Source organism: Brevundimonas sp., from assembly GCF_041911375.1.
Taxonomy (GTDB): domain Bacteria; phylum Pseudomonadota; class Alphaproteobacteria; order Caulobacterales; family Caulobacteraceae; genus Brevundimonas.
This window is the reverse complement of record NZ_JAYRPA010000011.1, coordinates 1-112,131: the sequence shown is the minus strand read 5'-3', so window position 1 is coordinate 112,131 and position 112,131 is coordinate 1. Positions and strand designations below refer to the sequence as shown.

The 112,131-nt window shown below is 68.0% G+C and carries 103 protein-coding genes and 2 tRNA genes (1 of these 105 only partly in view); 61 read left to right on the top strand and 44 right to left on the bottom strand.

The features are described 5' to 3' along the window. From ACE3PU_RS01815 to ACE3PU_RS01780, 8 genes are all read left to right on the top strand, one after another. Positions 1–6, top strand: the 3' end of a protein-coding gene (locus ACE3PU_RS01815; protein WP_374386034.1) for a tetratricopeptide repeat protein. 792 nt of this gene lie to the left of the window's left edge; 6 of the gene's 798 nt are visible here — the last part of the coding sequence; its start codon lies off the left edge, out of view; it ends in the stop codon at positions 4–6. Positions 7–51: 45 nt separating this feature from the next. Then, positions 52–702, top strand: a complete 651-nt coding sequence (locus tag ACE3PU_RS01810; protein WP_374386032.1) for an HAD-IA family hydrolase — start codon at positions 52–54, stop codon at positions 700–702. A gap of 65 nt (positions 703–767) precedes the next feature. Further along, positions 768–1,223: an iron-sulfur cluster assembly scaffold protein gene (locus ACE3PU_RS01805; RefSeq protein WP_374386030.1), complete on the top strand. Its 456-nt coding sequence runs from the start codon at positions 768–770 to the stop codon at positions 1,221–1,223. Positions 1,224–1,302: 79 nt separating this feature from the next. Next, on the top strand, positions 1,303–1,539 hold the full coding sequence (yidD, locus tag ACE3PU_RS01800; protein WP_374386028.1) for a membrane protein insertion efficiency factor YidD: 237 nt from the start codon (positions 1,303–1,305) through the stop codon (positions 1,537–1,539). Beyond that, positions 1,536–3,470 (top strand): threonine--tRNA ligase, encoded by a 1,935-nt coding sequence (gene thrS / locus ACE3PU_RS01795; protein WP_374386026.1) that lies wholly within the window; start codon positions 1,536–1,538, stop codon positions 3,468–3,470. The genes yidD and thrS overlap by 4 nt, the downstream gene beginning before the upstream one ends. Positions 3,471–3,712: 242 nt before the next feature. Beyond that, complete coding sequence (gene dusA / locus ACE3PU_RS01790; RefSeq protein WP_374386024.1) at positions 3,713–4,738, top strand: tRNA dihydrouridine(20/20a) synthase DusA; 1,026 nt, start codon at positions 3,713–3,715, stop codon at positions 4,736–4,738. A gap of 31 nt (positions 4,739–4,769) precedes the next feature. Further along, positions 4,770–5,594, top strand: a complete 825-nt coding sequence (locus ACE3PU_RS01785; protein WP_374386022.1) for a sulfite exporter TauE/SafE family protein — start codon at positions 4,770–4,772, stop codon at positions 5,592–5,594. 84 nt (positions 5,595–5,678) lie between these two features. Continuing rightward, positions 5,679–6,245 (top strand): 3D domain-containing protein, encoded by a 567-nt coding sequence (locus ACE3PU_RS01780; protein WP_374386020.1) that lies wholly within the window; start codon positions 5,679–5,681, stop codon positions 6,243–6,245. 83 nt (positions 6,246–6,328) lie between these two features. On the opposite strand, the gene ACE3PU_RS01775 is transcribed toward ACE3PU_RS01780, so the two are convergent. From ACE3PU_RS01775 to ACE3PU_RS01765, 3 genes are all read right to left on the bottom strand, one after another. After that, on the bottom strand, positions 6,329–6,784 hold the full coding sequence (locus tag ACE3PU_RS01775; RefSeq protein WP_374386018.1) for a peptidase S1: 456 nt from the start codon (positions 6,782–6,784) through the stop codon (positions 6,329–6,331). A gap of 95 nt (positions 6,785–6,879) precedes the next feature. Continuing rightward, a complete protein-coding gene (locus tag ACE3PU_RS01770) occupies positions 6,880–7,203 on the bottom strand; it encodes an Mpo1-like protein (RefSeq protein ID WP_374386016.1) in 324 nt (107 codons plus the stop codon). A gap of 75 nt (positions 7,204–7,278) precedes the next feature. Then, a complete protein-coding gene (locus ACE3PU_RS01765; protein WP_374386014.1) occupies positions 7,279–9,162 on the bottom strand; it encodes a DEAD/DEAH box helicase in 1,884 nt (627 codons plus the stop codon). A 192-nt stretch (positions 9,163–9,354) separates the two neighbouring features. Between ACE3PU_RS01765 and ACE3PU_RS01760 the strand changes: the two genes are divergently transcribed. Continuing rightward, positions 9,355–9,564 (top strand): flagellar basal body rod C-terminal domain-containing protein, encoded by a 210-nt coding sequence (locus ACE3PU_RS01760; RefSeq protein WP_374386012.1) that lies wholly within the window; start codon positions 9,355–9,357, stop codon positions 9,562–9,564. Positions 9,565–9,567: 3 nt separating this feature from the next. Here ACE3PU_RS01760 and ACE3PU_RS01755 read toward each other — a convergent pair whose 3' ends face one another. From ACE3PU_RS01755 to ACE3PU_RS01740, 4 genes are all read right to left on the bottom strand, one after another. Then, positions 9,568–11,343 (bottom strand): SLC13 family permease, encoded by a 1,776-nt coding sequence (locus ACE3PU_RS01755; RefSeq protein WP_374386010.1) that lies wholly within the window; start codon positions 11,341–11,343, stop codon positions 9,568–9,570. Positions 11,344–11,449: 106 nt separating this feature from the next. Continuing rightward, positions 11,450–12,547, bottom strand: coding sequence for a hypothetical protein (locus tag ACE3PU_RS01750; protein ID WP_374386008.1), 1,098 nt, complete (start codon positions 12,545–12,547; stop codon positions 11,450–11,452). A gap of 26 nt (positions 12,548–12,573) precedes the next feature. Further along, positions 12,574–12,912, bottom strand: coding sequence for a PadR family transcriptional regulator (locus ACE3PU_RS01745; protein ID WP_374386006.1), 339 nt, complete (start codon positions 12,910–12,912; stop codon positions 12,574–12,576). A gap of 151 nt (positions 12,913–13,063) precedes the next feature. Further along, positions 13,064–16,021, bottom strand: coding sequence for a TonB-dependent receptor plug domain-containing protein (locus ACE3PU_RS01740; protein WP_374386004.1), 2,958 nt, complete (start codon positions 16,019–16,021; stop codon positions 13,064–13,066). A gap of 318 nt (positions 16,022–16,339) precedes the next feature. Between ACE3PU_RS01740 and uvrB the strand changes: the two genes are divergently transcribed. Then, entirely contained in the window at positions 16,340–18,679 is a 2,340-nt protein-coding gene (uvrB, locus tag ACE3PU_RS01735) for an excinuclease ABC subunit UvrB (RefSeq protein ID WP_374386002.1), read from the top strand. Positions 18,680–18,776: 97 nt separating this feature from the next. On the opposite strand, the gene ACE3PU_RS01730 is transcribed toward uvrB, so the two are convergent. From ACE3PU_RS01730 to ACE3PU_RS01720, 3 genes are all read right to left on the bottom strand, one after another. Further along, positions 18,777–19,166: an endonuclease domain-containing protein gene (locus ACE3PU_RS01730; protein ID WP_374386000.1), complete on the bottom strand. Its 390-nt coding sequence runs from the start codon at positions 19,164–19,166 to the stop codon at positions 18,777–18,779. Between the two features lie 229 nt (positions 19,167–19,395). Then, the gene (locus tag ACE3PU_RS01725; RefSeq protein ID WP_374385998.1) at positions 19,396–20,286 is read right to left on the bottom strand and encodes a DUF3883 domain-containing protein; all 891 of its coding nucleotides are present in this window, start codon (positions 20,284–20,286) and stop codon (positions 19,396–19,398) included. A 246-nt stretch (positions 20,287–20,532) separates the two neighbouring features. Further along, on the bottom strand, positions 20,533–21,345 hold the full coding sequence (locus tag ACE3PU_RS01720) for a hypothetical protein (protein ID WP_374385996.1): 813 nt from the start codon (positions 21,343–21,345) through the stop codon (positions 20,533–20,535). Positions 21,346–21,529: 184 nt separating this feature from the next. Here ACE3PU_RS01720 and ACE3PU_RS01715 point away from each other — a divergent pair, with 184 nt between their 5' ends. After that, a complete protein-coding gene (locus tag ACE3PU_RS01715; protein ID WP_374385995.1) occupies positions 21,530–22,075 on the top strand; it encodes a hypothetical protein in 546 nt (181 codons plus the stop codon). Between the two features lie 60 nt (positions 22,076–22,135). Here ACE3PU_RS01715 and lepA read toward each other — a convergent pair whose 3' ends face one another. Further along, the gene (gene lepA / locus ACE3PU_RS01710; protein ID WP_374385993.1) at positions 22,136–23,944 is read right to left on the bottom strand and encodes a translation elongation factor 4; all 1,809 of its coding nucleotides are present in this window, start codon (positions 23,942–23,944) and stop codon (positions 22,136–22,138) included. 193 nt (positions 23,945–24,137) lie between these two features. Here lepA and ACE3PU_RS01705 point away from each other — a divergent pair, with 193 nt between their 5' ends. Together ACE3PU_RS01705 and ACE3PU_RS01700 are read left to right on the top strand one after the other, a co-directional pair. Further along, complete coding sequence (locus tag ACE3PU_RS01705) at positions 24,138–25,286, top strand: efflux RND transporter periplasmic adaptor subunit (RefSeq protein ID WP_374385990.1); 1,149 nt, start codon at positions 24,138–24,140, stop codon at positions 25,284–25,286. 8 nt (positions 25,287–25,294) lie between these two features. Beyond that, positions 25,295–28,390, top strand: coding sequence for an efflux RND transporter permease subunit (locus tag ACE3PU_RS01700; RefSeq protein ID WP_374385988.1), 3,096 nt, complete (start codon positions 25,295–25,297; stop codon positions 28,388–28,390). Positions 28,391–28,571: 181 nt separating this feature from the next. Here ACE3PU_RS01700 and ACE3PU_RS01695 read toward each other — a convergent pair whose 3' ends face one another. After that, the gene (locus tag ACE3PU_RS01695) at positions 28,572–31,223 is read right to left on the bottom strand and encodes a TonB-dependent receptor (protein WP_374385986.1); all 2,652 of its coding nucleotides are present in this window, start codon (positions 31,221–31,223) and stop codon (positions 28,572–28,574) included. 211 nt (positions 31,224–31,434) lie between these two features. Further along, complete coding sequence (gene nhaA, locus ACE3PU_RS01690) at positions 31,435–32,679, bottom strand: Na+/H+ antiporter NhaA (RefSeq protein WP_374385984.1); 1,245 nt, start codon at positions 32,677–32,679, stop codon at positions 31,435–31,437. Between the two features lie 204 nt (positions 32,680–32,883). Between nhaA and ACE3PU_RS01685 the strand changes: the two genes are divergently transcribed. The 16 genes from ACE3PU_RS01685 to ACE3PU_RS01610 all read left to right on the top strand — a co-directional run bounded on the left by ACE3PU_RS01685 (position 32,884) and on the right by ACE3PU_RS01610 (position 47,737). Continuing rightward, positions 32,884–34,296 carry a protein adenylyltransferase SelO gene (locus ACE3PU_RS01685; protein ID WP_374385982.1) on the top strand — a complete coding sequence of 471 codons (1,413 nt, stop codon included), beginning with the start codon at positions 32,884–32,886 and terminating at the stop codon, positions 34,294–34,296. A 194-nt stretch (positions 34,297–34,490) separates the two neighbouring features. After that, on the top strand, positions 34,491–35,018 hold the full coding sequence (locus tag ACE3PU_RS01680) for a DUF2975 domain-containing protein (RefSeq protein ID WP_374385980.1): 528 nt from the start codon (positions 34,491–34,493) through the stop codon (positions 35,016–35,018). A gap of 8 nt (positions 35,019–35,026) precedes the next feature. Continuing rightward, positions 35,027–35,260, top strand: coding sequence for a helix-turn-helix domain-containing protein (locus tag ACE3PU_RS01675; RefSeq protein ID WP_374385978.1), 234 nt, complete (start codon positions 35,027–35,029; stop codon positions 35,258–35,260). A gap of 139 nt (positions 35,261–35,399) precedes the next feature. Continuing rightward, on the top strand, positions 35,400–35,822 hold the full coding sequence (locus tag ACE3PU_RS01670) for a DoxX family protein (RefSeq protein WP_374385976.1): 423 nt from the start codon (positions 35,400–35,402) through the stop codon (positions 35,820–35,822). Positions 35,823–35,971: 149 nt separating this feature from the next. Next, positions 35,972–36,454, top strand: a complete 483-nt coding sequence (locus ACE3PU_RS01665) for a MerR family DNA-binding transcriptional regulator (RefSeq protein WP_374385974.1) — start codon at positions 35,972–35,974, stop codon at positions 36,452–36,454. Positions 36,455–36,457: 3 nt separating this feature from the next. Then, entirely contained in the window at positions 36,458–38,242 is a 1,785-nt protein-coding gene (locus ACE3PU_RS01660) for an acyl-CoA dehydrogenase C-terminal domain-containing protein (RefSeq protein ID WP_374385972.1), read from the top strand. Positions 38,243–38,424: 182 nt separating this feature from the next. Further along, positions 38,425–39,588, top strand: coding sequence for an acyl-CoA dehydrogenase family protein (locus tag ACE3PU_RS01655; protein WP_374385970.1), 1,164 nt, complete (start codon positions 38,425–38,427; stop codon positions 39,586–39,588). 41 nt (positions 39,589–39,629) lie between these two features. After that, complete coding sequence (locus ACE3PU_RS01650; RefSeq protein WP_374385967.1) at positions 39,630–39,887, top strand: type II toxin-antitoxin system Phd/YefM family antitoxin; 258 nt, start codon at positions 39,630–39,632, stop codon at positions 39,885–39,887. Continuing rightward, positions 39,884–40,144 carry a Txe/YoeB family addiction module toxin gene (locus ACE3PU_RS01645; RefSeq protein ID WP_374385965.1) on the top strand — a complete coding sequence of 87 codons (261 nt, stop codon included), beginning with the start codon at positions 39,884–39,886 and terminating at the stop codon, positions 40,142–40,144. The genes ACE3PU_RS01650 and ACE3PU_RS01645 overlap by 4 nt, the downstream gene beginning before the upstream one ends. Then, positions 40,141–40,860 carry a 16S rRNA (uracil(1498)-N(3))-methyltransferase gene (locus ACE3PU_RS01640; RefSeq protein WP_374385963.1) on the top strand — a complete coding sequence of 240 codons (720 nt, stop codon included), beginning with the start codon at positions 40,141–40,143 and terminating at the stop codon, positions 40,858–40,860. Before ACE3PU_RS01645 ends, ACE3PU_RS01640 begins: the two co-directional genes overlap by 4 nt. Positions 40,861–40,950: 90 nt before the next feature. Beyond that, complete coding sequence (locus ACE3PU_RS01635; protein ID WP_374385961.1) at positions 40,951–42,312, top strand: glutamate--cysteine ligase; 1,362 nt, start codon at positions 40,951–40,953, stop codon at positions 42,310–42,312. 127 nt (positions 42,313–42,439) lie between these two features. Further along, positions 42,440–43,960, top strand: coding sequence for an ATP-binding protein (locus ACE3PU_RS01630; protein WP_374385959.1), 1,521 nt, complete (start codon positions 42,440–42,442; stop codon positions 43,958–43,960). Positions 43,961–44,195: 235 nt separating this feature from the next. Beyond that, entirely contained in the window at positions 44,196–44,969 is a 774-nt protein-coding gene (locus ACE3PU_RS01625) for a DUF72 domain-containing protein (RefSeq protein ID WP_374385957.1), read from the top strand. 75 nt (positions 44,970–45,044) lie between these two features. After that, entirely contained in the window at positions 45,045–46,106 is a 1,062-nt protein-coding gene (locus tag ACE3PU_RS01620; RefSeq protein ID WP_374385955.1) for an NAD(P)-dependent alcohol dehydrogenase, read from the top strand. A 107-nt stretch (positions 46,107–46,213) separates the two neighbouring features. Beyond that, complete coding sequence (gene phbB / locus ACE3PU_RS01615) at positions 46,214–46,939, top strand: acetoacetyl-CoA reductase (RefSeq protein WP_374385953.1); 726 nt, start codon at positions 46,214–46,216, stop codon at positions 46,937–46,939. Positions 46,940–47,029: 90 nt separating this feature from the next. Next, complete coding sequence (locus ACE3PU_RS01610) at positions 47,030–47,737, top strand: DUF4908 domain-containing protein (RefSeq protein ID WP_374385951.1); 708 nt, start codon at positions 47,030–47,032, stop codon at positions 47,735–47,737. A gap of 4 nt (positions 47,738–47,741) precedes the next feature. Here the strand turns inward: ACE3PU_RS01610 and gloB are convergent, their stop codons facing one another. Continuing rightward, positions 47,742–48,470, bottom strand: coding sequence for a hydroxyacylglutathione hydrolase (gene gloB, locus ACE3PU_RS01605; RefSeq protein ID WP_374385949.1), 729 nt, complete (start codon positions 48,468–48,470; stop codon positions 47,742–47,744). A gap of 46 nt (positions 48,471–48,516) precedes the next feature. Between gloB and ACE3PU_RS01600 the strand changes: the two genes are divergently transcribed. From ACE3PU_RS01600 to ACE3PU_RS01580, 5 genes are all read left to right on the top strand, one after another. After that, the gene (locus tag ACE3PU_RS01600; protein ID WP_374385946.1) at positions 48,517–49,260 is read left to right on the top strand and encodes a class I SAM-dependent methyltransferase; all 744 of its coding nucleotides are present in this window, start codon (positions 48,517–48,519) and stop codon (positions 49,258–49,260) included. Positions 49,261–49,319: 59 nt separating this feature from the next. Beyond that, positions 49,320–49,820 (top strand): histidine phosphatase family protein, encoded by a 501-nt coding sequence (locus tag ACE3PU_RS01595; protein WP_374385944.1) that lies wholly within the window; start codon positions 49,320–49,322, stop codon positions 49,818–49,820. Then, positions 49,817–50,176, top strand: coding sequence for a DUF952 domain-containing protein (locus ACE3PU_RS01590; RefSeq protein WP_374385942.1), 360 nt, complete (start codon positions 49,817–49,819; stop codon positions 50,174–50,176). Before ACE3PU_RS01595 ends, ACE3PU_RS01590 begins: the two co-directional genes overlap by 4 nt. Further along, positions 50,173–51,216: a quinone-dependent dihydroorotate dehydrogenase gene (locus tag ACE3PU_RS01585; protein WP_374385940.1), complete on the top strand. Its 1,044-nt coding sequence runs from the start codon at positions 50,173–50,175 to the stop codon at positions 51,214–51,216. Before ACE3PU_RS01590 ends, ACE3PU_RS01585 begins: the two co-directional genes overlap by 4 nt. 67 nt (positions 51,217–51,283) lie before the next feature. Beyond that, positions 51,284–53,179, top strand: a complete 1,896-nt coding sequence (locus ACE3PU_RS01580) for an ATP-binding protein (RefSeq protein ID WP_374385937.1) — start codon at positions 51,284–51,286, stop codon at positions 53,177–53,179. On the opposite strand, the gene ACE3PU_RS01575 is transcribed toward ACE3PU_RS01580, so the two are convergent. Both ACE3PU_RS01575 and ACE3PU_RS01570 read right to left on the bottom strand, forming a co-directional pair. Then, positions 53,083–53,613 (bottom strand): very short patch repair endonuclease, encoded by a 531-nt coding sequence (locus tag ACE3PU_RS01575; RefSeq protein WP_374386043.1) that lies wholly within the window; start codon positions 53,611–53,613, stop codon positions 53,083–53,085. The genes ACE3PU_RS01580 and ACE3PU_RS01575 overlap by 97 nt on opposite strands. Next, complete coding sequence (locus ACE3PU_RS01570; protein WP_374385935.1) at positions 53,610–54,095, bottom strand: peroxiredoxin; 486 nt, start codon at positions 54,093–54,095, stop codon at positions 53,610–53,612. Before ACE3PU_RS01570 ends, ACE3PU_RS01575 begins: the two co-directional genes overlap by 4 nt. A 125-nt stretch (positions 54,096–54,220) precedes the next feature. Between ACE3PU_RS01570 and ACE3PU_RS01565 the strand changes: the two genes are divergently transcribed. Beyond that, positions 54,221–54,790 carry a YqgE/AlgH family protein gene (locus ACE3PU_RS01565; RefSeq protein WP_374385933.1) on the top strand — a complete coding sequence of 190 codons (570 nt, stop codon included), beginning with the start codon at positions 54,221–54,223 and terminating at the stop codon, positions 54,788–54,790. Between the two features lie 21 nt (positions 54,791–54,811). Here ACE3PU_RS01565 and ACE3PU_RS01560 read toward each other — a convergent pair whose 3' ends face one another. From ACE3PU_RS01560 to ACE3PU_RS01550, 3 genes are all read right to left on the bottom strand, one after another. Next, a complete protein-coding gene (locus ACE3PU_RS01560; protein WP_374385931.1) occupies positions 54,812–55,633 on the bottom strand; it encodes an outer membrane protein in 822 nt (273 codons plus the stop codon). A 147-nt stretch (positions 55,634–55,780) separates the two neighbouring features. Next, positions 55,781–57,481 (bottom strand): bifunctional protein-serine/threonine kinase/phosphatase, encoded by a 1,701-nt coding sequence (locus ACE3PU_RS01555; RefSeq protein WP_374385929.1) that lies wholly within the window; start codon positions 57,479–57,481, stop codon positions 55,781–55,783. A 68-nt stretch (positions 57,482–57,549) separates the two neighbouring features. Continuing rightward, positions 57,550–58,338 (bottom strand): SIMPL domain-containing protein, encoded by a 789-nt coding sequence (locus tag ACE3PU_RS01550; RefSeq protein ID WP_374385927.1) that lies wholly within the window; start codon positions 58,336–58,338, stop codon positions 57,550–57,552. Between the two features lie 192 nt (positions 58,339–58,530). On the opposite strand from ACE3PU_RS01550, the gene ACE3PU_RS01545 reads away from it, so the two are divergent. After that, positions 58,531–58,606 (top strand) — tRNA-Ile (locus ACE3PU_RS01545). 155 nt (positions 58,607–58,761) lie between these two features. Here ACE3PU_RS01545 and ACE3PU_RS01540 read toward each other — a convergent pair. The 5 genes from ACE3PU_RS01540 to ACE3PU_RS01520 form a co-directional block, all read right to left on the bottom strand. Then, complete coding sequence (locus tag ACE3PU_RS01540; RefSeq protein ID WP_374385925.1) at positions 58,762–60,090, bottom strand: HlyD family type I secretion periplasmic adaptor subunit; 1,329 nt, start codon at positions 60,088–60,090, stop codon at positions 58,762–58,764. A gap of 8 nt (positions 60,091–60,098) precedes the next feature. Then, positions 60,099–61,823, bottom strand: a complete 1,725-nt coding sequence (locus ACE3PU_RS01535; RefSeq protein ID WP_374385923.1) for a type I secretion system permease/ATPase — start codon at positions 61,821–61,823, stop codon at positions 60,099–60,101. Positions 61,824–61,884: 61 nt separating this feature from the next. Further along, entirely contained in the window at positions 61,885–62,148 is a 264-nt protein-coding gene (locus ACE3PU_RS01530; RefSeq protein WP_374385921.1) for a hypothetical protein, read from the bottom strand. 147 nt (positions 62,149–62,295) lie between these two features. After that, on the bottom strand, positions 62,296–62,922 hold the full coding sequence (locus ACE3PU_RS01525) for a hypothetical protein (RefSeq protein ID WP_374385919.1): 627 nt from the start codon (positions 62,920–62,922) through the stop codon (positions 62,296–62,298). 738 nt (positions 62,923–63,660) lie between these two features. After that, positions 63,661–64,242: a hypothetical protein gene (locus ACE3PU_RS01520; protein ID WP_374385917.1), complete on the bottom strand. Its 582-nt coding sequence runs from the start codon at positions 64,240–64,242 to the stop codon at positions 63,661–63,663. Positions 64,243–65,018: 776 nt separating this feature from the next. Here ACE3PU_RS01520 and ACE3PU_RS01515 point away from each other — a divergent pair. Both ACE3PU_RS01515 and ACE3PU_RS01510 read left to right on the top strand, forming a co-directional pair. Next, on the top strand, positions 65,019–65,516 hold the full coding sequence (locus ACE3PU_RS01515; RefSeq protein ID WP_374385915.1) for a GAF domain-containing protein: 498 nt from the start codon (positions 65,019–65,021) through the stop codon (positions 65,514–65,516). 45 nt (positions 65,517–65,561) lie between these two features. Next, positions 65,562–66,239 (top strand): SDR family NAD(P)-dependent oxidoreductase, encoded by a 678-nt coding sequence (locus ACE3PU_RS01510; protein WP_374385913.1) that lies wholly within the window; start codon positions 65,562–65,564, stop codon positions 66,237–66,239. Between the two features lie 165 nt (positions 66,240–66,404). Here the strand turns inward: ACE3PU_RS01510 and glyS are convergent, their stop codons facing one another. The 6 genes from glyS to ACE3PU_RS01480 all read right to left on the bottom strand — a co-directional run bounded on the left by glyS (position 66,405) and on the right by ACE3PU_RS01480 (position 75,157). After that, the gene (glyS, locus tag ACE3PU_RS01505) at positions 66,405–68,486 is read right to left on the bottom strand and encodes a glycine--tRNA ligase subunit beta (protein ID WP_374385911.1); all 2,082 of its coding nucleotides are present in this window, start codon (positions 68,484–68,486) and stop codon (positions 66,405–66,407) included. After that, positions 68,486–69,418, bottom strand: coding sequence for a glycine--tRNA ligase subunit alpha (locus ACE3PU_RS01500; protein WP_374385909.1), 933 nt, complete (start codon positions 69,416–69,418; stop codon positions 68,486–68,488). The genes glyS and ACE3PU_RS01500 overlap by 1 nt, the downstream gene beginning before the upstream one ends. Before the next feature lie 63 nt (positions 69,419–69,481). Further along, positions 69,482–70,432 (bottom strand): fasciclin domain-containing protein, encoded by a 951-nt coding sequence (locus ACE3PU_RS01495; RefSeq protein ID WP_374385907.1) that lies wholly within the window; start codon positions 70,430–70,432, stop codon positions 69,482–69,484. Between the two features lie 176 nt (positions 70,433–70,608). Next, entirely contained in the window at positions 70,609–71,514 is a 906-nt protein-coding gene (locus ACE3PU_RS01490) for a 4-(cytidine 5'-diphospho)-2-C-methyl-D-erythritol kinase (RefSeq protein WP_374385905.1), read from the bottom strand. Positions 71,515–71,516: 2 nt separating this feature from the next. Beyond that, complete coding sequence (locus ACE3PU_RS01485) at positions 71,517–73,433, bottom strand: tetratricopeptide repeat protein (RefSeq protein ID WP_374385903.1); 1,917 nt, start codon at positions 73,431–73,433, stop codon at positions 71,517–71,519. Between the two features lie 68 nt (positions 73,434–73,501). Next, the gene (locus ACE3PU_RS01480) at positions 73,502–75,157 is read right to left on the bottom strand and encodes an electron transfer flavoprotein-ubiquinone oxidoreductase (protein WP_374386042.1); all 1,656 of its coding nucleotides are present in this window, start codon (positions 75,155–75,157) and stop codon (positions 73,502–73,504) included. 196 nt (positions 75,158–75,353) lie between these two features. Between ACE3PU_RS01480 and ACE3PU_RS01475 the strand changes: the two genes are divergently transcribed. Together ACE3PU_RS01475 and ACE3PU_RS01470 are read left to right on the top strand one after the other, a co-directional pair. Next, positions 75,354–76,154 (top strand): uracil-DNA glycosylase, encoded by an 801-nt coding sequence (locus ACE3PU_RS01475; protein ID WP_374385901.1) that lies wholly within the window; start codon positions 75,354–75,356, stop codon positions 76,152–76,154. Positions 76,155–76,373: 219 nt separating this feature from the next. Beyond that, on the top strand, positions 76,374–77,927 hold the full coding sequence (locus tag ACE3PU_RS01470; RefSeq protein WP_374385899.1) for a lytic transglycosylase domain-containing protein: 1,554 nt from the start codon (positions 76,374–76,376) through the stop codon (positions 77,925–77,927). 1 nt (position 77,928) lies between these two features. On the opposite strand, the gene ACE3PU_RS01465 is transcribed toward ACE3PU_RS01470, so the two are convergent. Both ACE3PU_RS01465 and ACE3PU_RS01460 read right to left on the bottom strand, forming a co-directional pair. Beyond that, positions 77,929–78,060, bottom strand: a complete 132-nt coding sequence (locus tag ACE3PU_RS01465) for a hypothetical protein (protein WP_374385897.1) — start codon at positions 78,058–78,060, stop codon at positions 77,929–77,931. Between the two features lie 84 nt (positions 78,061–78,144). After that, a complete protein-coding gene (locus tag ACE3PU_RS01460) occupies positions 78,145–78,789 on the bottom strand; it encodes a glutathione S-transferase (protein ID WP_374385895.1) in 645 nt (214 codons plus the stop codon). Positions 78,790–78,854: 65 nt separating this feature from the next. Here ACE3PU_RS01460 and purB point away from each other — a divergent pair, with 65 nt between their 5' ends. The 3 genes from purB (at position 78,855) to ACE3PU_RS01445 (ending at position 81,721) form a co-directional block, all read left to right on the top strand. After that, a complete protein-coding gene (gene purB, locus ACE3PU_RS01455; protein WP_374385893.1) occupies positions 78,855–80,153 on the top strand; it encodes an adenylosuccinate lyase in 1,299 nt (432 codons plus the stop codon). Between the two features lie 334 nt (positions 80,154–80,487). Continuing rightward, positions 80,488–80,997 (top strand): DNA-deoxyinosine glycosylase, encoded by a 510-nt coding sequence (locus tag ACE3PU_RS01450; protein WP_374385892.1) that lies wholly within the window; start codon positions 80,488–80,490, stop codon positions 80,995–80,997. A gap of 91 nt (positions 80,998–81,088) precedes the next feature. Then, positions 81,089–81,721, top strand: coding sequence for a fasciclin domain-containing protein (locus tag ACE3PU_RS01445; RefSeq protein ID WP_374385890.1), 633 nt, complete (start codon positions 81,089–81,091; stop codon positions 81,719–81,721). Positions 81,722–81,905: 184 nt separating this feature from the next. Here the strand turns inward: ACE3PU_RS01445 and ACE3PU_RS01440 are convergent, their stop codons facing one another. Beyond that, entirely contained in the window at positions 81,906–82,229 is a 324-nt protein-coding gene (locus tag ACE3PU_RS01440; protein WP_374385888.1) for a DUF1476 domain-containing protein, read from the bottom strand. A gap of 275 nt (positions 82,230–82,504) precedes the next feature. Between ACE3PU_RS01440 and purC the strand changes: the two genes are divergently transcribed. The 6 genes from purC (at position 82,505) to ACE3PU_RS01410 (ending at position 86,894) form a co-directional block, all read left to right on the top strand. Continuing rightward, the gene (gene purC, locus ACE3PU_RS01435; protein WP_374385886.1) at positions 82,505–83,263 is read left to right on the top strand and encodes a phosphoribosylaminoimidazolesuccinocarboxamide synthase; all 759 of its coding nucleotides are present in this window, start codon (positions 82,505–82,507) and stop codon (positions 83,261–83,263) included. Beyond that, on the top strand, positions 83,263–83,499 hold the full coding sequence (purS, locus tag ACE3PU_RS01430) for a phosphoribosylformylglycinamidine synthase subunit PurS (RefSeq protein WP_374385884.1): 237 nt from the start codon (positions 83,263–83,265) through the stop codon (positions 83,497–83,499). Before purC ends, purS begins: the two co-directional genes overlap by 1 nt. Before the next feature lie 69 nt (positions 83,500–83,568). Beyond that, on the top strand, positions 83,569–84,048 hold the full coding sequence (locus tag ACE3PU_RS01425; RefSeq protein ID WP_374385882.1) for a YbhB/YbcL family Raf kinase inhibitor-like protein: 480 nt from the start codon (positions 83,569–83,571) through the stop codon (positions 84,046–84,048). Between the two features lie 61 nt (positions 84,049–84,109). Beyond that, a complete protein-coding gene (locus ACE3PU_RS01420; protein ID WP_374385880.1) occupies positions 84,110–85,312 on the top strand; it encodes an MFS transporter in 1,203 nt (400 codons plus the stop codon). 33 nt (positions 85,313–85,345) lie between these two features. Beyond that, positions 85,346–86,008: a phosphoribosylformylglycinamidine synthase subunit PurQ gene (gene purQ, locus ACE3PU_RS01415; protein WP_374385878.1), complete on the top strand. Its 663-nt coding sequence runs from the start codon at positions 85,346–85,348 to the stop codon at positions 86,006–86,008. 187 nt (positions 86,009–86,195) lie between these two features. After that, on the top strand, positions 86,196–86,894 hold the full coding sequence (locus tag ACE3PU_RS01410; protein ID WP_374386040.1) for a hypothetical protein: 699 nt from the start codon (positions 86,196–86,198) through the stop codon (positions 86,892–86,894). Between the two features lie 6 nt (positions 86,895–86,900). On the opposite strand, the gene ACE3PU_RS01405 is transcribed toward ACE3PU_RS01410, so the two are convergent. The 3 genes from ACE3PU_RS01405 to ACE3PU_RS01395 are packed head-to-tail and all read right to left on the bottom strand — an operon-like array spanning position 86,901 to position 88,686. Beyond that, positions 86,901–87,995, bottom strand: coding sequence for an aspartyl/asparaginyl beta-hydroxylase domain-containing protein (locus tag ACE3PU_RS01405; RefSeq protein WP_374385876.1), 1,095 nt, complete (start codon positions 87,993–87,995; stop codon positions 86,901–86,903). Between the two features lie 31 nt (positions 87,996–88,026). Next, complete coding sequence (locus tag ACE3PU_RS01400; RefSeq protein WP_374385874.1) at positions 88,027–88,263, bottom strand: hypothetical protein; 237 nt, start codon at positions 88,261–88,263, stop codon at positions 88,027–88,029. A 54-nt stretch (positions 88,264–88,317) separates the two neighbouring features. Continuing rightward, complete coding sequence (locus ACE3PU_RS01395; RefSeq protein ID WP_374385872.1) at positions 88,318–88,686, bottom strand: hypothetical protein; 369 nt, start codon at positions 88,684–88,686, stop codon at positions 88,318–88,320. Positions 88,687–88,791: 105 nt separating this feature from the next. Here ACE3PU_RS01395 and ACE3PU_RS01390 point away from each other — a divergent pair, with 105 nt between their 5' ends. Next, on the top strand, positions 88,792–89,589 hold the full coding sequence (locus tag ACE3PU_RS01390) for a hypothetical protein (RefSeq protein ID WP_374385870.1): 798 nt from the start codon (positions 88,792–88,794) through the stop codon (positions 89,587–89,589). Here the strand turns inward: ACE3PU_RS01390 and ACE3PU_RS01385 are convergent. Both ACE3PU_RS01385 and ACE3PU_RS01380 read right to left on the bottom strand, forming a co-directional pair. Further along, a complete protein-coding gene (locus ACE3PU_RS01385) occupies positions 89,586–89,816 on the bottom strand; it encodes a Tat pathway signal protein (RefSeq protein ID WP_374385868.1) in 231 nt (76 codons plus the stop codon). The genes ACE3PU_RS01390 and ACE3PU_RS01385 overlap by 4 nt on opposite strands. Next, positions 89,813–90,022: a hypothetical protein gene (locus ACE3PU_RS01380; protein WP_374385866.1), complete on the bottom strand. Its 210-nt coding sequence runs from the start codon at positions 90,020–90,022 to the stop codon at positions 89,813–89,815. Before ACE3PU_RS01380 ends, ACE3PU_RS01385 begins: the two co-directional genes overlap by 4 nt. A 101-nt stretch (positions 90,023–90,123) precedes the next feature. On the opposite strand from ACE3PU_RS01380, the gene purL reads away from it, so the two are divergent. The 5 genes from purL to ACE3PU_RS01355 all read left to right on the top strand — a co-directional run bounded on the left by purL (position 90,124) and on the right by ACE3PU_RS01355 (position 96,444). Beyond that, a complete protein-coding gene (gene purL, locus ACE3PU_RS01375) occupies positions 90,124–92,352 on the top strand; it encodes a phosphoribosylformylglycinamidine synthase subunit PurL (RefSeq protein WP_374385864.1) in 2,229 nt (742 codons plus the stop codon). Beyond that, positions 92,352–92,777 (top strand): DUF305 domain-containing protein, encoded by a 426-nt coding sequence (locus ACE3PU_RS01370; RefSeq protein WP_374385862.1) that lies wholly within the window; start codon positions 92,352–92,354, stop codon positions 92,775–92,777. The genes purL and ACE3PU_RS01370 overlap by 1 nt, the downstream gene beginning before the upstream one ends. Positions 92,778–92,825: 48 nt before the next feature. Continuing rightward, the gene (locus tag ACE3PU_RS01365; protein WP_374385860.1) at positions 92,826–94,232 is read left to right on the top strand and encodes a cytochrome P450; all 1,407 of its coding nucleotides are present in this window, start codon (positions 92,826–92,828) and stop codon (positions 94,230–94,232) included. 95 nt (positions 94,233–94,327) lie between these two features. After that, on the top strand, positions 94,328–95,494 hold the full coding sequence (gene carA, locus ACE3PU_RS01360; protein ID WP_374385858.1) for a glutamine-hydrolyzing carbamoyl-phosphate synthase small subunit: 1,167 nt from the start codon (positions 94,328–94,330) through the stop codon (positions 95,492–95,494). Further along, a complete protein-coding gene (locus tag ACE3PU_RS01355) occupies positions 95,491–96,444 on the top strand; it encodes a hypothetical protein (RefSeq protein ID WP_374385856.1) in 954 nt (317 codons plus the stop codon). The genes carA and ACE3PU_RS01355 overlap by 4 nt, the downstream gene beginning before the upstream one ends. A 12-nt stretch (positions 96,445–96,456) precedes the next feature. Here ACE3PU_RS01355 and ACE3PU_RS01350 read toward each other — a convergent pair whose 3' ends face one another. After that, positions 96,457–96,723, bottom strand: a complete 267-nt coding sequence (locus tag ACE3PU_RS01350; protein ID WP_374385854.1) for a hypothetical protein — start codon at positions 96,721–96,723, stop codon at positions 96,457–96,459. Positions 96,724–97,040: 317 nt separating this feature from the next. Between ACE3PU_RS01350 and ACE3PU_RS01345 the strand changes: the two genes are divergently transcribed. Beyond that, complete coding sequence (locus tag ACE3PU_RS01345) at positions 97,041–98,021, top strand: sensor histidine kinase (RefSeq protein WP_374385852.1); 981 nt, start codon at positions 97,041–97,043, stop codon at positions 98,019–98,021. Between the two features lie 64 nt (positions 98,022–98,085). Here ACE3PU_RS01345 and ACE3PU_RS01340 read toward each other — a convergent pair whose 3' ends face one another. Continuing rightward, a complete protein-coding gene (locus ACE3PU_RS01340) occupies positions 98,086–99,588 on the bottom strand; it encodes a methyl-accepting chemotaxis protein (protein WP_374385850.1) in 1,503 nt (500 codons plus the stop codon). Between the two features lie 134 nt (positions 99,589–99,722). Between ACE3PU_RS01340 and ACE3PU_RS01335 the strand changes: the two genes are divergently transcribed. The 3 genes from ACE3PU_RS01335 to ACE3PU_RS01325 all read left to right on the top strand — a co-directional run bounded on the left by ACE3PU_RS01335 (position 99,723) and on the right by ACE3PU_RS01325 (position 104,358). Continuing rightward, positions 99,723–100,205: a MarR family winged helix-turn-helix transcriptional regulator gene (locus tag ACE3PU_RS01335; RefSeq protein ID WP_374385848.1), complete on the top strand. Its 483-nt coding sequence runs from the start codon at positions 99,723–99,725 to the stop codon at positions 100,203–100,205. Positions 100,206–101,250: 1,045 nt separating this feature from the next. Then, a complete protein-coding gene (locus ACE3PU_RS01330) occupies positions 101,251–103,899 on the top strand; it encodes a PAS domain-containing protein (RefSeq protein WP_374385846.1) in 2,649 nt (882 codons plus the stop codon). A gap of 45 nt (positions 103,900–103,944) precedes the next feature. Continuing rightward, complete coding sequence (locus tag ACE3PU_RS01325) at positions 103,945–104,358, top strand: hypothetical protein (protein ID WP_374385844.1); 414 nt, start codon at positions 103,945–103,947, stop codon at positions 104,356–104,358. 116 nt (positions 104,359–104,474) lie between these two features. On the opposite strand, the gene ACE3PU_RS01320 is transcribed toward ACE3PU_RS01325, so the two are convergent. Further along, entirely contained in the window at positions 104,475–105,020 is a 546-nt protein-coding gene (locus ACE3PU_RS01320; protein ID WP_374385842.1) for a GNAT family N-acetyltransferase, read from the bottom strand. 228 nt (positions 105,021–105,248) lie between these two features. Here ACE3PU_RS01320 and ACE3PU_RS01315 point away from each other — a divergent pair, with 228 nt between their 5' ends. Next, a complete protein-coding gene (locus tag ACE3PU_RS01315) occupies positions 105,249–105,491 on the top strand; it encodes a helix-turn-helix domain-containing protein (protein WP_374385840.1) in 243 nt (80 codons plus the stop codon). A 115-nt stretch (positions 105,492–105,606) separates the two neighbouring features. Continuing rightward, entirely contained in the window at positions 105,607–108,633 is a 3,027-nt protein-coding gene (locus ACE3PU_RS01310; RefSeq protein ID WP_374385838.1) for an Eco57I restriction-modification methylase domain-containing protein, read from the top strand. A gap of 34 nt (positions 108,634–108,667) precedes the next feature. Here ACE3PU_RS01310 and ACE3PU_RS01305 read toward each other — a convergent pair whose 3' ends face one another. The 3 genes from ACE3PU_RS01305 to ACE3PU_RS01295 all read right to left on the bottom strand — a co-directional run bounded on the left by ACE3PU_RS01305 (position 108,668) and on the right by ACE3PU_RS01295 (position 111,954). After that, the gene (locus ACE3PU_RS01305) at positions 108,668–110,407 is read right to left on the bottom strand and encodes an ATP-binding protein (RefSeq protein WP_313576953.1); all 1,740 of its coding nucleotides are present in this window, start codon (positions 110,405–110,407) and stop codon (positions 108,668–108,670) included. After that, positions 110,404–111,456, bottom strand: coding sequence for an SIR2 family protein (locus ACE3PU_RS01300; protein WP_374385835.1), 1,053 nt, complete (start codon positions 111,454–111,456; stop codon positions 110,404–110,406). The genes ACE3PU_RS01305 and ACE3PU_RS01300 overlap by 4 nt, the downstream gene beginning before the upstream one ends. Positions 111,457–111,878: 422 nt before the next feature. Next, positions 111,879–111,954 (bottom strand) — tRNA-Thr (locus tag ACE3PU_RS01295). Between the last annotated feature and the right edge of the window lie 177 nt (positions 111,955–112,131).

The window sequence follows — 112,131 nt, the reverse complement described above, 5'->3', positions numbered from 1 at the left end:
GGCTGAAGCTGCGGTGTTGCCTCGCCGCGGCTCTCGTGCTGCTTGGCCGGCATGTCCCTGTCTCGCACCTATCAGGCCTTCCTGTTCGACATGGACGGCACGCTGATCACGTCCACGGCCGCGGCCGAGCGCGTCTGGACCCGCTGGGCCGCGCGCCACGGTCTGGAGGCCGCGACCTTCGTCCCCACCATCCACGGCGTGCGCGCCGCCGACACCATACGCCGCCAGAAGCTGCCAGGCGTCGACGTGGAGGCCGAGACCGCCTGGGTCGAACGCGGCGAGATCGAGGATCTGGAGGGCGTCGCCCCCATCCCCGGAGCGGTCGACTTCGTTGGCCGCCTGCCGCCCGAACGCTGGGCCGTCGTCACATCGGCGACCACGGCGCTGGCGAGCGCGCGGATGCGGGCCGCCGGGATCGAGCCGCCCAAGATCATGATCACCGCCGAAGACGTGACGCGCGGCAAGCCCGACCCGGCGGGCTATCGCCTGGCCGCCGAACGCCTGGGCGTCGACGTCGCGGAGTGCCTGGTCTTCGAGGACGCCGAGGCGGGGATCAAGGCGGGTGAAGCGGCCGGGGCGGATGTGATGGTCATCACCGCCGCCTGGACCCATTCGCTGGAGACGCCCCATCCGACGACGGCGGATTACGCCGACCTGCGGTTGGAGGTTGATGCGGACGGCGGCCTGAATATCCAAGGCTGACGCCGCGCCATCCGACGGAGAGGAAGAGCTTTCCCCCTGCCCTTCCCGACCCTATCTTGATCGCCATGATCGACGACCTCTACAGCGCGCGCATCCTGACGCTGGCGGCCAATCTGCCGCACGTCGGCCGCCTGCCCGACCCTGAAGGGACGGGCGAGCGGGTGGCCAAGCTGTGCGGATCGCGCGCGACGGTGGACGTGACGCTGGACGAGGCGGGCCGTGTCGCCCGCTTCGCCCAGGACGTGAAGGCCTGCGCCCTGGGCCAGGCGGCGGCCGGCGTGATGGGCCAGCACGTCGTCGGCGCCTCGGCGCAGGAGATCGCCGAAGCCCGTGACGCCATGGTCTCCATGCTGAAGTCGGGCGGCGACGGCCCGATCGGTCGCTTTCAGGACCTGCGCGTCCTGAAGCCGGTCGCGGACTATCCGGCGCGCCACGCCTCGACCCTGGTGGCCGCCGAGGCGACGCTGGAGGCGGTGAACGCGGCGCTGGCCGCCCGAACTCGCCTCGCCGGCGCGGCCTGACAGGCTCTGGCCGGTTGATCCCCCCACGACGACGGGGGATAAGCACGGCGAACCTCATCAGCCCCCGGCGAAGGGACGAATGTCTCTCTACGAACGCGGCGTTCGCGCGGCCCATCGGGGCTACAAGCTGACGCTGTCTCCCCTGATCGGCCAGCAGTGCCGATTTCTGCCGACCTGTTCGGATTACGGGCGCGACGCCCTGATCCGGCACGGTCCGGTGCGGGGGGGATGGCTCACCGTGCGGCGTCTCTGTAAATGCCACCCCTTCGGCGGGTCGGGATACGACCCGGTGCCGCCAGCGAAGACAGAATCATGATCGACCTGAAATTCCCCGACGGCGCGGTGCGCCAGTATCCCGAAGGCTCCACGGCGCGCGACGTCGCGACCTCGATCTCGCCGTCGCTGGCCAAGAAGGCCGTGCTGGCCGAGCTGAACGGCGAGCAGCGCGACATGGGCCGCGTGCTGGAGACGGGCGGCGACTTCCGCCTGATCATGCGCGACGATCCCGCCGCCCTCTACACCATCCGGCATGACGCCGCCCACGTCCTGGCCGAGGCGGTGCAGACCCTGTTCCCGGGCACCCAGGTCACGATCGGCCCGGCCATCGAGGACGGATTCTATTACGACTTCTTCCGCGAGGAGCCCTTCTCGACCGACGACTTCGCCGCGATCGAAAAGGAGATGGGCCGGATCGTCGATCGCGACGCCAAGTTCGAGCGCGAGGTCTGGGACCGCGACGAGGCCATCCAATTCTTCGAGGCGCGGGGCGAGAAGTTCAAGGCCGAGCTGATCCGCGACCTGCCGGGAACCGAGACGATCACCCTGTACAAGCAGGGCGACTGGATCGACCTGTGCCGGGGGCCGCACTTCCCCTCGACGCGCCACGTCGGCAAGGCGTTCAAACTGACCAAGCTGGCCGGCGCCTACTGGCGCGGGGACAGCAAGCGCGAGCAGCTGCAGCGCATCTACGGCACCGCCTGGGCGACCAAGGAAGACCTGGACGCCCACCTGCAGCGGCTGGAAGAGGCCGAAAAGCGCGACCACCGCAAGGTCGGCAAGGCGATGGAGCTCTTCCACATGCAGGAAGAGGGCCGCGGCATGGTCTTCTGGCACCCCAAGGGCTGGGTCCTCTGGCGCGTGCTGGAGGCCTATATGCGCCGCCGCCTGGACGCCGCCGGCTATGTCGAGGTCAAGACGCCCCAGGTGCTGGACCGCAAGTTCTGGGAACAGAGCGGCCACTGGGACAAGTACCGGCCCAACATGTTCGTGTGCGAGACGGTCGAGGGCGAGGAGCTTTCCCTCAAGCCCATGAACTGCCCGGGCCACGTGCAGATCTTCGACCAGGGCCAGCGGTCCTATCGCGAACTGCCGCTGCGCATGGCCGAGTTCGGCGCCTGCCACCGCTATGAGCCCTCGGGATCCCTGCACGGCCTGATGCGGGTGCGCGGCTTCACCCAGGACGACGCCCACATCTTCTGCCGCGAGGACCAGATCGTCGAGGAGACGGCCGAGTTCATCAAGCTGGCCCGCAGCGTCCACGCCGACCTGGGCATGGAGACCGCCTACATCAGCCTGGGCACCCGGCCCGAGAACCGCGCCGGTACGGACGAGTTCTGGGACAAGGCCGAGAACCTGATGGCCGAGGCCGCCCGCGCCGCCGGGACCGAGCCGGTCGTGACCGAGGGCGACGGCGCCTTCTATGCGCCCAAGCTGGACTTCATCGTCAAGGACGCCATCGGCCGCGAATGGACCTGCGGCACGATCCAGCTGGACTATGTCCTGCCCGAGCGGCTGGACGCCACCTACATCGCCGAGGACGGCCAGAAGCACCGGCCGGTCATGCTGCACCGCGCGATCCTGGGATCGTTCGAACGCTTCATCGGCATCATGATCGAGAACTACGCCGGCGCCTTCCCGCTGTGGCTGGCGCCGGTGCAGGCGGTGGTGGCGACCATCACCTCGGACGCCGACGGCTATGCCGAAGAGGTGGCGGCGAAGTTCCGCGCCGCGGGCCTGCGCGTCGAGACCGACCTGCGTAACGAGAAGGTCGGCTACAAGGTGCGCGAACACTCGGTGGGCAAGGTGCCGGTCATCGCCGTCGTCGGCCGCAACGAGGCCGAGAAGGGCGAGGTCGCCATCCGCCGCCTGGGCTCCCAGGCCCAGACGGTGGTCAGCGTCGAGGAGGCCATCCGCATCCTGACCGAAGAGGCGACGCCGCCGGACCTGAAGCGCGCCGCCCTGGCCTGACCAGCGGGTCGGGATCGGCGCCGACCCGGTCGACGGACCGGGCGATCCGCCGCCGGATGGCGGGCCGGCGGCGCGCGTCATCGCGTTTGAGGAAGGTCTCGCCTATATAGCGACCGTTCCGTCAGACTCTGGACCCGCCACTATCCTGACGGGAGCGTCGAATACGTCGCCGTTTGGTGATCGCTCCGTGCGCGCCGAGACGTCGTCAATGCACGCCGCCTGCCAACTTTGATCTGACTGGAATGATGCTGGAAAATCGCGATCGCAGGCTGTCCGTGGCCCCGATGATGGACTGGACCGACCGGCATTGTCGGGCGTTCCATCGGGCGCTGACGTCGCGGGCACTGCTCTATACCGAGATGGTGACCGCGCCCGCCGTGCTGCATGGCGACCAGGAGCGGCTTCTGGGCTTCGATGCGGTCGAGCATCCCGTGGCCCTGCAGCTGGGCGGGTCCGATCCGGCCCAGCTGGCCGAAGCGGCGCGGGTGGGTCAGGCCTTCGGTTATGACGAGATCAATCTGAACGTCGGCTGCCCCTCGGACCGGGTGCAGTCGGGGCGGTTCGGCGCCTGTCTGATGCGAGAGCCGGCGCTGGTCGCCGACTGCATGGCCGCGATCCGCGAGGCCGTCACCGTCCCCGCCACCGTCAAATGCCGCATCGGCGTCGACGACCAGGACCCCGAAGTCAGCCTGTTCGCCACGGTGGACGCCTGCGCGGCCGCCGGCGTCGAGGTCTTCGTCGTCCACGCGCGCAAGGCCTGGCTGCAGGGCCTGTCGCCCAAGGAGAACCGGGACGTGCCGCCGCTGGACTATGCGCTTGTGCGCCGGTTGAAGCGCGAGCGGCCGCACCTGTCGATCTCGATCAACGGCGGGATCGCGTCCCTGGACGAGGCCGAGGCCCATCTGGACGACGCCGACGGCGTGGCGCTGGACGGGGTGATGCTGGGCCGCGCCGCCTATCACGAGCCCGCCCTGCTGGGGCAAGCCGACCGGCGCCTGTACGGCGAGGCGGTCGCCGATGTGGACGCCTTCGAGGCCATCGACCGCTATCGGCCCTATATGGCCGCGCGGCTGGCCGAGGGCGTGGCCCTGCCCGCCATGACGCGCCACATGCTGGGTCTGATGCACGGTCGGCCCGGGGCGCGCGCCTTCCGCCGCATACTGACGGTCGAGGGCGTCCGGCCGGCGGCTGGACTTGAGGTGCTGGACCGGGCGGTCGAGGCCGTGCGCGACGCGGAAGCCCGGCGCGAGGCCGTTCAGGCCGCGTGACCTGTTCGGCCTGGGCCTGCTAGGGACGGCCATGCTCGGCCTCCCGCCCTCGGAAATCCTCGCCCTTGTCGCCGCCCTCGTGGCGGCGGGTCTGATCGGCGGGGTGATCGCCGGGCTGTTCGGCGTGGGCGGCGGCACGGTGCTGGTGCCGGCCCTGTTCTACGCCTTCGAGACCCTGGGCGTCGGCGGAGAGGGCAATCTGCACACCGCCATCGGCACGTCGCTGGCCACCATCGTGGTCACCGCGCTGCGTTCGCTGGCGGCGCACCGCCGACATGGGGCGGTGGACGAAGGGGTGCTCAGGACCTGGACGCCCTGGGTGGCGCTGGGCGGGGCCGTCGGGGCGGCGATCGCGGGCCTGACATCGATGGAGGGACTGGCGATCGTCTATGGGGCCTGCCTGCTGCTGGTGGCGGCGCAGATGGGGCTTCTGCCCGACCGCTATGTCCTGCGCCGCGACATGCCGACCGGCTGGGGCCGCCGGATCATCGCCACGCTGATCGGCCTTCTGTCGGCGATGATGGGGGTCGGCGGCGGCAGCCTGGGCGGCATGACCATGAGCCTGTGCGGCCGGCCCATTCACCAGGCGGTGGCGACCGCCTCGGGCTTCGGCGTGGCCATCGGCGCCGCGGCGGCGATCGGATTCGCCGTCTTCGGCTGGGGCGCCGAAGGGCGGCCGCCGTTCTCGCTCGGCTATGTGAATCTGCCCGCCGCCGCGGTGATGGGGGTGATGACCGCCTGGGCGGCGCCGCTGGGCGCGCGGCTGGCGCACCGGCTGGACCAGCGCCTGCTGAAAAAAGCCTTTGCCGTCTATCTGTTGGGCACGGCGGCGTCGGTTGTCCTCAAGGCCATTTAGGGGCGGCCACTTTTCGGACACAAGTTAACGGGACAAAACCGGCGCCGGCGGCGTTGGGAGCCGGTGTCTCCATGAGTTCGACGGATGATCGGCGCTTCCGCTGCCTTCGCCTTGTTCTGGGCCGCCCTGTCGTCCGTCGCGAACGGACCGGTGCCCTACAATGTCGCTGTCGCGGCGGATGAGTTCAGGGTTGAAACCCCTGAGGCCGAGGCCGGTTCCCAGGCCGAGCAAGAGGCGGCGCTGGCGCTCAGCGCCGAACAGGCCGAGCTGATGGCCGGCGATCCCGACTGGCGCGCCTCGGCGCGGCTCTATCATGCGGGCGGCGGCGGCGCGACGGGCAACGACAGCCTGGGTTGCCGTCCGATCGCCATGCGCACGGTCGCGGTCGATCCTCGCATCATCCCGCGCCGCACCAAGCTGTTCATCCGCGAGACAGTCGGCCTGCGCCTGGCGGACGGCACCGTGCACGACGGCTACTGGTACGCCTCCGACACCGGCGGCGCCATCAAGGGCGCCAAGGTCGATCTCTTTACCGGCCACGGCCGCGGCTCGATGCGGCCGGCCCAGCGGCTGAACATGCGCACCCTGACCATCGCCGACGCCGGTCGCTTCGACGGCTGTCCCCCGGCCTGGACCACCGCCGAGAACTGAGCGGCCTTTCCCCCCAAGACATGAAAACGCCGGCGCGCCCCACGGGCCGCCGGCGTTGTCGTCTCCGCCCCTGGGCGCGCGACCTATTCCAGCTCGCTGATCTTCAGCGTCGACTGCACCATCTCGTCGCCATAGGTGCCGACCCAGACGTCGTAGCGTCCGCTTTGCGGATTGGTGATCAGGACCTTGGGATCGAAGCCGCCGCCGCTGTCGTCGTCGCAGTACCAGCGGCCGTTCGGCGTGTTGATCAACAGGGTGGTGTCCTCGGACGCCTCGACCAGGAAGGTCAGGTCCAGGTCGCCCGCCTCGAAGAAGACCTGCAGATCCGGGGCCTCGCTGACATTGCCCTCGCAGCCCGAGCGGGCGCCCGACGCCGGGGTGGAGCCGCCCGCCAGAATCGACCGCTCGTAGGGGTCGGGCGTGAAGCCGCTCTCCAGGTTGACCGTCCCGTAGTTCGGGTCCTTGTTCATGTCCGGCTGCGCGACGGCGGCCGACGCCAGCAGGGCCGACAGAGCGGCCGCGACGACGATGGATTTCATTGTGGTCTGCTCCCCAGATGCGGCGTCCGGCCGCAGGCGCAGGATACGCCGTTCCTTACGCCTGTGAAGCTTTAATCGAACGCCGGTCCGCGGGGTCAGAAGCGACGTTTGCCCGTGGCCGTCTCGAAGAACAGCCGGAAGTCGCCCATCAGGCTCCACAGCGGATATTTGAACGTCGCGGGCCGGTTCTTCTCGAAGAAGAAATGCCCGACCCAGGCGAAGCCATAGCCGACCAGCGGCATGGCCAGCAGCCACCAGGCGTTCAGCGTCAGCAGGAACAGGACGAAGGCCAGGATCACCAGCCCGGTCCCCACGACATGGATCCGGCGGCAGGTCCGGTTCGAGTGCTCGTGGATGTAGTAGGGATAGAACGCCTGAAAGGAGGCGTATCGTCCCTCGGGCTGGCTGGGGCTGGTCATGGCCGGAGGGTGCGCCCGGTTCGAGGCGGTGGCAATACCGATCCTCCCCCGCGACGCGGAGGAGGATCGGCAGGATCAGTTCGCCTTGCCCTTGAAACCGGCCTTCTTGAAGCCGGGCTTCGGCTTGAACGGCTTCTTGGCGTAGGGCTTGTCGCCGCCCGCATGGGCGCCGTCCGCCTTGGGCGCCCAGGGCTTCTTCTTGAACGGCGGGCGGGCGTCGCCCTCGCCGCCCTCGGCGCGCTTGAACGGCGGCTTCTTGAACGGACGGTCGCCGTCCTCGCGACGCGGTTTGCCAGCGAACCGGCCGGCTTTCATCGAACCCGGCGTGGGGGCTTCCGACGGCGTGATCTTCACCTCTTCCTTGGAGGCGGCGACGGCGTCGCGGAAAGCCTTCTCGTGGGTCTTGGCGATCTCGAACCGGGTCTCTTCGGGGAAGGTGCGGATGGCGCCGATCTGGGGCTTGGAGATGCCGCCGATGCGGCAGATGAGCGGGATCAGCCACTTCGGGTCGGCGTTCCTGTTGCGGCCCACGTCCAGGCGGAACCACACGACGTCGTCGGCGCCCAGGCGCTCGCCCGGCCAGGGCTGAGCCGTCGTGCCGTCGTCGTTGCGGACCGTGCGGTCGCGCTTGGCCGGGCCGCGATCGGCGCCCGGGTCGGACAGTTCTTCCGGCGCCGGCTGCTCCTTGCGCAGCAGGCGCACCAGGGCGGCGGCGATCTCGTCGGGCGTGCGCTCGGCGATCATCCGCTTGGCGACGACCATGTCCTCGTCCGACACCTCGGCCTCGAAATGCGCCGGCGACAGCAGCCGGTCCTCGTCCGCCTTGCGAATCTCGTCGAAGGTCGGCGCGCCGGACCAGACGGCGTCGACGCCGGCCTCGTCCATAAGGCGCTCGGCCTTGCGGCGGCGCGAGTGCGGGACCAGCATGACCGAGACGCCCTTCTTGCCCGCCCGGCCCGTCCGGCCCGAACGGTGCAGCAGGCCGGCGCGGTTCATCGGCAGTTCGGCGTGGATGACCAGGCCCAGGTCCGGCAGGTCCAGACCGCGCGCGGCCACGTCGGTGGCGACGCAGACGCGGGCGCGGCCGTCACGCAGCGACTGAAGCGCATCGGTCCGCTCGCGCTGACCCATCTCGCCCGACAGCGACACCGTGGAGAAGCCGCGTTCCAGCAGCGACGACTGCAGGTGACGCACGCTGTCGCGCGTCGAGCAGAAGACCATGGCGCGCGGCGCCTCGAACCAGCGCAGGGTGTTGACCACCGCGTGCTCGATCTCGTTCGGCGCGATGCGATAGGCGCGGTATTCGATGTCGGCGTGCTGGCGCGTCTTGTCGGTCGCGTCGATGCGCACCGCGTCCTTCTGGTAGCGCTTGGCAAGGGTCGCGATCTCGCGCGCGATGGTGGCCGAGAACAGCAGGGTGCGGCGTTCGGCCGGGGCCTGGTCCAGGATGAACTCCAGGTCCTCGCGGAAGCCCATGTCCAGCATCTCGTCCGCCTCGTCCAGGACGGCGACCTTCAGCGCGGACAGGTCCAGGTTGCCCCGGTCGATGTGGTCCTTGAGCCGCCCGGGCGTGCCGACGACGATGTGGACGCCGAAGCCAAGGGCGCGCGCCTCGCGACGCGCATCCATGCCGCCGACGCAGGTGGCGATCTTGGCGCCGGAGTCGGCGTACAGCCATTGCAGCTCGGCCGCGACCTGCATGGCCAGTTCGCGCGTCGGGGCGATGGCCAGGCAAAGCGGCGCGCCGCCCGGACCGAAGATCGGCTTGTCGCCCAACAGGGTCGGCGCGGCCGCCAGACCGAACGCCACGGTCTTGCCCGAGCCCGTCTGGGCCGACACCAGGAGGTCGCGATCGGCGTGCTCGCCTTCCAGCACCGCGGCCTGAACCGGGGTCGGCTCGGCGTAGCCCTTGTTGAGAAGCGCGCGGTCAAGCGCGGGATGGACGGCGGGAAAGGGCATCGGGAACCTGGGACAACGAAAGAGCGGGCGTCGAAACGACCGCGCCCGGCCGAGGACAGACCTCAGGCCGGGCGAATGAGGGCGTCCTATACACGGATAAAGGCTGAAGCGGGGCGGAAAACGCCGTTCACCCTGTTCCTTCAGCCCGCGTTGACCCGTCGGCCGCATCCTGGGAGGCGAAGGAGATTCCCGATGCAGGCCTTTTCCATCGCCGCCGCCGGCATGCTGGACGCCCAGAACCGGTTCGAGGCCAGCGCCCGCCGCACCGCCGCCGAGCCGCTGAACAATCTCGAGCAGGAGACGGTGCAGCGCATCGAGGACAAGACCGCCTTCTCCGCCAACGCCGCCGTGCTGAAGACCGCCGACGAGATGAGCGGCGCCCTGCTCGACATCCTGGCCTGAGACCTACATCGGCCAGAACAGCAGGATCGTCGGCGGGCCGATCAGCAGCACCAGCAGGCTGAGCGGCGCGCCCAGCTTCGGATAGTCCGAGAACTTGTAGCCGCCGGGGCCCATGACCATGGTGTTGCACTGGTGACCGATGGGGGTCAGGAAGTCGCACGCCGCCCCCACCGCCACGGCCATCAGGAACGGATCGGGCCGATAGCCCAGCTGCTGGGCCAGGGTCCCTGCGATCGGCGCGACCACCAGGACGGTCGCGGCGTTGTTCAGGAACGGCGTCACCGCCATCGACGCCAGCATCATCCCCGCCACAGCCACGACCGGCGGGATTCCCTCGAACAGCCCGCGCAGGCCGCCGGCGATCAGGTCCGCCCCGCCGGTCTGCTGGATGGCGTCGGAGACCGGGATCAGCGCCGCGATCAGCACCAGCAGCGGTCCGTCCAGAGAGGCGTAGGCCTCGCGCATCTTCAGCCCGCCCAGGGCCACGATCACCACCGCCGCGCCGAAGAAGGCGATCGACACGGGGATGAGGCCGAAGCCGACCATGACCATCGCCGTCGCCAGCACGATGGCGGGCAGGAACTTGCGCCGCGTCCCGCCCAGACGCACCTCACGCTCGGCCAGCGGCAGCAGGCCCAATTCCGACAGCCGGCCCGGCAGGGCCGCCTCGGACCCCTGCAGCAGAAGCACGTCGCCGGCCTGCAGCTTGGCCGTCCGCAAATGCTGGGTCAGTTCGTGGCCGCTGCGCGACACCCCCAGCAGGTTCAGGCCGTGCTGGCCGTACAGGTCCAGCTGCCGCACAGACTGGCCGGTCAGGGGCGACTCGGCGCCGACCACGGCCTCGACCAGGTTCACCTCGTCCTTCGATTGCTCCAGCAGCACCGGCCGGTCGCCCCGAACCAGCTTCAGCTTGGTCGCGTCGATGAACCCCTCCAGCGCCTCCTGGTCGCCCTTCAGCAGCAGGGTGTCGCCAGGGCGCACGATGGTGTTGCCGCGCGGCCGGGCCCGCCGCTTGCCCTCGCGGATCAGGGCCATGACCTTGATCTCGTCGGGCGCCAGTGCGCCCAGGGCGGTTATGGTGGTCGGCTCCAGCGCCCAGTCGTCGGGCACGCGCGCCTCGGTCAGATAGGCGTTGGCCGACAGGGCCGCCGACAGCCCCAGGGCGCCGGTCCGATCCTTGGGCAGCAGACGATAGCCGAAGGCCAGGAACGCCAGCGCCGCCGCCGTCAGCGCCAGGCCCACCGGCGCATAGTCGAACATGCGAAAAGGCTCGCCCACGATATCCTGCCGCACCTCGGCGACGAGGATGTTGGGCGAGGTTCCGACCAGGGTGACCATGCCGCCGGCCATGGCCCCGAACGCCATCGGCATCAGCAGGCGCGATTGCGGCGTGCCGGTGCGGCGGCTGACCTGCAGCGCCACCGGCATCATGATCGCCAGGGCGCCGACGTTCTTGGTCACCATCGACAGCAGGGTGACCGCCGTGGTCAGCACCGGAACCTGGCTTCGCTCGGTCTTGAGGTAGGGCATGACCCGCTTCAGCGCGGTTTCGACGATGCCGGACTTGGCGAAGGCCGCCGACACGATCAGGGCGCAGGCGATGATGACCGTCACGTCGTCGGCGAAGCCCGCGAAGGCGTCCTCGGCCGGGATCACCCCGACGGCCAGTCCGGCGACCAGCGCCGCGACCGCCACCAGATCATAGCGGAACCGCCCCCAGATGAAGGCGGCCACCGTCAGCCCCACCAGCCCGAAGGCCAAGCCCTGTTGCAACGTCACGCGATGATCCAGCCCCGATGCGGTCCGGAATGGTCCCGCTTGGCCGGAACGGCGCAAGGGCGCGAAGGTTCAGCCCCTTCCGCGACGGAAGGGGCCGCCCCTCGCCTCACCGGCCGACGACCAGGCGCGCCGCCGCCCGAACCATCCGCGCGACCTCGGCGACGAAGGCCCAGACCACCACGACCATCAGGATGGTCGCCAGCCCGCCGACAGGGTCGTCCCGCTGGAACAGGGCCTGGACCCGGCCCACGAACTCGGTGACCGTGCCGACCCAGATCACGGGGCTGAGCGACGACCACAGCCAGATCCAGAGCAGGCCCCAGGCCGCCGCCGCGCCGAACGCCAGGTCGCCCAGCGCCGTCAGCCGCGGGCTTCCCCCGGCGGCCGCGCGCAGCAGGTCGAAGACCACCCGGGCCGCCGCAAAGATCGTTACCGGCCAATAGGCAGCCTGCACGATCTCGCGAAGGATCCGGCCATAGTCGACGCCGTCGACCACGCCCGCCAGCTCCTCCGGGCGGATCGGCGCCACCTGCAGCAGGCCCGTCCACCAGAGCAGCAGCACCGTCCAGCCGATGGCGCTGGCCACGGCGCGGGCGACCGGCGACATCTCGGCGCTCTTTCGCACCTGCGGGCCGGGCTTGGCCTTGGGCTCCGACCAGTCGCCCGACAGCTTGCGGCTCCAGTCGTCGGCGTCGATGTTTCCGCCCAGTTCGAACAGGCCGAGGTCCTTGACGCGCCATTTGGCGATGAAGTCCGGCTTCCTCTCCTGCCGCTCCAGGATGAAGCCCGCCACGGTCAGTATGCCGATGATGGACACCGCCCCGCTGAACAGGCTGGCGAAGCCCTGGCCGATCGCCTCGCCCAGATAGACGTCGCCGACCAGCACGCGAACCGCCAGGCCGATCAGGGTCACGCAGACCATGACCGCCAGCCCGACCTTCACCCCGAACAGCCACCAGGGATAGAGCTCCGGCCCGATCAGCGCCTGCGGCCCCGGGCGATAGCGCGCGGCCACCGTCAACGGGTGCCCCACCTCGCGCAGCAGCGCCTCGACCTCGTCGTCGCTCGGCGCCCGGCCCAGCCGCACCTCCAGATCCTCGATCCGGCCTATGATGTCGTCGCGCAGCTCGGCGACGATGTCCTCGCGCGTCTCCTTCGGCAGCTGGGCCGCGACGGCCTTCAGGTAACGTTCGACCAGATCCATGCCGGTCTCTCCCTCTTTCCCGGTGTTCACAGCATCTTTTCCAGCGAGGCCGACAGGCCGCGCCATTCGGCGGCCAGCCGCGCCAGCATCGCCTCCCCGCGCGGCGAAAGGCGGTAGAACCGCTTCTTGCGCCGCTCCTCCTCGCGCCACTCGCTGTCCAGCAGCCCCTGGCTCTCCAGCCGGCGCAGCAGCGGATAGAGGGTGCTCTCCTCCATCTCGACGCCGACCTGGTTCAGCGCCACCCGCAGCGAATAGCCGTATTGCTCGGTCCTGAGGCTGGCCAGCACGGCCAGGATCAGCGACCCCCGCCGCAGCTCCAGCCTGAGGCTCTCGAACAGCAGTTCCTCGTCCGCGCTCACCCGCATTCTCCGTGGCGTCACATAGTGTGTGACACACAGTGTATGGGACATACTGTGTGAGGAAGTCAAGCGGACGGACGCCGTGCTCATACGGGCGCAAAGAAAAAGGCGACGGACCGAAGTCCGCCGCCTGTTCCTGTCTTGCTGACGATCGTCCTTAGAAGGACTTGGTCAGGTTCACGAAGGCCACGCGGCCGAGGTAGTCGTAACCCGAATACAGCGGGGCGTTGCCGACCCGGTTGTACACGCCAGCCGAGATCACCGGCGGGTTCTCGTTGAACAGGTTGCGAACGCCGGCGGTCGCCGTCCAACCATCACGCGAATACTGCACCGACGCATTGTGCAGGAAGTAGTCGTCCGTCGCCAGGTCGTAATCCGACGTCGCAGGATCTTCGCCGTAGTACTCGTAGCTGCTCATGCCGTCGACCCATTCGACGCCGTAGCGCACGCGCCAGTCGGACCAGGCGTAGCTGATGTCCGCCGTACCCGTGAACTCCGGATTGTCGATCATGCCGACGTAGTCTTCCAGCGGGTCCTCGTCGAACAGCTTGTTCGACACTTCGGTGTACTGGGTGACGCCCAGGTTGAAGAGGACCGAGCCCGGTCCGACGTCGTTGCTGTAGCGCAGCGTATAATCCAGGCCCTTCACGATGTCCGTGGCCAGGTTCACATAGCTGTCGATCACGGTCAGCGAGTTGTCGGACGGATCCCGCGAGACCAGGGCGCAGAAGCCCGTGTCAGCGGAGAAGTCGGCCGGATTGGCGTCGTAGCAGCGGTCCAGGATCGCCGAGGCGCCGTACTGCGCCACGCCGTTCTCCACCTCGATCTCATAGTAGTCGACCGCGAAGTCCAGGTTGCCCCAGCCCGAAGGCAGGGTCGGCTGGAACACCGCGCCGATCGTCAGATTGGTCGAGGTTTCGGCGGCCAGACCCAGGTCGGCGCCGCCTTCGCTGATCACCTGCACGCTGGAGGTGGCGTAGTATTCCGGATCCAGACCCTCGGCGGCGCAGTTGGCGACGCGATTGGGGTTCACGCCGTCCGCGCCGTACTCATTACAGGCGTCTGCGCCGGAGGACAGGAAGCCGCTGGTGGCGCCGACGAACTGTTCGAACAGCGCCGGAGCGCGGAACGACGTACCGTAGGTGGCGCGCAGCGACAGCCAGTCGATCGGCCGGTACACAGCGCCCAGCTTGTAGGTCGTGTCGTCGCCGTAGGAGTCGTAATCCGTGTAGCGGAACGAGCCGTTCAGCGTCAGCTCCTCGGCGAAGGGCATGTCGCGCAGGACCGGAACTTCGATCTCGCCAAAGGCTTCCCACACCGAATCCGAACCGCGGGTGATGGCCGAGGTCGAGTAGTTGTAGGTGTTGCCCAGCTGGCTATCGAGACCCGGGGTGTCGTCGATCGAGGAGTCGCGCCATTCCGCACCGAAGAAGGCGCTAACCTCACCGGCAGGCAGCTGGAACAGCGGCCCGTCGATGCCCACCGACACGATGGTTTCCTCGAACTCGGTCGTCCCCGTGACCGGACGGAAGACATAGTCCACCCAATCTTGCGGCAGTTCGCCGGCGATGGTGCGCGTGCTCAGCGCAGGCGCCGCGACGCAGCCCGGATTGGACGCCAGTTCGGCGCACTGGAATTGCCCAGGAGCGGTTTCAACGACGTCGAGCGTCTCGATCAGGCGATCCGTCAGGAACTGCTCGCTGGTGTAGGTCGACTTGGAGCGCGAGTGGCTGACGTAGGCGTCATAGCGCCAGCCAGGCACCATGAAGTCGCCGCGCAGACCGCCGGTCAGCTTGGTGAAGTCCACTTCCTGTTCGGAAGTGTCGTTGCCGAATCCGATGAACGCGCGGACGCCGACGTTCTGACCCTTGTTCAGGCCTTGATCCGGCGCGAAGGTCGAGAAAGCCAGATTGTCCGGGATCAGCGGGCTGCCTTCAGCATAGTCCAGCGACAGCTGACGATAGCCGGTCTGCGACGACTTGCGCTGGTTGTACAGCACCTCGCCGTACAGCTCGGCATTGCCAAGCGCCTGAAGGTCATAGCCGCCTTCGCCGTAGATGGTGGTGATGTCGACCGGCGAGATCAGCGACTCGTTCAGCATCCGGTCTTCGAAGGTGTCGCGGACGTTGAGGTTGTTGCCGCTGCCGCCGACGCCCTCGAACCCTTCGACGCCCGTCGTGACGGCCGAGTTCGGACGCCAGCGGTTGAAGGTCGAGCCGACCGAGCCTGGCGCGCCCACGCCCGTCGCCGCCGAGGTTCCGATCGTGTTGATCGTCACGCCGTTCGAGCCGGTCGTCGTGATCGGATAGCACTTCGACTGGCCCGTGCGGGGGTCGATGTAGTCCTGGTCGTTGAAGAAGCCGTCCGTCTGGCACCGCGTGAATTCGCGATCGCGCAGGGTCAGTTCGTCACGCTCGTAGCGCTCCACCGAACCGGCGGCGCGCCAGCGGTCGCCCTTGGCGCCGGCGACGACCGACAGGCGCGTCGAGCCGCCGTTGCCGTTGGCCTCGGTCGGGGCGTTCACCTGACCTTCCAGGGTCAGGCCCTCGAAGCCCTGACGGGTCTGGATGTTGACCACGCCGGCGACGGCGTCCGAACCGTAAACCGACGAGGCGCCGTCGCGCAGCACTTCGACACGGTCGATCATGGCCGTCGGCAGCACGTTCAAGTCGGCCGAACCGACAGAACCGCGCGAGCCGGCCGGCGAAACGCGACGACCGTTCAGCAGCACCAGGGTGCGGCTCGGGCCCATGCCGCGCAGGCCGATGGTGTTGGCGCCCGGACCGCCGTCGGTGACGTAGCCGCCGTAAGCATTGTTGATCTGCGAGGTGCCGCCGGTGACGGCCGTGCTCTGCAGCGCCTCGGTCGTGGAGGCGAAGCCTTGCAGCGTCGCTTCCTCGCGCGTCACCACCTGGGTGGGAGACGGGGCGTTGTAGTTGTCGCGACGGATACGCGAACCGACCACGACGATCTCATCGACCTGGACGGCGTCTTGTTCTTGAGAAGGAGCTGTCGTCTGAGCAAAAGCCGCGACAGGGCTGAGCATGACCACCGAAACGGCGGCGATGCCGCCCACCATGGTGGACGCCAGGAGCTGAGTCTTATGAGTACGCATTGGCCTCTTCACGACAAAATTTCAACAACTCAGCACCACTCAAATAACAACGAAACATACCGGAGTTATTGCAGAAGAAGTCCTGATTACGTCTCGCCTATGTCAGTCATAGGCACAGGACAAGTCGCGAGTTGGATAAAACATCGTAATTCTGGAACATCGCTGTAAAATTTGGGCCAGATATCAGACAACACTGCAATCTCGTTCCGCATTACAACGCTTTACCGCCCTTATCTTGCCTTATATGCGTCCGCCGCAGTGGCGGTGCCCCAGGCGACGGCTATGGCGAAACGGGCCTAGACGCCCTAACTTTCGTTCATGAACCGTTCTTCGACGCCGAAGCCCGCGGCCGCCAAGCCGGCGAAGCCTGTCCACGTGCCCAATCCGGGCGTGCAGGAGGCGTCGGCCGCCTTCATTCGCGACACAGGCAAGATGCCCATGTTCGCGCCCGTCTCCGGCCCGCGGCTGACGCCGGAGGAGCTGGTCGCGGCCCCCGCCGACTGGGTTCCACACCGCCCTTCGCATGAAGGCAAGAAGAAGGGCGGCAAGTTCCGTCTGGAAACCAAATACGTCCCCGCCGGCGACCAGCCCGCCGCCATCGCCGAACTGGTCGCCCAGGCGGGTGCGGGCGACCGCGACCAGGTGCTGCTGGGCGTCACCGGCTCGGGCAAGACCTTCACCATGGCCAAGGTGATCGAGCAGACCCAGCGCCCGGCCCTGATCCTGGCGCCGAACAAGACCTTGGCCGCTCAACTATACTCTGAGTTCAAGTCATTCTTCCCCGATAACGCCGTAGAATACTTCGTATCGTATTACGACTACTATCAACCGGAAGCTTATGTGCCGCGAACGGACACTTATATTGAAAAAGACTCAAGTATAAACGAGCAGATCGACCGGATGCGGCATTCGGCGACGCGGGCGATCCTGGAGCGGGACGATGTGATCGTGGTGGCCAGCGTCAGCTGCATCTACGGCATCGGGTCGGTGGAGACCTATACGGCGATGACCTTCACGCTGAAGGTCGGGGACCAGATCGACGAGGCGAAGCTGCGGGCCGACCTGATCGCGCTGCAGTACAAGCGCAACGACGCGACGTTCGAACGGGGGATGTTCAGGAAGCGCGGCGACACCATCGAGATCTTCCCGGTCCACCAGGAAGACCGCGCCTGGCGCGTCAGCCTGTTCGGCGACGAGATCGAGGCGATCGCCGAGTTCGACCCCCTGACCGGCAAGAAGACCGCCGACCTGGCCGAGATCACCGTCTACGCCGCCAGCCACTACGTCACCCCGCGCCCGACGCTGAACCAGGCCGTCACCGGCATCAAGGCCGAGCTGAAGGAGACGCTGGACTGGATGGTCGAGAACGGCAAGCTGCTGGAGGCCCAGCGGCTGGAGCAGCGCACCCGCTTCGACCTGGAGATGATGGAGGCCACCGGCAGCTGCGCCGGCATCGAGAACTACAGCCGCTGGCTGACCGGCCGCGCGCCGGGCGAGCCGCCGCCGACCTTCTTCGAATACATCCCCGACAACGCCCTGCTGTTCGTGGACGAGAGCCACGTCACCATCGGCCAGATCAACGGCATGTTCCGTGGCGACTATCGGCGCAAGTCGACCCTGGCCGAATACGGCTTCCGCCTGCCGTCGTGCATCGACAACCGCCCGCTGAAGTTCGAGGAATGGGACGCCATGCGCCCCCAGACGGTGCACGTCAGCGCCACCCCCGGCCCGTGGGAGATGGAGCGCGCCGGCGGCGTCTTCGTGGAGCAGGTCATCCGCCCCACCGGCCTGATCGACCCGCCGGTGGAGATCCGCCCCGTCTCGGGGACCACACGCAACCAGGTCGACGACGTCATCGACGAGGTGAAGGCGACCACGGCCCGCGGCTACCGCAGCCTGGTCACCACCCTGACCAAGAAGATGGCCGAGGACCTGACCGAATACATGCACGAACAGGGGGTGCGCGTCCGCTACATGCACTCCGACGTCGACACCCTGGAGCGGATCGAGATCCTGCGCGACCTGCGGCTGGGAACCTTCGACTGCCTGATCGGCATCAACCTGCTGCGCGAGGGGCTGGACATCCCCGAATGCGGCCTGGTCGCCATCCTGGATGCGGACAAGGAGGGCTTCCTGCGCTCAGAGACGTCGCTGATCCAAACCATCGGCCGCGCCGCCCGCAACGTGGACGGCCGCGTCATCCTGTACGCCGACCGCATGACGGGCTCGATGGAGCGCGCCATCGCCGAGACCGACCGGCGCCGCGAACGGCAGATGGCCTACAACGCCGAACACGGCATCACGCCCGAGAGCGTCAAGCGCGACATCAAGGAAATCCTGGAAAGCCCCTATGAGTCGCGCGAGCTGGACCGCCTGACCAAGCCGGGCGTGGCCGAGGCTTCCAAGCCCTTCGTCGGCTCCAACTTCCAGGCCGCGCTGAAGGACCTGGAAGGCCGGATGCGCGAGGCCGCCAGCAACCTGGAGTTCGAGGAAGCCGCCCGCCTGCGCGACGAGATCAAGCGCATGAAGCTGATGGACCTGGAGTTCGCCAACGAAGCCCTGACTGGCGCGGGGGAAGAGGTCGACAAGTCGGCCCCGAAGAAGTGGCGCGCCCAGGCGGCGGCGGAGAAGGCGGAAGCGTTCAGGAAGGGGCGGTAATCCTCAATCCCTTCTCCCCTTGCGGGAGAAGGTGGCCGAGCAAAGCGAGGTCGGATGAGGGGTTTCCTCGGCGGGCGCCCGTTCTCCATGCAGGCTCCTACTCGTCCCGCGCCAGCCTTTCCTCTGTCGCCGCTACGATCGCCGCCAGCACCTTCTCGCAATGGTTCTCGATCATCGGGTTGGGAAACCGCAGCACCCGAAACCCCTGCTCGCGAAACCATGCATCCCGCTCGGCGTCCTCGATTTGATCCTCATGCTGCGGCCCGTCAGCTTCCACGATCAGCCGGTGCCTCAGACAGACGAAATCGGCGATGTATCGCCCAATCACCATCTGCCGCCGAAACTTCAGGCCCGCCAGTCGCCTGTCACGCAGGATCGTCCAAAGCCGCCGCTCGTAGAGGACGGACTGGCGGCGCATGGCCTTGGCGCGAGCTTGTAACCAGTCACCCATGAATGAAGTTGTGAGATCATCGTTCGGTGATTGCAACGGAGGCCCACATGAGACGATCGCTTGGGTGACTCAAGTCGAGCGGCGGCTAAGCCGTCACTGGTGCATTGATCTTTCCGGCATCGGATTCGACGAGGTCGAGGTCACGCGCTTCTTTAGGTCCGGTGAAATGCCGGACGCCCTCGTCTAACGCATCGCTGACAAGTACGGCCTGATCGCCTTCGAGCCTCTCCGCCCCTGATGACCCTCATACCGCAGGTGAGAAGCCTCAGAACGACGCGCGCCATGCCTCTGGTGTCAGGGCTACGGCGTTCTCAAGGGGCGGCCGCAGGACGAAAAACTCTGGCTGGAGCGGCAGCGTGTGGACTCGATACAGGCGCCAAGCCTCTGGTCGCTCCAGTGAAACTTCTCGCTCGGTTCGGGTCAGGAAAAAGTCTGTCGAAGGTCCGCTTCGCGTGGCCTTCACCTCGATCAGACGCTCGCGCCCCTCCCGTGGGTCGAAACTACGGATATCGTATCCAGCGCCATCGCCGCGTTCCTGCGAAGTCCACTCCACCTTTCGCGCCAAATCTGCTCGGTCGTACGCAAGGAGAACAGCGCGTTCGTGGTGAAAGACACGTTCTTCGCCGATCAAGCCCAGTTGTCGGTTACGATGGTCCCGCGCGGCAGGATCAAACTTCCGGACAAGGCGCTCCAGTCCTGCCGGACGCCGAGAGCGTTCATTTTGCAAAGGAGGGGGATCGCCTCTTTGGATAGACGGCCAAGCGTCGAAAGCTGTTGCCGGTTCAGAAAAGCCCCTCACAGCGGATATCGGCGAGGAGCTTGTAGAGCTTGCGGGCAGGCCGATTTCCCAAGCGTCGGGATGGGCGTCCAGGTAGCGCTCGAGAGCAAGAAAAATCGCGCCTTGATAGTTGGGTCGATTTCCAAACCCGTTCAGCTTCGGCATGCCGAGCTCGGTCAGGACGGCGGAAATGTTCCCGTACTTCTGCCCGACAGATCCGGCCGTGCGACCTGTCTGTTCGGACACGGCCCGGGCGTGATGGGCTTTGACAAACGGCGCGCCTGAGGCAGCGGCGGCGAGCATGGCGAAATAGTCGGCTACAATGAGGTCCAATTCCTCGCCGCTCCAATCGCTGCCGTATTTGCTCGTGTCGACCACTGCGCCTCCCCGCCCAACCAAAGGTTAGTATGGGTGAGCGCTCTCTTACCAGGACGCTAATCGCGATCCCGCCAGGCGGCTCATTCGGCGTTACCGTCGGAGGCGCCCCCTCATCCGACCTCGCTGCGCTCGGCCACCTTCTCCCGCAAGGGGAGAAGGACGTCCCCAGATCAGGCAGCAGTTGCAGGTGTTAAGGGCCGGCTGGCGTTCAACGGGCGCGGGACGTATCGGCGGGCGTGAGCCCCCTCACCGCTCGTCCATCGACTTCTCCCAGTCCGCCGTCGGGACGACCTGGCCGCCGGGACCGATCTGCATGTCCTCGCCCAGGCGGATGCGGCGGGCGCGGTCCGTTTCCGGGACGGGCGTCAGGCCGGCGGCGGCCAGTTGGGCCTCCAGCGCGTCGATGCGGCGGTCGCAGGCGACGCGGCGGCTGATCTGGGCGAAGCTGAACTCCTGGTTCAGGCGCGACAGGCGCTGGCGCCAGCGGTGGTAGGGGGCGGCGACGGGGTCGGCGTCGAGGTTGTCGGGGTCGCGGGCCAGGCGGCGGTTGGGCAGGTCCTCGTCCATCAGGATGTCGACCACCAGCTGCAGCGGGGCGGTGTCGGGGGTCAGGGGCCGGCGGCGGGCGTCCTCGCGGCCGGCCAGCTTGCGGTAGCGCTCGGCCAGGGAGGCCAGGGCGTGGGCCTGGGTCCAGTGGCCGGCGCGCATGGCCTGGCCCGAGGCCAGGGTGGCGGCGCGGGCCAGGTCGGCGGGATCGCCCGCCAGGGCCGCGTCGTCGGCTTCGGCGTCGAGGCCGGCGTCCGGCGCGTCGGGGGGCCCGTCGTGGGGCGGGAGGGCGAGGTTCGGCTCGTCGCAGGACGCCTCTGGCCCGTTCAGGCCGGGCGGGGGCGGGGCGTGGAGGTAGCGGGACCAGCCCTCCTTGCAGGCGCGGGCGCGCAGGGCGGAGACGGTGACGTCGTGGAGGCGGGCGGCGTCCTGGGCGGGCATGCCGGCCAGATAGTCGCGGCGGACCGCGGCCCAGACCTGTTCGGAGCGGCGTTTGTAGATGCGTTTTTCCATGCGCCGATTGTATGTCGAGGCGAAACTCAGGCGCGGAAGGCGACCCTTTTCGGGGTCAAGCGGCTGAAATTCCACAAGGTGGAGCGGGGGTTGGACGGCGCCGACGCGCGCAATTCGGCCTGAGCTGCGAGACGGGCGACGGGGCACGGCCGATTCTGGCGCAGGCGCGGGTTAGGCCTGTCGCATGACCAATCGATCACATGGAAAAATCCGCTCCCAGCAGACGTGGAACGAGATCCGCCGGGCGTGGGAGCGTGGGGAGACGGGGGCGTCGCTGGCGCTGCGGTACGATGTCGGGCTGTCGAACCTGTGGCGGCGGCGCGCGGCGGAGGGGTGGCGCAGGCTGAGGCCGGACGACCCGACGCCCGAGCCGATCGAGGGCTGGGCGCGCTACGCCGAGCGGCAGCGCGAGGCTTTCTGGCGGCGGCTGCAGGATGCGCGGGACCTGGCCGAATGCCTGGTGGAGGCGATGCGGGACGAGCGGCTGAGCCGGGCGCCGCACTGGCACATTCCGTGGCTGTACCACTGGCGGGCCGAGCACCTGGGGCCCGAGGCGGCGGCGCGGGACCGGGCGCGGGCGATCGAGGCGGGGCATCCGTGGGCCGAGGTCTTCTGGCGCGCGGACGGGTCGCTGAAGCCGCTGGACGTGCTGGACGAGGCGATGGCGCGGCTGCACCCGGAAGAGCTGCGCGGGGAGCTGGGCCTGCCGGAGGGGGCGGCGGTGGAGTGAGGGGCCGCCCCTGATCTTCCCTCCCCGTCCCGGGGAGGGAGAAGGTCTGGGCGTTGCGGGTCAGTCCTCGTCCATCTTCAGGGCGGCGATGAAGGCCTCCTGCGGGATCTCGACCTTGCCGAACTGGCGCATGCGTTTCTTGCCGGCCTTCTGCTTCTCCAGCAGCTTCTTCTTGCGGGTGGCGTCGCCGCCGTAGCACTTGGAGGTCACGTCCTTGCGCAGCGCCCGGACGGTCTCGCGGGCGATGATCTTGCCGCCGATGGCCGCCTGGATCGGGATCTGGAAGAGATGGGGCGGGATCAGCTCCTTCATCTTCTCGACCATGCCGCGGCCGCGCGTCTCGGCGCGCTGGCGGTGGACCAACATCGACAGGGCGTCGACGGGCTCGGCGTTGACCAGGATGGACATCTTGACCAGGTCGCCGACCTTGTACTCGGTGATCTCGTAGTCGAACGAGGCGTAGCCCTTGGAGATCGACTTCAGCCGGTCGTAGAAGTCGAACACCACCTCGTTCAGCGGCAGTTCGTAGACCACCATGGCGCGGCTGCCGACGTAGGACAGCTCCAGCTGCTGGCCGCGACGGTCCTGACACAGCTTGATCACGCCGCCCAGATATTCGTCGGGCGTCAGGATGGTGGCCTTGATCCAGGGCTCGGCGATGGTCTCGATCTGCATCACGTCGGGCAGGTCGGCCGGGTTGTGCAGGTCGATCTCGGTCCCGTCGCGCAGGCCGATCTTGTAGACCACCGACGGGGCGGTCGCGATCAGGTCGAGGTTGAACTCGCGGCTCAGGCGCTCCTGGATGATCTCCAGGTGCAGGAGACCCAGGAAGCCGCAGCGGAAGCCGAAGCCCAGCGCGGCCGAGCTTTCCATCTCATAGGTGAAGGAGGCGTCGTTCAGGCGCAGGCGGCCGATGGCGGCGCGCAGATCCTCGAAATCGGCGGCGTCGACCGGGAACAGGCCGCAGAAGACCACCGACTGCACCTCCTTGAAGCCCTTGAGCGGCTCGGCGGTGGGGCGTTTCTCGTCGGTGATGGTGTCGCCGACGGCGGCGTGGGCGACCTCCTTGATCTGGGCGGTGATGAAGCCGACCTCGCCGGGGCCCAGCTGGTCCACCGGGGTGTTCTTGGGCAGGAAGACGCCGACGCGGTCGATCAGGTGGGTCGAGCCGTTGCGCATCATCTTGACCCGCATGCCGGTCTTCAGCACGCCGTCGAAGACCCGCACCAGCACGACGACGCCCAGGTAGGGGTCGTACCAGGCGTCGACCAGCATGGCCTTCAGCGGGGCGTTCACGTCGCCCTTGGGCGCCGGAAGCTTGGTGACGATGGCCTCCAGCACGTCCTCGATGCCCAGGCCGGACTTGGCGCTGGCCAGGACCGCCTCGGAGGCGTCGATGCCGATGACGTCCTCGATCTGGGCGCGCACGCGGTCGGGCTCGGCGGCGGGCAGGTCGACCTTGTTCAGGACCGGCACGATCTCGTGGTTGTTGTCGATCGCCTGATAGACGTTGGCCAGGGTCTGGGCCTCGACCCCCTGGGAGGCGTCGACGACCAGCAGCGAGCCCTCGCACGCCGCCAGCGACCGGCTGACCTCATAAGCGAAGTCGACGTGGCCGGGCGTGTCCATCAGGTTCAGGACGTAGTCCTGGCCGTCGCGCGCCTTGTAGTTCAGGCGCACCGTCTGCGCTTTGATGGTGATGCCCCGTTCCTTCTCGATGTCCATGTTGTCGAGCACCTGCTCGGACATCTCACGTTGAGTGAGGCCGCCGGTGTACTGGATCAGGCGGTCGGACAGGGTGGACTTGCCGTGGTCGATGTGCGCGACCACGCTGAAGTTCCGGATGTTCGAGGTAGGGGGAGTCGTCATCCGCGCGCCCCTATCACGCGCGCGGGTCGGGGGCCAGCGGGCGCGGCGATCCGCGCCTTCGGCGGTGCCAGATTAAGCCTTTGCAATAAACCCTTTGAAGGTTTGAGGCCCTAATGCGGACGCGGTATGGAGCAAGCTTGCACCCGTCGGCTCCATCCGGCGGCCAGCCCCGCCTGAAACCGAGGAAGACCCCGTGTCACAGACGAACCGATCCGCCGTCCGGACCGCCCTGGCGGTGAGCGCCGCGCTGGGCGTGATGCTGCTGGCGGCCTGCGGCGGCCACGGCGAGGAAAAGGCGCCGGAGAAGTCGGGCGCATCGCGCCAGAACGTCACGGCCACGACCGTCGCCCAGACGAACCTGGACCGCACCGTCACCGCCTCGGGCACCGTCTCGGCCTGGGAAGAGGTGCCGGTCGGCGCCGAGACGGGCGGCCTGGTCGCCACGGCCGTCTATGTCGACGAGGGCTCCTACGTCCGCCAGGGGCAGCCGCTTGTGCAGATGAACGACGCCCTGCTCCGCGCGCAGCTGAACCAGCAGCAGGCGCAGGTGCAGACGGCCGAGGCCAATGTCGCCCGCGACGACGCGGCCCTGGAGCGCGCCCAGGAGCTGAAGGAGCGCGGCTTCCTGAGCCAGGCGTCGCTGGACACCGCCCTGGCCAATCAGCGCTCGTCCCAGGCCAATCTGGCCGCCGCCCGCGCCGCCCTGTCGGAGACGCGCACCCGCCTTTCCCAGGCCACCATCCGCGCGCCCGTCAGCGGCCTGATCATCAGCCGCAGCGTCACCAAGGGCCAGATCATCGCCGCCGGCGCCGAGCTGTTCCGCATGGTCCGCGACGGCCGGCTGGAGCTGGACGCCCAGGTGCCCGAGACCGAGCTGGGCCTGGTCCGCGCCGGCCAGTCGGCGACGGTGACCTCCAGCGAGGCCGGCTCGACCACCGGGACGGTGCGCATCGTCACGCCCGAGGTGAACGCCGAGACCCGCCTGGGCCTGGCCCGCGTCGCCCTGTCGCCGGGCAGCCAGCTGCGGCCCGGCATGTTCGCCCGCGCCGACATCGCCGTGGGCGCCCAGCCGGCGACCACGGTGCCGACGGCCTCGGTGCTCTATCGCAACAACCGCGCCGGGGTGTTCGTGCTGAACGCCGACAGCACCGTGCGCTTCCAGCCGGTGACCGTCCTGTCGCGCACCGACGCCCAGACCGCCGTCAGCGGCGTGGAGCCCGGCGTGCGCGTCATCGTGCAGGGCGCGGGCTTCCTGAACGACGGCGACGGCGTCACCGTGTCCCAGGCCGCGCCGGCCCGGGCCGCGGCCCAGCCCGCCGCCCCGCAGCCCGCGACCAAGTAGGACCGATCATGAACCAGATCTCGTCCTGGGCGATCAAGAACCCCATCCCGATCATCCTGCTGTTCGTCCTGCTGACGCTGGGCGGGGTGGTCGGCTTCTTGGGGATGCGGATCAACAACAACCCCGACATCGACTTCCCGCTGGTCGCCGTCACCGCCGCCCGCCCCGGCGCGGCCCCCGCCGAGATGGAGGTCCAGGTCACCCGGGTGATCGAGGATTCGATCGCCGGCCTGTCGGGCGTGCGCCACATCTATTCCAACGTCACCGACGGCGTGTCCTCGACCACGATCGAGTTCGAGCTGGGCACCGACACGGAACGCGCGACCAACGACGTCCGCAACGCCATGAGCGGCGTGCGCGCCAGCCTGCCTCAGGACATGCAGGAGCCGACGGTCCAGCGGATCGACATCACCGGCGACGCCCTGATCACCTATGTGGTCCGTTCGGCGACCATGACGCCGGAAGAGATCAGCTGGTTCATCGACAACGAGATGAGCCGCGCCCTGCTGGCCATGGGCGGGGTGGGCGAGGTCAACCGTTCGGGCGGCGTGGACCGGGAGATCCGCGTCGAGCTGGATCCGCAACGCCTGTCGGCCTACGGCGTCACCGCCGGGCAGGTCAGCCAGGCCCTGACCAACGTCAACAACAACCTGCCCGGCGGTCGCGTGACCCTGGCGGGATCGGAGCGCGCCGTGCGCACCTTGGGCGCGGCCGGTTCGGTCGAACAGCTGCGCGAAACCCTGATCCCGTTGGGCGACGGCCAGACCGTGCGCCTGGGCGACCTGGGCACGGTCGAGGACAAGTGGAGCGAACCGCGCCGCCTGGCCCGCTACAACGGCCAGGAGGCCGTCACCTTCAACTTCCTGCGCTCGCGCGAGGCCAGCGAGGTCAAGGTCGCCGAACGCGTCCGCGAGGAGGTCGCCCGCATCGACGAGGCGCATCCGGAGCTGACCATCGAGCAGGTCACCTCCAGCGTGCAGTACATCGAGGAAAGCTATCTGGCGTCGCTGGAGGCGCTGGCGCTGGGGGCGGTTCTGGCCGTCGTCGTCGTCTTCATCTTCCTGCGGGACTGGCGCGCCACCGTGATCGCGGCGACGGCCATGCCGATGTCGCTGATCCCCACCTTCGCCATCCTGGGCCCGATGGACCAGTCGCTGAACGTGGTGACGCTGCTGGCGCTGTCGCTGACCATCGGCATCCTGGTCGACGACGCCATCGTGGAGATCGAGAACATCGTCCGGCACATGCGGGACGGAAAACCGCCCTATGACGCCGCCATCGAGGCGGCCGACGAGATCGGCCTGGCGGTCGTGGCGACGACGGCCACCATCATCGCCGTCTTCGCGCCGGTCGGCTTCATGCCGGGCATCATCGGCCAGTTCTTCAAGGCCTTCGCCCTGGCGGCCTGTATCTCGGTCTTCTTCTCGCTGGTCGTGGCGCGGACGCTGACGCCGCTGATGGCGGCCTATATGCTCAAGCACACCCATCACGAGGACAAGGATCCGTTCTGGATGGGCGGCTACCTGCGGGCCCTGCGCTGGTCGCTGGGCAACCGCTGGAAGGTGTTCGTCATCGGCATCCTGTTCCTGGTCGGCTCGATCACCCTGTCGATCGTGGCGCGGATGTCGTTCGAGTTCATGTCGCCGGGCGACGAGTCCCGCGCGGCCTTCCAGATCGAGACCCCGCCCGGATCGACCCTGCGCCAGACCGACGACGTCGTGCAGCAGGTCACCAAGATGCTGGAGGCGCGGCCCGAGGTCACCTCCGTCTACGCCGCCATCGGCGGCCAGGACGTCAACCAGGCCAATGTCTACGCCGACATGGTGGGCAAGGGCGAACGCGACCTGAGCCAGCAGGAATTCGCCCGCGTCATGGTCGACGAAATGAAGAAGATTCCTGGCGCCCGCATCCGCGCCGGCATCGCCCAGCAGGGCGGCGGCCCCGGCGACGGCACCAGCTACACCTTCTCAATCCTGGGCGACAATCCGGTCGCGCTGGAGGCGGCGGCCCGTCAGGTCGAGGCCGAGATGCGCGGCGTGCCCGGCCTGGCCAATGTGGTCAATACGGCGGCCATCGCCCGGCCGGAAATCCTGGTCACCCCGCGTGCCGACGAGGCGGCGCTGGCCGGCGTGTCGGCGGGCGCCATCTCGCAGGCGGTGCGGGTGGCCACCATCGGCGACATCGACCAGAACCTGCCCAAGTACAATCTGGGCGACCGCCAGATCCCGATCCGGCTGCAGCTGACCGAGGCGGCCCGCGAGGACCTGTCGGTCCTGGAAAGCCTGCGCATCCCGGCCAACAACGGCGCCCAGGTGCCGCTGGGCGCCGTGGCCGACATCGAGTTCGGGGCCGGACCCGCGACGGTGAGCCGCCAGGACCGCTCGCGCATCGCCTCGATCACGGCCGAGCTGGACGGCATCACCACCGGCGCCGCGGGCCAGGCGGTGCAGCAGCTGCCGTCGGTCAAGAACCTGCCCGCCGGCGTGCGCCAGACCCCCGCCGGCGACGCCGAGTTCATCCAGGAGATGATCAGCGGTTTCGCCGTCGCCTTCCTGTCGGGCATCCTGCTGATGTACGCGGTGCTGACGCTGCTGTTCAAAAGCTTCGCCTATCCGATCACCATCATGGCGGCCCTGCCCCTGGCCATCGGCGGCGCCTTCATCGCCCTAGTGATCGCGGACAAGAGCTTCTCGCTGTCCGCCCTGATCGGGGTGCTGATGCTGATGGGGATCGCGGCCAAGAACTCCATCCTGCTGGTGGACTATGTGATCATCGCCGAGAAGGAGGGCATGCCCCGCTACGACGCCATCATGGACGCGGCGCACAAGCGCGCCCGCCCCATCCTGATGACGACCTTCGCCATGGGCGCGGGCATGGTGCCGATCGCCATGGGAGTCGGGGCCGACGTCGAATTCCGTTCGCCGATGGCCGTGGCGGTGGTGGGGGGACTGATCTCGTCCACCTTCCTGTCGCTGCTCTACATCCCGGCGATCTTCACCATCGTGGACGACTTTGCGGTGTTCGCGCGGCGCAGGCTGAGCCGCATGACGGCGGGCCAGCGCCGCCTGCACGGCGACCGGGAGGCGCCGAAGCTGGCGGAGTAGCGGGTCGGACGCAGGCTGAGAAAGGGCCGACCGGGAGACTGGTCGGCCCTTTTGTCTGGTCGAGGCGCGAGATGCGATCCTCCCCCGCCTTGCGGGGAGGAATGAAAAAGGGCCGACCGGGTGTCCGGTCGGCCCTCTTCTTTGGCGCTCAGGGCCGCCGGCCGAAGCCGGCGGCGCCCGATCAGTACTTGACCCGCAGCGTCACGCCGTAGGTGCGCGGCTGGCCCAGGAAGGCGCTGATGCCCTGGGTGTCCAGCGCCTGGTTGTAGAAGGTGCCGTCCGGCTGGGCCGTGGTCTGGAAGGCCGTGCCCTGGAGCGGCGAGTTGTAGGCGACCTGCACATACTCCTCGTCCAGCAGGTTCTGGCTCCAGACGTCGACCGTCCAGCGCTCGTCCTCCGAACCGATCGAGATGCGGCCGTTCACGACGGTGAAGGCGTCCTGCATCTTGAACGGGATCAGGTCCGAGCCGGTGTTGTACTCGGTCTGGTACTTGGCCGAGAGGGCGAAGCCGCCGCGCAGGCCGGCGCCCAGCGAACGCTCGAAGTTGACCGAGGCCGAGGCGGACCATTCCGGCGCGAACGACGGGCGCGAACCCGGCAGCAGCGACAGCTGCGGGAAGCGGCCGGGGCTGGTCAGGTCGGCGGCGGTGAAGTCGCCGTACTCCGCGTCCGTGTAGGTCAGGCCGCCCGACAGGGTCAGGCCGTCCAGCGGCGTGAACCACATCATGTCGGCGTCGACGCCCTGGGTCTTCAGCTCGGGGATGGATTCCACGACGAAGGCGGTGCCCAGGAAGGTGTTGAGCTGGAAGTCCTCGAACTTCTGATTGAAGTAGGTGGCGTTGAACAGCACCGACTTGTCGAACAGCGAGCTCTTGAAACCCAGTTCATAGCTGTCGACGGTTTCGGCCGGGAAGAACAGCGAGGCGTCCGGCGTCACGCCGGTCTGCACGCGGTCCATGTTGTAGCCGAAGCCCTTGTAGCCGCGGGCGTACGAGCCATAGACCATGACGTCGTCGTTGATCCGGTAGGCCGCCTTGAAGGTGCCCGACACCTCGCTGTCGTCGAAGTTCTCGCTGATGGCGCGGTTGTCGTAGAGGACGTTGTTCCAGGGCAGGCACTGCGGGCCGATCAGGGCGCTGGCCACCGAGGCGCCGGCCGCCGGGCTGCCCAGCAGGCCGCCGAAGGCGCCGGCGATCAGGGCCGAGTTGCCCAGCACCGCCGCGCAGGAGGCGCCGTTGCCGTTGACGTTGTCCTGCAGGCCGGTCAGGCGCTTGTCGTCCATGGTGTAGCGCAGGCCCAGCGTCAGCTCGAGCTGGTCGGTCACGCGCCAGGTGTTGTTGGTGAAGATCGCGAACGACTGAGACGTCTGGGCGTAGTTGTCCACCACGCCCTGGCCGACGATGTTCACCGGCGCGCCGGGCAGCGGCGGCGTCATGGCGTTGCCGGTCAGGCAGCCCAGGAAGTACTGGGCCCGCGCGGCGGCCGACACCAGGCCGTAGTTGCCGGAGAAGCAGCCCAACCGCGCGGGGCTGGGGGCGATGGCCCCGCCGGTCTGCGCCGCCAGGCTGGAGGTCAGCAGCAGCGAGATGAAGGGGTTGTAGTCGGCGCCGAAGAAGAAGCTGTCCTGGCGACCGATGTCCTCCTTGGTGGCGAAGGCGCCGACCAGCCAGTCGAACCGGTCGGTCGTGCCCGCCAGGCGGAACTCCTGGGTCAGGTTGCTCAGGTCGTAGCCGTAGCTGCCGTCGTTCTCGCGATAGAGGATGTCGGCGCCGGTGTAGTCGATGTCCATGCCGTTGACGGTCGACCAGTCGCGGTACGAGGTCACCGAGGTGAAGCGCGCATTCCAGGAGGGGATGTCGATGTTGGCTTCCGCCGACAGACCCATGTCCTCCATTTCCTGGTCGGTGTCGCGGTTGGCGTAGGCCAGGCGCGAGAAGGGCACGCGGCCGTCGCCGCCGCCTTGCGCCGCCGTGCCGGGGCCGTTCGGCGCCGTCAGGGCGTTGATGATGGCCGCCGTCGGGCTGGAGCGGGTGACCACGCCGACGCAGCAGTATTCGTCACGCTTGGAATAGTCGGCGATCAGGCGGACCGAGGCGTTCTCGGACGGCTGGATCAGCAGCTGGCCGCGCAGGGTCCAGAAGTCCTGGTTCTGGTCGTCGGTCGTGGTGCGCGGGCCGTCGCCGGTGTCCACGTCATAGAAGCCGTCGCGCTGCCGGGCGGCGGCGTACAGGCGGCCGGCGACGCCGTCGGCGATCGGCCCGGTCACCGAGCCGGCCACGCCCCAGGCGCCGTAATTGCCGGCGGTGGCCTCGGCCTCGAAGCCGGGGGTGAAGGAGGGCTGGGCGGTGATGATGTTGATCACGCCGGCCGAGGTGTTCTTGCCGAACAGGGTGCCTTGCGGGCCCTTCAGAACCTCGATGCGCGACAGCTCGCCCAGGTCGCCGAAGCCGACGCCGTTGCGCGAGCGATAGACGCCGTCGATCACCACGCCGACCGAGCTTTCCAGGCCGGGGTTGTCGCCCACGGTGCCGACGCCGCGGATGCGGGCGGTGGTGGAGGCCTCGGACTGGGTCGAGGTCACGGTCATGCCCGGGGTCAGGATCTGCAGATCCTTGATGTCGCGCACCCCGGCGTTCTGCAGCGCCTCTTCCGACAGGGAGGTGACCACGACGGGCACGTCCTGCAGGCTCTGCTCGCGCAGCTGGGCGGTGACGATGATGTCGTCGACGGTCGCCGGCGCATCTTGGGCGGCGGCGGCCCCGGCCAGGCCGAAGGCGGCGGCGCCGACGACGGCGGCGGACACGGTGGTCCTGAGATGATGTATGCGGCGCATGTAGGCGTCCTCCCGGCTCTGAAGGCCCGGTCGCGCGCGCGACCGCGGCGTTTCCCTTGTTCCCAAGCGACCCGGCCCTGCGTGGGGACGGGTTCGATACCGTGAGGCTAAGCCCGCTTCGGCTCGGGCGACAAGCGAGCGTTGTTCGTCGCGACGATTTTTCGCCGTACTTCACCCATCTGTGACAAGGAAGCGACAGAAAATCCTGCCCTTAGGTCAGTTTTTGCGCCTCTTGGCCCTCAAGCGGCTTCACGTCCGGCTCGGCCGCCGCCGGATCCACGACGCGACGTCGACCCGCCAGCGCCAGGACGAGGGCGGCGCCGACGGCCGACAGGATCGACCCGCCGATGACGCCCAGCTTGACCTCGATCTGCTCGGGCGAGTCCACCGCGCCGGGGAAGGCCAGCACGCCGATGAACAGGCTCATGGTGAAGCCGACGCCGCACAGCAGCGAGACGCCATAGACCTGAAGCCAGGTCGCGCCGGTGGGTCGTGCGCCGATCTTGAGCGCCGAGGCGACCCAGGCCGCGCCGAAGACGCCGATCTGCTTGCCCACGAACAGGCCCAGGGCGATGGCGATGACCAGGGGCGCGAAGGCCTGCTCCATCGACAATCCGGCGAAGGACACGCCGGCCTTGGCGAAGGCGAACAGCGGCAGGACGAGGAAGGCGTTCCACGGATGCAGGTCGTGGATGGCCTCCTTCAGGGGGCTTTGACGATCCTCCCTGCGGGCCTTGATCGGCACGATCATGGCGAAGGCCACGGCGGTCAGGGAGGTGCTGAGGCCGGACAGAACGGTCAGATACCAGACGGCGGCGAAGCCCATGACCCAGAAGGGCGAGGCCAGGCGGATGCGGCTGGCCAGCACGGCGCCCACCGCCAGCAGACCCAGGGCCCAGAACAGCGGGGTCCAGTCGGCGCCCTCGCTGAACAGCACCGCGATCAGGGCGATGGCGCCCAGGTCGTCGACGATGGCGAGAGTCAGCAGGAAGACGCGCAGCGACGAGGGCAGCCCCCGGCCGACGAAGCCGAAGATGGCCAGGGCGAAGGCGATGTCGGTCGCCAGCGGGATGGGCCAGCCTTCATGCGGGGCGCCGATCAAGCCCGACAGCAGCAGATAGATGGCCGCCGGGCCCGCCATGCCGCCGATGGCCGCCAGAACCGGCGTGGCCAGCTTGCGCGGGTCGCTAAGCTCGCCGCGCACAATCTCGTATTTGATCTCCAGCCCGACGACGAGGAAGAAGATGGCCATCAGGCCTTCCTTGATCCAGTCGGAGATCGTCTCCTCCAGCCGGATCGGCCCCAGCTGCAGCACGTGGTAGCTCTTCAGCCAGGCGAAATAGTCCCCGCTCCAGGGTGAGTTGGCCACCAGGACGGCGGCGATGGCGGCAAGGGCGAGCGCCGAGCCGGACGCGGCCTCGGTCTTGAGAAAGTCGAGCGTGAATTTGCGCGCCACGGCGGCCTCCGATTCAATTGCTGAAGCTGTCGTGACGCCAGGTTATCGACGGGCGTCGGACCGGATTCGCCCGGGGGCGCCGGCCTGGCCGCAGGGCGGCCTGATCTCTGTGAACAAGGATACGAAGACGGAGGCAAGGGTTCAACCGCCCCCGCATGACGAAAGACGATTGCTCTTCGACGCCGGGATGCGCACCTGACGTCCATGCCCCCCTCCCCCGCCTATCGCCCCGAACCGCGCTTCTTCGACCTGGGCCCGGACTACGCCGACGCCGTGCAGGCCGCCGATTTTCCCCAGACCCTCCTGCGCTTCCGCAACGACCGGGCGGCGGCCGAGGTGGGCCTGGAGAAGCTGAGCGAGGCGGAGTGGATCGCCGCCTTCGGCCGGTTCCAGCCCCTGCCCGGCCAGCCGGGCCCGATCGCCATGCGCTATCACGGCCATCAATTCCGCACCTACAATCCCGACCTGGGCGACGGGCGAGGCTTTCTGGCGGGGCAGGTCCGCGACGTGGCGGGCCGTCTGATGGACCTGGGCACCAAGGGCAGCGGCCAGACGCCGTGGTCGCGGGGCGGCGACGGACGCCTGACGCTGAAGGGCGGCGTGCGCGAGGTGCTGGCCGCGTCGATGCTGGAGGCGCAGGGCGTCCCGACCAGCCGCGCCTTCTCCCTGATCGAGACGGGCGAGGCGCTGGAGCGGGGCGATGAGCCCTCGCCCACCCGGTCGTCCGTGCTGGTGCGGCTGTCGCACAGCCATGTGCGCTTCGGGACCTTCCAGAGGGCCGCCTATCTGGGCCGCAAGGACCAGATCGAGACCCTGGTCGAGCACGTCCGCGCCCTGTACCACCCCCACGTCGCGCCGGGCGACGCGCCGGGCCTGCTGGGCGCCGTGGTGGAGGCGTCGGCCAGGCTGACCGCGCGCTGGATCGCCGCCGGCTTCGTCCACGGCGTGCTGAACACCGACAATCTGAACGTCACGGGCGAAAGCTTCGACTACGGCCCGTGGCGCTTCCTGCCGCGATACGAGCCCGGCTTCACCGCCGCCTATTTCGACCAGACCGGCCTTTACGCCTTCGCCCGCCAACCCGAGGCGGTGTTCTGGAACCTGACGCAGCTGGCCGGCTGCCTGAAGCTGGTCGCCGACGCCCAGCCGCTGACCGACGCGCTGAATGGGTTCGGCCCGGCCTACATCCGCGAACTGCGCGCCGCCTTCCTGATGCGGCTGGGCGTGTCGAGCCTGGGCGAGGCGGCGGACCAGCGTCTGCTGGACGCGACCCTGGCCCTGCTGCGCGAAGGCGGCGAGGCGCTGCGATGGGAGCCGCTGTTCTTCGACTGGTTCGGCGGTTTCGCCTCCTCGGCCCGCGCCCTGTCCGGCCCGCGCGCCAAGGCGTACCAGGGCGAGGCCTTCGACGCCTTCCGCTTTGCGTTGCTGGAGCACGAGCCCAATCGGATCGAGCGGCTGGAGCATCCGATGTTCGCCGCCCGCGAGCCGGAGGAGATGCTGATCGAGGAGGTCGAGGCCATCTGGTCCGCCATCGACGCGCAGGACGACTGGACGCCGCTGGAGGCCAAGCTGGCCCGGCTTGACGGCGCGCGCGAGGCCTGGGGGTTTTCGGCTTAGGGGCCCATGGCCTGGGCGGCGAGCTCCTCCCTTCGTCCTTCCGGGTAGTCCGCAAGACGAATCCGGAAGGACGGACGCACAAACCTTACGAAAGCTTCATCTCGTTTATCGATAATTTCCTTGCTCGTTTATCGATGAATCCATATCGACATTCGCCAAGGGCCGCGAGCGGCGGCCGATTGGAGGGATGACGAATGAAAATGATCGGCAAGCGGTCCATCTCCAGCGCGGTGCGACTGCTCCTGGGGCTGGGAAACATCTTCATCATGATCGGAGCGATCGCGGTGGGGACAGCTCTGGTCGTCAGTCTGATCTTTCCAAGCTTCGGCGCCGGCCTGATGGACGGGCTGAGGGGCGCGGACCGGAGCGCCCACGCAAACTTCGAACTGACAGGACGGCTGACTCTGTTCGGCGCGTTTCTGGTCTGCGGATTCACCTGGTGGATCGTCAACCGCCTGCGGCGCATCCTGCTGTCCGTGAACCAGGGCGACGCCTTCGAATTCGCGAACGTCAAACGGCTCCAGGCCGTGGGTTTCGGCCTTCTGGGAATCCAGTTGACGGGCCTGATGCTGGCCGTCGTCGCGCCCCACGCCATTGGCCAGTCGGCCTCAGACTATGATTTCAGCCTCGGGTCCTGGCTGGGCATACTGGTCGTGTTCATCCTGGCCGAGGTGTTCCGGCAGGGCTCGGCCATGCGCGACGAACAGCTGACCACGGTCTGAGGCGCGCCATGATCATGATCCAGCTGGACCGCCTGCTGCTTGAACGCCGCATGTCCCTGACCGAACTGTCCGACCGCGTCGGCGTCACCCTGGCCAATCTGTCGATCTTGAAGACCGGCAAGGCCCGCGCCGTGCGCTTCTCGACCTTGGACGCCCTGTGCCGCGAACTGGAGTGCCAGCCCGGCGACCTGATCGTCCAGACGCCCGGGCCGCAGCCGGACACGGAGGCTTCACCGGACTGAAACAATAAGTCATCAACGGATGTCATCAGCTGATGTCATCGCATGATGACAAATTTCGAAAGCGCCGCTATACACCCCCTTGCAGGCGACGAAAGGCAATCCGATATCGTCGCTGTTGCGAATTACCAGGCTCTCCCCGATGACCACCTCGACCCTTCCCGTCTCCTCCCCCCGGGCGCGTTCTCGCGCCGCCTACCGCAACATCACGCTCTGGACCCTGCAGGGCTGGATCGCGATGTTCTTCATCGCCGCCGGCTACGCCAAGCTGACCGAGCCGATGACTAATCTGATCACCCTGATGGGCTGGCCCGCCGTCGCGCCCGAGAACATGGTGCGCGGCCTGGGCGTCGTGGAGGTGGTGCTGGCGCTGGGCGTCCTGTCGCCGCTGCTGTCCTGGCGTCTCTTCCGACCGATCCTGCTGACCTCGGCCGTCGGCCTGGTCGTGCTGGAGACCGTCATGTTCGGCGTCCACGCGCTGAGCCAGGACATCGGCCTGGCGGTCGTCAACGCCATCCTTCTGGCCATCACCGTTCCGGTGCTGCTGGGTCGCCGCAAGGCCTGATCTCCCCCCAGCCGGCGGCGCCGTCGGGCCCGGAGCCTTCCCCCAGGCTCCGGGCCATTTTCGTTTTGCGGGGCGCGAGACGAAAAGCTTACCCTTACGTGCGCGTAAAGACGCTTCCCTTTACGCGCACGTAAAGATATGAAGGCGGCATGGCGACCGCCGACGATCATCGCACCTATTCCATCCGCCAGCTGTGCCGCGAGTTCGGCGCCACGGCGCGGGCCCTGCGCTTCTATGAGGACAAGGGCCTGCTGACGCCGGCGCGCAAGGGCCAGACGCGGGTCTATGACGCCCGCGACCGCGCGCGGCTGAAGCTGATCCTGAGGGGACGCCGCATCGGCTTCACCCTGCAGGAGATCCAGGAGATGATGGATCTCTATGACCGCAAGGATCACAACGTCCACCAGATGGCCGTCGCCCTGGTCCGTCACCGCGCCCAGATTTCGGCGCTGAAACAGCAGCTGGAAGACATCGAAGGCGCGATCGAGACGGCCGAGGAGGCCTGCGCCTGGATGGAATCCAAGCTTTCCGAACACCGCCCGGACCTGCTTCCGGGCGCCGAGGACTATGAGCGGCTGCTCAAGTCCCGCCTCAACCACGACCATCACCACCCGTTCAAAGCGAGAGCCTGATCTATGGCCTATAAGTCGCCCGTCCGCGATTTCACCTTCATCCTGAACGAAGTGCTGGAGATCGACCGCTACACCAACCAACCCGGTTTCCAGGACGTCTCTTCGGACCTGGTCGGCCAGATCCTCGAGGAAGGCGCCAAGTTCGCCGACGAGGTCATCGCCCCGATCAACAATCCCGGCGACAAGGAGGGCTGCCACTGGGCCGAGGGCGGCGTGGTGACCGGTCCCAAGGGCTGGAAGGAAGCCTACAAGGCAATGTCCGAGGCCGGCTGGATGGCGCTGGCCGCCGACCCGGAATACGGCGGCCAGGGCATGCCCAGCGTGGTGGCCTCGGCCTTCGGCCAGATGACGGCCGGCGCCTCGGCGGCGTTTTCGATGTATCCGGGCCTGACGGCGGGCGCCTACGCCGGCATCCACGCCAATGCGTCCGAGGAGCTCAAGCAGAAGTATCTGCCCAAGATGGCGACCGGCGAATGGTCGGGCACGATGAACCTGACCGAGCCGCAGTGCGGCACGGACCTGGGCATGGTGCGCACCAAAGCCACGCCGAACGGCGACGGCAGCTATTCGATCACCGGTCAGAAGATCTGGATCTCGGCGGGCGAGCACGACTTCGCCGACAACATCATCCACACCGTGCTGGCCCGCGTCGAAGGCGCGGTTCCGGGCATCAAGGGCCTGTCGCTGTTCGTGGTGCCCAAGTTCCTGGTCAATGACGACGGGTCGCTGGGCGAGCGCAACAGCCTGGAATGCGCCGGCCTCGAGCACAAGATGGGCATCCACGGCAACGCCACCGCCGTCATGCAGTACGACGGCGCCAAGGGCTGGCTGATCGGCGAAGAAGGCCGCGGCATGAACAATATGTTCGTGGTCATGAACGAGGCGCGCCTTGGCACCGGCCTGCAGGGCCTGGCCATCGGCACCGCCGCCTATCAGGCGGCCGTCGAGTTCGCCAAGGACCGTCTGCAGGGCCGCAGCCTGACGGGGCCGAAGAACCCGGACGGCCCGGCCGACAGCATCATGGTCCACCCCGACGTGCGCCGCATGCTGCTGGAGTCCAAGGCCTTCGTCGAAGGCGGCCAGGCCTTCATCCTGTGGACTGCGCTCCACGCCGATCTGGAGAAGTCCGAGGACGAGGCCGTCGCGACCAAGGCCAAGGACTACATGGGCCTGCTGACGCCCGTGCTGAAGGCGTATCTGACCGACAAGGGCTTCCACGTCGCCAGCCTGGCGATGCAGGTGCACGGCGGCTCGGGCTACACCGAACACTTCCCCGCCTCGCAGTATCTGCGCGATGCGCGGATCACCATGATCTACGAGGGCACCAACGGCATCCAGGCGCTGGACCTGGTCGGGCGCAAGCTGCCCGCCAACGGCGGCCGGGCCATCATGACCTGGTTCGGCGAAATCGACGCCTTCGTCGCCGAAAACGGCTCGAACGAGGCCATCAAGCCCTTCGTGGACGGCCTGGCGGATGTGAAGGCCAAGCTGCAGGACGGCACCATGTGGCTGATGCAGAACGGCATGGCCAATCCGGACAACGCCGGCGCGGCCTCGACCGACTATCTGAACGTCTTCGGCCTGACGGCGCTGGCCTATATGTGGGCGCAGATGGCCAAGGCGGCTCAAGCCCAGATCGAGGCCGGCTCGAGCGACCCCTACTACGCCAACAAGCTGATGACGGGCCGCTACTTCGTCGAGCGCATCCTGCCCGACGCCGACGCCCACCTGAAGAAGCTGAAGACCGGCGCCGATGTGCTGATGGCCATGCCGGCCGAGGCGTTCTGACAACGCCGCACTGACCTCTCCCTCCCCCCTGCGGGGGAGGGAGGTCGAGGCGAAGCGGAAACCGGGTGGGGGCGGCCACGCAGTCCGCCCTTCACGCCTTGCGACGCTTCGCCCTGACGTCCCCACCCGGCCGCGGTGCGGCCACCCTCCCCGCACGGGGAGGGAGAACGCCGGAGTGATCCATGAACGTCCTCGCCACCCCCGATCCCGACTTCATGAAGGAAGAGGAGATCACCCTCTTCTCCGACAGCGTCGGCAAATGGATCGACGAGCACGCGCCGATCGAGAAGGTGAACCAGTGGATCGCCGACTCCTCCGTGCCGCGCCGTCTGTGGAACGACGCCGGCGAGGCGGGCCTGCTGGGCCTGTCGCTGCCAGAGGAAGACGGCGGCTTCGGCGGCGACTATCGGCACGAGGTCGTGCTGATGCGCCAGCTGGGCTGGAAGGGGGCCGACCACTTCGGCATCAGCCTGCACAATGCGATCGTGATGCCCTACATCTGGCATTACGGCACCGAGGAGCAGAAGCAGCGCTGGCTGCCGCGGCTGCAGTCGGGCGAACTGGTCGGCGCCATCGCCATGACCGAGCCGGGCGCCGGCTCGGACCTGCAAGGGGTCAAGACCACCGCCCTGAAACAGGGCAACCAGTATGTGGTGAACGGCTCCAAGACCTTCATCACCAACGGCCAGCTGGCCAACTTCATCATCGTGGTGGCCAAGACCGATCCGGCCGAGGGCGCCAAGGGCACATCGCTGATCGTGGTCGAGACCGACGGGGCCGAAGGCTTCGAGCGCGGCCGGAACCTGCACAAGATCGGCATGGAGGCCAACGACACCTCCGAACTGTTCTTCAACGACGTGAAGGTCCCCGGGGACAACATCATCGGCGGGACCGAGGGCCAGGGCTTCGTCCAGCTGATGCAGCAGCTGCCGCAGGAGCGGCTGAACATCGCCGTCCAGGGCGTCGCCGCCGCCGAACGCGGGCTGGAGCACACCCTGGCCTACGTCAAGGAGCGCAAGGCCTTCGGCAAGCGCATCCTGGATTTCCAGAACACCCAGTTCAAGCTGGCCGAGGTCAAGACCAAGCTGACCGTCGCCAAGGTCTTCGTCGACCATTGCATCGGCCTGCACCTGAAGGGCCAGCTGGACGCCGCCACGGCGTCGATGGCCAAATACTGGGTCACCGACATCCAGGGCGAGACCATCGACGAGATGCTGCAGCTGCACGGCGGCTACGGCTACATGAACGAATACCCGATCGCCCAGCTGTACAAGGACGCGCGGGTGCAGCGTATCTATGGCGGCACCAACGAGATCATGAAGCTGCTGATCGCGCGGACGCTTTAGCCCCTCTTGCGACAATGTACGGAAATCCGTACATTGTCGCCATGAACGCCATGTCCGTCACCGAACTGCGTAAGAACCTGGCCTCGGCCATCGACCGGGTGACGACGGACCATGACTACACCATCATCACGCGTGAGGGCGGCAAGCCGGCGGCGGTGCTGATGTCGCTGGAGGACTTCGCCTCCTGGCAGGAAACGGAATACCTGCTGCGCAGTCCGGCGAACGCCGCCCGCCTCCGGGAAGCCGTGGCCCAGTTGGATGCGGGCGGCGGCCAGGTGCGCGAACTGATCGAAGAATGAAGCTGACCTTCCACGCCCATGGCTGGGAGGACTATCTTCACTGGCAGGATCATGACCGGAAGATGCTGCGAAAGCTGAACCGGCTCATCACGGAATGCCAGCGCACGCCCTTCTCCGGGACGGGCAAGCCTGAACCCTTGAAGGGCGATTTCGCGGGATGGTGGTCGCGGCGCATCGACCAGGAACATCGCCTCGTCTATCGCGCGACGGACGATACGCTTCTGATCGCCCAATGCCGCTATCACTACGAACGATGATCCGCCTTCACGTCACCTCTTCCCTCTCCGTCGGCGGCGCCGTCGCCCCCACCCTGGACCAGTCGCGCTATCTGACCCAGGTCATGCGGCTGAAGGCGGGCGACGACCTGCTGGTGTTCAACGGCCGTGACGGCGAGTGGCGCGCCTCGATCGCCGAGGTGCTGAAGAAGGGCGTGATCCTGCGCGCCGAGGAACAGGTGCGGCCCCAGACCTATGGCCCCGATCTGGAGCTGATCGTCACGGTGGTGAAGAAGGCGCGCGTCGAGACCATCGTGGAGAAGGCCGCCGAACTGGGCGCCCGGCGGGTGCGGCTGGTCCTGACCAAGCGCACCAACGCCGACCGCATCCGCCTGGACCGGCTGGACGCCATCGCCGAGGAGGCCGCCGAACAGACCGGCCGCATGGACGTGCCCGCCGTCGATGATCCGGTGAAGCTGGACGCCCTGCTGGACAGCTGGCAGGCCGATCGCCGGCTGATGTTCTGCGACGAAACGGGCGGCGCGCCGGCGATCGCGGCCCTCGGCGCCGCCGGCGCAGGCCCCTGGTCGATCCTGATCGGCCCCGAAGGCGGCTTCTCGCCCGAGGAGCGCGAGCGGCTGCGCGCCCTGCCCTTCACCACCGCCGTTTCGCTGGGGCCGCGCATCCTGAGGGCCGACACCGCGGCCATCGCGGCGATGACCCTGTGGCAGGCGGCGGTCGGCGACTGGGAGCGCTGATTTCCTTTCGCGCGTCCCTTGAGCCTGGCCGTATCCTCGCCCATCTAGCCGCGACAGACGGTCGCTGAGTGCGCCGGAGGGATCTGACGCATGACCGACACCGCGCCCTTGACCCGCGAAGCCCTGCTCGGGGCCATGACCAAGGGCGCCAAGCCCAAGGACCAGTGGCGGATCGGCGCCGAGCACGAGAAGTTCGGCTTCGACAAGGCGACCCTGGCCCGCCCCGCCTATGACGGCCCCGGCGGCATCAAGGCCATGCTGGAGGGCCTGCAGCGCTTCGGCTGGTCGCCGGTGGAGGAGAACGGCTTTCTGATCGGATTGGAGCGCCGGAACGCCGAGGGCTACATCGCCTCGGTCAGCCTGGAGCCCGGCGGCCAGTTCGAACTGTCGGGCGCGCCGCTGCTGACCATCCACGACATCTGCAACGAGACCGGCCAGCACCTGATGGAGGTCAAGCAGGTGGCCGACCAGATCGGTGTCGGTTTCCTGGGCGCCGGTTTCGATCCGCTGTGGAGCCGCGAACAGGTCCCGGTCATGCCCAAGGGCCGCTACGACATCATGCGCGCCTACATGCCCAAGGTGGGGACGCTGGGCCTGGACATGATGCTGCGGACCTGCACCATCCAGGCCAATCTGGACTTCGATTCCGAAGCCGACATGGTGGCCAAGTTCCGCACCTCGCTGGCGCTGCAGCCGATCGCCACCGCCCTGTTCGCCAACAGCCCCTTCACCGAGGGCCGCCCCAACGGCTTCCTGTCGGCGCGGGCCAATGTCTGGACCGACACCGACGCCGACCGCACGGGGATGCTGGACTTCGTGTTCCAGGACGGCTTCGGCTTCGAGCGCTACGCCGACTATGCGCTGGATACGCCGATGTATTTCGCCAAGCGCGACGGGCGCTACGTCGACGCCTCGGGCCAGTCGTTCCGTGACTTCCAGGCCGGGAAACTGCCGGCCCTGCCGGGCGAATATCCGACGATCAAGGACTGGAACGACCACCTGACCACCCTTTTCCCCGAGGTGCGGCTGAAGGCCTATCTGGAGATGCGCGGCGCCGACGGCGGGCCGTGGAGCCGGATCTGCGCCCTGCCCGCCCTGTGGGCCGGGGTGCTGTATGACGCCCCGTCGCTGGCCGCCGCCTGGGACCTGTGCAAGGACTGGGACATCGCCGATCACGAGCGCCTGCGCCGCGACGTCACCCGCCTGGGTCTGAAGGCCGAGGTGGCCGGCCGATCGGTGCGCGACATCGCCGTCGACATGGTCGCCATCGCGCGCCAGGGCTTGAAGAACCGCGCCAAATTCTCGGGCGGCATGGTGGACGAGCGTGGCTATTTGGCCGAGCTGGAGGACATCGCCGACAGCGGCGTGACGCCCGCCGAGCGGCTGCTGGACCTGTATCACGGCCCCTGGCAGGGCGACGTGAAGCGCATCTACGCCGATTTCGCCTACTGAGGGGACGCCGCGACAAGGCAAGCTTAACCGGTCGCGGATAGGCTGATCCCGTTCGAGGATCTTCGCCGTCATGACCTGTTTGTCGCTCGCCGCTTCGTCGACTTGCAACGACGCATCCGACGTCGACGTGAACACCTTCTTCGACGTCTCTCTGGACCTGCTGGTGGTGCGGGAACTGGACGGGCGCGTCGTCAAGGCCAGCGCCTCCTGGTTTTCCGTGTTGGGGTACCGGTCCGACGAGATGGAAGGGCGGGGCCTGATGCGGCTGGTGCATCCGGACGACCTGCCCGCCACGCTGCAAAGCATCGTCGAGGTCGAGAACCGCCGGCCCGGCGACCCCGTGCTGGGACAGGTCAACCGCTACCGCCACAAGGCCGGCCACTATGTCACCCTGGAATGGCGCGCGCAGCGATTCGGCGATCGCATCTACGGCATCGCGCGCGACGTGACCGAAAAGGCGGCCGCGGAGCAGGCCCTGCGGAACGCCAAGGCCGCCGCCGAGGAGGCCAACCGGGCAAAGTCGGACTTCCTGGCCAATATGAGCCACGAGATCCGCACGCCCCTAAACGGCGTGATCGGCGTCGTCGACGCCCTGTCGCGCACCGAGCTCAGCCCAGAACAGGCCGAGATGGTCGCGCTGGTCGCCAGTTCGGGCGTGACGCTGGAGCGGCTGGTCTCGGACATTCTGGACGTCTCCAAGATCGAGGCCGGCCAGCTGGACCTGGAGACCCGCCCCTTCGACCTGGACGAGGCCCTGGCGGCGCCGCTGGACGTCATGCGCCTGCGCGCCGAGCACAAGGGGCTGGCGCTGAACGTCCAGCGCGATCCGAACGCGCGCGGCGTCTTCGTCGGCGACAGCACCCGGATCGGCCAGATCCTGAACAATCTGCTGTCCAACGCCATCAAGTTCACCCACCAGGGCGCCGTCTCGGTCGGGGTGATGGTGGACGAGGACGCCGACGGCCTGACGCTGCTGACCCTGACGGTCGAGGACACCGGCGTCGGCTTCTCGTCCGAACAGGCCGCGCGCCTGTTCGACCGCTTCAGCCAGGCCGACAGCACCATCACCCGGCGCTTCGGCGGCACGGGCCTGGGCCTGTCGATCTGTCGGTCTCTGGTCGAGATGATGGGCGGCCGGATCGCCGCCGCCTCGACGCCGGACGTCGGCAGCCGCTTCACGGTCGAGATCCCGCTGGCGCGGGCGGGCTCACTGAGCGACTACGACACGCGCGAGCGGGCCCGGGCGACCGAGGCCCAGCGCGCCCTCCGCCCCTTGCGCGTGCTGCTGGCCGAGGACCATCCCGTCAACCAGCGGGTCGTGCAGCTGATCCTGGCGGCGCACGAGATGGAGATCGTCACCGTCGCCGACGGCGCCCAGGCCCTGGCCGCCTTTGAGGACGAGGTCTTCGACCTGGTGCTGATGGACATGCAGATGCCGAACATGGACGGCCTCAGCGCCACCCGCGCCATCCGCAGGCTGGAGGCCGAACGTCCCGCCCAGGCCCGCACGCCCATCATCATGCTGAGCGCCAACGCCATGGCCGAGCATCGCGACCAGGCCCAGGCCGCCGGCGCCGACATCCATGTCCCCAAGCCCATCACCGCCGCCAGCCTGCTGGCCGGCATCCAGGCGGTGGTGGCCGACTGACCTTCGGGCCGGCGGGTCAGCGACCTGCGCAGGGCGGATATCGCCCCGAAGCCTGTCTCGCGTCTCCTGACGTCTTAGGCGGGATGAGCGGCTATCGGCTGGCATGGCCGACTGCGCCTTGATTACGCGCGCGTGTTCGCCTTCATGGGCTATGTGATAGCCTCTGATCAGGACGCGGATGGCGCGCTCATCCAGCGGGTTCGTCACGGACACGAGGATCGGCGGGGCGATCCTCATGGCGGCGACAAGGGAACGATCCATGACCCACCCCATTCACATCGGCGTCGGCGGCTGGACGTTCGAGCCCTGGCGCGGGGTCTTCTATCCGGAGGGCCTGGTTCAGAAGCGGGAGCTTGAGTACGCCGCCTCGAAGCTGACCTCGATCGAGATCAACGGCACCTACTATTCGACCTTCAAGCCGGACAGCTGGAGGAAGTGGCGCGACGAGACGCCGGACGGCTTCGTCTTCTCGGTCAAGGCCAGCCGCTACTGCACCAACCGCAAGGTGCTGTCGGACGGGGCCGAGAGCTTCGACCGGTTCCTGTCGCAGGGCCTGACCGAGCTGGGCGACAAGCTGGGGCCGATCAACTGGCAGTTCATGGGCACGAAGAAGTTCGACGCCGAGGACTTCGAAGGCTTCCTGAAGCTGTTGCCCCGGGAGAAGGACGGCCTGCGCCTGCGTCACGCGCTGGAGGTGCGCAACCCGACCTTCGCCACCGAGCAGTTCTACGATCTGGCCCGCAAGTACGGCGCGGCCATCGTCTACGCCGTGGACGACGAGGAGCCGACGTGGCCCCAGATCGACGAGGACACGGCCGACTTCACCTACGCGCGTCTGATGTCCAGCCGCGAGGACGAGCCGACCGGCATGACGGCGGGCGAGCTCGAGGCCATCGCCGAACAGGCCAAGGCCTGGGCCCGGCGCGGCGACGTCTTCGCCTACTTCATCTCGGGCGCGAAGGTGCGGAACCCGGCGGCGGCGCAGGCGCTGATCGAAGCGCTGAAATAGACGTCGCCGTCTTGCGGACGTGCGTGCGCCGCCTCATCTGAGGCCGGCTCACCGCAAAGCCTGAAGGACCATTCCATGCCGATCGCCACACGCGCCTTCGCCGCGACCGCCGCCGACAAGCCGCTGACGCCCTACAGCTTCGAGCGTCGGGACCCCGGCCCGGACGACGTGCTGATCGACATCAAATACAGCGGCATCTGCCACTCCGACCTGCACATGGCCCGAAGCGAGACCGGCCCGGCGACCTATCCGCTGGTCCCGGGTCACGAGATCGCCGGCGTGGTGCGGGCGGTCGGATCGAACGTGACCCGCTTCAAGGAAGGCGACCGCGTCGGCGTCGGCTGCATGGTCGACAGCTGCCGCACCTGCCCGTCCTGCCAGGAAGGGCTGGAGCAGTACTGCGTGCCCGGCTTCACCGGCACCTACGGCAATCCCGACAAGAAGGGCGGCACGGCCGAGACCATCACCCAGGGCGGCTATTCCACGGCCATCACGGTGGATCAGCACTTCGTCCTGTCGATCCCCGACAGCCTGCCGCTGGACGCCGCCGCGCCGCTGCTGTGCGCGGGCATCACCACCTATTCGCCGCTGAAGGAATGGGGCGTCGGACCGGGCTCCAAGGTCGCGGTCATCGGCCTGGGCGGCCTGGGGCACATGGCGGTCAAGCTGGCCGCCGCCATGGGCGCGGAGGTCACCGTCCTGTCCACCTCGGACCGCAAGAAGGCCGACGCCGAGCGGATGGGCGCCAAACATTTCCTGATCAACTCGGACAAGGCCGCCATGAAGGCGGCGGCCGAGAAGTTCGACCTGATCATCAACACCGTCTCGGCCACGCACGAGATCGCCAGCCATGTCCAGCTCCTGGCCCGCGACGGGACCATGGTCATGCTGGGCCTGACGACCGAGGGCCTGCCGGTCTATGCCGTGCCGCTGCTGTGGCGGCGCCGTCGCATCGCCGGCTCGCTGATCGGCGGGATCAAGGAGACCCAGGAGATGCTGGACTTCTGCGCCCAGCACGGCATCGCCTGCGACATCGAAACCATCGCCCCGGACCAGATCAACGAAGCCTATGAGCGGATGCTGAAGTCCGACGTCCGCTATCGCTTCGTCATCGACGTCGAGAAGATGGCGGCCTGACCGAGAGCTTCCGTCACGGAAACGCCGCTTGCACGCGCCGCCATGGTCGTTAATCCTGAAGCGTGACAAGGCCTTGCAAGGGCCGGGATCAGGGACAGGAGACGATCATGGCGCGCGTGGCATTCGTGACCGGCGGCACCCGAGGCATCGGCAAGGCGATCGTCCAGCGTCTGCACGAGGACGGAATCCGCGTCGCGGCCGGCTATTCCGGCAATGACGAGGCCGCCCGGGCCACGGCCGAAAAACTGGGCTGCATGGTGGTGAAGGGCAATGTCGCCAGCTTCGACGACTGCGCCCGCGCCGTGCAGGCGGTCGAGGCCGAGCTGGGCCCCGTCGACATCCTGGTCAACAACGCCGGCATCACGCGCGACGGCTTCTTTCACAAGATGAGCCACGACCAGTGGTCCGACGTGATCCGGGTGAACATGGACAGCGTCTTCAACATGACGCGCCAGGTCATCAACGGCATGCGCGACCGGGGCCACGGCCGCATCGTCAACATCTCCTCGATCAACGGCCAGAAGGGCCAGGTGGGCCAGACCAACTATTCCGCCGCCAAGGCCGGGATGATCGGCTTCACCAAGGCCCTGGCGCTGGAGAACGCGCGCAAGGGCGTCACCGTCAACTGCATCGCGCCCGGCTATATCGACACCGAGATGGTCGGCGCCATGGACCCGAAGGTGCTGGAGACCATCGTGGGCCAGATCCCCGTGGGCCGGCTGGGCAAGGGCGAGGAGATCGCCGACATGGTGTCGTGGCTGGTGGGGGAGCGTGCCGGATATGTCACAGGCTGCACCCTGTCGCTGAACGGCGGTCAGTATCTGGTCGGTTGAGGCGGGTTCGCCAAAAATCCGCCGCGCGCCGGTTTCATCCATAGTCTCATGAAGTTGACGGACGAGGTCAGGGCGAAAAATTCGCCACGCATGACCGCGATGGCGCTCGTCGCCCTCGTGATCGCGGCCCTGTCCGTGCTGACTCTGATGTCGCCGGCGACGGCCGAGGCCCAGTCGCGGCGGGCCATGCCGCCGACGGGCCGCTATGTCTCGGACGGCGGTCAGGCCTTCATCATCGACAGTTCGGGCATGCGGCCGCTGCTGCGCTTCGACCAGTCCGCCGAGATCTGGGTGCTGCGCCCGACGCCGGCCCCGCGCGGCGACATCATCTATCGCAACGACAACGGCGACCAGATCCTGCGCGTCACGGCCGACGGCGGCATCACCCTCTACACCACGCGCACGCCGCAGGGCTCTCCGGTGTCGCGGTCGGGGACCGCCCAGCCCCTGCAGACGCCCAATCTGGGGCCGGTGCAGCTGTTCAACCTGATGGCCCGGCGAAGCAATCTGGTGTCAGAGGCGGTCGGGCGGCTGATCACCATCGACCTGGACGGCAGCCAGTCGGAGGCGCTGTGCGTCGAGGCGCTGATCGTCACCACGGACGCCGTCATCCGCATGGCGCGCAACCCCAGCACCCGTGCGACCGTCAACCGCCTGCGCAAGATCAGCATCGTCGAGGGCGGCCGCGCCTCGGTCACCTTCTCGCGCGGCGAGCTTCGGGTGGTGGTGGATCCGTCCAAGGGCATCGTCGGCCGCCCGTCGTCGGCCGTGGTGATCCGCACCATGGCCGGGGACTGAGCCCTCAGCCCCTGAAGTCGTCCTTGGCCTGACGCCGCGCCGCGAAGTCGTCGGCGTCCGCCGCGCGCAGGAAGGGATTGAAGCGCCGCTCGGTCCCGATCGTCGTCGGAACCGTCGGCTGGCCCCGCTCGCGCGCGGCGAAGATGGCCTCGGCGTGCGCCTTCATCTCCGGCCGGGCGTCCAGGCTCAGGGCGAAGCGGGCGTTCGAGGCCGTGTATTCGTGGGCGCACCAGATCACCGTCGCCTCGGGCCAGGCGGCCAAGGCGCGAATACTGTCCCACATCTGCGCCGGCGTGCCCTCGAACAGCCGCCCGCAGCCGAGTGCGAACAGCGTGTCGCCGACGAAGGCCAACCCCGCCTCCTCGGCGTGGAAGACGACATGGCCCAGGGTGTGGCCGGGCGTGGCGACGACCTTGAGGCGCGTCGCCCCGATCGCGACCGTGTCGCCGTCGCCCACCACGCGATCCAGCGGCGCGGCGCGACGCACCTCCTCCGGCCCCACGATCTCGCAGCCGGTCTTGGCCTTGAGCCGTTCGTTGCCCTCGGTGTGGTCGGGGTGCCAGTGGGTGTTCAGGATCAGGTCCAGCCGGCCCCAGCCCAGCCGCTCCAGCTCCTCGAGGATGCGGTCCGCGTCCGGCGTGTCGATCGCCGCGACCACGCCGGTTTCGACGTCGCGCGCCAGGAAGCCGTAATTGTCGCTGCGACAGGGGAACAGGTGAACGTCCAGAGCCATGGACGCATTCTAGCAGCACGGCCCATCCCGGGCCTATAGTGAAGCCATGCGGCGCAGCATCGACGAGCTGAGAACCTTCTACGGCGAGCCGACCGGCGTGCTGGCGCGTCGGCTGCTGGCCCGGCGGCTGGAGGACGCCTGGGGCGAGGCCGCCGGTTGCGACGTGCTGGGCCTGGGCTACGCCACGCCGTGGCTGGACGCCTTCGTGGGCGCCCGGCGGGTGGTGGCGGCCATGCCGGGCGGCCAGGGCGTCGAGCAATGGCCGACGGTCGGGCGCAACCGCACCCTGCTGGTCGACGAGCGCCGCCTGCCGTTTCAGGCCGGGACCTTCGACCGCATCCTGTTGGTGCATGCCCTGGAAGAGGCGGACGATCCCGCCGCCCTGCTGCTGGAGGCGGTGCGCGCCCTGGCTCCCGCCGGCCGCATCATCCTGGTCGCCGCCGCGCGCGGCGGTCTGTGGGCGCGGACCGAGAACACCCCCTTCGGCTACGGCCGCCCCTTCTCGCGCCGCCAGCTGGAGCGGCTGGTGCGCGAAGCCGGGCTGGAGCCCGCCGCCTGGTCGCAGACGCTGTATGTGCCGCCCTGGGGGCCGTTGCTGCCGCTGGCCGACGGCTTCGAACAGGTGGGGCGGCGCGTCATGCCGGGCGCGGCCGGGCTGATCCTGCTGGAGGCGACGCGACAGGCCTATGCGCGGATTCGGCCCAGCGGCCATGCCCAGCGCGTCGCCGCCCCGGCCCTGGCGCCCCAGCCCGCCGCCTCGGTCCCCTCGCGCCGGAACGCGCCGGACTGACGCGGAGTTGACCGGCGCCCCGTCTGGTCGCCGGCCGCGAACCGCCCTAAGGCGAAGCCATGCACAGACTGATCCTCATGCGGCACGCCCAGGCGGAGCCTTCCGCGCCCTCGGGCGGCGACAAGGCCCGGGTGCTGGCGGCCTCGGGCCGGGCGGAGGCGGCGGCCATGGGCCGGGCGCTGGCCGAACGGGGCCTCAGGCCGGACCTGGCCCTGGTGTCGGCCGCGGCGCGCACCCGCCAGACCTGGGAGCAGATGCACGACGCCTTCGGCGACGTGGAGGTCCGCGACCTGTCGTCGCTCTACAACGCGGGCGCCGACGCCATCCGGGGCCTGGTCGAGGCCAGCGAGGAAGAGGCCGGCTGCCTGATGGTGCTGGCCCACAATCCGGGGGTCCACGTCCTGGCGGTGGAGTATCTGACCGAAAGCGCCGCCTCTCCGGCGGTGCTGGACCGGCTGGCCGGGGGCTTTCCGCCGGGCTCGGCCGCCATCTTCAGCGTCGATGCGGCCGGCCGTTGCGCCTATGAGGGTTTTCTCACGCCGCGGACCGTCGGCGCATGATCGCCGCCGCCCATCCGCCCGTCGCCTACAAGATCGTCGCCGCCGAGGAATGGCGCGCGGCCTTGGCCGAGGGTCGCTACGACGGATCGGCCGTGGACCGGGCCGACGGCTACATCCACATGTCGACCCAGGCCCAGCTGGCCGAAACGGCGCGCCGCCACTACGCGGGTCGGGACGGCCTGATGCTGCTGACGGTCGAACTGGCGCGTCTGGATCCGTCGCCGGTCTGGGAGCCCTCGCGCGGCGGCGAGCTGTTTCCGCATCTGTACGGGCCGCTGCCGGCCTCGGCCGTCAGCGAGAGCCGCCCCTTGTCGGTCGAAGCCGACGGGGCGATGACGATCGGGGACGCCGCATGACGGCGATGGACCTGGGCGCCGCCCTGCTGCGCCGTCTGGACCCGGAGGACGCGCACGTCCTGGCCATCCGCGGCCTGACCTTCGCGCCCCTGCCCGCGGCCCCGCCCGATCCGCCGATCCTGCACACCCGACTGGCGGGGCTGGACCTGCCCAATCCGGTCGGGCTGGCCGCCGGGCTGGACAAGAACGGCGAGGCGTTGCGCGGCCTGTCGCGCCTCGGCTTCGGCTTTCTGGAATGCGGATCGGTGACGCCGAAGCCCCAGCCGGGGAACCCGCGCCCGCGCCTGTTCCGCCTGTCGGAAGACCGCGCGATCATCAACCGCATGGGTTTCAACAACGCCGGGCTGGAGGCGTTCGCGCGCCGGCTAGCGGCCCGCCCCAAGGGAGCGACGGTCGGCGCCAACCTGGGCGCCAACAAGGACACGGAAGACAAGGCCGCGGACTATGTCGAGGGCCTGGGGCGGCTGGCGGGCCTGGCCGAATATTTCACCGTCAACATCTCCTCGCCCAACACGCCGGGGCTGCGCGCGCTGCAGGGCCGGGCGGCGCTGGACGACCTGCTGGGCCGCATCGATGCGGCCCGGCCGGACGGCCCGGCGCGGGCGCCCGTCTTCCTGAAGATCGCCCCCGACCTGACGGCGGCCGAGATCGCCATGATCGTCGAGGCGGCGCTGGCGCACCGGATCGATGCGCTGATCGTGTCCAACACCACCCTGGAAAGGCCCGCCACGCTGCGTTCGCCCCAGGCCGGCGAGGCCGGCGGCCTGTCCGGCGCACCGGCCCGTCCGTTCGCCGAGAAGGCCCTGCGCGCCGCGGCGGAGGCCGCCGCTGGCCGCCTGCCGCTGATCGCGGTCGGCGGGATCGACAGCGGCGCGGAGGCCTATGCCCGCATTCGCCTGGGCGCCTCGGCGGTGCAGATCTATTCGGCCCTGATCTACGAGGGGCCGGGACTTGTCGGGCGGATCAAGCGCGACCTGGCGGGCCGTCTGCGCGCCGACGGATTTTCCACCGTTTCCGAGGCCGTCGGCGCCGCCCGTTGACGGAGCGTTAGCCTCACATGAGGCATGGTTCGTCCGAACGCGCCCCGCGGCGCCATCGAGGACGCGAATGTCGAACACCACGGACGCCCGCACGCTGAGCGGCTGGGCCTTTGCGGTCCGGCAACGCCGTGGCGCGATGATGCAGCGCGTCGCCGTGGGCGTGGCCAGCAGCCTGGCCGCAACGCCGCTGGTCGGCTGGCAGATCGCCGGCGGCTGGGGCCTGGCCTATGTGGTCCTTCAGGCGTGCGAGGCCTTCGTCTTCGCGCCGGTCAATGCGCGCTCGCCCCGCCCGATGTCGCGCGCGCGCCACGTCCTGGGCGGCGCGACGATGTTCGCCAACACCGGCCTCTACGGCGCCCTGTCGGTGCTGCTCTGGCTGTTCGGCGGCGTCGCCGGCGGCGTGTCGGCGGCGGTCATGCTGCCGGCGGCCATGGTCTATTCGATGGTCAATGCGCCGCGTTCGCTGGCGGTGCTGGCCTGCACGGTGACGCCGCAGATCCTGTATATGGCGGCCTTCCCCTTCCTGCTGATCCAGCTGGGCGCGACCCCCGCCGCGGCGATCACGGCGGCGGCGGCGGTGACGATCTTCACCATCTACTGCCTGAGCGTCTGGCGCGCGCTGGCTGAGCGCGCGCGCCGGGAACAGCGCGACCGGATCTTGGCCGAGGAGCGGGCCAGCCGGATCACCCGCGCGCTGGACGACCAGGGCGCCTTTCTGGCGGCGATCGGCCACGACCTGCGCACCCCCATCGGCGCCATTCTCAGCGGCGCGGCCGAACTGCGCAACGGCGACGCCAACGTGCGCCAGAACGCCGAACTGATCACCGACGCCGGTCGGATGATGAAGTCCCTGCTGGACGACCTGCTGGATCATTCCCGCATCGAGGCCGGGCGGATGCAGATCGAGGTCCAGGACTTCAACCTGCGCGCCCTGCTGGCTCAGACGCTGCGGCTGTGGCGCGGCGTGACCGAGGCCAAGGGGCTGAAGCTGCGCATCGAGGGCGCGCACAGCATCCCCGCGAACGTGCGGGGCGACGCCATGCGCCTGCGTCAGGTGCTGAACAACCTGATCTCGAACGCGGTGAAGTTCACCCAGGGCGGCGACATCACCCTGCGGCTGAACGCCTGGAGCGAGGAGCCGTCCGGCTACTGCCTGCTGATCGAGGTGGCCGACACCGGGCCGGGCATGACCGCAGAACAGGTGACGCGGCTGTTCCGGCCCTTCGACCAGACCGCCGACGGCGTCAGCGCCATGCACGGGGGATCGGGGCTGGGACTGGCGATCAGCCGCAACCTGGTCGAACTCATGGGCGGCCGCCTGACCGCGCGCAGCGCGCCGGGCCAGGGCTCCCGCTTCACCATCTCGCTGGTCCTGCCGCGCGCCGAATGCGCGGCGCCGGCCGCCGAGCCGACGCTTGACGACAGCCGCCTGGCCGTGGCGCGGGTCCTAGCCGAACGGCGCGCGGCCGAGGCCCTGGCCGCCGTCGCCCAGGCCGCGCCGGAACCGGCGGAGGCGGTCATGCCGTCCCCGCAGGACGGCGTGGAGGACGCCGCGGACGAGGGCCGCCCCCTGCGGCTGTTGGTCGTGGACGACCACGACATCAACCGGCGCGCGGTCCAACTGATCCTTCAGCCGCTGGGCTGCGACATCGTCACCGCCGCCGACGGGCTGGCGGCGCTGGAGCGCTGCGAGGAGTCGGTCTTCGACGTCATCTTCATGGATGTGCGGATGCCGGAGCTGGACGGGCGCGAGACCACCCGGCGCCTGCGCGCGGAGGGCGGCCCGAACGCCCTGACGCCGGTGGTCGCCGTCACGGCCGACACCGCGGCCGAGGACATCGCCGCCTGCAAGGCGGCGGGCATGGCCTATTTCGTGCCCAAGCCGCTGACGCCCCCCGCCCTGCTGGGCGCGCTCCAGCACGTGCTGGAAGAAACCCAGGGCGGCGTGGCCGAGGCGGCCTGACCGCGCACCTGGGCGACCAGCCGGTCGGCGAAGCCGTCGGCCTTCATCTCGCATTCCCAGGCCGTCACGACACGCCAGCCCGCCGCATCGAGCGCGGCGGCGTTCCGGGCGTCGCGGGCCCGGTTGCGATCGATCTTGGCCCGCCAGTAGGCCGCATTGGCCTTGGGCTGGCGCGCGCCCCGGGCGCAGTCGTGGCCGTGCCAGAAGCAGCCATGGACGAACAGGGCGACACGGCGGCCCTTCATCACCACGTCGGGCCGGCCCGGCAGGCCGGCGCCGCCCAGCCGATAGCCGACGCCGGCCGCGCGCAGGATGCGGCGCACGGCCAGCTCGGGCTTGGTGTCGCGCCCCTTGACGCGACGCATGACGGCGCTGCGCTGTTCCGGCGTGAAGACGTCGGTGGCGCCCGCCGGGACGTCCGGGCCGGGGCTCAGAGCTGGGCCAGCAGGTGCTCGGCCGACGACACCTTGAACTCGCCGCCCTGCTCGATGTTCAGCTGGGTCACCGTGCCGTCCTTGACCAGCATGGAATAGCGCTGCGAGCGCTCGCCCAGGCCAAAGCCCGACCCGTCCAGAACCAGGCCCAGCGCGCGCGTCAGCTCGCCGTTTCCGTCGGCCAGCATCACGATCTGATCGTCGGCGATGTCCTGGCTGTCGGCCCAGGCCTTCATCACGAAGGCGTCGTTGACCGAGATGCAGGCGACCGTGTCGACGCCCTTGCCCCGGATGGTCTCCAGATTGTCCTTGAAGCCCGGCAGGTGACGCGCCGAGCAGGTCGGGGTGAAGGCGCCCGGCACCGCGAACAGGGCCACGGTCTTGCCGTCGAAGATCTCGCTGGTGGAGACGGGCTTGGGCCCTTCGGCCGTCGCCTGGGCGAGGGTCGCGTTGGGGATGCGGTCGCCGATCTGGATGGTCATGGAATGTCTCCGCGCGGAATGGGTTGAGTGGGAACAGCGCCCGCGACACATAGACGCCCGTCGCGCGACCGCAAGCGTGAACGCGCCTTGCGCCCGCCCGTTTCGCACCCGATGATAAGGGCATCATGACCGACGCCTCATCCCTGACGGGCCGGCTCCTGGTCGCCATGCCCGGCATCGGCGATTCCCGGTTCGAACACGCCGTCATCCTGATCTGCGCCCACGGCGCCGACCACGCCATGGGCCTGAGGCTGGACCGGCCCGCGCCGGGCGTCGACCTGAAGACGGTGCTGGACAAGCTGGACCAGCCGGCGCCCGATCAGGCCGCCGGTCGCGTGGTGCTGATGGGCGGTCCGGTCGAGCGCGAGCGCGGCTTCGTGCTGCATACCGACGACTGGATGACGGGCGACGACAGCCTGCCGTTCGGCGACGGCCTGGCCATGACGGGCACGCGCGAGGCCCTGGCGGCGATGACGGACGCGGTGGCCGGTCCGCGCCGCTCGGCCCTGCTGCTGGGCTACGCCGGCTGGGGCGAGGGACAGCTGGAAGAGGAACTGGCGGAAAACGTCTGGCTGACGACGGACGCCGATCTGGACCTGATCTTCGACGCCGACCACGAGACGAAATGGACGCGGGCCCTGGCCCGAATGGGCGTGGACGCGGCCATGCTTTCAAGCCAGGGCGGACGGGCCTGAGGCCCGTCCGGAGGGCTTCGCCTAGAAACGGTAGGCCATGCCGATGCGCACATGGTGCGCGCCGAAGCGGCCGTTCGAGCGGATCATGTCCGTGCCGGTCGCGTTGGGCGGCAGGATGAAGGGGTTGGTGGCCGGCGCGGAGCCGGGGCCGACCCGCACCACCGGACTGTCGACGTCCAGCGACGTGTAGAGATATTCGCCGGTCACGGTCAGGCCGCGGCCCAGCGCATATTCGACGCCGCCGCCCGCCTGCCAGCCGTGGCCGTCCTCGGAGTCCTCGGTGGTGTTGAAGCTGTTGGCGCCGTTGCTGGTGGAGAAGTTGTTGTCGAACTTGCCGTAGGCGTAGCCGCCCGTGCCGTAGATCAGGGCCGGCCCCATGGCGTAACCCACCCGTGCGCGAACCGCCGCCAGGCTCTCGAGCTCGCGCTCGAAGGTGTAGTAGGCCGGGGTGGTGGAGAAGCCGGTCACGCGGTCCTCGACGTCCGTCACGCTGTACTCGGCCAGGCCGCCGACCACGAACGAGCCGAACTGCCAGTCGTAGCCCGCGCGTACGCCGGCCTCGGGCGAACCCTTGTCGCTGTCGCAGCCGTCCGCGGCCACGGCGCTGTTCGCCGCGCCGTCGCAGAAGCCGGGCCCGAAGGCGTCCGCGCCCGTGCCCGTCACGACCGTGTCGCCATAGGTGCCGTCGAGGTTGCGGTCGAACCCGAGCCGCTCGTCCTCGTCGTCATTGACCTGGCCGTAGCCGCCGAAGATGCCGATGTAGGGGCCGGACCAGTCGGTCGACTGCGCCAGGGCGGGGGTGGAAACGAGCGTCAGCGCCAGTGCGCTTGCGGCGACTTTCATCATGGGAACGTCCTTCGTGCCAAGGCGGACAGGGAGGCCCGCGGGGTATGAAGGCCGCGCCGATGCGGAGGTTCCTACGGCCAAGCCGCCTCCAAAGGTCGCAGCATCCGGCGCGCGGGGCGCGCCGTATAAGCATCCCTTCCGGGCTTATCGCGTCGCCAGCGACACCAGCAGCGCCACCACCAGGAGCAGGCACACGCCCTGCCAGAAACGCACGGGATCCCGCTCGATCAGGGACAGCGGACGCGGCTGCGGCGCGGCGACCGCGCTGCCGGTCTCCAGCACGTGGACCAGCTCCTCGACATCCTCGAAACGGTCGCCGGGCTCGGGCGCGACCGCCCGCATGATGGCGGCGTCAAGCCAGGCGGGCATGTCGGGCCGGTGGCGTCCGGGGGGTGTCGGCGCCTTGTCGAAGCGCGGGGCGTCCTCGGGATCCACCGCGCCCCAGGGATAGGTGCGGGTGAACAGGCGGTACAGGGTGACGCCCAGGGCGAACTGGTCGGTGGCGGGCGAGCCGGCCTCGCCCTGGTACATCTCCGGCGCCTTGTAGCCGTTGGTGCCCGGCGCCTCGGCCTCGGCGAACTCCTCGGCCTGACGCAGGCGCGCGACGCCCAGGTCCACCAGCTTCAGCCCGCCGTTCGCCTCGAGGATCACATTGTCCGGCTTGATGTCACGGTGGATCACCCCCGCGCGATGCAGCGCCGCGACCGCCCGCGCCAGGCGCAGGGCCACGCCCACGCCCTCGGCGATCTCCAGAGGCCCGTCGTCCGCCAGGCGCGCGTGAAGGGTCTGGCCGGCGTAAAAGGGTTGGACGATGTAGAGGCGGCTCTGCCGGCCGGCCTCCAGCGTCAGCACCCGGCCGACGAAGGGATTGTCGATGCGGCGGCCGATGAAGGCCTCGCGCAGGAAGGCCTGCCGCGCCCCGCGGGCCGACACCACCGCGGGCTTCGGAAACTTCAGCGCCACCTGACCCAGGTCGCCGATCACGTCCCGCGCCAGGAACAGCCGGGTGTAGCGCCCGTCCGCGATCAGGCGCTGCAGCTGAAAGCCGTCGACCGTCGCGCCAACGTCCGGCGGCCCCTCCATCGCCAGGCCCTCGGCCTCGGCGGTGATGGCCTCCCAGTCTGGCGCGCCCGTCCGGACCACATCGATGACGATGACGGTGGCGTTGTCGCGCGCGCCGACGGCCTCGACCTCGGCCAGCACCGCGCGGGCGTCGGCGTCGGGCGAGCCCCGTCGGCCCAGCAACCGGGCCAGGGCCTCGTCGCCCAGCACCCCGTGGACGCCGTCGGTCGTCAGCAGCAGCCGGTCGTGCGCCTGAAGGCCGATGTGGCGGACATCCAGCTTGACGTCCGCCTCGATGCCGACGGCGCGGTACAGCACATGGCTCAACCCCTCGACCGCGCGGGTGTGGTCCTCGGTCAGCCGGGTCAGGACGCCGTCACGAAAATGCCAGGCGCGGCTGTCGCCGACGTGCAGCGACACCGCCTCGCGCCCGCGCAGCACCAGGGCGGTGAAGGTGGTGGCCGCCGCCGTCATGGCCGGATCGGACCGGCCCTTGGCGTGAAGCCAGCGGTTGAAGCCCCTCAGCGCCTTGACGCCGTTGGCGGCGATGCCGTTCAACGGGTTCTGGTCCAGATAGCCGTCGATGAAGCTGCGGGTCGCCAGCTCGGCCGCCGTGCGGCCCGCGCGCGAGCCGGACACGCCGTCGGCGATGACCGCCACCACGCCATGCTCGCGCTGTTCCACCGGCGAGCCCAGGTGGACGCCGCCGAAATCCTGATTGTCGGCCTTGGGCCCCGTCAGGGTGGCGAAGCCGGCGGCGATCTCCAGTCTGGCCTCGCTCACCGCCGCATCCCCCGTCGTCGCTCCCGGGCAGCGGAGCAACGGCGGGGGGCGACGTCAAGAGCCGCGGGTCAGCGGACGATGTCGTAGACGCCGGTGATGTCGATGCGCACGGCCAGCTCGCCGCCGGACACGGGGCTGGAATCGGCCGATTGCAGCGACACCGCGCGGGCGTACATCGGCATCGGCGGCGGGGGCGAATAGCCGCCGCCCTCGCTCAGGGTGCGCACCCCGCCCAGCTGGACGCCCAGCGCCTGGGCGTAGAGCGCGGCCTTCTCCTGCAGGGCGCGCACCGCCAGGCGGCGCGCCTCGTTCTCGGCCGTGGTCGGGTCCTTCAGGCCAAAGCCGATGCCGTCGATCTGATTGACGCCGGCGGCCACCACGGCGTCGGCGGTCGATCCTACCTTGGTCAGGTCCTCGATCCGCACGGTCACCCGGTTGACGGCCTGATAGCCCCGCAGCCTGGGCGGCTGGTTCTCCTGATAGTCGTACTGGGCCGACAGGTTCAGGCCCGAGGTCTGGACGTGGCGCTCGGCGATCCCGGCGCGGCGCAGGGCGCTCATGACCTGGTTCATCCGCTCGGCGTTGGCGCGCATGGCGGCCTCGGCGGTCGCAGCCTCGGTCTGGACGCCGAAGGTGATGGTGGCCATGTCCGGCGCGGTCTTGACCTCGCCGAAGGCCGACAGGTTCAGCGAGGGGGCGGGCTGCATCTGGGTCAGGGGCGCAGGAGCCTGGGGCGCGGTCTGGGCCAGCGCGGTCTGGGCCATGGCGGGCGGCGCCCCGGCGGCCAGGGCCACGGCGGCGGCCGCCGCGCCCGCCAGGGCGGCCGGTTTCATCAGGGCGTTCAGGGTGCGGGTCATGCGCTTCTCCGTAAGACGATCCGGCCGGCCGTGCGCCGACGCTCGATCCTGGGCGCGACCTTGGCCGTTCTCGCCTGAATGAACGCCGACAGGCCGTTGTCAGGTTCCGTTCATCGACGTGAATTCGCCGAAAGGCGGTCGCCCCTTGGCAAGCCGCGTCCGCCCCTGCTAGGCGGAACCTCCTCGTCTCGGGGGCCCGTAGCTCAATGGTTAGAGCCGACCGCTCATAACGGTCTGGTTGGGGGTTCGAGTCCCTCCGGGCCTACCAAGGCGACCGCGCGCGCGACGATGAAACACCGCGCATCCATGCCGTCCTGTCCGGTGCAGAACTCACAGCCTGGCCGTTTGCGTCCGGGAAGGGCGTCGAATCTCTTCGGCTATGTGACAGACGCCGCGCGAGCCGACGTCTGGTCTTGACCCTGACTACTCCTCGCGCCCGGCCTTGGCGAAGCTGTCGGTGAGGGGGGCGAACAGATAGTCCAGGAAGCTGCGATCGCGCGTCTTGACGTTGACGGATGCAGGCAGTCCCGCTGTCAGGTCCAGGTCGGCGCGCGCGACCTGTTCAGCATCCAGGGCGATGTAAGCGAGGTAGTATCCGACGCCTGTCGCCGGATCGGTCAGTCGATCGGCGGAGAGTGTCGTCACGCGTCCGCCGATCTTGGCCATTCCACGCGGATTGACGCTTGTGAAGCGGACATCGGCATGGGAGCCGACGCGGACGTCGTCGACGTCTTCCGGTCGGATGCGCGCCTCGACGATCAGGGCCCGGCCGCTGGGCAGAACGTCCATCAGCTTCTGTCCGGGGGACAGGATCGAGCCAGGAGCCGTGGGGGCGAGGTCGACCACAGCGCCGTCCACCGGCGCCCTCACGGTGTCGCGCTCTGCGGCGAACCGCGCAGTGTCCAAGGCGGGTCCGACTTGCTGCAGCTCGGCCTGGATCATGCGCAGCTCAGTCAAGACGTCGTTCAGGCGCCCCTCGCGCGCTCGCGAAGCGGCGAGTTCGGCCCGCTGCAGCTCAACTCCGCCGCGGGCGATCTCGGTCTCAAGCTGCACCTTGGCGGCTTCCAGTTCATAAACGACGGCCTTCGGAGCGAAGCCGCGACTGTACAGCGACCGCAACCCCGCCAGGCGCTCATTGACGAACTCCAGCTGGCGGCGGGGGCCTTCCACGGCGATCCGCGCCGCCTCCACCTGAGCCGCTTCTCCCGCGGCGTCTCCGGAGAAGGCGCGTCGGCGGCTATCGAACAGGGCGGCTTGGCTGCGCATGGCCTGGGCGACGCTGGCCTCGCTGCTCCGGGCGCTGAAGTCGGCGGGCCAGACGATCGTTTGCAGGCCGTCGCGCTCGGCGATGAGCCGCGCCTCGACGGCGGCGAGATCGTCGCGCTGGCTTTGCGACCGGCGGAAACCGCCGCCGGTCGACAGCGGATTCATCCGCATGAGGATCTGGCCCGCCCTGACCTGCTGTCCCTCGCGCACCATGACCTGGTCGACGACCCCGCCGTTGAGGGTCTGCAGCGTCTGCCGGTTGCCTGCGACGGTGACCACGCCATTGGCAACAGCCGCGCCTGAGAGCGGCGCGAAGGCCGCCCAGATCAGCCCTATGATGAAGAACCCCGCCAGCACCAGAAGACCGTTGCGAATCTGGTGGCTGGAATCGTCGAGGCTGCCGTCCGGCGCGCTGATGCCGCGGCGATACCGCTGGAACAGGTCCACCGGCATGCGGGTCACGAGGGTGCTGGGGTCAAGCCGCATGGGACATCTCAGGGGGTGGGCTGGGCGAAGCGTTCGATGGTCTCGGTCGGCACCTGGTCGATGACGTCGTCTCGCGGGCCGTCGGCCTCGAGCCGCCCGTCGGCGAGGATCAGGACGCGATCGACCTGGGACAGGGGGCTGAGCCGGTGGGCGACGAGGATGATCGTCGAGCCTCGCGCCTTGAGCGCGCCGAGGCTGTCGTTGAGCGCCTCTTCGCCTTCGGCGTCCAGGTGGGCGTTGGGTTCGTCAAGGATCAGAAGCTTGGGGTTGCCGAACAGGGCGCGCGCAAGCGCCACGCGTTGACGCTGACCGCTGGACAGGCCCGCGCCGCCTTCTCCGACCCGCGTCTCATAGCCGTCGGGCAGGTCCATGATCATGTCGTGCACGCGCGCCTGACGGGCGGCTCGTATGACCTCGGCGTCGTCCACGGCCTGGTATCGCGCGATGTTTTCCCTCAGCGTTCCGGGGAACAGGCCGACGTTCTGGGGCAGGAAACCGACATGGCGCGCCAGGGACGACGGGTTCCACTTGTGTGTGGGAACGCCGCCGATCTCCACCCGGCCGGTATTGGGCAGGGCGGCGGCGACGAGCAGCCGGGCGAGCGAGGTCTTGCCGGCGCCCGAGGGGCCCACCACGCCGACCGCCTCGCCCGCGCCGATGGAAAGGGTGAGGCCCTGCAGCGCCGGCCTGGGGGCGCCCCTGGGGGTGAAGGCGACATTCGTCATCTCGACGCCGCCGTCCTTGGCGGGCACGCGCAGGACCTGTTTCATGGGCGGCGCCGTATTGAGGACGAGCTGGACGTTGCGCCCCGCCGAGATGGCGGCGATCGCCTGGCGCCAGCCGACGACGGCCTGCTCCAGCGGAGCCAGTGCGCGACCCAACAGCAGACTGGCGGCGAAAATGCTGGCCGGCAGGATGGATCCGCCGACCACCAGCCAAGCGCCCACCGCGAGCATGAATCCCTGTAGCGCAAGGCGGCTGAACCGGATCAGGGCGGTGATGTTGCCGCCCTTTTCGGACGCCACGCTCTGACACACCATCATCTCGTCGCGGTCGATGCGCCATCGACTGGCCAAGGCGTCGGTCATGCCCATGGCGTGCACGGGGTCGGCGAAACGGGCGATCGAATCGGCGAAGGCGTAGCTGCGCTGCGCGGCCGTGGCGGCGCTCTCCGAACCCTTGCGGGTCATGCGGTCGTTGACGACTGTGAGAGCGAGCAGGAGGGCTGCGCCGAGCAGGCCCACTAGGCCGAGCAGCGGATGCAGCAGGAACAGGACCAGCAGGAAGAGCGGGGACCAGGGCAGGTCGAAGAACAGCTGGGCGGCAGGTCCCGCCATGGCGGAGCGGAAGGTGTCGAGATCGCGCAGGGCCTGGGCGGTCCGGACCTGAGAGCCGGTCGCCAGCGGCAGGTCGAGAACAGCCTGAAAGAGCCGCAGGGACAGCAGCCGGTCGAGGCGCGCGGCGGCCTTGATCAGGACCTGGGTGCGGATGGCGTCGAGGAGGGCCATCGTGCCGAGGGCCACGATAAGCACGACGAACAGCATGATCAGCGTGGGCAAGCTGCCGCTGGGGATCACGCGGTTGTAGATCTGAAGGAGGAACAGCGGGGAGGCCAGGAACAGTATGTTCACGCCGCCGCCGAAGACGACAGCGGTCCAGAACAACGGCAGACATTGCCTCAGGGCGGCCGCGAATTCGTCCGTGGGTCGATCCGCCGGCGTCGTCTTCGCCATCTGTTCCCTCTCTGTCCAGGCACGAAAAAGGGCGGTCCGAAGACCGCCCTCTTCCAGACGCTTAGTTGGCGTCGTCGTCGGACATCGAGTCCGAGCTGGAGCTGCCGGCGCCGCCCAGCAGGGAGTCGGTGTCCAGGTCGAGGCCGAAGGCGCCGTCATTGGACGAGCTGGTGGTTTCACCGTCTTCGTCCGTGTTCTCGCTGTTGGCTTCGTAGTTGATGCCCAGGGCCGAGGTCGAATCCAGAACGCCGCCGACGGAGCCGTCGCTGTTGTTCGAGTTCGAGGATTCGTCGTTGCCGCCGAACACGTTGTCAAGAATAGCCATTGTGGTCTCTCCGTTGTTGATTTGAACGAGACGCTCAATGATCAATAAAGCTTAGATGTAAGAAGCGTTCGTTGTTGTGATAACTTCCTGATCGTTCGATAGTTTCAGCTATGACTTAAAATAATTAAGGTGTTCGGTGAACGACCTTTACAGAAGTCCGCCGAGGCCCTCTTCCAGATCGTCGGCGCCCAGAAGGCTGGAGCCAAGATCGAGTCCGCCGCTATCGATGAGACCGACCGCGGCCTCGTCTCCCGTCAGGACGTCCGCGCCGGTCGCGGCCGCCCCGGTCGCGAGCATGTCGTCCAGGCCGCTCTGGTCCGAGCCCGGATCGAACAGGCCCCCTAGCAGTCCGCCCGTCGCGCCGCTTGCCGCGATTCCGTCAAGCGCCTCCGAGGCGACGCCGCCAAGGTCGGCGACAGTTGCGGTGACAACCGATCCGGCGTCCGTCGCAGAATCCAACACTTCCGACACATCCGTTTCGACCGCGGCGCCGAGACCGGAGACGGCGTCGGCGACGACGCCGGAGACTTGGCCGGTCGCGCCTTGCGCAGCGTCGAGCGCGCCGGCCAGCGTTCCCGCCAGGGGCGCGCCGAAACTCGCCACATCCGATGTCGCGCCGGCCAGGCCGTCTGGGTCGGTGATCTGGCCGAGGTCCTCCGCCGCGGGCGTCCCGTTCCCCTCGCGAAGCAGCTCGGGGTTCAGGCCTGACCCCGAGGCTGCCGATTGCCCCAGGCCCGCGACCGTGTCTGTCTCCATCTGCGCCCCGACGGCCATGTCGTACTGGGTGGAGCCGCCCTGTCCATCAGGCGCCGTCGCGACGAGGCCCAGCTCCAGCTCGGCCTGTTGGGTGGTTTCGGCGTTTCAACGGATTGATCCAGAGCCCCCGACGCCTGCGGCGCGGGCGCGCCGCTGGGCGGCGGCAGGTCCTGTGCGGTCTCGACACCGCCTGCCCGCGGGGCGCCGTCATCGGGCGCCGAGGCGTCACGGTCAGCGGCCTGATCGGCGTAATAGCTGTCGGGGGTCACGCCGGCTTGAGAAAGATCGGCCGGCTGCGATGCTGGAGACAGCTCCCGATTGTCGATCTTCTCGACCATTTCGCTGGAACGCGCCATGTACCGGATCTCCAAACAAGCCGAAGTCGAACAGCGTTAATCAACCGCGGTCGAACCCGTTCCTGTGTCCGGTCGCTGACAAACGGCTGAGGGCCGGACCAGAGGCCATCAGTCGGTTTGAACCGCCTAACTCCGCCCCCCCGACAGACGCCCGTCTTGTCGATCGCTGGGTTCGAATGAACGATCTTGAACCACAGGGCTGCGGGCCGGCGCTCTTCGCGCTTGCCGGCTCCTGCCCGGCCAAAGAAGTGGGACAGCACCGTCGGGCGCATCGGCGTTCAGCTGGATGACGCCTTGGACATGTCAGAGCAGATAAATCTGTGACTCACGACCGGATCCGCATCCGGGGCCCGTCATCGTCACCTAAAGGGAGACGCGGTCCTTGTCGCGAGCGCGCTGGTTACGCTCGAGCGAGGTTAAAGGTGAAGGAGATGACGGACTGGGCGCCGTTCTCGTGGAACGAGATATCGCTCCCCACTACCTCACGACGGCTGCCACAACGGAGCTGCCCCCAACTGGCGGTCGCTGACTTCCCAATGGCCGAAGGCCATCGTGCGTATGGCAGGCCGTGAGGCGGAGTGAGCGCATTGCAGGGCCTAAGCAAAGCGGCTTCGATAGCCGATCTGACCTCGGAGTCTTTCAACAACCCGCTGCCGACCGTGAGCCGGATGCAAAGGTCTAGTTCACGACAGTCGGGACCGTCGCCTGGACCGAGCAGTGCACAACCGTGCTGCAGCGATAAGAAGTGCTGGAAGGTATCCTCAGCGCAAAGCCCTGACTGGCCCACCTTATAGGCCTTGTCCCCAAAGACCTCGTAGAAGCCCTTGCCGAGCTTGCGGCGGATGACTGCTTCCGTCGCCGCAGCGCGGAATGCGTCGCCGTAAGGCGCCGGATCGTAACCGATCAGAGGCGGCCCCTTTGGAAAGGGCGCGCATCCGGCGAGAATCAGAAGGCTTAGGACGATCAGGGGGCTGAAACGCATAGACGCATCGTGAGAGTCCTGCCGGAAAAGCTCAACAGGTCGCGCCGACACAGACGGCCTGAATGTCCGCAAAGGTGGGAGCGGACCTCGGCCCAATGCCATTGCTTGCGGCGCGACCAAGAGACTTGACGGTCAGGGCCAGCCCAATAAGCGCGAGCAATACTCCCACCGCAACAATCAAAAAGCTGCTTCTGCTAGGCCACCGGTCCCACCCGAACAGCTCCACCCCGGTTCCGTTCAATGACGGTACGGTCATGACGAACAAGCCCATGAGCGAGAGGTTCAGGCCACGAACCTGCTTTGACGGAGCCGTTGCCATCATTGGATGTGACCTTAAGCTTCCCATACGCGCAACGGCTCCAGCACTGAAGGGCCGTTCCCGATCCCGCCCGCCATCAACAACCCTCTCTTTGGGCGCGCTGAACGAGGATGGCTCAACATCGGATGTCTCGATCAGGAACGGCACGGCCCATCAGAGCTGGGGCAATGAAGCCCTAAACGCCCTGATCACATGCTGGGGCCCGCTCACGCCCTGAGGCCGCGCTGGCTCTCGCAACGCCGGCGCCGCCGGTCTTCAAAGGGTCGGATTGCGAAGTCGGCGTCGCTCCAGAAAGCAGACCGTCAATGCGCGGAGTGTCGTGTTTACGGCGCGGTACGGGTGATCGCTTCAGGCGCGAAGCCGCACTATTCCGGGCCAAAGGTGCGGAAGGCGACTGAGGCGCCGTCCTGTGCAAAGGCTTCGGCCCTGCTATATGCGGCCGCGAAGGAGACCCGTGATGTCCTATGTCGCCCGCGACGACCGCCCTGCCGACAAGGCCGCCCGCTACGCCGAGGTCGAGGCCGAGATCCTGGCTGTGCTGGAGGGGGAGCCGAACGTGACGGCGCGGATGGCCACGGTGTCGTCCATGCTGGCCGACGCCTTCGAGGACTTCTTCTGGACCGGCTTCTACGTCGTGGCGCCGGACAAGGCGGACGAGCTGGTGGTCGGACCCTATCAGGGGACGCTGGGCTGCCTGCGCATCGCCTTCGGACGGGGCGTGTGCGGGACGGCGGCGGCCACCCGGATCACCCAGATCGTCGAGGACGTGCACGCCTTTCCCGGCCACATCGCCTGCGACAGCCGTTCGGCCAGCGAGATCGTGGTGCCGGTCAATGACGCCTCGGGCGCCCTGATCGCCGTGTTCGACGTGGACGCGACGACCAAGGCCGCCTTCGACGCCGTGGACGCCCAGGCCCTGGAGCGGCTGATGGCCAGGGTGTTCGCCGCCGGTTGATCGCGAGGGGGCCCGCTCTAGGATCGGGGCCGAAGGAGAACGGACATGACGGATCGGGTCGTCGCCATCACGGGCGGTCACGGGGTGCTGGGGCGCGCGGTGCTGGAGGCGGCGCTGGCCGACGGGCTGAAGGTCGCCGTGATCGATCACGCCATGGGCCATCCGACGCCCGACGGGGTGCTGGAAGTCGGCGGCGTCGACCTGACTGATCCGGCGCAGGCGGGCCAGGCGATCTCGGCGGTGATCGGCCGCTTCGGCCGGCTGGACGCCCTGCTGAACATCGCCGGCGGCTTCGTCTGGCAGACCACCGACGACGCCGAGCCCGCCTGGGACCGGATGCACGCCCTGAACGTCACCACCGCCCTGAACGCCAGCCGCGCCGCCCTGCCCCATCTGAAGGCGTCGGACCAGGGCCGGATCGTCAACGTCGGTTCGGCCGCCGCGCTGAAGGCCGGCGCGGGCATGGGCGCCTATGGCGCGGCCAAGGCGGGGGTGCACGCCCTGACCCAGGCCCTGGCGGAGGAGCTGAAGGCGACCTCGGTCACCGTCAACGCCGTCCTGCCGTCGATCATCGACACGCCCGCGAACCGCAAGGACATGCCGGATGCGGACCCGGCGCAGTGGGTGGGGCCGGCGGACCTGGCGGCGGTGATCCTGTTCCTTGCCTCGCCGCAGAGCCGGGCGATGACCGGGGCGCTGGTGCCGGTGACGGGGCGGGTTTGAGCCGTCCCTCGCAATAGGTCGTCACCCTCGGGCTAGTCCCGAGGGCCCACGGCGGCCGGGGCCCGATCGTTGGTGATGACGTCGCCGTCGGCGAGCCATACCGGCCTTCGCTGCGAGGTTGGAGGTGGGCCCTCGGGACAAGCCCGAGGGTGACGGAGCTTTAGATCAACCCGCGATCTGACCGAAATCCGCCACCTGGCCCATCACGTCGCGGACCTGGCCCAGCAGCTTCAGCCGGTTCTCGCGCTCCTCGGCCACGTCCGAGTTGACCATCACCGCCTCGAAGAAGGCGTCCACCGGCCCGCGCAGGCCCGCCAGGGCGGACATGGCGGCGGCGAAGTCTTCCTTGTCCAGCGCCGCCTCCACCCGCGTGCGGGCGGCGCCGACGGCGAAGGCCAGGGCGACCTCCTCCTCGGGCTGGTTCGGCAGGCCGGTCTGGACCATGCCGGTCGGGACAGGCCCCTTCTTCTCCTCGGCGCGCAGGATGTTTGAGGCGCGCTTGTAGCCCGCCAGCAGGTTCGCCCCGTCGTCGGTGGCGAGGAAGGCGGCCAGAGCCTCCACCCGGCGCACGATGCGGACGAGGTCGTCGTCAACCAACCCGTCGCGATCTTTGCTCGTTTCGACGATTGCGTCGACAAGGTCGTGCCTGGCCCCTCCATCTCTGAGCATGACCTTCAAGCGATCGACGAAGAAACGAGACAGCTCGATTTGCAACATAGCTTGGCCCGGAAGGGGCGCCCCAGATTGGATCAAGTTTGCTGCGGTTACGAATAGGCTTTCCAACCCCACGCGCGCCCCATTCTCCAGCACCAGCCGGATGACGCCCAGCGCCGCTCTCCGCAGCGCGAACGGGTCCTTCGATCCCGTCGGCTTTTCGTCGATGGCGAAGAAGCCGACCAGGGTGTCCAGCTTGTCGGCCAGGGCGACGGCGACGGTCAGCGGCGCGGTCGGGACGGTGTCGTTCGGACCCTGCGGCTTGTAGTGGTCGCGGACGGCGTCGGCGACGGCGTCGGGCTGGCCGGCCAGGCGGGCGTAATAGCCGCCCATGATCCCCTGCAGTTCCGGGAACTCGCCGACCATGCCGGAAGCCAGGTCCGCCTTGGCCAGGCGGGCGGCCTGTTCGGCCTGATCAGCGTCGGCGCCGACCAGGGGGGCGATCTCGCGGGCCAGGGCGGCGATGCGGTCGACGCGTTCAGCCAGGGTGCCCAGCTTGGCGTGGAAGGTGACGCCCTTCAGCTTCTCGTTCCAGGCGTCGAAGCCGACCTTCTGGTCCTCGTCCCAGAAGAAGCGGGCGTCGTTCAGGCGGGCGGACAGGACGCGGCTGTTGCCGGCGGCCAGGGCCTTGCCGCCGTCGGTGGCCTCGACATTGGCGACGACCAGGAAGTTGGGGGCCAGGCCTTCTTTCGAGGGGTCGCGCACGGCGAAATACTTCTGGTGCACCTTCATCGACAGTCGCACCACCTCGGGCGGCAACGACAGGAACTGCGGGTCCATGTCGCCTAGGATCGGGGTGGGCCATTCGGCCAAGCCCGCCACCTCGTCCAGCAGGCCGTCGTCGTCGACCAGGGCCAGGCCGCGCGCGGCGCAGGCGGCCTTGGCCTGTTCCAGGATGCGCAAGCGTCGGTCGGCGACGTCCAGCAGGACGTGCTCGCGCTCCAGCTTCTGGCGATAGTCGATGAAGTCGCTGACCGGGAACGGCGCGCCGGAGCCGAGGAAGCGGTGGCCCTCGGTCAGGGCGTCGGACTGGATCCCGTCGATGGCGAACGGCACGACGTGGCCGTCGAAGACGCACAGGATGCGCTTGATCGGCCGCACCCAGCGCAGGGCGCCGGTCCCCCAGCGCATGGACTTGGGCCAGGGGAAGGTCCGCACGATCTGGTCGACCATGTCGGGGATCAGGTCCGGGGTCGCGCGGCCCTGGCTGCTGATCACCGCGAACAGGACGCCGTCGCGTTCGACCAGTTGCTCGCGCGTCAGGCCGGTCTTGCGCAGGAAGCCTTCCAGCGCCTGGGGCGGGGCCGAGGCCTTGGGCCCCTTCACCTCTTCGGAGCGGTCGGGCGTGGCGGCGGGCAGGCCCTCGACCACCAGGGTCAGGCGGCGCGGGCCGGCGTAGGTCGTCAGCGCGTCCCAGCTCAGGCCCGCGGCCTTCAGCCGCTCGGACGCCATCCGCTCCAGGTCGCGCGCGGCGCCCTGCTGCATGCGGGCGGGGATTTCTTCGGAGAAGATTTCGAGGAGGAGTTGGGGCATCAGGCGGTTTTCCGCTCTTGTTCGACGTAGGCGAGGGCGCAGGCTTTGCAGAGTTCGCGGATGCGGCCGATGTAGCTCTGGCGTTCGGCGACGGCGATAGCGCCGCGCGCGTCCATCAGGTTGAACAGGTGGCTGGCCTTCAGCACCTGGTCATAGGCGGGCAGGACCAGCGGCTGGCCCTGCGGCCCGGTCATGGCCAGAAGGCGCGAGACCTCGGCCACCATGTCCTCGAACCGGCGCTTGAGGCCGTCGACGTCATAGCCGTGGAAGTTGGCTTCCGACTGCTGGCGCTCGTTCTCCAGGAAGACCTCGCCATAGCTCAGGCCGTCCTTGTTGAACTTCAGGTCATAGACGTTGTCGACGCCCTGGACGTACATGGCCAGGCGCTCCAGCCCGTAGGTCAGCTCGCCGGACACCACGTCCACCTCGATGCCGCCGACGCCCTGGAAATAGGTGAACTGCGTCACCTCCATGCCGTCGCACCAGACCTCCCAGCCCAGCCCCCAGGCCCCGACGGTCGGGTTCTCCCAGTCGTCCTCGACGAAGCGGATGTCGTGCAGCTTCGGATCGATGCCGATGGCTTCCAGCGACCCGAGGTAGAGCGCCTGGAGGTCGTCCGGGTTCGGTTTCAGGATGACCTGATACTGGTAATAATGCTGGAGCCGGTTGGGGTTCTCGCCATAGCGGCCGTCGCCGGGGCGGCGGCTGGGCTGGACGTAGGCGGCCTTCCACGGCTTCTTGCCCAGCGCGCGCAGCACGGTGGCCGGGTGCAGCGTGCCGGCCCCGACCTCGATGTCGTACGGCTGCAGGATCGCGCAGCCCTGGTCGCCCCAGTAGCGGTGCAGCGTCAGGATCAGGTCCTGAAACGCGAGCGGTTCAGTCGAAGCGGTCAAGGCGGGCTCGGGAGGGCTTGAAAAAAGACGGCGGACCATAGGGCCCGCCGCCTTCCGCTTCAACATCCGCCGGACACGGGGACCGGCGCGGGGCATCACCCCTTATTGCGGGGTCGGATCGCCTTCCTGCGCGCCGTCGGCCGCAGCGTCGGGCGTCTGGACCGGCGGGGTCATGGACGGATCGTCCACCTGGCCGTCGGTCGGGTTCGGGACCGGCGGGGCCGCGGTCGTCGTCGTGGTGGCGGCCGGCTGGCCATTGGGGGCGGTCGTGCCCGGCGCGGCCGGCTCGACGGTGGTGGTCGTCTCGGTCGTGGTCGCCGCGGCGTCATCGCCCGAGGCTTCGCCCGCATCGGTCGCGGCGGCGCTTTCCTCGTCACCCATGGCGGCCATCGACTGGGCGGGGTTCAGGACCTTGTCGATCGGGAAGACCGCGCCGTTGGAGGCGTCCAGTTCGGCGCTGACGACGCTGGCGCTGTCGACCTTGATCATCTCGCCGGTGCCGTCCAGCAGGATCTGGGCTTCCGAGGCGGTCGGAACGCCGCCCCTGCGGCCTTCGATCTGGTCCGGCGTCACGTCGGCGACGATGACGTGGTAGAGCAGCAGCTGGCGCAGCTCATTGGCGTTGGCCGGATCCAGCAGACGGGTGCGCTCGGCCTCGGGCAGGGCCGCAAAGGCCGCGTCGGTCGGGGCGAAGATCGAGATGGCCGGACGCGTCGACAGCGTATCGGTCAGCTGGGCCTGGTCCAGCGCAGTCAGCAGGGTCGAGAACTGACCGCTGGAGCGCAGCACGTCCACCACGGTGCCCGAGGCGGCGGGCGTCTGGGCCGCAGCCGTCGCCGGGGCGGGCATAGTCTGGGCGGCGGCCGGCGTGGTCGCGGCGTCCCTCTGCGAAGAGGTGGTCTGGCCGGGGGTGGGGACCGTGGCCGGCGGCGCGGCCGGGGCCATGGCGTCCGGAACCGAGGTCTGGGCCGGCGGCGTGGCTTCCTGGGCCAGGGCGGGGAAGGCCATCAGGGTGGCGACGGCGGTGGCGGCGAGCAGTTTGGCGCGTAGCATGGCTGTTTCCTCTTTGGGTTGAGGACCGCGGACTGGGGGAGCGGCGGTCCGTTCCAGATCAGGCACTGGCCACACAAAGCCGAAAACCGGCGATGCGGTTCCGTGATTGTGAAACAACACGTAGCTTTTGTGATGATCGCGACGAAAGCTTGGCCACGTCGCCGCAAGCGTGGCGATTACGCCCGATTGTCGCCTGAAACCTTGCCGTGATCTTGCGCGCCGCCCAGACGACCGGCCCGCACCCACCAGCCGGCGTGAGCTGATGCGAGCCCGTCCGCCGCCGCCCGCGCCGCCGCGGCGTCCGCATAGAGGCCGAACACCGTGGCGCCCGAACCCGACATTCGGGTCAGGAGCACGCCCTGCGTCGCCCGCACCGCTTCCAGGGCCAGGCCGATGTCGGGCGCCAGGGCCAGGGCCGGGGCCTGGAGGTCGTTGCGCTGCTCCTCCAGCCAAGCCGCCGTGGCGCGCGGCGTCCAGTCTGCGGGGGGCGCAGGCCGGCGGGCCTCCCCAAGGGGGGCCTGATCATAGGCGCGATAGACGGGGCCCGTGGGCGACGGGACGCCCGGATTGACCAGCACGACCGACAGTTCAGGCAGGCGCGGCTCGGGCGTCAGCCGCTCGCCCCGGCCCTCGGCCCAGGCCGTGCGGGGGAAGAGGCACATCGGTCCGTCGGCCCCGATATCGCGCGCCGCCGCCGCCAGCGCGGGGTCGTCGGCCGCCAGCCCCAGGACCTCGGCGGCCAGGCGCAGGGCCGCGCCCGCGTCCGACGAGCCGCCGCCAAGACCGGCAGCGATCGGCAACTGCTTGTCCAGCACGACGCTCAACGCCGGCTCGCCCTGACCCAGGGCGGCGCCCAGACGCCTGAGGGCGCGCAGGATCAGATTGTCGTCCTCATCCGCCAGGGCCGCGCCGAAGGGGCCCGTGACGGCCAGCGACAGTCGCTCGGCCGGCTGGACCGACACCCGGTCGCCGATGTCGGCGAAGGCGACCAGGCTGGACAGCGGATGATAGCCGTCGGCGTCGACCGGCCCGACGTGCAGGAACAGGTTGATCTTGGCCGGAGCCGCCGTGGTCAGCCGCATGGCTACTGCGACACGCCGCCCGTGGCCGCGCCGGCGTCCAGCCCTTGCTCGATCTTGCGTTCGACCTCGGCGCGGCGCTCCTCGTCCGGGTCCAGCACCAGGACGCGCTTCCACATCCATTCCGCCTCGCGCCGGCGACCGACCCGCCAATAGGCGTCGCCCAGGTGGTCGTTGATCTCGGCGTTGGCGGGCTCCTTGTCGATCGCCTGCTCCAGGGTGTCGACGGCGGCCTGGTAATCGCCCTGCCGATACTGGGCCCAGCCGAGGGAATCCTGGATGTTGCCGTTCTGGGGATCGGCGGCGAAGGCGCGCTGGATCATCTCCGCCCCCTGCTGCACGCGCAGATCGCGATCGACCCACAGATAGCCCAGGTAGTTCAGCATGTCGGCGTCGGCCGGCGCGCCCTGCACGGCGGCCCACAGCTCGGCCTCCGCCTCGGGCACGCGGTTCAGCGCCTCGTAGGCGGCGCCGCGCAGGAAGTGGATCCGCGGCCCCTGGTCGGCGCGGTTCAGCAGCGGCCCGTTCAGGATCTCGAGCGCCTCGGCGTTCTGCTCCATGGTCATCAGCTGGCCCGCCAGCATAGCGGCGATCCGCTGGTCGCCCGGGGCCTGGGCGGCGGCGCGCCGCAGCTCGGCCAGCGCGTCGTCGGACCGGCCGTCTTCCTGAAGGCTGGCCGCCAGCTGCGCCCGCGCCGTGGCGTAGAGAATGGGGTCCTCGACCCCCACCCGCGAATAGGCGGTGCGCGCCGCCGCCGACAGGCCGGCGCGTTCCAGCGTCTGGCCCAGGGCCAGCTGCGAGGGGGCCGTCTCGTGCAGGTTCAGCGACAGGCGCAGATAGACAGCGGCGAACTCGTGCCCGCCTTCCGCCGAGGCCTGGGCGGCGGCGTTGGCCAGGGCCTCGGCCGCCCCATCGCGGAAGGTCGGCAAGGCCGGGGCCCGTCCGCCCTCGCGCACGCGGGCAAGGGCGCGCACCAGCGCCAGGTCGACCGCGCCGCCCTGCAGCGCCTTTTCGTACACGGCCAGCGCCTCGTCCCGGCGACCGCGCCGCTCCAGGTATTCTCCGTAGGGCCGGTGGAACAGGGCGCCGATCACGGCGGTGTCGGACAGGGCCTTCAGCTCGGTCTCCGCTTCGTCGTAGCGGCGGCGATGCTCCAGCAGCTGGGCGCGGTTCAGTCGCGCGAAGGCCAGGGTCAGCGGGTCGCCTGCGGCCGGCGCCTCCTGCAGGGCGCGGGTCCAGTCCCCGGCCGCCGCGGCGATCCACGGCGCGATCAACAGTCCGGCCCTGGCGTGCGGCGAGGCGACGGGCTGGCGTGTCAGAGCCGCGTTTGCCGCGCGGGCGTCGCCGTGGACGAAGGTCTGGACGACCCGGACCAGGCGACCGCCCTCGACCATGGCCGGGGCCGCGTCGCTGGCGGCGGGCGCCAAGGCCGCCGCCTGGTCTAGGTCGCCCGACAACAGGGCGGACGTGAAGGCCTGGGCCTGAAGGCGGGGTTGCTCGGGCGCCAGAGCCTGGGCGCGGGCCAGATAGTCGGCGCCCGCCCCGCCCTCGCCCTGCATCAGGGCCAGCTTGCCCGCCAGATAGAGGCCATAGGCGCTGCGACCCTGGGCATCGGTCGGAACGGGGGCCCAGACCTCGGGGATGGCGGGCGTTTCGGGTTCGTCGGCGACGACGACCGTGGGCGCCTCGTCCTCGGCCGGAGCGTCCGGGCCAGGCACGGCGTCGTCGGGCGTCTCATCCGGCTCCAGGATGATGGCCGGCGGATGCGTCTCGGGCGCCGGCTGGGCCGGCGGCGCCTCCCGGGGCTCCGGATCGATCTGGATAGACCCCGGCGGCCGGTCCTGCGCGCCCGCCCCGCCCGCCAACGCGACGGCGAGCACGGTCAGGGAGGCGGCGAACAGGCGCGAACGGGAGGCGGTCATGCCCCGGACCCTTCACGCTTTTCCCGTCGCGGGCAAGGGGCGGGACGGCGCCCCTCGCGCCCGGCAGGTCACATGTTCGGATAGTTCGGCCCGCCGCCGCCCTCGGGCGTGATCCAGACGATGTTCTGCGACGGATCCTTGATGTCGCAGGTTTTGCAGTGGACGCAGTTCTGGGCGTTGATGACGAACCGGGGGTCCTTCTTGGTCGCCTCGTCGCCATAAACCACCTCGTACACGCCTGCCGGGCAATAGAGCCGGGCCGGTTCGCCGTACTTGGGCAGGTTGACCTGGATCGGCTTTGACGGGTCCAGCAGCTTCAGGTGCGCGGGCTGGTCCTCGGCGTGGTTGGTGTTGGAGATGAAGACCGACGACAGCTTGTCGAACGAAAGCTTCCCGTCCGGCTTGGGATAGGCGATCGGCTTGTGCTGGGCGGCCAGTTCGGTGGACTGGGCGTCGGTCTTGCCGTGCTGCAGCGTCGGGATCGGCGACCAGCCGCCCAGCAGGGTGCGGCACCACATGTCGAACATGCCGAACGCCCCGCCCAGGGTCGTGCCGAACTTCGACAGCAGCGGCTTGGCGTTCTTGACGACCGACAGCTCCTTGAAGACCCAGCTTTTTTCGAAGGCGGTCTGGTATTCGACCAGTTCATCGCCCGCGCGTCCGGCCTGGACCGCGTCATAGGCGGCGTCGGCGGCCAGCATGCCGGTCTTCATCGCATTGTGGCTGCCCTTGATGCGGGGCACGTTCACGAAGCCGGCCGAACAGCCGATCAGCGCGCCGCCGGGGAAGGCCAGCTTCGGAATGGATTGCAGACCGCCCTCGGTGATGGCGCGGGCGCCGTACGAGATGCGCGTGCCGCCCTCCAGATGTTCGGCGATCGAGGGGTGGTGCTTGAAGCGCTGGAACTCGTCGAACGGCGACAGGAAGGGGTTCTTGTAGTTCAGGTGGACGACATAGCCGATGGCCACGTAGCGGTCGCCGAAGTGGTACATGAAGCTGCCGCCGCCGGTGTGCTCGTCCAGCGGCCAGCCGGTCGTGTGCTGCGCCAGGCCCGGCTGGTGCTTGTCGGCCGGCACCTGCCACAGCTCCTTCAGGCCGATGCCGTACTTCTGCGGCGACTTGCCGTCCTGCAGCTTGTGACGGGCGATGATGGTCTTGGCCAGCGAGCCGCGCACGCCCTCGGCGATGAAGACGTACTTGCCGTGCAGTTCGATGCCCGGCTGGAAATCGCCCGTCGGCTTGCCCTCGCGGTCGACGCCGAAGACGCCGGCGACGACGCCCTTCACCCGGCCGGTCTCTTCCTCCCACACCACATGGCTGGCGGCCATGCCGGGATAGACCTCGACGCCCAGCGCCTCGGCCTGTTCGCCCAGCCAGCGCGCCACATTGCCCAGAGAGGCGATGTAGCAGCCGTGGTTGTGCATGAACGGCGGCAGCAGCGGCATGGGCAGGGGCAGTTCGCCCTGCGGCCCCAGCAGCAGGAACCTGTCCTTGGTGACCGGCGTCTCCAGCGGCGCGCCGCGTTCCTTCCAGTCGGGAAACAGCTCGTTCAGCGCCTTGGGGTCGATCACGGCGCCGGACAGGATGTGGCCGCCGATCTCGGCTGACTTCTCCAGCACGGCGACGGAGATTTCCTTGCCGTCCTTCTCCGCCCGCTGCTTCAGGCGGATGGCGGCGGACAGGCCGGCGGGGCCGCCGCCGACGATGACGACGTCATACTCCATCACCTCGCGCTCGACGCCCTGCAGCGCCTCGAGCGGCGGCAGATTGTCGATGATCGCTTCCTGGCGGGCGTTCTCCGCGCCGCCTTCGATGGCTTCCTCGGCCATGTCTTCCCCTGAAATCCCGGTTCTTCGTGTGGTTATGCCGCTTATCGGAAGGTGACGCGAGGGCGGTCAAGGCTTATCGGTGGATCGAGACATGAACGCGCAACCCCACGACATCGCCGCGATGGAAAGCCTGCTCGCCTTTTGGCGCGATGCGGGCGTGGACGCCTGCTATGGCGAGGCGCCGGTCGATCACACCCACATCGCCCCGCCCCCGGCGGTCAAGGCGGTGCAGCGGGCGACCGCCTCGGTCGTGGCCCGGCCCACGGCGATGGACGGCCAGGCGGCCCTGGCGGAGGCGCGACGCCTGGCGAACGGGGCGGGCGCCTTGCAGGACCTGGCGGCGGCGGTGGCGGCCTTCGAGGGCTGCGATCTGCGCGGAATGGGCGCCACCCAGTCCGTCTTCGGCCGGGGCGATCCGACCGCGTCGGTGCTGATTGTCGGCGAGGCCCCCGGCGCGGAGGAAGACCGGCTGGGCCAGCCCTTCGTCGGCCGGGCGGGCCAGCTTCTGGACCGGATGCTGGACGCCGCCGGCCTGACCGGCAAGGTCTTCATCATCAACACCGTCTTCTGGCGCCCGCCCGGCAACCGCACGGCCAGCCCGCAGGAGCAGGCCCTGTGCGCGCCCTTCGTCGAGCGGGCCTTCGCCCTGCTCAAGCCGCGGGCGGTGCTGCTGCTGGGCGCGGCCTCGGCCCGGTCCGTGCTGCAGACCGACGAGGGAATCATGAAGCTGCGCGGCCAGTGGAGGGAATGGCGGCTGGCCGAGGGCGCGGTGGCGGCGCCGGCCCTGCCGACGCTTCATCCCGCCTTCCTGCTGCGCCAGCCCCAGGCCAAGCGACAGGTGTGGGCGGATCTGTTGACGCTGGCGTCCCGCCTTGAAACGGACTCGGTTTAAGGTCACGACTGCTTTCAGCATGTTTCAATGCTGACGACCGACGCCACACGATCCTTAGCCTGAATCGAGACGGGCCAGGACGCCAACGGGGGCCGCCGTATGATTTCGATCCGCCGCGCGATCTTCGCGTCGACGCTTGTCCTTGCGCTCGCCGGGGGCGCGAATGTCGCCGTCGCCGACACGCCCTATGAGGGAGCGCCCGGCGCCGCGTCCGGTTCCATGCGTCCGACCGCCCTGACGCCGGCGGACCGTCTCAGCTACACCACCGCCTTCGACGCCCTGCGACGCGGCGACCTGGAAGCGGCCCGCCTGTCGGCGCGGCAGGCCAAGGACCGCGTCCTGCTGGGCCAGGTCGAGTTCGAGCGCCTGTTCCACCCCGACCACGTCGCGACCTACGAGGAGCTGTCGGCCTGGCTGGACGAATACGCCGACCTGCCGTGCGCCGACCGCGTCTACGACCTGGCCCTGCGCCGCCGTCCCGACGGGGCGGTCGAGCCGAAGAAGCCCAGCTTCCTGGGCCGCACCTGGAGCAGCGTGGTCGCCGCCGTCGCCGGCGCGCCGGGGCAGGACCCGGCCAAGGCGGCCCGCATCGCCTACAACGCCGACGACCTGACCGGCGCGGTCGCCATCGGCCAGCAGATCGGCGACTGGTGGACCGTGGGCCTGGCCCAGTGGCGCCTGGGGCAGTACGGCGAATCCTTCACCGCCTTCGCCCGCGTCGCAAACGATCCGACCGAAGATCCGTGGGTCCGCGCCGGCGCCGCATACTGGACCGCGCGCGCCGCCGGCCAGTCGGGGCGCCAGGACCGGATCGTCGACCACCTGCGCCTGGCGGCCCAGTGGCCCGCGACCTTCTATGGCCAGATCGCGCTGGCCCAGCTGGGCGAAGACCCGGCCATCGAGAACATGGGGCCCCGGCCGTACGTGCAGGAGGCCCGCCTGCAGCGCGCCGCCTATACGCCCGACACCAGCGTCGGCGCCGAGGAACTGGCCGCTTTCGTCCAGACCGATCCGCGGGCGCGGCGCACGGTCGCCCTCTATGAGATCGGCCGCCGCGGCGAGGCGGAAAGCGAGCTGCGCAACGGCGTGCGCACGGCGCCCAACGAGGCGGCGCGGATGTGGAACGCCCTGGCCCGGATCATGAGCCCCGGCGCCGCCCACGGCGAAGCCGGCCGCATCGACGCCATGCGCTATCCGACGCCGGTGCTGGAGCCGGAAGGCGGTTTCACCATCGAGAAGGCGCTGGTCTACGCCTTGGCGCGCAAGGAGACCGACTTCAACCCGGACGCCCGTTCCGGCGCGGGCGCCTATGGCATCATGCAGGTCATGCCCGGCACCGCCGCCGAAATGACCGGCGACCGCTCCTTCGTCACCGAGCCGACCAAGCTGTTGCAGCCGGCCGTGAACATGCGGCTTGGTCAGGCCTATGTGAACCGCATGCTGCAGCTGCCGGCCTTCCAGGGCGACTTGCTGCGGGCGGTGGCCTCCTACAACGCCGGTCCGGGACCGATGCTGGGGGCCATCCGCAAGCTGGGCGGCGACGCCGATCCCCTGCTGCTGATCGAGACCATCGACGTGCCTCAGGCCCGCGACTACGTCGAGAAGGTCGTCGCGGCCTACTGGATTTATCAGCGCATGTTCGGCGGGCCGTTGAAGACGCTGGAGGCCGTGGCCTCGGGCGCGCCGCTGATTCCGGTGGCGCTGGACTATGTTCCGCCCGCGCCCGAGCCGGTGCAGATCGCCCAGGCGGCCCTGATCCCCGGCGCCCAGTAGGTTACAGCAGCGCCGCCAGCAGCATCGCCCAGGCCATGACGCCGACGGCGGCGACCAGACCGTGCGCGGCGACCGGATGAAGCCGGCGGCGGGATCCTTCCGATACGGAAGACGAGACGACGGGAGCCGGCATGGGCGGACCTCCGGCCGGAAGCGGCCGCCTATCCATCTAACAGCGTCCGCTTAACCCAGCGTCAGCCGTCATGGTTGCCAGCGGTTAAGCCAGGGCGTCGGTCTCCCACTCGCGGAAATGCGCGTGCGCAAGCAGGGCCTCCATATAGGTCCGCGCCGCGCCGTCGTCGCCATGGGCGGCCAGGTCGAGCTGGAAGTGACGAACCCGCGCGGCGACCGGGGTGTAGAAGGCGTCGGCGATGGAGCGCACCCCGAACAGCCACGGCCCCTCGGCGCCGAACCGGCCCCGCATCTGCCGAACCAGGCTCACGATCCGCGCCAGGTCCCTGTCCAGCGCCGGATCCGAAGGCGTCTCCGCCCGCGCCGCCCCGACCATCGGGTGATCCGGCCCCGTGCCGCACACGGTGCGCAGCGCCTGGAAGCCGGAATGCATCTCGGCGCTGACGGCGCGGGCCAGGGCCCGGGCGGTCGGGTCGGCGGGCCACAGCGCGGCCTGCGGATAGCGTTCGGCCGCCCATTCGGCGATGGCCAGGGTGTCCCAGAGAACCTCTCCCTCGACCCGAAGCGCCGGCACGAAGCCGGACGGCGACAGGGCCTGAAGCGCCGCCTTGTGCTCGGGCGTATCATAACGGGCGTCGATCACGGCGAAATCCGCGCCCGTCGCCTTCATCACCAGCCAGCCCCGTAGCGACCAGGTCGAATAGGCCCTCGGCCCGATGATCAATTCCATGGCATGGTCTCCCGATCCGCCGCCTTCCTTGACATCAGCGGCTCCGAGAGCCTTTAGGGGCGCCCATGATCACGCGCTACTCCCGCCCCGACGCCGTCGCCCTCTGGTCGCAAGAGACCAAGTACAAGATCTGGTTCGAGATCGAGGCCCACGCCGCGACCAAGATGGCCGAACTGGGCGTGATCCCCAGGGAATCGGCCGACGCCATCTGGGCCAAGGGCAAGGACGCGACCTTCGACGCCGACCGCATCGACGAGATCGAGCGCACCACCAAGCACGACGTCATCGCCTTCCTGACCCACGTGGCCGAAATCGTCGGCGACGAGGCCCGCTTCCTGCACCAGGGCATGACGTCGTCGGACGTGCTGGACACCTGTTTCGCGGTCCAGCTGGCGCGCGCGACAGACCTGCTGCTGGGCGGCGTCGACCGGGTGCTGGCGGCGCTAGAGACGCGCGCCAAGGAGCACAAATACACCGTCACCGTCGGCCGCAGCCACGGCATCCACGCCGAGCCGGTGACCTTCGGCCTGAAGCTGGCCGGCTACCACGCCGAGTTCCAGCGCGCGCGGCGCCGCCTGGTCGCGGCCCGCGAAGAGATCGCCACCTGCGCCATCTCCGGCGCCGTCGGCACATTCGCCAACGTCGATCCGGCCGTGGAGCAATATGTCGCCGACCAGATGGGCCTGCAGGTCGAGCCGGTCTCGACCCAGGTCATCCCGCGCGACCGCCACGCCGCCTATTTCGCCTCGCTCGGCGTCGTCGCCTCCTCGATCGAGCGCCTGGCCACCGAGATCCGCCACCTGCAACGCACCGAAGTCCTCGAGGCCGAAGAGTTCTTCGACAAGGGCCAGAAGGGCTCGTCGGCCATGCCGCACAAGCGCAACCCGATCCTGACCGAGAACCTGACCGGCCTGGCCCGCCTGGTCCGCTCGGCCGTCACGCCGGCGATGGAGAACGTCGCCCTGTGGCACGAGCGGGACATCAGCCACTCCTCGGTCGAACGCGGCATCGGGCCGGACGCCACCATCCACCTGGACTTCGCCCTGCACCGCCTGGCCGGCGTAATCGAGCGGCTGAACGTCTATCCGGAGAACATGCAGAAGAACCTCGACCGCCTGGGCGGCCTGGTCTTCTCCCAGCGCGTCATGCTGGCCCTGACCCAGGCCGGGATCAGCCGCGAGGACGCCTATGCGGCGGTCCAGGAGAACGCCATGAAGGTCTGGCGCGGCGAGGGCCGCTTCATCGACTTCCTGAAGGCCGACGATCGCGTCACCCTGCCCGACGCCGAGCTGGAAGCCCTGTTCGACCTAGGGCATCATACAAAACACGTGGATACGGTGTTCGCGCGGGTGTTCGGAGAATAGGCGATGTTCTGGAGCTTGGTTCTCGCAGGGTGGCTGATGGGGGGGCAGTCGACGCCGAACCCCGAAGCGCCGCCCCCGTCGGAAGCGCCTCGGCTGATCCAGACCATCGATCAAACCGCCCTTCGACGCTGCCGAGGCAACCTGGTCGGGTTCTCCAACATTCCCCTGCAATGCATGGTCGGCGAGGACGGGTCGCTGCGACAGTGTGAGCTGATGACGGACAATCGCGATGTCCTGCGATTGAAGTCGCGGTTCGATTGCATGGCGGCGGCGGTACGGGTCCATGATGAAACCGGCGCGCCGGCGGTCGGTCGCTCTGTGCGATTTCGGCTGAATGGACCGGACATTTTCAGTCGCTCCTCGCGTTGACGGCCTGGCGCCGGTTCTGGCGCCAGACATTCGTCTGCTGGTTCTGGGCAGCCTGCCGGGTGACGCCTCGCTTCGGGCCGCCCAATACTACGCTCACCCCCGTAACGCCTTCTGGCGCCTGACCGGCCAAGCGCTGGGCGAGGACCTGGAGGCGCTGGCGTATGAGGCCCGTCTCGAACGGCTGAAGGCGCGCCGCATCGGCCTGTGGGACGTCATCGCCTCGGCGGAACGGTCCGGCAGTCTGGACGCCGCGATCCGCTCGCCGGAAGCCGCCGATCTGCGTGGACTGGTCGCGACCTTGCCGGATCTGCGGGCTGTGGCCTTCAACGGCGGCCTGGCCGCCCGGCTGGGTCGTCGCATCCTGGCGGATCAGGCCGATCTCATGCTGCTGGACCTGCCGTCGTCCAGCCCGGCGCACGCCCGGCCGCTGGCGGAGAAGGCCGCGCGCTGGGCCGCCTTGTCGGACTTCCTCTGATCGCAGGACGGCGGGGGCATCCTATGTGCGCCTCCGTTCGTAACCCTTCGTCACCGCCGACAGAGCGGCTTCATGAAGGGATCGAAACGCCATGACCACCAAGATTCGCACTCTAATGCTCGCCGCCGTGTCCGGCGGAGCCCTGATGGCGCTGGGCGCCTGCAACAACAGCGAGCCGGCGGCGCCCGCCGAATCGGCCGCGATGGCGCCGCCCGACGGCGCGGCCATGGCCCCCGCCAGCGCCGATCCCATGGTCGGCGGCGCGGCCATGAGCCCCAACGACACCATCGTCGCCAACGCCTCCAAGGCGTCCAACCTCTCCACCCTGGTCACCGCGGTCCAGGCTGCGGGCCTGGTGGAGACGCTGCAGGGCCCCGGCCCCTTCACGGTCTTTGCGCCGGACAACGCCGCCTTCGAGAAGATTCCGGCCGCGACTCGCGACAGCCTGATGCAGCCGGCCATGAAGGACGACCTGACCAAGATCCTGACCTATCATGTGGTGGCCGGCCGCCTGACCGCCGCGGACATCGCCGCCCAGGCCCAGGCCAACGGCGGGACAGCCACGCTGACGACCGTTCAGGGCGAACCGCTGAAGATCGCCGCCGGCCCGAACGGAACCTGGGTCATCACCGACGCCAAGGGCGGAACCTCGACCATCACCCAGGCCGACGTGGCCCAGTCGAACGGCATGGTTCACGTCATCGACACGGTGCTGATGCCGTGATGCGAAAATAATTCGGCCGGACGATATCCGGCTGAAACCAAATGCGGCGCGCTGTGTTCTTCAGGAGCGCGAGACGCACAGTACCGGGTCGACTTCCCCCAACGTCCCCGGAAATAAGAAAGGGCCGCACTTTCCCCCGGGTGCGGCCCTTTCGACATTCAGCGTCGGCCCTGCGGCCGCGGCCTTATTCCCCGGCGCGAATCTGATCCCGGGTGATCGAGGCGAATTCGTCCATCTTGGAGCGCAGCTCGCCCTCGGACACCGTCAGGCCCGAGGCCTTGAAGTCGCCGGCGATCTTGCGGAACACATCCTCGTCGCCCGGCTGGTCCATATCGGCGCGGACCACGGCGGCGGCGTATTGCGCGGCGCTCTCGGGCGACAGGCCCATCTTCTCGGCGGCCCACAGGCCCAGCATCTTGTTGCGCCGGGCGGTCGCGCGGAATTCCTGCTCCTGATCGAGGGCGAACTTGGCTTCGAAGGCCTGTTCCCGATCGTCGAAGGTCGTCATCTCGCTCAGCAAAGCTCCGTACGCCCCGGTCCCGCCGGAGCAAGCGCCCGTCTATAGCCCCCTTCTTCCCGAACGCAACCTGACTTCCGCAGGGTGAGGCGGGATGTCATATCGGCCGGGCCGGCGTCATTTGTATCGCGTGCCCGCTTCGGCTAAGGAGACGCCGAACCGAGATTACCAGCCCGACCGATTCCGAAACGCGCCGCCGAGACCGGGTTCTCCCATCCGTTCTGGGTCGCGCGATTTTTGTTTCTGGCGAGCGCAGGCGGACTGAGATGAACAGCAAGCGCAAGAAGCTCTACGAAGGCAAGGCCAAGATCCTGTACGAGGGACCCGAGCCCGGCACCCTGATCCAGTACTTCAAGGACGACGCCACAGCCTTCAACGCGCAGAAGAAGGCGACCCTGGAGGGCAAGGGCGTCATCAACAACCAGATCAGCGAATTCATCATGTCGCGCCTGAACGGCATCGGCGTGACCAACCACTTCATCAAGCGCCTGAACCTGCGCGAGCAGCTGATCCGCGAAGTCGAGATCATTCCGCTGGAGGTCGTCTGCCGCAACATCGTCGCCGGCTCGATGAGCCAGCGCCTGGGTATCGAGGAAGGCACCGCCCTGCCCCGCTCGATCATTGAATTCTACTACAAGAAGGACGAGCTCAACGACCCGATGGTCACCGAGGAGCACATCACGGCCTTCAACTGGGCCTCGACCCAGGAGCTGGACGACATGCTGGCCATGACGGTGCGGGTGAACGACTATCTGTCGGGCATGTTCAGCGCCGTCGGCATCACCCTGGTCGACTTCAAGATCGAGTTCGGCCGCGTCTGGGAAAACGACTTCAGCCGGGTGCTGCTGGCCGACGAGATCAGCCCCGACAGCTGCCGCCTTTGGGACGCCTCGACCGGCGAGAAGCTGGACAAGGACCGCTTCCGCCGCGACCTGGGCAATGTCATCGAGAGCTATACCGAGGTCGCGCGTCGTCTGGGCATCATGAAGGGCATGCCGACGGTCATTCAGGGGGGACTGCACTGATGAGCAAGATCAAGGTTCACGTCTTCCTCAAGCCCGGCGTGCTGGACGTCCAGGGCAAGGCCGTCGAGGGCGCGCTGCAGGGCCTGGGCTGGACGGGCGTGTCCAACGCCCGCGTCGGCAAGCTGATCGAGTTCGACCTGACCGGCGTCGACGACCCGCAGGCCGAGGCGAAGAAGATGTGCGAACAACTGCTCGCCAATACGGTGATCGAAGGCTACCGCATCGAAGCGGCGTAACCGCGCCGCCTCGCCTTGCAACGCTTCGTCCGGGCCCTAGTTAAGGTCTGGAATTCAGACGGAGCGCCCATGACCTTCACCCTCACCTCCAACGATATCCAGGACGGCGGCGTGCTGCCGGACGCCCAGGTTCACGCCAAGGGCAACACCTCGCCGCATCTGGCATGGTCGGGCGCGCCCGAGGGGACCAAGAGCTACGCCGTCACCTGCTACGATCCGGACGCGCCGACCGGCTCGGGCTTCTGGCACTGGACCGTGGCGAATATTCCCGCCGACGTGACCGAACTGGCGACCGGCGCGGGATCGGCCGGCGGCCACCTGCCGCACAGCGCTGTCCAGGGCCGCACCGACTATGGCCAGGCGGGCTTCGGCGGCGCGGCGCCGCCCCCGGGTCACGGCCCGCACCGCTACATCTTCACCGTCTTCGCCGTGGACGTGGAGCGCCTGGACGTAACCGCCGACAACTCCGGCGCCGTCTTCGGCTTCAACCTGCACTTCCACACCCTGGCCAAGGCCTCGATCACCGCGACCTACGAAAACAAAGCGTGATCGGCAGGCGGGCGGCCCCGCCCTTGTCGTGTCATGAACGCTGATTAGTTTGCAGCGCAACATGACCGACGCCGCCATCGACACCGCCCTGCCCGTCCGCTCGCGCGGGGCGGTCGCCCTCGTGCTCATCGCCCTGGCCATGGGCGGCTTCGCCATCGGCGTGACCGAGTTCGCAGCCATGAGCATCCTGCCGGACTTCGCCGCCGGCCTGGGCGTCGATGCGCCCACCGCCGGCCATGTGATCAGCGCCTATGCGGCCGGCGTGGTGGTCGGGGCGCCGATCCTGGCCGTGCTGGGCGCGCGCCTGCCGCGCTGGCTGCTGCTGATCGGCTTCATGGCCCTGTTCGCCATCGGCAATGTGCTCAGCGCCCTGGCGCCGACCTACGGCTGGATGCTGGTCTTCCGCTTTCTCAGCGGCCTGCCGCACGGGGCCTATTTCGGGGTCGCCGCCCTGGTCGCGGCCTCGGTCGTGCCGCTTCATTTCCGCACCCGCGCGGTCTCGACCATCCTGATGGGACTGACCGTCGGCACCGTTCTGGGGGTGCCCGTCGTCAACGTCATCAGCCATGAGTACGGCTGGCGCTGGACCTTCGCCATCGTCGGCGTGCTGGCGGCCGTGACCATGGCCCTGGTCGCCCTGTTCGCGCCGCGCGACCCGGCGCATCCGGACGCCAGTCCTCTGCGCGAACTGGGCGCCCTGAAGCGCGGGCAGGTCTGGCTGACGCTGGGCGTGGGCGCGATCGGCTTTGGCGGCATGTTCGCGGTCTACGCCTATCTGGCCTCCACGCTTCAGGCCGTGACGGGCGTGGGGATGGAGATCATGCCGTGGGTCTTCGCCGTGTTCGGCGTCGGCATGTTCCTGGGCAACATCCTGGGCGCCTGGGCCGCCGATCACGTCGGCTTCCCGGCGGCGGGCGGCCTGCTGCTGTGGAGCGCGGCGGCGCTGGCGCTCTATCCGTTCGCGGCGTCGAACCTGTGGGCGGTGATGGTCGTGGTCTTCCTGATCGGCGGCGGCGGGGGCCTGGGCTCGGTGTTGCAGACCCGGCTGATGGACGTGGCCGGCGACGCCCAGACACTGGCCGCGGCGCTGAACCATTCGGCCTTCAACACCGCCAACGCCATCGGTCCGCTTCTGGGCGGCATGGCCATCGCGGCCGGCTACGGCTGGACCTCGACCGCCTGGGTCGGCGTGGCCCTGTCGCTGGGAGGGTTCGCGATCTTCGTCATCGCCTGGCTGACCGGGCGTTCCCGCACGACGGCCTGACATTCCCCGCAAAGGGTGCTAGAGGCCCGCGCCATGAGCGCCGCCGTCATCGTCTTCCCCGGGTCCAACTGCGATCGCGACTGCAAGGTCGCCGTCGAACGCTCCACCGGCGAGCCGGTGAAGATGGTCTGGCACGCCGAGACCGAACTGCCCCAGGGCCTGGACCTGATCGTCATTCCCGGCGGCTTCTCCTACGGCGACTATCTGCGCTGCGGCGCCATGGCGGCCCAGTCGCCGGTGATGCAGGCGGTCAAGAAGGCGGCGGACGACGGCGTGGCCGTCGTGGGCATCTGCAACGGCTTCCAGATCCTGTGCGAGGCCGGGATGCTGCCGGGCGCCCTGCTCCGCAACAAGGGCCTGAAATATGTCTGCAAGCCGATCAGCCTGACCGTCGCCAACGGCCAGACCCGCTTCACCGCCGGCTATCAGGGCCAGCGCGAGGTGGTCATGACCCAGGGCAACGGCGACGGAAACTTCTTCGCCGACGCCGAGACCCTGGCCCGGATCGAGGGCGAGGGCCAGGTCGTGTTCCGCTATGTCGACAATCCCAACGGCTCGGTCAACGACATCGCCGGCATCCAGAATGCGCGCGGCAATGTCCTGGGCATGATGCCCCACCCCGACCGCGCCTTCGAGGCGGAGCTGGGCTCCGCCGACGGCGCGGTTCTGTTCCAGAGCATATACGCCGCGGCTTGACGGCAATCATGGGTTGAGGCGAAGTGGCGCAATGTCTCGCTCCCTCCTCGCCGCCGCTCTTCTCTCGCTTTCATCAACCGGAGCCTGGGCTCAGGAGACCCCGACCCAGGCCCCCACGACTGAAGACGCCGCGCCGGAGGATTGGACGCTCACGCGCGTTCCTGACAAGAACACAGTCGTGGCGACCATGGACTTCACGAGCGGCCTGGCGCTGCTCGCGCGCTGCCAGGCCGGTGTCTATGACTTGGTAGTCGGCGGCTTGCCGGATGCGCCGGCGAACAAGCCGACACGCGAACTGGCGATCCAGGTCGGCGAAGACGCTGAACCGGACACGACCGTCTGGACCGTGGGAAGCAATCCGTCCGTGGCGTTCAGCCGCATCCCCGCCATCGTGGCGCGCAGGCTGTCGGAAGGCGGGAAGCTTCAGGTCATCGTCCCGGCCGTCACCCCGGGCGGACCGCGCACTCGCTATGTGATGGACGTCGATCCCTCCAGCCAAGCCATCGCCGAGACGCTTACGGCCTGCGGCCGGCCGATTGTCGACGCCCGCGAAGAGCGTGCGGATCAGATCGAGGGCAACGGCCAGGACGGCCTGCCCCCGGCCGTCACCTGGCGGACCATGCCTCGGCCGAGTTTCCCTGAGTCCGTACGAGGACGAAGCCCCCGCCTCGGCTATGTCACTCTGTCTTGCGTGACCGAAGACGATGGCGGGCTCACCGATTGCGTGACGGAAAGCGAGCAGCCTGGCGGCTATAACCTGGGTCTCGCCGTACAAAGGTCCCTTCCCCGTGCTCGACTGAAGCTAACGGACGAGGCGGCGGCCAACGGACGACCTTTGGGCGGTCGCCTGATAACCTTCACCGTGAACTTCCGGATGGAAGGCTGACGCCGTTCAGGTTCCCAGCTTCGGCGTCGCCCCGCCCGCGGCGTCGATGGCGTCGAACAGGGCGCGGACCAAGCCCCGCTCCTCCTCCGTCAGTTCGGGCTTCCAAACGTCGAAGATCAGGATGGTGCGGTCCTGGCCGCTGTCGTTCCAGGCTTCGTGCTCGACGGTGTCGTCGAACGCCCAGGCCTTGCCTTCCTCCCACTGGCGCACGTCCGAGCCGACGCGAAACCACGAGCCGGGCGGCGCCACCAGCGGCAGGTGGCAGATCAGGCGGGTGTTGATCAGGCCGTGGTGGGGAGGGATTCTCGCCCCCGCCGCCAGGCGCGAGAACAGGATGGAAGGCGACCGCCCCGGCACCCGGCTCAGCGGCACGCCCGCCAGGGCCTTCATCGTTTCCGGGCAGCGGGCGGCGATCGCGGGGACCTCGACCCCGTCCTTCCACAGGAAGACCGCGCTCCAGTCCGGATTTTCCAGCATGCCGGCCTGGGCTGTGCGCGGCCGGTTCGCCCGGTCCTCGACGTAGGGAGCGAACAGCGCCGGCTCGGCCAGCAACGCCTCAAGCTCCCGCCGGATCGCGGGGGCCGCCGCCTCGACCCCCGCCAGCCAGGACAGATCGGCCCGGGACTGGAACTCCACCTGGGACAGGCCGGGAAAGAGATAGAATTTCGGCTGCTGGTGATAGAGCCGCCGCCGGCCCGTCATCAGGTCCAGCGACCAGGCGAAGCGGTCGCTGGAGGTTTCGGGATCGAATCCGCGTGCGGCCAGGCCCTGTCTCAGCTCCGCCTCGAACCGGCGTGCATTGTCGGCCTGAGCCTGCTGCACCCGGCGCAGTTCGGGAATCAGGGCGGCCGGCGGCGGCGTGCGCGCCGCCAGGTTCAGCGCCATGCCGTGGAAGCTGGCCCCGGCGCGGGCGTCGCCCAGTCCCGCCAGGGCGTCGCCCTTCAGTATCAGCGCCATCAGGTTGCGCCCGTCCTGGCGCAGGGCCGCGTCCGCCGCCTCGAGGCAGGTGCGGAAATCGCCTGCCGCACGGGCGGCGCTCGCGCGGTCCAGCAGGGCGGCGGTCGGCGTCTCGGCGGTCATGCCGCCATCGAACGCCGTCACGCCCGCCCGGTCAAGCGCGACGCCTCAAGCCCTAGCCGGCGTTGTCCAGCCCCTGGACGCTGAGGTTCTCGTCCAGCTGATCCTCGTCCCCGGCCTCGACCGAGACGCCGGTCTCGAAGTCGGCCTCCTCGTCGGCGGTGTTGACGCCGCCGGGGTCGCGCTGGGCGGCCAGTTCGCGGGCGCCCACGCCCAAGCCCTGCTCCATGGCGCGGTTGGCCTTCACCTCGTCGGTCTCGAAGGTCGGGGTTTCCTGTGGCGTGTCGGCCATGTCGGTTCTCCTGTCGATGCGATCCGACAACCGGCGGGCGCGCCTCGGGTTCCGTCAGGGCGCCAGCAATGGCTCCAGACTGGCCCGCGACAGGGGCCGGAAGGTGTAGAACCGGCCGTCCATCGTCAGAGTGATCTCCAGCGCTTGAGGCCTCTGCAGCAGGGCCGGATCGTCTAGGGGAACGGCGCGGCCCGAGGCCAGGTCGCGGGCGTCGATCGCCCATTCCGGCCGGCGGCCCCGCTCCGTCGTGGCGGCGGCGACGAAGGCGCGCACCTCGAAGGCCTGCTGCGACGGCGTCAGCGCCCGGCGCACCTTCAGCCACGCGGCCTGAGCCTGGAGGGCCGTGGGCGCGGTCGGGGGCGGAGCCGGCGGCGTCTGGGCCGCGGCCGGTCCCGCCGCCGCCGCCGTCATCGCCAGGATCATCACGCCGTATCGCATGGCCCATCACTTAGCAGCGGGCCGGGAAGACGCGAAGCTGAACCGATGCGGCCCGCCGTGCGTATTGCCAGTCCATTCACGGAGTCCGCCATGTCCTCCATCCTTCGCCCGACCCCGGCCCAGCGCACGCGTCGCCTGATCGTGCTGGCCGCCGCCGTCTTCGCCGTGGTCGTCCCGTTGGTGCAGAACCTGGCCGGCCTCGGCCTGACCCAGGCCGAGTTCGCAGCAGACGGAAACTCGACCCTGCGCGTGGCCGGCTACGCCTTCTCCATCTGGGGCCTGCTTTACGCCGGCGTCCTGGCCTACGCCGTCCGCCAGGTCCTGCCCCAGACCGGCGAAAGCGATCTGATCCGACGGATGAGCTGGCCCTCCGCCGTGGCCTTCTTCGGCATCGGCCTGTGGATCATCGTGGCGGCGCTGAACCTGAAGGCCGCCAGCGTGATGGTGATCTTCGCCTCGCTGCTGGCCCTGCTCGTTCCGCTGCTGGCCGTATCGCCGCTGGCGCGCCGCCTCGGGCGGTTCGAGCGGGACCGCCTGCTGGTGTTGTGGCCGCTGGCCGCGCTGGCCGGCTGGCTGACGGTCGCGGCGCCGCTGAACCTGATCACCACCCTGACCGCCTTTGAGGCCCTGCCGGCGGCGCTGTCGCCGTCCGGCTGGGCGATCACGGCCATTGTCGTGACCGCGCTGGTGACGCTGGGCGTCACCAGCGCGCTTCGCACCCTGGCCTATCCCCTGCCCGTCGCCTGGGGCCTGCTGGGGGCCTTCGTCGCCGAACAGCCCGACAAGCCCGCGGCGGCCTTCGTCGCCCTGGCGGGCGCCATCGTCGTCCTGATCGGGGGCGTGCTGCTGGCCTTCCGGCTGACGCCCGGCGTGGACCGCCCCGCCTAACGGTCGGGGTCGCCCTCGGCTCCGGCGCCGATATCAAAGGCGCCCGCCTCATCGAAACCGACGCTGCCGACGCCGACGGCGGATCCCGTCAGCCTTTGCCGCCGACTATCCATGGCCAGATCGGGCGCGATTTCGTCCTGGGCGGCGGTGATCTCCGGTTCGTTGGAGCGGTCCATCTGCTGGCCATCGCCGGGCGTGGGCGCCACGCCGTTGGGGCTGCGGGTCACGAGGCGTCGTCCTGGGCCTGTTCGGCCGTGCCGGACGCGCCGACGTCGTCGGCGGCGATCTCGGGCCCGCCGCCTGGCGGATTGTCTTCAGGAAACTCGGACGGCGTTCCGGGCGGGATCTCGACGGGGGTGTCGGCCGGGATGCCGGGCGGAGCCGGTTCAGGCTGGGGGATCTGCGGATTCGGGTCGATCTCGGGCTGGCTCATGGCGGTCTCCTCTGAAGAAACAATCGCCCAGCCCGCCCGACGTTCCGCCGCGTCACGCGCAAGGCTGACATTTGGCGCGTCTGCGGCTAGAAGCGCCGCCCATGAGCGCTCCGCAAAAGACCCCCGAAAAGTCGATGGCCGAACTGGCCGCCGAATACGGCCTTGCCCCCAATGAATATCAGGTCGTCCTCGACCGTCTGGGGCGCGAACCGAACCACGTCGAACTGGGCGTCTTCTCGGTCATGTGGTCCGAGCACTGCAGCTACAAATCGTCCAAGATCCATCTGGGCAAGTTCCCCACCACCGGCGAGCGCGTCATCTGCGGTCCGGGCGAGAACGCCGGCGTGATCGACATCGACGACGGCGACGCCTGCATCTTCAAGATGGAGAGCCACAACCACCCCTCCTACATCGAGCCCTATCAGGGCGCGGCGACGGGCGTGGGCGGCATCATGCGCGACGTCTTCACCATGGGCGCCCGGCCGGTGGCCCTGCTGAACGCCCTGCGCTTCGGCGATCCCGGCCACGAAAAGACCAAGCGCCTGGTCAAGGGCGTCGTCTCGGGCATCGGCGGCTACGGCAACTGCGTCGGCGTGCCGACCGTGGCCGGCGAGACCAACTTCCACGCCGGCTACAACGGCAACATCCTGGTCAACGCCATGTGCGTCGGCCTGGCCAAGGCCGACAGCATCTTCTATTCGGCCGCGCCCTCGGCGGGCCTGTCGGTGGTCTATTTCGGCTCCAAGACCGGCCGCGACGGCATCCACGGCGCGACCATGTCCTCGGCCGAGTTCGACGACGAATCCGAGTCCAAGCGCCCCACCGTCCAGGTCGGCGACCCCTTCGCCGAGAAGCTGCTGATCGAGGCCACGCTGGAGCTGATGGCGTCCGGCGCCGTCGCCGCCATCCAGGACATGGGCGCGGCCGGCCTGACCTCCTCCTCCGTCGAGATGGCGGGCAAGGGCGGCGTCGGCATCGAGCTGAACATGGACGCGGTGCCCCAGCGCGAAGAGGGCATGACCGCCTATGAGATGATGCTGTCGGAAAGCCAGGAGCGGATGCTGGCCGTCCTGAAGCCCGGGCGCGAGGAAGACGGCTATCGCATCTTCGAGAAGTGGGGCCTGGACGCCGCCGTCATCGGCCAGACCACCGACACCGGCCGTCTGGTGCTGAAGCACCACGGCGAGACCGTCTGCGACGTGCCGCTGGCGCCGCTGTTCGACGACGCGCCGCTCTACGACCGTCCCTGGGTCCAGCCGGAGCTTCAGCCGAAACTGGATCATTCGACCATCCCGGCGCCCGAGAACTGGGCCGATGCGGTGATGAAGGTCGTCGCCTGCCCCGACATGGCCTCCAAGCGCTGGATCTGGGAACAGTACGACCGCCACGTCATGGCCGACACGCTGCAGGACTCGGCCACCGGCGCCGACGCCGGCGTGGTGCGCGTCCACGGCACGGACAAGGGCCTGGCCGTCACCTCGGACTGCACCCCGCGCTATGTCCAGAACGACCCCTACGAGGGCGGCAAGCAGGCCGTGGCCGAGGCCTGGCGCAACCTGACCGCCGTGGGTTCGCGTCCCATCGCCATCACCGACAACCTGAACTTCGGCAATCCGCAGCGGCCCGAGATCATGGGTCAGATCGTCCGCGCCATCGACGGCATGGCCGAGGCCTGCCGCGAACTGTCCTTCCCTGTCGTGAGCGGCAACGTCAGCCTGTATAACGAGACCAACGGCGTCGCCATTCCGCCGACGCCGACCGTCGGCGCGGTGGGCCTGCTGCCCAACTACGACGTCGTCACCGGCTTCTCCACCATGGCCGAGGGCGACACCTTGGTCCTGATCGGCCAGACGAACGGCGAACTGGGCGCGTCGATCTATCTGCGCGAGGTCCTGGGCCGCGAGGACGGCGCCCCGCCGCCCGTGGACCTGAAGCTGGAAAAGAAGACCGGCGACTTCGTGCGCGACCTGATCGAGGCCGGCGAACTGACCGTGGTCCACGACCTGTCGGACGGCGGCCTGATCGGCGCGGCGGCCGATCTGGTGCTGGCGTCCGACGTCGGCGTGACGCTGGACGCCTCCAGCGCCGCCCATGCGCACATCTTCCTGTTCGGCGAGGACCAGGCCCGCTACCTGGTCGCTGTTCCCGACGCCGACGCCCTGATCGCCCGGGCGCGCGAGGCCGGCCTGCACGCGTCGGTCGTCGGCCGTGCGGGCGGCGACGCCTTCGCCTCGTCCGGCGACAAGGGCGAACTGTTCCGCATCCCTGTCGCTCACCTGCGCGAATGGCACGAAGGCTGGATGCCGGGCTGGCTGGGCGACGCGGGGTGATGCGCGCCCTTCTGCCCGTTGCGCTGATCGGTCTGCTGACCGCCTGCGACGGCGGGGGCGACCCCGTCGAACAGGCGCTGCGCGATGCGTCCGCCGCCCGCCATGCGGCGGCGACGCCGACGACGGAAGAGGCGCAGGCCGCCAGCCATGCAGGCCACGACATGACCGGCCCCGCCCCAGGCGATCAGGCCTTCGCGGCGTCCGAAGCCGAGATGCACGAGAAGATGGCCGCCGCATCCGGCCAGACGCTCGATCAAGCCTATGTCGCCAAGATGATCGCCCACCACGAAGGGGCCGTCGCCATGGCCCGGGTCGCCCTGAGCGAAAGCCGCGACCCCGACATCCGTCGCATGGCCCAGGCCGTTATCGACACCCAGACGCGCGAGATCGCCGAGATGAAGGCCTGGAGGCCGAAGGCTCAGTAATCGCGCCTGGCCTTTCGGCGGTCACATCCAGCGCCTAACTGTTCAGGCATGGCCGACGGTTCACCCCCCTTCCGTCCCGCGATCCCGCCCCGACGCGCGGGCAAGCCCCTGTCGCTGCTGCCCTTCCTCTGGATCAGCTGGCGCGATCCGATCCAGATGTGGTCCGAGCGGCATTTCACGGAGCCGCAGCTGCACGGCAGGTCGGCCTTCGGCGAAATCCTGGTGGTCAGCCATCCGCAAGGCGTGCGCCACGTGCTGACCGAGAACGCCGCCAACTATGAGAAGGGCGACCTGCAGCGCCGGGTCCTGGGGCCGATGCTGGCGCAAGGGCTGCTGCTGACCGAGGGCGGCGCCTGGCGACGGGTGCGGCGCATCCTGGCCCCGCTTTTCACGCCGGCCAAGATGGCGACGCTGAACGCGCGCATGGCCGAGGTCTGTTTCGCCCGCGTGGCGGCCTGGTCGCTGTCGGCGCGCGGGCGGGTGCTGGACATCGACAGCGAGATGTCGGGCCTGACGTTCGACATCCTGTCGGCGACCATGTTCTCCGACGAGCTGGGCGGCGAAGCGCGCGGGTTCGAGCGGGCGCTGAATCAGTTCCTGGCCAATGGCGCACGGATCGATCCGCTGGACGTCCTGGGCGCGCCGGACTGGGCGCCGCGGCTGGGTCGGCTGGCCAGCTTCCGCTCGGCCCGCTTCTTCGAGCGGCGGGTGACGACCCTGGTCGAGGCGCGACGCGCGCGGATCGAGGCGGGCGAGACGGCGCCGCCCGACCTGCTGACGGCGCTGCTGGTCGCGCGGGACGAACACGGCGACGCCCTGAGCGACGAGGAGGTCGCCGCCAACATCCTGACCTTCATCCTGGCGGGGCACGAGACCACCGCCCGCGCCCTGGGCTGGACGCTGCATCTGCTGTCGCGCCAGCCGGATTACATGGCCCGCCTTCAGGCCGAGGCCGACGCCTTCGACGCCGCCGACCCGAAATGGGCCGAGGGCCTGCCCTGGACCCGCGCCGTGCTGGAAGAGACGATGCGTCTGTTCCCGCCGGCCCCCACCATGGCGCGCAAGGCCCTGGCGGACGACGAGATCGGGGGTCAGGTCATCAAGGCGGGCGCCACCGTCATCATCTCGCCGTGGATCCTGCAGCGTCACGCCCTGCTATGGGACGACCCGGACGCCTTTCGGCCCGAGCGGTTCCTGCCGGAGAACCGCAAGGCCATCGACCGCTACGCCTATATTCCGTTCAGCGCCGGGCCGCGCGTCTGCATCGGCGCCGCCTTCGCCCTGCAGGAGGCGATGATCGCCCTGGCCGCCATCCTGCGCGTCGCCGAGGTCGAGCCGCTGACCCGGGTCGAGCCCCGTCCCGTCCACCAGATCACCCTGCGCAGCCGCGAGCCGATGCGGCTCAGGCTGCGTGCGCGGCGACGACCGACGCCTTCGCCGACGGGAATCGATTGACCCGGTGCATTGACCGTGGGACGCGGGCCCTATAACGACGCCGCCGTTTGCCCGGCGCCCGAATTTGGGCCCGGATTCGATGTAGGAGCGCGCCCATGACGACGAAGATCCTTCCGGGCGCGACGGGCGTCCTCGTGCTCGCCGACGGAACCGTGTTGCAGGGAATCGGCGTGGGCGCGACCGGATCGGCCCTGGGCGAGGTGGTCTTCAACACCGCCATGACCGGCTATCAGGAAATCCTGACCGACCCGTCGTACATGAGCCAGATCCTGGCCTTCACCTTTCCGCACGTCGGCAACGTGGGCACCAACGTCGACGACATCGAGCAGATGGGCGGCGGTTCGGACACCTCGGCGCGCGGCGCGATCTTCCGCGACGTGCCGACCGATCCGGCCAACTGGCGCTCGGACGCCGGCTTCGACGCCTGGATGAAGCGCCGCGGCGTGGTCGGCCTGGCGGGCGTCGACACCCGCGCTCTGACCAAGCGCATCCGCGACAACGGCGCGCCCCACGCCGTCATCGCCCACGATCCGGATGGGAACTTCGACCTGGAGGCCCTGACCGCCCAGGCGCGCGACTGGACCGGCCTGGTCGGCCTGGATCTGGCCAAGCCCGCCTCGACGCTTCAGTCGTTCGAATGGGACGAGGGTCTCTGGGACTGGCCCGAAGGCCACCCGAAGACCGAAGGCCGCAAGAATGTGGTGGTCATCGACTACGGCGTGAAGCGCAACATCCTGCGCGCCCTGGCCTCGACCGGCGCCAAGATCACCGTGGTCCCGGCGACCACGACCGCCGAAGAGGTGCTGGCGCGCGATCCGGACGGGGTCGTGCTGTCGAACGGTCCCGGCGACCCTGCGGCGACCGGCGAATACGCGGTGCCGGAAATCCGCAAGCTGGTCGACAGCGGCAAGCCGCTGATGGGCATCTGCCTGGGTCACCAGATGCTGGCCCTGGCCCTGGGCGCCCGGACGGTGAAGATGGATCAGGGGCACCACGGCGCCAACCACCCGGTCAAGGACCTGACCACCGGCAAGGTCGAGATCGTGTCGATGAACCACGGCTTCACCGTGGATCGCGACAGCCTGCCCGACGCCGTGACCGAGACCCACGTCAGCCTGTTCGACGGCACCAACTGCGGCATCGCGGTCAAGGACAAGCCGATCTTCAGCGTCCAGCACCACCCCGAGGCGTCGCCCGGACCGACCGACAGCCTGTATCTGTTCGACCGCTTCGCCGAACTGATGAAGCCCGCCGTCCGGTGAGCGGCGTCGGCGCCAGATCGGCCTATCTGAGCTGGCTGGCCCAGGCGCTCCATCGTCCGGACGCGAGCCCCGACTCGTCGGTCGAAGGCGACGTGGTTCTGGGCTACGCCACCGGCTATGACGCCGCCGACATCGCGCCCTTCGTCCGGTCCCTCAGGCGGGTCTTCGGCGGCCCCGTCGCCCTCGTCGTCGACGATCGCGCCGACGTTCGCGCGCTGCTGGCCGAGGAAGGCGTCATGGCCGCGCCGCCCCTGCGCGCCCAGGGGTGGGCCCCGCATCCGGTGATGCAGCGGTTCGCCGCCTTCGACCGGCTGCTGTCCGGCTGGCCCGCCGTCCGCGGCGTGCTGATCACCGATGTGCGCGACGTCGTCTTCCAGGCGCCGCCGTTCGAACCGTCGCCAGCGCGGCTGCAGGGGTTTGTCGAGGCGGACGCCCCCCTGGGCCGCCACGCCTTCAACATGAAGTATCTGACGGCCCTGGCCGGCGCCGATGTGGCGCGGGCGCTGGCGGACCGGCCCTGCGTCTGCGTCGGCACGGTGATGGGCCCGCGCGAGGCCATGATGCGGTTCTGCCGATTGGTTCTGACGCTGGCGGCGACGCCCCGCTCCGAGATCGGCGGCGCCTTCGGGGCGGATCAGGCGGCCTGCAACCTGGCCGCCCATCTGGGGCTGATCGAGATGGACATCGTGCCCAACTATGGCCGGGTCGCCACCCTAGGCCTGACCCCCTCGCGCCAGGCTGCGGTCATCGACGGCCGCATCGTCAATCCCGACGGCACGGTCAGCCCGATCGTCCACCAGTACGACCGCCACCTGGACCTGGCCGAGGCGGTGCACGCGCTGTGGGGCGCGGGCCATCCGCGCCGCGCGCGTGAACGACCCCGGACCTCGGGCGATCGCTTCAACCGGCTGAAGGATTCGCTGCGGCGGCGGCTGCCCGAGCTGCGCTAGGCCGCCCGCCCCTCAGGGCAGGGGCGCGAAGCTGCGATCCTCGCGCAGGGCGCTGGCCTTGCGCACGGCCACGGGGGCGGCGTGCAGCCAGTAGTCGGCGTCGTCGAGGCGGTTTTCGCGCCTGCGCTCCAGCCCTCTCATCCGCCTCAGCGCGGCGTTCTCCAGAAGGCGGGCGTGCAGGGCGCGGGGCGACAGTTCGGCGATGGCGGGAGAGCCGGGGACGGCGACGGCGTCGGGGCCTCGGGGCTCCACCGCCGGGCGGGCGATGGCGATGAACATCGGGTTCTCTTGAAAAGGGGCGTCGCTTCTGCGGCCGGAGGTTATGAGTGGTTAACCACAACCCCTGTGGATAGTTCCGGACTACGTTCAAAAAACGTCGTGAATCCCGAACCTTAACGTCGCGATCCGGTCAAAATGGTTAGCAAGTCCTTAACAAGCCCAGCGACTGGCCGCGGGGCGATACAATCCCTGATCCCGCTTCCCAGGCATATCGAGATTTATCTGGGATAGGGCGGAACGCCCCTTCCTCTGGACTTGGATGGGCTGAGGTCGATAAGCTGCACAGACAGGCGCCCCTTTGCGTCCGTGGGGCCTCTATGCATCGCGACACCTTCCGAACCGCGCGCTGGCGCGGATATGCTCTGGCCCTCATCGCATGGGCTGCGGCGTTCGGGCTGCGATACGGGCTGGCCCACTGGTTTCCGCCCGGCTTCCCCTATCTCACCTTCTTTCCGGCGGTCGTGCTGGTCGCCTATTACGCCGGGCTGCGTCCCGCGGTCCTGACCGCCGCCCTGTCCGGTCTGTCGGCCTGGTGGTTCTGGATCGGCCCAGCCGGGTTCGACATCGGCTTTGCGACCCTGGTGGCCATCGGCTTCTACGTCTTCGTGGTGGCGGTGGACATTTTCTTCATCGTCGGCATGGACGGCGCCTCCCGTCGGCTGGAGCGGGAGGTGGAGCGCAACGCTGCCCTCGCCCGGAGCCGGGACGTCCTGTTGAAGGAAGTGCAGCACCGCGTTTCCAACAACATCCAGGTCGTCAGCGCCCTGCTGAGCGTGGAGGCGCGCGGCACGACGGACCCTGGCGCTCGCAAGGCGCTCGCCAACGCCTCCGCGCGGACAGCCCTGATCGCCCGCATCCAGCGCAGCCTCGCCGATGCCGACCAGCAGGCCACGGCCTTCGAGACGCTGGCCAAAACCGTCGCCGGGGACGCGCTGCAAGCGGCCGCCCGGGACGATGTCGCCCTTCAGATATCCGGCGACGGCGTGATGCTGTCGGCCGAAGAGGCCACGCCCGTCGTGCTCATCATGCTCGAATGCGTGAACAACGCCCTCGAGCATGCGTTCCCAGGCCGCCCGGGCCGCATCCGCGTCACCCTCTCCGACGCCGGCGGGGTGCGCAATCTTGTCGTCGAAGACGACGGCGTCGGCGTGCAGGCCGATCAGGGAGCCGAGCCGGACAGTCTCGGGCTGAAGATCATTCACGCCCTGAGCCGTCAGCTGGGCGGCTGCTGGTCGCTGAAGCCCGCTGAGACAGGTACGATCGCCCATCTGAGCTGGCCCGCGCCCGTCACTCAGTAGGCGGTTCGCCGAGGAGCACGACGCTTCCGGCGTGACGCCATGAAGCCGGTCCAGCGGTGTCTCGTCAGAAGTCGGCCCATCCCGCCTTTGGCAGCCGGTCGCCCCCCACGGCGGCAAGCCTCGGCCGGGCGAACGGCGACGCGGTGGGGCGGCCCGTTCCGCCTTCCGGCTCGCTTTCCGAATGCCGATCCTGGCTGCCGGCGGGCCTGTCGCTCACCGCGAAGCGTTCCACCAGACCCTTCATCTGGGTTGCGTCACGCGACAGGGCCAGGCTGGACGCCAGGGACTCCTCCACCATGGCGGCGTTCTGCTGGGTGATCTGATCCATAGCGTTGACGGCCTTGTTGACTTCGGCCACGCCGGTCGCCTGTTCGCGAGCAGACGCCTGGATTTCTTGCATCAGCACGGTCGCCTTCTCGACGCCGGCCGCGATGTCCGACAGGGCCTGCGCCGTGTCGTGAACAAGGTTCACCCCCGTCTTGACCTGGACGCCGCTCACCGCGATCAGCGATTTGATCTGGCGCGCCGACTCTGCGGACCGTTGCGCCAGGGCGCGCACCTCGGAGGCGACGACGGCGAACCCCCGCCCCGCCTCGCCCGCGCGGGCGGCCTCGACCCCCGCATTGAGCGCCAACAGGTTGGTCTGGAAGGCGATCTCGTCGATCATGCCCAGAATGTCGCTGATCTGGCCCGAGGACTGTTCGATCGCCTTGACCGCATCGATCGCCTGGCGAACGACGCCCAGCCCCGTCTCGGCCTGGCTCCGCGTTTCCTCGATGACAGCCTGTGAGGCGCTCGCATTCTCGGCGCTGTTCTGCACGGTCGCCGTGATCTGATCGAGCGCCGCCGCCGTTTGCTCAAGAGCGGCCGCTTGGGTCTCGGTACGCCGCGACAGGTCGTCCGCCGAGGCGCTCAGCGCGCTGGCGCCCGTCTGGACCGACCCGGCCTTGCCGCGCACGACCGCAAAGGCCTCGTCCAGCATCGTCATGGCCTGATTGAAGTCGTCTCTCAGCTCGGCATACTCTCCCGGAAAGACGTCATGGATGCGAGCGGTCAAATCCCCGGCCGCCATCGCGGCCAAGCCTTGGCGGACGCCGCGCACGACACGGGCCTGGATTTCGGCCTCGATGCGATCGTTCTCGCGGCGCTGGGCGCGCTCGGCTTCTATCGCGGTGACGTCCGTGGCGAACTTGACGATCTTGTAGGGGCGGCCTGAGGGATCGACCAGCGGATTGTAGGAGGCCTCGATGACCACCCTGCGACCGTCCTTCCCATACCGGACGAAGCGATCGACGAAGAACTCGCCGGCGTTCAGGCGCCGCCAGAAATCCGCATAGGCCGGCGACGCCGCCTCGCCCGGATCGACGAACATCCTGTGATGTCGTCCCTGAATGTCGCCAAGGTCATAGCCCAGGACCGAGAGGAAGTTTTCGTTCGCGCTGAGAATGATCCCGTCCAGATCGAACTCGATCACGGCCTGGGACCGGTGCACGGCCGCCTCGAGGCTGCGCAGCTCCGCCATGTCGCGGCGCGCCTTCGCTTGGGCGGCGGACTCAAATCCAAACATGGGGAGGCTCCAGGGATCCGGGGGAGAGGATCGGCGGCGACCGTGATTGGGAAACCTTAAGAACGAATATATCAATATCGATATATCTGGCGTCCTGTATGCTAGCCTCAGGCATATCGCAGCGATTGGTCGCCATGAACCTCTCACAGGCCAGCCAGGACCAACCGTCCGATTTCACCGAGCTGCACATCGACCAGCAGCTTTGCCTGGCTTTGCAGATCAGCAGCAGCCTGGTCACACGCCTCTACCGACGGGGCTTGGCGCCCCTGGGGCTGACACATTCGCAATATCTGGTGCTGATCGCCCTGTGGGAAGCCGGGCGCCCCGTGACGATGGGAGATCTGGGGACTCGCTTGGCCTTGGACACCGGCTCCCTGACGCCGCTGGTCAAGCGAATGGAGACCGGCGGGTTGGTGTTGCGATCCCGCGACAGCCGCGACGAGCGAAAGGTCTGGGTGGAGCCCACCGCGCGCGGCGCCGCAATGCGAGAGGAGGTCCTGTCGATCCGTCGTGAGGTGGTGCGTCAACTCCCCGTGACGAGCGAGCAGATCGCCGCTCTGCGCACCCTGCTGCAGGACATGAACGATGCGCTGACCCACGCGGACAGCGCGAGATAGCCCCGGCGCTGTCGCGGGACCGATGAACAGCCCACACCGGACAGCTTGCGATGGCGCGGCTCTCGCGTCAGCCGGAACGCGCGCCCTGTCTGCAGCAACCCGCTCAACACATTCACCGCCGGCGCTTCGCGGCTGCAGGTCACCTTGGGCGCCCCGCAACTCCCAAGCGGAAGCGCCTTCCGGCTTATCCCGGTCGGGCGTCAAAGCGAGTGGTGCTCTGGAAAGGTGGTGCCGCTTGCGTGACTCGAACACGCGACCCCCTCATTACGAAATCGGCTCAAGCGTAGCGGGCAAAGCCAGGCTGGACCTGGCTTTGACAGCCATTTCTGCTCCCCACCGACGCGTGCACCCACAGACTTCCCAGACTGGCCTAAGAGGACAGTTCAGGTGTTCCCTAGTTTGCGATCGTTAGCGTGGAAACGCTCTGAAATTCCACCTGCGCCATACCTGCAGAACCCCACAACCATGACCTGATCCTGAGGACAGGTGTCGGCCTCGCCGCCGGCGCGAAGCGGACCTGCTGAACTTCAGCTAAGGGTGGAAAGCAGACGTTCTCCCTCTTAGACTCGACATACAGGAGAACCCTGTCATGGCCTACTTGGTCGCCGTGCAAGTCGCCAACGGTGACTGGCACGCCCATATCGTCGCTCATCCCTCTCAGCGATATCGAGGCGACATTGACGTCCTTGGGAGGACGGTCCCGGCCTATTGCTTCGTCGAAGTTTGGGACGGTGTCCGACGAGAGGATGCAGTACGCTTGGCCCACACCTTGAGGGGCGTCCCGAAAGGGAAGCGGCGAGACGCGATCTTGGAGGCGGCTCGCCCTCTGCGGCTTTCGGCACGGGGTGGGACCATCCGGAACGACTGATGCGCAGCGGGCCTAGCACAGTCCCAGCTGCTGGGGCCGAAACTGGACACTGGCCAGCCGAACCCTGAAGCGGTCACTTCCAGATCAATCCAGGCCGTCATTGCCATCGCCGCGAAGAACCGGAAAGATGCGGAGGTGTTTGAAGGTGACGCACAACATTCGAGGGGCCATTTGACCATGACACCGTCGTCCGCAGAGGGTTCAGCTCAAGCGGAACAGGATGCGGAACGTATTGCCGGGGCTGTCCTGGGCCTGGACAACTCGACGGACCCCTTCGTCGCCGCGGTGCGCGCCACGCGGATGCCGATGATCATCACCGACCCCCGCCAGGACGACAATCCGGTGGTGTTCGCCAACGACTCGTTCTGCCAGCTGACGGGCTATCCCCGTTCGGAAATCCTCGGGCGGAACTGCCGCTTCCTGCAGGGGCCGGAAACCGATCCCGAAACGACCCGCCGGATCCATGAGGCGGTTAAGGCGGTTGAACCCATCGAGATCGACATCCGGAACTACCGAAAGAACGGGCAGCCGTTCTGGAACCGCCTGCTGCTCGCTCCGGTGTTCGATGCGGACGGGAAGCTCGCCTACTTCTTCGCCAGCCAGGTCGATGTCACTCTCCAACGGGAACGACTCGAAGGACTTCAGTCAGACAATGCTGCGCTCAACGCAGAGCTCACGGCGCGCCTACACATCGACCACGAGCGGGAGCGGGAATTGGATCTCGCCATGCGCGCGGGCGGACTCGGCGCCTGGAGCGTCGATGTGCGAACTCGCACTCTGGTGGCGTCGGAGGCCTACAAGACGCTCATGGGTTGGCCTGCGGATCAGGTTTTCACCTACGAGGATCGTCAGAGCCTCATCCATCCGGAAGATCGGGACGCGGTGCGCGCCCAGAGTGACGCGACGATAGGCGCGGGCGCCGATTACCATATCGTCCACCGGGTCGTCACGCCGACCGGCGTGACCCGTTGGATGGAGGCCCGCGGGCTCCTGATCCACGATGCCTCGGGCGAACCTCTGCGCATCGCCGGAGTTACAACCGACATCACCGAGCGGGTCCGCGCCGAGCGGCTCCGATCCGCCCTGATGGAGCTCGCGGACGCCCTGCGGGACACCGCCGATCCGGACGACCTGACGCACGCGGCCTGCACGATCGTCGGTCGGACCCTGGAGGTCGATCGCGTGGGCTTCGGCATGGTGGACCGCCGCGCCGAGACCATCACCATCCAGAGAGACTGGAACGCGCCGGGTATCCAGAGCTTGGCGGGCACGCTCAACTTCCGGGATTATGGCAGCTATATCGAGGACTTGAAGCGGGGCGAGACGGTGGTGTTTGACGACGCTCGCCTCGATCCGCGGACGCGGGAGACGGCCGCCGCGCTGGAGGCCATTTCGGCCTTGGCGGTCGTCAACATGCCGCTGCAGGAGCAGGGTGAGACCGTCGCCCTGTTCTACGCCAACAACGCCATGCCCCGCATCTGGCTGGAGGATGAACTGACCTTCCTGCGCGATGTCGGCGAGCGGACGCTGGCGGCGCGCGAACGGCGCCGGGCGGAGAGACATCTCGCGCGCCTCGCCGAGTCTCTGGAGCGCACTGTCGAAGAGAGGACGGCCGAGCTGATGGCCAGCGAGGCGGCCCTGCGCCAGGCCCAGAAGATGGAGGCGGTGGGGCAACTCACCGGCGGTATCGCGCACGACTTCAACAACCTCCTCACCGCCGTCGCCGGAAGTCTGGAGATGGTCGTGAAGCGGGCGGATCAGGGCCGAATGGAGGATGTGAAGCGGTTCGTCGAGGTCGCCCGAACCGCGACTGAGCGCGCGACGGCCCTTACCCACCGCTTGCTGGCCTTTTCGCGTCGGCAAACCTTGGAACCAAAGGCTACAGACGTCCTCGCTCTCACCAAGGGCATGCAGGATCTGGTACGACGCACCGTGGGGCCGGGCATCGAACTCCGCACGGTCGCCATCGACCCGCCGTGGCCGGTGTTGGTCGATCCCCATCAGCTCGAGAATGCGCTGCTCAACCTGTGCATCAACGCCCGGGACGCCATGCCCGATGGCGGCGAATTGACGATCGAAATCGGCAATCTCTCGCTTGAAGATCAAACCCTTCTCGGGCCGGACTGTGCGCCCGGCGACTATGTGCGGATCAGCGTCACCGACACGGGGGTGGGCATGTCCGAGGAGACGATCGCTCGAGCGTTCGACCCCTTCTTCACCACCAAGCCGCTCGGCCAAGGCACCGGTCTCGGCCTGTCCATGATCTATGGCTTCGTGCGTCAATCCAGCGGACAGGTGAGTATCAGCTCGCGGCCGGGTGAGGGGACCCACGTTTGCATCTATCTCCCCCGGCATCACGGTGTTGTGGAGCCCGTACACAGACGAGGCGAGCCATCCCTGAACCACGACGAGGTGGCTGAAAGCCGGGGCACGGTTGTAATCGTCGATGACGAACCGGATATCCGTATGTTGGCGGCCGAAGCCCTGACGGACGCCGGCTACGACTTCGTTGCTGCCGAAGACGGGCGATCGGGCCTTGCCTTGCTCAGGACCACGCCAGGGGCGGTGCTGCTGATCACCGATGTCGGCCTGCCGGGCGGGATGAACGGGCGACAGCTGGCCGATGCGGCCCGCAGCGAACGCCCCGACCTCAAGGTGCTCTTTGTCACCGGTTACGCAGAGAGCGCCGTGCTGAGCGGTCGCGATCTGGAACCGGGTATGCACATCCTCACCAAGCCGTTCGAGCTGGCGACCCTGACCCGGCGGGTCACGGACATCCTGCGCCCTGACCTCTCGCCGAAGACGCTTGAAGTTGACGAGCAATGATTTGAAACAGTTGAGGGGCGCGGTCCGAGAGCTATTCTCTGGTGCATGACATTCCGTATCGAAGACGGCTTCCCGGGCTCCAAGGCCTTTCTCAACATGCCGGCGCTGCGCATCCCCTCCGGCTGGCGAGTCGGCTGGAACGTCCTCTGTTCTGAGATGGAGCACGACCTCACGGGCATTGGAGGCTCCACGCTCTACAACGCCACCAATGAGAGCCGGCGCTTTAACATCGACGTCGCCTTCCGCCCCGAGTTCGATCCCGAGGGCCACTTCGAACTCACCGTCGTCTACTGCCCCTGGCCACGCTCGGAGAGAGGACGGCGTATCAAGGACCAGCCGCTGTCATTCCTGGAAGGGCAGGTCGTCCATTCGTTTGAGACCCAGTCCTACAACCAATTGATTCCGGAGCTCGAGTACTGGATTGCTCGCTGCAGCGTCTGGGAGATCGAGGGCCACTGACAACAAAGCCCCACGCGTTCTTGGAAGCCGTCCAACCGAACATCCGCAATGGGTCGGCAGGCGAACTACGGCTGGGCGTCGGTAGCCGACCTTCATTGTAAGTCGGGCAGTTGACCTCAGATTGAGCGCGTCATGGCATAGTTGTGGATCGCGACGCCAGCGATCTCAAAATCCCGCCTTTGAACCACGGAAAACTCTGACCGCTGGAAGAGACCTCGAGCAAGCTCGCTAGCTTCTACGCGTAGCTCGGTGATCCCTTGCGCTTCAGCCGCTGTGATCAAGGCGCTGAGGACGGCTCCAGCTACACCGCGACCTGACGCTTCTGGGTGCGCGTAAAGGTGATCGATGTGGCCGTCAGGCTCCAGATCCCCATACGCCAGGATCTTGCCGTCTCGCCCTCGTGCGACGAGGGTCAGCTTTCCACCAGCAGTCTTGACACGGACCGAGGCCTCCTTTCCGAAGAGGGTGTAGTTCGCTTCCGCGTCGGGGGCTGGGCCGCAGAAGTAGTCATCTGGCCCGCAGGCGAACCCTTTTGAACGCAGTTCATCCAGGGACATGCCGTAGTGGAGGTCCTTGAAGCCATCGGACGGCACCCGCCCCGAGCAGGCAGTCGCGGCGACGGACAGGGCCAGCACGGCCGCCAATCGAACGAGATTAGACATTCGGTTCTTGCTCTCATGATGTGTTGAGGTCGCGGTCCAATGACCGGCGGATGAGAGCTCTTCTCTCATCATATAAGGTGCTGATTTTTGCGCATTTCCTCGCGCTCGCCGAAGGGGCGTTCAGCTCGCATTGCTTCCGTGTTCCCCGCCTCCTCAGACTGTATAACCTGATCTGGGATATCCCGGATTGGGATTTAGCGAAAGCGCCTCACCTGTCAGGGGCGCGCGTTGCCATCATCGATCTTCACGCAGCGGCATCAGGAGTTCATCGCCTTCATCGCTTCGGTGCGAAAGGCGGCTGGCATCACTCAGGTCGAGCTCGCAGAGCGGTTGGGAAAGCCACAGAGCTTCGTGTCGAAGGTGGAGCGCGGTGAGCGTCGGCTCGACGTGATCGAGTTCTGCCAAGTCGCTGAGGCGCTGGGCCGCGATCCGGCAAAGCTGCTGCAGGAGTTCCTTGACCCTGACCGCTGATGAGCACCCCGATAGAGCTAACGCTCAAGGCGAGGTCAGGCAGGCAGCATTCTGCTCGCCATTCGTCGGTCCCACCGGCTACGATCCCCACGACTGAATCGCTTGGGAGGGGCAGTTGTCAGCGCCAAAGCAGCTACTGGACTTGGTTGCGCGATATGCCGCGAACCGTGACGACTTCAGAAAGCCAACATTCAACGAGACGCAGGCTCGCATTGAGCTTATCGACCCGCTGTTCACTCTACTCGGTTGGGATATGGCCAACTCGAAGGGTTATTCCGACGAGTATCGAGAGGTGATCCACGAGGACCGTGTTCGGGTAGAAGGCAAGTCGAAGGCTCCCGACTACGCCTTCCGCATAGGCGGAATCCGGAAGTTTCAACTCGAAGCTAAAAAGCCATCACTCAACATTGCCAGTGATGGCGCGGCCGCTTTCCAGATTCGACGCTATGCTTGGAGCGCTAACCTTAGCCTCTGCGTTCTGACGAACTTTGAGAACCTCGCAATCTACGACGCAGCCGCCAAACCGGTGAAGACCGACACTGCGAAGAAGGCACGGGCTAAGTTTTACAGCTACCAAGACTACGAGACGAAGTGGGACGAAATTCGCGAGCTGCTCTCTCCGGAGGGGATACAGAAAGGGAATTTCGGAAGGTTCGCTGCCGGAGCCGGAACTAGACGTGGCAGCACCACGATCGACAATGAGTTTCTCGAAGAAATCGAGTCCTGGAGAAGCGCACTCGCGATCGACATCGCGTCCAACAACCGCAGTCTCGACATTCGCGCGCTCAACGGTGCTGTCCAGGCCTTGATCGACCGCATCGTGTTCCTTCGCATAGCGGAGGATCGCGGCATCGAAAAGTATGGGCGGCTGAAGGACGCCACCGCGAAAGCGCATGTTTACAAACGCCTTGTCGAAACTTTTCTGGACGCTGATCGCCGGTACAATTCCGGTCTATTTCACCTCATCAAGCAGCATCCAGGGGATGCCGATGTCGACGAGATTTCGCCGGCCCTCAAGATATCGGACGACGCGCTCAAGCCCATCATAGATGGACTGTATTATCCCGACAGTCCCTACGAGTTCTCGGAGATGCCCGCCGACGTCCTTGGCCAAGTCTACGAGCGCTTTCTCGGAAATCTGATCACGCTCAAGGCGGGTGTGGCCGAAATCGAGATGAAGCCGGAGGTGAAGAAGGCGGGGGGTGTCTTCTACACACCGTCTTACATCGTAAGGTACTTGGTTAACGCGACCGTGGGCGCCGACCTCGATGGTTCTCAAGTGACCGACATCTCCGGTAAAGGGAAGAAGGCCTCTGCGCCATACCGGGTTGTAGATCCCGCTTGCGGTTCCGGCTCGTTTCTCATTGAGGTCTACCAGAAACTTTTAGATTGGTACCTCGCCCAATACGTTAGTAGCGAGAAGACCTACTCAAAGGGCAAAGACGCGACGATCTATAAAGTCGACGGAAGTTGGAAATTAAGGATTGCCGAGCGCAAGCGAATCCTTTTGGACCATGTGTACGGCGTCGATATCGATCCACAGGCCGTGGAGGTGACGAAGCTTTCCCTCCTGCTCAAGGTGCTCGAAGGAGAGAACTCCGACGCGATCGCCAAGCAGATGGATCTCTTTAGAGACCGCGTGTTGCCCGATCTTGGCAATAACATAAAGTGTGGCAATTCTCTTATCGGAGATGAGTACAATGCCCTTTACCCAGCTGATATGCTGGATACCGAAACGCGATACGCTGTCAACACCTTCGATTGGAGCGGACAGTTCCCGGCTGTGTTCAAATCTGGGGGCTTCGATGCGGTAGTTGGCAACCCCCCATATTTCAGTATCGATAAAACGTGGGGTGCCGGCGACCACAGAAGTAGCGCACTAAAACACATTTATCCCAACATCCACACCGACAAAACCGACATATACTATTACTTCCTCGCTAAAGCCGTAGACATATCTCAAGGCAGCGTCGGATTCATCGTCTCGCGGGCGTTCTTAGAGGCGGTTAAGGCCGAAAAGGTGCGCTCTTACCTGTCTACGCATTCTGGCGTCCTCGAAATCTTCGACTTCCAGAACTTCCCTGTCTTTGATGGGGTCGGGATCACCACTGCGATGGTCCTTCTGTCCAAGAGAAAACGACCGAAGCAGACACGGGTGGTGAAGGTATCAGGGTCGATCGCGCCGATAGATCGCACGGAGAAATTCTTAGCGGAAAGCAAAAAGCTGGCCCGCTTCGGCGTTGCCCGTACGAGCCTCACGTCGGCACCCTGGAGGCTATCAAACACGGACATCGCGGTCGTGTTTGCTCGTATCGACAAAGCGGGTCAGCCGCTCTCACGCATGTGCAAACTCGGACAGGGAATGCAGACCGGGTTGAACTCGGTATTCGGCGGCAAAACCAGAGCTGACATCAACGCCATGGGCGTCAAGCATACCGAAGTCCGCCACCGCGTACGGAACACGGATATCCAGCGCTTCCATATCCTCGATCGCGAGGAACTGATGCTCTATCTCGAGGATGTTCCTACATTCGCCTCTCTACCGGCCGGGGTGAAGAAATATCTAACGAGCCAGCGGGGCCAACTTGAGAAGCGCGCCGCCTTCATTCGTGGGAACTGCGAGTGGTGGCGATGGACGTGGCCCCTGCAAAAGGAGCTGTACAGTGGTCCGCGCATCGTCTGTCCATATCTCAGTAAGGAGAACAGGTTCGCGATAGACGAAGATTTCAAATTCGTCGGACTGACAGACACGACCGTAATTTTCCCGACCGATCAGCGGGAAGACATAAAGTACATTTGCACTCTCTTGAACTCACGCCTTCTTAACTTCCGTTTTCAGGGCATTGGGAAGCTCAAGAGCAATGGCATTCGGGAGTATTTCGACAACGCTGTCAGCCAGTTGCCTATCCGGCGGATAAATTGGAAAGTTCAGAGCGATGTCGATATTCATGATCGGATCGTGGAGTTACACGACAACCTCGCAGAAGCTTATCGGGAGCTAAGCGGCGGACCTTCTGCCATCGTTGCGCGAGATTTGCGCGAGAAGATTTCAAACGAGGAACAACAGCTCGATTCTCTTGTGTGCGAGCTTTACGGCTTCAGCGTAAAGGAACTGTCAGACGCCGAAGCGTCCTTTGTGTGACCCCTCGGATTAAGTTCCAACTCGACCGGTCGTCCTACTTGCTCATGCTCTGCCGCCGCCAAGCGTCCACGGCGACCCCGAGCTTGTCTGCGACTGTGTCGTCGGACCAGCGGTCCCAAAAATCGATGGTGCCGCTCAAGGGCTCGTTCTTCGGCTGCGTAATCCGGATCCGAGTCGGCAGCAGAATGGCGTCGCCGACGACCAGTGCCTCCCCGGTGTCCAGCACCGGTAGCAAGTCACCGAAGCCGCCTAGACTGTCGGGCAGCAGCCGGCGGACTACCGCTTGGTCGTCGCCGTTGGTCAAACGCATAGCGATCAGGTTGCTACACTGGCTCACGACTGTCCGGCTGACCTCGGCTGGCCGCTGACTTATGACGACGAGCCCCACCCCGTACTTGCGCCCTTCCTTGGCGATCCGCTCGAAGGTCTGGATCGCGTTCTCGGCGGCACCGGAGGCCGCCTCCTGCGGAATATAGAGATGCGCCTCGTCGCAGAAGAGGGCCAGGGGGTGGCGATAACCTGCCGGGCTCCACTGCTGAACGGAGAATGCCACACGCGCAACCATGCCAACTATGAGCGGCAGGATATCCGACGGCACCTCGGAGAAGTCGATGATCTTCACCCCGCCCTTGCCGGATTTGGCCGCTCTACCGGCGAGCAGCGCCTGCACCAGTTCCTCCAGCCAGGAGTAGCTGTCCGCGATGCCCGGGGCCGGGAACAGGAAGCCTAATCGGCGGTCTCCTCGTTTCGCTTCTAAGCGCTGGATCAGCCGGCTGAGCTTGCCGTGGAAATCCCCCTGTTTCTCACGGCCACCGGAGCCGGCTACCATCTCCACGTTCAGGCGGTCCAGCGCCGCCAACACGTCCTCAATCAAGAAAGGAACGGGACTGTCGATCGTGAAATTGGCGAGCACCTCGCTGTGTTTTCCTGTCTCCAGGAATTTCGTCTTCGCCTCCACAATGGAGCGCGACATGACCATGGCTTGGTTCGGCGCGTTTTGATCCGAACGGTCCACAAACATCGAGACTAAGGCCTCATAGCTCATCAGCCAGTAAGGCAGATGAAGTACTCCGTCCGCCAGCTTGCGGCCGGCCTCAATGTCTCCAGGCCCGGCGACGCGGAAGTGCGCGAACCCCTCGCCTTGCAGTGAGGCGTATTCGCCATGCATGTCGAAGACGACTGCATTGGCGCTCTTCAGGTCCGCCACCTGCTCAAGCAGGCGAGCGGTCGTCCATGATTTCCCTGAGCCTGTGCTCCCGACGATGACCGCGTGCCGCTGGAAGAGCTTGTTGCCGTTGACGAAGGCCTCGGCGTTCTTGTCGAGCGTATAGGTCCCAAGAGAAAGCCTCTGCCCGTCGCCAGTCACCGCTGAGATCACTTCCATGAAGCGCGTCAGGCGTTCGCCCTCGAGTGCGAAGCAGCAGGCGTCGATTTCGGGGACTGTCTCCAAGGTTCTCCGGAAGACGTTCGGGCGCCCCCCGACGAGATCAAGGAGCGTGCCGATAAGAGCGATGCGGACTAGATTAAGCTCGGGATGCGCCTCCTCTCCCTTCTCGATATCCGCGACTTTCGCTTCTTCGACAGCCGTTCGGGTAATCTTCTGAATCACACCGATCAGGCGTTGGCCTGCCAAACTGCTCTGCAATGCCACAAGCCGGTTGACCTGCAGCGCCCGCAGAGCCGCAACGTCGTCGACGCGCACAACGACCGTGGAGGTATCGACCGAAAGAACCCGTCCTAGCGCATCCTCGTCGTTGAAATCCAAGATGCTCATGTGCTCACACCAATTGTCATGTCTAGGAATTCGGCCAACTGCCAGATGGGCTCGCTGGCCATATCGAAGCCGTCAGGCGTGTCATGGGTATAGGCCCGCGCGCCGGTTCCGGACTCTTCGAGGGCTAAGTACCTGCGGCACCGTCCGCCCTTGAGGAACGCCTTCGCTGTTGGGCTGAGCTCCTTGGTGATCACCACCAGCGGTACCGAGTCTCGATCACAGCGTTCGACCAGCTTAGTTTGGACATGCTCGTCGTTGAAGCCGTAGCCGACACAGAAGTAGGCGCGGGCTTGTTCGAGGGCCTTGTCGCAACAGCCAAGGACGGTCCGGAACGGTTCGCCATGCGTCAGCCGATACTTATCGATGCCGGGGGTGATCATCAGGGGCGTAAAGCCATCGGGCACTGTTCCCGCCGCCCTGACGCCGACGATTTGGTTGTCCTGGTCCTGGAACCAGTCGAGTGACCCGTGCACCTTCCAGACGCAGACGGTTCGGGCCGCCTCGCCCCGAATATGCATGCGCTGGTCGGGGCTGCGGGCGCGGGTTTGCAAATAACCTTGGCTGAATCCGGTGAACGTCGAGAGCTCGGCTGCATCTGCGGCGTACTCCGCAAGACGGTCGTAGTTCGGCGTGACGACATGCAGCGTCCGATGGGTGCTGGTGAATAGGTGTTTGAACAGGCGCGAAAGCGGTAGGGATCGCCGATCCTCAAGCAGCCTTTCCAAGACAGTAAGGTCGGCCGGTAGGAGGAAGGCGCGGGTCTCGCTGGCGACGAAAGCTGTCTGCCGGTCAGTGAGCCGTACCGCGCTTAGCGCCGTCTCAAGATCATCCTTGGCCGCAAGCCGATCCTTGAACTTGCTCCACTCGGCCACCTCTTCGGTGCTCCAATCGATGGGGGTGACCGCGCTAGAAAGCTGAACGGCCAGCGGCCACATCCCCGGCACCCCATGGGATGCGGACGCGCCGCTGCCGAGGATGATCACCGGTGCTAGACTCAGTGTCGCCTGCGCGAACTCGCGCGCTATCTCCGGCGCGGTCTTGGCCGCCATGCTCCCCCCGATGCATTACTTGCATGGAGAAGCCTAGCTTCTCGGCACGCTTGGCGCGAGTGGCTGAGATCTACAATCCTCGAGTTGGCGGAGGAGCGGCGCGCCGTGGACCTGTAGGGCCGGCGAGTGGGCCAGAAGCAGACGCTCCGAACGTCGTTCATGATAAGCGGCTCAAGGCCCTTCCCACCGGGTACCCACTGAACTCTCATCTGGAAGCTCTCCCCGCCCATTGCGAGATAGCTTCCTGTTTAGCGCTGCTCTGGAAAGGTGGTGCCGCTTAGGTGACTCGAACACCTGACCCCGCATTACGAAGGCGAGCCTTGGTAAGAGGCCTTCCCACCGCATACCCACGCAACTCCCAAGCGGAAGCGCCTTCCGGCTTATCTCGGCCGGGCGTCAAAGCGAGTGCTGCCTTGGAAAGGTGGTGCCGCTTGCGTGACTCGAACACGCGACCCCCTCATTACGAATGAGGTGCTCTACCGGCTGAGCTAAAGCGGCCCGGTGCGGCGGGCGAGCCCGCGCGAGAGGGGCTCTTTATACGCGCGGATCGCGCTTGCCAAGCGCCGCTTGCAAGCTTGCGAGCAAGGCGTCCTCGCGCGGCGCCGAGGCCACGGCCGGGGCGAGGCCGATGTCCCGCAGCGGCGCGGCGGCGGCGGGCGAGATGCAGACGACCGC

What these genes read in the sequence shown, in the direction of transcription:
- ACE3PU_RS01475 (WP_374385901.1), top strand. Translation starts at nt 75,354, where the DNA reads ATGAACGCGCAACCCCACGACATCGCCGCGATGGAAAGCCTGCTCGCC.
- ACE3PU_RS01530 (WP_374385921.1), bottom strand. Translation starts at nt 62,148, where the DNA reads ATGGCTATTCTTGACAACGTGTTCGGCGGCAACGACGAATCCTCGAAC.
- ACE3PU_RS01590 (WP_374385942.1), top strand. Translation starts at nt 49,817, where the DNA reads ATGATCGCCGCCGCCCATCCGCCCGTCGCCTACAAGATCGTCGCCGCC.
- ACE3PU_RS01635 (WP_374385961.1), top strand. Translation starts at nt 40,951, where the DNA reads ATGACCGACACCGCGCCCTTGACCCGCGAAGCCCTGCTCGGGGCCATG.
- ACE3PU_RS01370 (WP_374385862.1), top strand. Translation starts at nt 92,352, where the DNA reads ATGCGCGCCCTTCTGCCCGTTGCGCTGATCGGTCTGCTGACCGCCTGC.
- ACE3PU_RS01770 (WP_374386016.1), bottom strand. Translation starts at nt 7,203, where the DNA reads ATGACCAGCCCCAGCCAGCCCGAGGGACGATACGCCTCCTTTCAGGCG.
- ACE3PU_RS01805 (WP_374386030.1), top strand. Translation starts at nt 768, where the DNA reads ATGATCGACGACCTCTACAGCGCGCGCATCCTGACGCTGGCGGCCAAT.
- ACE3PU_RS01570 (WP_374385935.1), bottom strand. Translation starts at nt 54,095, where the DNA reads ATGACCATCCAGATCGGCGACCGCATCCCCAACGCGACCCTCGCCCAG.
- ACE3PU_RS01470 (WP_374385899.1), top strand. Translation starts at nt 76,374, where the DNA reads ATGCGTCCGACCGCCCTGACGCCGGCGGACCGTCTCAGCTACACCACC.
- ACE3PU_RS01525 (WP_374385919.1), bottom strand. Translation starts at nt 62,922, where the DNA reads ATGGCCGTCGGGGCGCAGATGGAGACAGACACGGTCGCGGGCCTGGGG.
- ACE3PU_RS01410 (WP_374386040.1), top strand. Translation starts at nt 86,196, where the DNA reads ATGGACTTCACGAGCGGCCTGGCGCTGCTCGCGCGCTGCCAGGCCGGT.
- ACE3PU_RS01465 (WP_374385897.1), bottom strand. Translation starts at nt 78,060, where the DNA reads ATGCCGGCTCCCGTCGTCTCGTCTTCCGTATCGGAAGGATCCCGCCGC.
- ACE3PU_RS01520 (WP_374385917.1), bottom strand. Translation starts at nt 64,242, where the DNA reads ATGCGTTTCAGCCCCCTGATCGTCCTAAGCCTTCTGATTCTCGCCGGA.
- yidD (WP_374386028.1), top strand. Translation starts at nt 1,303, where the DNA reads ATGTCTCTCTACGAACGCGGCGTTCGCGCGGCCCATCGGGGCTACAAG.
- ACE3PU_RS01640 (WP_374385963.1), top strand. Translation starts at nt 40,141, where the DNA reads ATGATCCGCCTTCACGTCACCTCTTCCCTCTCCGTCGGCGGCGCCGTC.
- ACE3PU_RS01685 (WP_374385982.1), top strand. Translation starts at nt 32,884, where the DNA reads ATGCCCCCCTCCCCCGCCTATCGCCCCGAACCGCGCTTCTTCGACCTG.
- ACE3PU_RS01420 (WP_374385880.1), top strand. Translation starts at nt 84,110, where the DNA reads ATGACCGACGCCGCCATCGACACCGCCCTGCCCGTCCGCTCGCGCGGG.
- ACE3PU_RS01745 (WP_374386006.1), bottom strand. Translation starts at nt 12,912, where the DNA reads ATGCGGGTGAGCGCGGACGAGGAACTGCTGTTCGAGAGCCTCAGGCTG.
- ACE3PU_RS01330 (WP_374385846.1), top strand. Translation starts at nt 101,251, where the DNA reads ATGACACCGTCGTCCGCAGAGGGTTCAGCTCAAGCGGAACAGGATGCG.
- carA (WP_374385858.1), top strand. Translation starts at nt 94,328, where the DNA reads ATGACGACGAAGATCCTTCCGGGCGCGACGGGCGTCCTCGTGCTCGCC.
- ACE3PU_RS01340 (WP_374385850.1), bottom strand. Translation starts at nt 99,588, where the DNA reads ATGTTTGGATTTGAGTCCGCCGCCCAAGCGAAGGCGCGCCGCGACATG.
- purS (WP_374385884.1), top strand. Translation starts at nt 83,263, where the DNA reads ATGAGCAAGATCAAGGTTCACGTCTTCCTCAAGCCCGGCGTGCTGGAC.
- ACE3PU_RS01680 (WP_374385980.1), top strand. Translation starts at nt 34,491, where the DNA reads ATGAAAATGATCGGCAAGCGGTCCATCTCCAGCGCGGTGCGACTGCTC.
- ACE3PU_RS01740 (WP_374386004.1), bottom strand. Translation starts at nt 16,021, where the DNA reads ATGCGTACTCATAAGACTCAGCTCCTGGCGTCCACCATGGTGGGCGGC.
- ACE3PU_RS01695 (WP_374385986.1), bottom strand. Translation starts at nt 31,223, where the DNA reads ATGCGCCGCATACATCATCTCAGGACCACCGTGTCCGCCGCCGTCGTC.
- ACE3PU_RS01495 (WP_374385907.1), bottom strand. Translation starts at nt 70,432, where the DNA reads ATGCTACGCGCCAAACTGCTCGCCGCCACCGCCGTCGCCACCCTGATG.
- uvrB (WP_374386002.1), top strand. Translation starts at nt 16,340, where the DNA reads ATGAACCGTTCTTCGACGCCGAAGCCCGCGGCCGCCAAGCCGGCGAAG.
- ACE3PU_RS01720 (WP_374385996.1), bottom strand. Translation starts at nt 21,345, where the DNA reads ATGGAAAAACGCATCTACAAACGCCGCTCCGAACAGGTCTGGGCCGCG.
- ACE3PU_RS01500 (WP_374385909.1), bottom strand. Translation starts at nt 69,418, where the DNA reads ATGGTCCGCCGTCTTTTTTCAAGCCCTCCCGAGCCCGCCTTGACCGCT.
- ACE3PU_RS01480 (WP_374386042.1), bottom strand. Translation starts at nt 75,157, where the DNA reads ATGGAGTATGACGTCGTCATCGTCGGCGGCGGCCCCGCCGGCCTGTCC.
- ACE3PU_RS01510 (WP_374385913.1), top strand. Translation starts at nt 65,562, where the DNA reads ATGACGGATCGGGTCGTCGCCATCACGGGCGGTCACGGGGTGCTGGGG.
- ACE3PU_RS01535 (WP_374385923.1), bottom strand. Translation starts at nt 61,823, where the DNA reads ATGGCGAAGACGACGCCGGCGGATCGACCCACGGACGAATTCGCGGCC.
- ACE3PU_RS01565 (WP_374385933.1), top strand. Translation starts at nt 54,221, where the DNA reads ATGACCGACGCCTCATCCCTGACGGGCCGGCTCCTGGTCGCCATGCCC.
- ACE3PU_RS01660 (WP_374385972.1), top strand. Translation starts at nt 36,458, where the DNA reads ATGGCCTATAAGTCGCCCGTCCGCGATTTCACCTTCATCCTGAACGAA.
- ACE3PU_RS01780 (WP_374386020.1), top strand. Translation starts at nt 5,679, where the DNA reads ATGATCGGCGCTTCCGCTGCCTTCGCCTTGTTCTGGGCCGCCCTGTCG.
- ACE3PU_RS01300 (WP_374385835.1), bottom strand. Translation starts at nt 111,456, where the DNA reads ATGGCGGCCAAGACCGCGCCGGAGATAGCGCGCGAGTTCGCGCAGGCG.
- ACE3PU_RS01485 (WP_374385903.1), bottom strand. Translation starts at nt 73,433, where the DNA reads ATGACCGCCTCCCGTTCGCGCCTGTTCGCCGCCTCCCTGACCGTGCTC.
- ACE3PU_RS01810 (WP_374386032.1), top strand. Translation starts at nt 52, where the DNA reads ATGTCCCTGTCTCGCACCTATCAGGCCTTCCTGTTCGACATGGACGGC.
- ACE3PU_RS01655 (WP_374385970.1), top strand. Translation starts at nt 38,425, where the DNA reads ATGAACGTCCTCGCCACCCCCGATCCCGACTTCATGAAGGAAGAGGAG.
- ACE3PU_RS01670 (WP_374385976.1), top strand. Translation starts at nt 35,400, where the DNA reads ATGACCACCTCGACCCTTCCCGTCTCCTCCCCCCGGGCGCGTTCTCGC.
- ACE3PU_RS01675 (WP_374385978.1), top strand. Translation starts at nt 35,027, where the DNA reads ATGATCATGATCCAGCTGGACCGCCTGCTGCTTGAACGCCGCATGTCC.
- purB (WP_374385893.1), top strand. Translation starts at nt 78,855, where the DNA reads ATGATCACGCGCTACTCCCGCCCCGACGCCGTCGCCCTCTGGTCGCAA.
- ACE3PU_RS01380 (WP_374385866.1), bottom strand. Translation starts at nt 90,022, where the DNA reads ATGAGCCAGCCCGAGATCGACCCGAATCCGCAGATCCCCCAGCCTGAA.
- ACE3PU_RS01440 (WP_374385888.1), bottom strand. Translation starts at nt 82,229, where the DNA reads ATGACGACCTTCGACGATCGGGAACAGGCCTTCGAAGCCAAGTTCGCC.
- lepA (WP_374385993.1), bottom strand. Translation starts at nt 23,944, where the DNA reads ATGACGACTCCCCCTACCTCGAACATCCGGAACTTCAGCGTGGTCGCG.
- ACE3PU_RS01335 (WP_374385848.1), top strand. Translation starts at nt 99,723, where the DNA reads ATGAACCTCTCACAGGCCAGCCAGGACCAACCGTCCGATTTCACCGAG.
- phbB (WP_374385953.1), top strand. Translation starts at nt 46,214, where the DNA reads ATGGCGCGCGTGGCATTCGTGACCGGCGGCACCCGAGGCATCGGCAAG.
- ACE3PU_RS01390 (WP_374385870.1), top strand. Translation starts at nt 88,792, where the DNA reads ATGTCCTCCATCCTTCGCCCGACCCCGGCCCAGCGCACGCGTCGCCTG.
- ACE3PU_RS01750 (WP_374386008.1), bottom strand. Translation starts at nt 12,547, where the DNA reads ATGGATCTGGTCGAACGTTACCTGAAGGCCGTCGCGGCCCAGCTGCCG.
- ACE3PU_RS01305 (WP_313576953.1), bottom strand. Translation starts at nt 110,407, where the DNA reads ATGAGCATCTTGGATTTCAACGACGAGGATGCGCTAGGACGGGTTCTT.
- ACE3PU_RS01610 (WP_374385951.1), top strand. Translation starts at nt 47,030, where the DNA reads ATGACCGCGATGGCGCTCGTCGCCCTCGTGATCGCGGCCCTGTCCGTG.
- ACE3PU_RS01765 (WP_374386014.1), bottom strand. Translation starts at nt 9,162, where the DNA reads ATGCCCTTTCCCGCCGTCCATCCCGCGCTTGACCGCGCGCTTCTCAAC.
- ACE3PU_RS01700 (WP_374385988.1), top strand. Translation starts at nt 25,295, where the DNA reads ATGAACCAGATCTCGTCCTGGGCGATCAAGAACCCCATCCCGATCATC.
- dusA (WP_374386024.1), top strand. Translation starts at nt 3,713, where the DNA reads ATGATGCTGGAAAATCGCGATCGCAGGCTGTCCGTGGCCCCGATGATG.
- ACE3PU_RS01585 (WP_374385940.1), top strand. Translation starts at nt 50,173, where the DNA reads ATGACGGCGATGGACCTGGGCGCCGCCCTGCTGCGCCGTCTGGACCCG.
- purQ (WP_374385878.1), top strand. Translation starts at nt 85,346, where the DNA reads ATGAGCGCCGCCGTCATCGTCTTCCCCGGGTCCAACTGCGATCGCGAC.
- ACE3PU_RS01320 (WP_374385842.1), bottom strand. Translation starts at nt 105,020, where the DNA reads ATGTCTAATCTCGTTCGATTGGCGGCCGTGCTGGCCCTGTCCGTCGCC.
- ACE3PU_RS01345 (WP_374385852.1), top strand. Translation starts at nt 97,041, where the DNA reads ATGCATCGCGACACCTTCCGAACCGCGCGCTGGCGCGGATATGCTCTG.
- ACE3PU_RS01650 (WP_374385967.1), top strand. Translation starts at nt 39,630, where the DNA reads ATGAACGCCATGTCCGTCACCGAACTGCGTAAGAACCTGGCCTCGGCC.
- ACE3PU_RS01425 (WP_374385882.1), top strand. Translation starts at nt 83,569, where the DNA reads ATGACCTTCACCCTCACCTCCAACGATATCCAGGACGGCGGCGTGCTG.
- ACE3PU_RS01600 (WP_374385946.1), top strand. Translation starts at nt 48,517, where the DNA reads ATGCGGCGCAGCATCGACGAGCTGAGAACCTTCTACGGCGAGCCGACC.
- ACE3PU_RS01515 (WP_374385915.1), top strand. Translation starts at nt 65,019, where the DNA reads ATGTCCTATGTCGCCCGCGACGACCGCCCTGCCGACAAGGCCGCCCGC.
- ACE3PU_RS01540 (WP_374385925.1), bottom strand. Translation starts at nt 60,090, where the DNA reads ATGCGGCTTGACCCCAGCACCCTCGTGACCCGCATGCCGGTGGACCTG.
- ACE3PU_RS01365 (WP_374385860.1), top strand. Translation starts at nt 92,826, where the DNA reads ATGGCCGACGGTTCACCCCCCTTCCGTCCCGCGATCCCGCCCCGACGC.
- ACE3PU_RS01490 (WP_374385905.1), bottom strand. Translation starts at nt 71,514, where the DNA reads ATGCGGCTGACCACGGCGGCTCCGGCCAAGATCAACCTGTTCCTGCAC.
- ACE3PU_RS01775 (WP_374386018.1), bottom strand. Translation starts at nt 6,784, where the DNA reads ATGAAATCCATCGTCGTCGCGGCCGCTCTGTCGGCCCTGCTGGCGTCG.
- glyS (WP_374385911.1), bottom strand. Translation starts at nt 68,486, where the DNA reads ATGCCCCAACTCCTCCTCGAAATCTTCTCCGAAGAAATCCCCGCCCGC.
- ACE3PU_RS01400 (WP_374385874.1), bottom strand. Translation starts at nt 88,263, where the DNA reads ATGGCCGACACGCCACAGGAAACCCCGACCTTCGAGACCGACGAGGTG.
- purC (WP_374385886.1), top strand. Translation starts at nt 82,505, where the DNA reads ATGAACAGCAAGCGCAAGAAGCTCTACGAAGGCAAGGCCAAGATCCTG.
- ACE3PU_RS01715 (WP_374385995.1), top strand. Translation starts at nt 21,530, where the DNA reads ATGACCAATCGATCACATGGAAAAATCCGCTCCCAGCAGACGTGGAAC.
- ACE3PU_RS01445 (WP_374385890.1), top strand. Translation starts at nt 81,089, where the DNA reads ATGACCACCAAGATTCGCACTCTAATGCTCGCCGCCGTGTCCGGCGGA.
- ACE3PU_RS01625 (WP_374385957.1), top strand. Translation starts at nt 44,196, where the DNA reads ATGGCGGCGACAAGGGAACGATCCATGACCCACCCCATTCACATCGGC.
- ACE3PU_RS01550 (WP_374385927.1), bottom strand. Translation starts at nt 58,338, where the DNA reads ATGACCCGCACCCTGAACGCCCTGATGAAACCGGCCGCCCTGGCGGGC.
- ACE3PU_RS01760 (WP_374386012.1), top strand. Translation starts at nt 9,355, where the DNA reads ATGCAGGCCTTTTCCATCGCCGCCGCCGGCATGCTGGACGCCCAGAAC.
- purL (WP_374385864.1), top strand. Translation starts at nt 90,124, where the DNA reads ATGAGCGCTCCGCAAAAGACCCCCGAAAAGTCGATGGCCGAACTGGCC.
- ACE3PU_RS01395 (WP_374385872.1), bottom strand. Translation starts at nt 88,686, where the DNA reads ATGATCCTGGCGATGACGGCGGCGGCGGCGGGACCGGCCGCGGCCCAG.
- ACE3PU_RS01450 (WP_374385892.1), top strand. Translation starts at nt 80,488, where the DNA reads ATGGACCGGACATTTTCAGTCGCTCCTCGCGTTGACGGCCTGGCGCCG.
- ACE3PU_RS01460 (WP_374385895.1), bottom strand. Translation starts at nt 78,789, where the DNA reads ATGGAATTGATCATCGGGCCGAGGGCCTATTCGACCTGGTCGCTACGG.
- ACE3PU_RS01645 (WP_374385965.1), top strand. Translation starts at nt 39,884, where the DNA reads ATGAAGCTGACCTTCCACGCCCATGGCTGGGAGGACTATCTTCACTGG.
- gloB (WP_374385949.1), bottom strand. Translation starts at nt 48,470, where the DNA reads ATGGCTCTGGACGTTCACCTGTTCCCCTGTCGCAGCGACAATTACGGC.
- ACE3PU_RS01580 (WP_374385937.1), top strand. Translation starts at nt 51,284, where the DNA reads ATGTCGAACACCACGGACGCCCGCACGCTGAGCGGCTGGGCCTTTGCG.
- thrS (WP_374386026.1), top strand. Translation starts at nt 1,536, where the DNA reads ATGATCGACCTGAAATTCCCCGACGGCGCGGTGCGCCAGTATCCCGAA.
- ACE3PU_RS01785 (WP_374386022.1), top strand. Translation starts at nt 4,770, where the DNA reads ATGCTCGGCCTCCCGCCCTCGGAAATCCTCGCCCTTGTCGCCGCCCTC.
- ACE3PU_RS01595 (WP_374385944.1), top strand. Translation starts at nt 49,320, where the DNA reads ATGCACAGACTGATCCTCATGCGGCACGCCCAGGCGGAGCCTTCCGCG.
- ACE3PU_RS01560 (WP_374385931.1), bottom strand. Translation starts at nt 55,633, where the DNA reads ATGAAAGTCGCCGCAAGCGCACTGGCGCTGACGCTCGTTTCCACCCCC.
- ACE3PU_RS01325 (WP_374385844.1), top strand. Translation starts at nt 103,945, where the DNA reads ATGACATTCCGTATCGAAGACGGCTTCCCGGGCTCCAAGGCCTTTCTC.
- ACE3PU_RS01350 (WP_374385854.1), bottom strand. Translation starts at nt 96,723, where the DNA reads ATGTTCATCGCCATCGCCCGCCCGGCGGTGGAGCCCCGAGGCCCCGAC.
- ACE3PU_RS01620 (WP_374385955.1), top strand. Translation starts at nt 45,045, where the DNA reads ATGCCGATCGCCACACGCGCCTTCGCCGCGACCGCCGCCGACAAGCCG.
- ACE3PU_RS01665 (WP_374385974.1), top strand. Translation starts at nt 35,972, where the DNA reads ATGGCGACCGCCGACGATCATCGCACCTATTCCATCCGCCAGCTGTGC.